Raw genomic sequence first — 83,509 nt, forward strand, 5'->3', positions numbered from 1 at the left:
TGGTAGCCTTTATCTAGTATATCGAAAGGAGTTTTATCGCTAAAGCTACTTCTTCCACGCGCAGTACGCGTGGTTTTTTTGTTTCAATCACTTTAGTGATTGAAACCGACTAAAGTCATTAACTAAAAGAAGGGGATCCTACATAAACTGTAGAATCCCCTTCTTTATGCAACAATGCTACACATTACAGCCAAACAAATTTTTCGAAAAAACACAAGATTGCATCTCCAAATATCTTAATTAAAGTGATTTGGGTCTGGACATTTGCCGAAAATGCTAAAAAATCTGTATTTTTTGTCTAAATATTGATATAATACTGGTTGTTGTAACATTCACTTGTTGCAACGAAAGGACCTAAACAGTTCATGGTCATTCATGAATTGTTGTATCTCCCTCTTAGTGCTACCAACACTAATGGAGAAGGTTCTTTTTTGTTGTCCGCTGACTTCTCAAAAGAATGAGCGCAACTCTGTTCAAATAATATGACATAACGATAGCATACGAAAAAAATTTATGCAAATTCTTTTTTATAATATAACTAAGGTTACCTAATTTTTTTATGGCACAATATGAATTACTAAAGGTATGATTAACGCAACTAATAACAATTCCATTCCTCCTTAAAACAAGATTTATGAAGAAATATTTCTTGAATTTATTATAACATAAAAATTAGATTATTCTCAAAATATGTCAATATAACATACGTTTTTGTACAAATTCGTGATTTTGGTTATAATAACTATACATTCTTATATCGCTCAGGAAAGTCGAGGTAAAGTATTTCTTATGGAGATAGGAAAAAAAATTAAAAGGTTGCGCATCGAACGTGGTTTTACACAAGTACAAATCAAACCACAACATATTACTCAGTCAAGGTATTCAAAGTTTGAAAAAGGAGAAACATCTCTAAGTTTTGAAGATATCTACGAGGTTCTGACAAATTTACAGGTTACAATGCAAGAATTCGAGTTCTTTCTAGAACCTGAAGAATTCGGTCCAATTAAATACCGAAAAAAATTATTTGCATACTTTGCTGATCCTGAAAATCCAGAAAATATCGCAGTTGTTACTCAAATGTACCAAGAATTACAAGAAAAAAGGAGTAAAGGAGACATACATCCAACAGAATTAATGGTTTTATTTGATTTAAAACTAGTCTGTCACAAAATAGTAGACCAGATTGAAGAAATGCAAGAGGACGATCTATATTTAATCAAAGAAATGATACTTTCCAGACAGTATCACAGTTATTATGACCTAAAACTTTTATCGAATCACATAGCACATTTTGATAAAAAAGATATAGAAACATTTGTAAAATGTATTTTTCCAATACCTGATGTAGCAACTAGAGAAGCTGATACAAAAACAATCATATCCTACTTTTTTATCAACATAGTAACAAAATTTTGTTACTTACAAGAATGGGAAGACGTCAAATATTACATCAAACAAGGCCATGAGTATTGTACATTTGGTCCCAACTACTATTTGAAGACAACCCTAAAATATTACGAATATCTATCAGATTATTTTCTCACAAAAGATTTTAATTACCTGCACAAAGCAACAAACATCCTAAGTTGCATGCTTGAGATTGGTGACGACAAAGCCTACAAAGCACTTTCAGACGAATTTAATTTCCTCATGAAACAAGAAGGAATCGACTTGCCAACACCCAATCATTACGGTGGGATTGTTTTAGCAACAACAAGTTCATAATAAAGCCCACTAGGGAACGGAAACTTAAACAAGTAACCGTTCCTTTTTTATTCATAAGAACTGCTGGTCGTCTAAGGACTCCCTCTCGCAAAAATCATCACTCTAAGCTCTTTTTTACCCGTTTATTCCTTTTGACAAACTGAATATACTCCTCCTGAAGCTTCAACAAACAATCATACACCGTACTCATATCTTTCCCTGCAGCTAATGCCAAAGAATAAATAAATCCTGCCGGCAAATCCTCAACCAAACGTTCTCTTCTAACCCATGTAGCAACAGTCGACTGTACAAATCCATACAGTTCACAGAATTGTTCAACAGTCATCCCTAGTTCGCCAATAACATACGCATTGATTGCATGGGAATAAACAAAAGTATTGATAGACATAGCTGGTACACCTCCCTAACAAATATTATTGCATACGCGATAATATAAGGGTATCAAAACATAGCTATCAAGGGAAGGGCTAACTCTAGCTGGAAAAAGAAGCAAAGTATCAACGATATAATGTTTTGGCACTTGGCATGTTTTAATTTATCCCGTATCCCATAGATTTAATTGCTCCATACTTAGCTCTCTGTTCTTCTCTGTTTCCAGCTTATCAAACATCTTGGTTAGTATTGCTGCTTCCTCAAAGAACGTTCGTATTGTGTCTTTGTATGCTTCTTTCACTTGCTGATTCACAACAATGACTGTTCTGATTAGTGCTTTTCTAGTCGCAACAATCAAACCACCCCCACGGCCGGCTTTTACTTGCACGTATATTTTCCCTTCAGTCTGCAACTCTCTTAAAGCTCTATCAAGTGATCGTTTAGGTATACTTTTCCCTTTATATTTCACTGCAGTCTGAAGTTCGCTCTTTGTCAGCTGAATCTCAGGACGATATCTGAAGCTTTCTCTATCCAGGTACTCAAGAATATCGACTTTCCATTCTTTGACATGAGATTTCTGTCTTTCTGATCGATCCTTTTTGAATTTATACTTCACGCCTTGGGCTTGAGTGAAAATTTCCTCTTCAGAGAAGGACTCTATACCCCAATTCGCCAACAAGATACGGACAAACTTCTTTGTAGCACCATGGTATTTACCACGATACGCACTTTTAACGATTTTTAGAACCTCTCGATTTCGTAAAGGAACCTTTAAATTGCTATTAAACCGGTCCATATCATCAAAGCAGGCATCCAGTTCTATTCCGGAAGAATAGTATGCAAGAGACAACGTAAAAATTGCAGTGTTTCTTCCGGCAATATTCTTAGCTCCCAAAATATCAGGATTGCTAACAATCATGTCAACCCATTTTTCGTCAACTTGTCTTTTGGGAGTAGGCATGACTGATAATACCGGTCTTTTTCTTCTTGCAGGTTCATACTTCATTGACCAATGTATTAGCTGCTGCATATCACGGGTCAATGCAGGGTAGAAATACTGGATATTATCTGTTCTTGGAATCCGGAAAATTCCAAAATGGTTGCAAGTGTGATCAACAGCTGCTGGTAAATGTTCAGCAAATGCTTTTCTCATGTTTTCTGAGACGATTTTTGCAATGTAAATTGATTGATAATCGTTTTTTGAAGAAATGAACCACGGTTTATCAAGAATAAAATATGCCTGAAAGCCCTTCGCAGTTTCCAAGATTAAAGTTGGGATTAAATCGATATCAACTGCTGCATCTAAAATCATTTGACAATCTAATCTCTCTCCTGGTGCACGGTCAAAGTCGATAACAAACGTGTTGATTTGTTTTAAATTATTTTCGTTGTGACCTTTCACGATTGTCTTCCCAGCGTCAGAATAAGTACCATAGCTGTAAACATTAGGTGTCCAGTGAGTCAAACAATCTTCATTTTCCCATAAGGCCTCTTCTGATGTTAATACAATTCCCCGGCTATCCACCATGTTTAATTTTGATCTAAAACCAAACACAGCTCCTTTTGTCCCTTCATTCTCTTGAGCAATAGGACGGATATTACTGTTTTTAAACTTGTATTTCCGAAGCCCTTTTTTCGTAATCATTTGAATTATCTCTTGAACCTGATATCCTTCTAGCATTTCTACCCTCCTCTCCTGCTTATTGGCACAACAAAAGAGACATGACCAAATAAGCCATGTCTCAAAATCATTTTTCTAAAAAATGTGTATACTTAATAGCACTAAAACCATTGATTTTTTAGCGAAATTTTGCTATAATCATCTCGATATAAGTGGGTGAGACGAAAAGCTCTATTTGATTTTTGACATGAATCATTAGACGCTAAATACAATTCAACTTCGACCTTGAATTGTTAAACGTCTCTTTTTTTTGCTCATTTCTAAAATACATGAGAAATCTAATTTTGTAAACAATTACTTTAATCACATATATCTCACTAGTATACTAGTATACTTTAAAAATCAAATATAAGTATACTAGTATACTTAAGACACAAAATCAGAAGTATACCAGTATACCAATTCCTCAGTATACTGGTATACTTCATTTTTTGTAATTCCTCCCATAGTTTATGCATTCACCATGTTGGTATACTGGTATACTAATATACTGGCATACCAGTATATTACGCTTAAGTATACCTGTATACGGGTATACTTTTACTCTTGTATACTAATGCGAATATTTTTCTTGACTGAGCATCTTACGCCATGGTATACTTTTGTTAAGTTAACTTCAGTATACTAAGGAGAGAATGCAATGGGAAAAGTTTATGTAGTAGGTAATTTTAAAGGCGGCGTAGGTAAAACTAAGACTGTAACAATGCTCGCTTATGAAAGTGCAGTAAAAATGGACAGAAAAACATTAGTAATAGATTTAGATCCTCAGGGGAACGCTACACGAGTGTTAGCAAAGACTGGTGACTTATCAGAAATTAGCTATACAATTACTGAAGCATTCCAAGACGGACAGTTAGATAACGCAATTACAACGATTATGCCTAACCTTGATTTAATTCCAGCAAATACTGCTTTTAGAAACCTTACTAAGATATTAGTTACAAAATATCCGGCTAGTGAATTCGATCAAATTAATTACTTAAATACTTTGTTAGAACCATTACGTGATAAATATGACGCCATTTACATTGATGTGCCACCAACAATTTCTGATTATAGTGATAATGCAATGTTAGCAGCTGATTACTGTATAATAGTACTTCAAACACAAGAATTGTCACTTGACGGAGCACAAACATACATTGCCTACATGCAATTTTTAGCGGATACTTATGATAATGAACTGCAAGTCTTAGGGATTATTCCATGTATGTTGCGCCCTGGTGGAAGAGTAGACAATAAAGTCTTAGAACAAGCTAAAGAACTATATGGTGGAAATGTACTAGATACGATTGTTAAATATCAAGAACGACTTAAAGTATACGACGTAGAAGGAATCAAGATAAGTCATAATTACACAGGAAAAGCGGACGGTTGGGACGTAAAAGCACATCAGGTTTTTATTGATGTTCTTAATGAATTGGATCAGCATGAGGCTGTCCTGGAAAGTATTGAGGGATAGGTATGGAAAAGAAATTTGAACCAATTATTAATACTAAAAAGAAAAAGACTTCTCTTGAAGAAAAAACTGTAGAAATTAAAGGTAACAATGATTTTGCTAGAGGTGACACGCCTACTTTCCAACAGAGTAATAAGAGTGTTCCAAAAGCAGTAGTCACTAACACTCCTGAACCAAAAAAAAGTGAACCTACAGTGGACAAGAGATACAAGGCTACCTTGACTCAAAAGATATCTCCTTCTGTTAATTTGAAAATAAACACCTTGAAACCATTTCTTGGTGATTTAGAAGATATGCCAAAAGCAACTGTAAATGATATCTTGAACCTATTGTTAGACAGTTACGTAAATACAAAGTTCTCTACAAGACAACAGGAAGCTTTCAACTCAATGTATAACACCCAAATTGATTTATTAAAAAAATAAAAGAGAGTATACCAGTATACTGGTATACTCTCTTTTATACATAAAACCCGATAAAATCAATGTTTAATCAATATCATCGGTATACAAGTATACCAAGATACTTTCGATAATGATTAACCACTAACTTAACATAGAATTTAATTTATCCTCTCCAACTATGCCAATCAAGCATACGATATTGTATCTCATCAGCAAACTTCCCAATGGATTCAGGTTCTCTCTTTCATGTATCCCCTTATATGCTGACCTTCTACTTACTTTGTTAAAAGTAAGTTAAAAAGTTATCAATTTATTACCAACAAAAATATATTACTATTGCTAATTATTACTTAAGTATTTCTATTATGAGTAGTATTAGAATAGCATATCAGATTAATATATTCGGTAAACTTTTCCTCACCCACAATTGATATAAGTCTTTCACCATATCCGTGAATATCTTCAGAAAGTTCCTCAAAGGTAATCCTTCCGTCTTCATATTCTTCTATAATATTAATCATTCACATCGCTCCATTTGTGGTAGGGCAGGGGAGAAACGTTGCGAATTTCATCATAGTCAACTTTCTCATCTCCAAGGTATATCCCTAGATTGTCATAACCGGTAATGAAACCATGCACATCATCAAAATAATTCCCATCGGCATCTCTCAGCTCTTTTTGAATACAAATCATCTCTGTCTTTAATTGAGCAGCATATAGTACCTCATTTATTTCCTCCGGTGCCATACGCTCTTTTGGTAAGTTGACATGATCACGCAGCTGCTTCTCTTTAGATATCTCGGAAGTGTGTTCTGAGAGATAGAATCCAGCCCATTTCGCCATTTTCCTATCCTGGTATTCCTCCAGCGTGTCCGCCCACAAGAGACGCACGTTTGATTGAACGGCCACCAGCAGTGAGACTTGCTGCATGTACTAACTTCGTATAACCGTATTTACTACGGATACGATCAACAATCAAATCTAACTTAATTTGCCGGTCCTGATCCTCAGCTGAAGAGAAGAGATCCAGCTGTCGATTTTCGTTATAAACTAAATTTTTATAAGTGATTCCAACATGCCTGACATTAAACCCATTCCAATTGCGTCTGAAAAGCCCTATACAGTGTTCTGTGAGTTTCTTTGTAGAATCCGTTGCAGAAATTTTCATCTGCTTAGAAAAACCTCTGGTAGCCTCTGACATAGAAGCGCCGATAAAAATATGTATACATTCCGTTTGAGCATTGTGCCGGCGAATTCTTGTTGCAACTTGATCGGCCATCTCTCTAATCACAGTTTCTATTTCATCCTTCCAGACGTAATCTCGATCAAGTACCTGGGAATTACCATAGCTTTTCTCCAAAGTCCTATAAGGTTCTGAGATAATGGAGCGATCAATACCGTTAGCGTGGTGGTAAAGCTGCATCCCAATTACGCCATATTTCTTTTTTAATAGCAAAAGGTCCGGATAGGGGAGATTCGCTAAATCACGTATGCTCCGGATTCTGATACTTTGAAGTCCCTTTTCAGTCCGGCTACCTATACCCCAAAAATCGGTCATATTCTTAATACTCCAGATTTTTTCCTCTACATTTTGATAGGTAAATTCTGCAATCAATTCCCGATTGTGTTTACTCTCGTTATCTAATGCTAACTTCGCCAGTAGGGGATTGTCACCAACACCTACTGTCACATATAGCCCTGTTTCTCGAAATATCTTCAGCTGAATCATCCGAGCCAATCGCCAACGTTTCTCACTACGTGATAGGGTAGCGGAAGGAACAAACAAATTGAGCGACGCTGTAACATCGAGTATGCTCTCATCGATACTATAGATATGTAGGTCCTGATCAGCAACCACTGACCGATAAATATTGTTGATTTTCATATTTTCTTCAATGTAGAAATTCATTCGTGGCGGAACAATAACAAGGTCCTTGTGGTCGGGAACATCCCTGGCACGCGTTACATTAGAAATTCCAAGTTCTTTCTTGGCCATAGGCGAAGCAGCAAGTACCAATCCTGAACCAGTATTGTCCGCTGTACTCATTACAACAAGCATTGTCTTTAGTGGGTGCAGCCCACGTTGAACACATTCAACTGAAGCGTAAAAACTTTTTACATCGATCAGAAAAACATCTCTGACCGGTTCTAGCGAATAGTCAAAGTTCATTCTGAACATCTCCCCATGTTTCATTGTTGAAACGTCCTCAGAATTGCTTCTGAAACACATATCTTATAATATTCGCATTACAAAACACGAACAAACGTTCGTAAAAAGAGAAGCAGCGTAGGGGAGAAATGGATCAGTCGGTTTAATCTAACAAGAATCAAACAATCTTGAATTCTCTGAAAGAAATGAACTGGCACACAGAAAGAAGAAACTGACTCAAAAAAATATTTTGACGTTTTTTGACCTGCTTATCCTTATGTACGAATCAGGGGACAATGTTCTCAATAAATCCTGATCTATCGAAAAATAGGTCTGAAACCAAAAATTTGGAAATCAGTTCAGCTTTTCATCTTCCATTGCTGTCAACTGTATTTTTTTGAGAAAATGTGCTACAATACAAATGAAAAGAGAGATATGCGCTAACATATCCCTCTTATGTAGAACCGCTTAAGACGGCGACTGAATTCAATTATCAAAAAAAAATAACCGAAAAACTGGTCAAAGTTTAACGACGGTTATTTTTTTTGTCTTTTTTTAGCAAGTCAACAACCAGACGTACTAACGCAATAACAAACATGCTAAAGCTAATTAGTAGCTGAATTGTCTCTAATGCTGACAAAACGGCTTTCTCCTTTCTTAGATTTAGCACTTACATACATAAGCACCACCTCCTTCAAGAAGTAGCCACCGCCATAAACTTTTCTACTCTTAGTAGTATATCACATTTAGATTGATTTTCTAACCAACATCGGCATCCTCTCCTTCAGATGAGCTTCAGCAAAACCGGCATACGAATGTGAGTCTACTCGACTGAATCATTAGCAGCTGTTGTCAAAATCATGCTCCAGCCCAAATTATCGGAGAGTTTATAGTAGCTAACCAAATAACACGTGCTAGAATTTCTCCATCTTTAAATATCTCAATTTCTTGTTGCGTAAACTTATTTGCAAGATTATTATCTTGATGTTGCATTTAATATTGACATATGCCAACCCGAAACAACTTCGCATAAAATCTATGTTATGTTAACTAGAATAAAAATATGGTTGACGGACGTACGCTTGGTCCATCTTCTATCTTCAATTCTTGTCAACTGTATTTTTTTGAGAAAATGTGCTACAATACAAATGAAAAGAGAGATATGCGCTAACATATCCCTCTTATGTAGAACCGCTTAAGACGGTAGCAAATTTTTTACACAGTGAAAAAATAACCGTGAACTCACTAAAGTTTAACGACGGTTATTTTTTTTGTCTTTTTTTAGCAAGTCAACAACCAGACGTACTAATGCAATAACAAACATGCTAAAGCTAATTAGTAGCTGAATTGTCTCTAATGCTGACAAAACGACTTTCTCCTTTCATAGAGTTAGCACTTACATACATAAGCACCACCTCCTCCAGAAGTAGCCACCGCCATAAACTTTTCTACTCTTAGTAGTATATCACATTTAGACTGCTTTTCTAACCAACGTTGGCATCTTCTCCTTCAGATCAGTAGCTCTCAAAATGGTTTCCTCACATTCTTTGCTACTATTCCTCGACGAACTCATGTAGCATATTTAAAAACTCTGTAAAATTATTACAAATAGAGGTAATTGCCTTTTCCAATTCACCACCACCAGCAATTTCATGATCCCAAAAAACTACTGTTGGCACCTCACTTGAACGATAATCAAAACAAATCAAGTTCCCGCCGGCGTCTTCACCAAAAGGAATAATTCCATCAACTAAACGATCAGACATATTTTCAAAGGTCGTTAGAATGTTAATATAAGGGGCCTCACTAAAAGAAAGTAGGTTATTAAGCATTTCTTCTTGAGAATTCATTGAAAATGCATGCAAGCTAGGATACGCCCCATCATTACTCTCGACAACTTCAATATAGTCTTTTGGAAATTTTATTTTCAATTGATTTTCTACTTTACTAATTTCTTGATCTGTTACCATTCCTTTTGAGTACTTCCAAGTTAATTTATTAGACATAAAAATTTTCCCTCTCTTTAGTTTCCTGGTCCCCAAATGCTGTATCCACCGGTGTGACCAGTTTTTCCGTATAACGCTCTATCCACTAATTGCATTACACCATTTCCAGAAACAACCTAGAATACGTCCGTCCATTTTACATATCTATATTTTATTAGTAAGAATTACAATAATGCTGTTGTCAGCATCTCATTAAATAGTTCATCAACTGTTTGATATTCTTCAATTGGATCCGTTGACGGCCTATCAATAATCCAATACTTTTCTGTAGCTCTTTCATATACATAAAAACTAATACTATCATCTCCAAGAAAAATATACTTCTTTTCTGGATCAACAAATTCATACCACACTACGTTTGAATCAATAACCCCTTGGATTTCCTGATTCGGCTTATCCAATAATAGCTCTGAATCAGCACCGTATAAAACGAACCCATTGTAATCAATGCCATTTATTACTTTCAAAATTTCCAAATACTCTTTTGGTAAAGGATAATTATGCTTCATGTTGAACTTTAAATTCAACGCTCTTATTTCCTCATTGCTCGCACCGGCATTTAACTTCGAGTTGAATCTAGCTTCATTCTTCTCAATAATTTTAATTTTTTCTCTCCACAATACCAACATGCTGCTATTCATCTAGACCTAAATATTGCTTAACGTTCAATTTTGCGACAAACTTTGCTGCTGGATTGATTTCGAAATACTTCATTAAACCATCCTGAATGACAGGCTTTATATTATTTTCTAAATTCAATTCAATAGACTCTTCTAAATTCTCAGGAGTGACTTTATCTAAATCAAACTGCGGGAATTCTTCATCTTCATCAAAATAGGTAAATCTACCGCTCACATCACTAGTGTGTGGCTTTGGATAAGTCACATCTGGATTTATCTTCACAAGTGTAAAACCATAATTAATAAAGAAACTATCATCAAAATTCGATTTTTGAAAATCTAAACTAACAATCACTTGCTCTGAACGAATATAATACACCTTTTTCTCTAACTCGAAACCATTCTTCTTTAAAACTGTCCCTACGATTTTCTTGAATTCTTTATTATCCATCTCTGCCTCCATAACTTCAATTAATATGTGTCTAGTATAACATTCCATTTACCACCGTAAATACTCTCAATCTCTTCTAAATAACCTTGTAACTGCTTATTTCCAAGCTTTATTTGGTTTGGGTTGTGTGGTTTCATTTCATATAAACATTACTACTATAAATCTTTTTTGATTCGTAAAAAAACAGCCCATGCATTGAGCTGCTACTTTGTAAACCAATCGATTGAATGTAGAATCAAATATATTCTCGAAACTTCACTTTCTTAATATTGGAACACCTTAGTTCAATGCCATATCAAGGATTTTCTCAAATAGTTCCTCAAATGTTAAATATTCCTCTAACTTTGTTGCTGAAGGTTTATCCAGCATACGAAATGACATGGATATTCGATCATAGACAAACCAACTCATATTTTCATCTCCTAAAAAAATGTAGTTGGGTTCATTTAATTCTTGCCATACCAAGTTATTATCTATTGCACCTATATCTGTTTGATTGGGTGGGGTTATCAAGTATTCTTCATCAATTCCGTATAGGACACAGCCATTAAAATCAAAACCATTAATCACTTTCAGACTATTTGTGTATTCTTCAGGAAACGAGAACTTCAATTTCATGTTTGCCTGCAAGTTAAACACTCTAATTTCATCATCCGAAATACCTTTATTTAATTCCTCATTAAATTGTTGTGCCTCTCTATTTAACGCTTCAATCTTCTCAGTTATCATAACAATCCTCCTTCAGTTATGGATTTTTTGTAGGATAAACCTGTCCGTTGAAAAATGGCCAATCCAAAGTCATTGATTGATTTTCAAGCAAATGACCAGTCGTATTTTTTTGGTAAGTAGTAATAACTGAATGATCTGGTGACGTCTTAATCAACAAAAGATTGGAAAAGTCATTAGTTCCACTATCATCCAAAGGTAATTGATGGTGAACTTGCCACCCTTTTGGCGGCCGCCCATTTTGAATCATACCTATCTGTTCACTATCAAATCCAAGAGAATTTAGGTATTCTGTGTTTTCTCCCAGCTGTTTTAAGAAATTTTTTCTTATTCCATTATCGAATTTTGAACGTAATTGATTGTACTCCGCCCGTGGTCGCTTAGTATATTCAACTTTTCGCATTTCTATATTATCTAAACTATGAAATTTTTTCTTGTATCTTCCCGTATACGTACCAGGTCCATCTACATCGAGCATATCATCAGCTTTATTCAAATCCGCAATATACTTTTCAATGTATGGCTGTGCGCCTCCCAAAAGGGCGGTGTAGTAAAAAGGCTGTAACGCTAACGCGTAAACCATAGCTTTTGCATTTAGTCGCTCAGCTTCAGTAATTGCTTTACCGGTGATTGGGTGTTTGCCGGTGCGCAGCATTTCATTGTAAAAGGCCAACTGCTGATTTTCCTGTGGTCTGTTTTCAGCCTGGATCAACTTATTATACAGGGTTGTGACCTCTGGTGAAGGAATGCCGGTCTTCGTGTGAACGTACATATTATAAATTGTGGACCAATGATAATCTGCTAAAATTTCAGCTTTGGTTGCTGGCAGCCCATCCTTTTTAATACGCTCCTTCAGTTTGTTGAATTCATTATTGGCCTTATCATCCTGATATTCTTTCCATTTCGTAGCAACTACAGATTTCCAAGCTAAATCTGTCGGCATAATAAACTTTTGACCGTTAAAGCCTGCTTTCGCTTGTGAAGCGCCTTGCTTGGCTGCGGCTTCCAGCGCTGCAATCTCTGAAAAAATAGCTGGAGATTCTGCATGGAACAGTTTCAGCTTATCTAATGTTTCCTGAAGAACCTTCTTGGCATTGGTAAGGCAATTCATCTGCATTTTTTGATGTAACAATGCGGTACTCTTTATACTCTCACTAGCATCAGATTTGTTCATCGTAGTTGTCAGATGCTCCAAGTGTTGAATCTGTGTGTCTAGCTTTTGAATCTTTTCTTCCAATTCCTCTGATTTTAAATCGCTAGGGTCAACCTTAGCCTGGTATTCTGTCACAAATTTTTGTGCAGCCGACCCAACAGCTTCAGATACAAGAATACCTGCTTGAACTGTAGGAATCAACACTCCGCTAAAGAAGGCTTTCCCGTTATTATAAGCATCAGTCTGAAGGTCTTCTGCACTCAGAAATTGATTTAATGACTGAAGAACTGCTTCGTAGCCCTGAACTTCTTTCTCCGTCATAGTTTTGATACTATCTGCCTGCGCTTGAGCAGAACCGACAAACATATGAATTCCGCTCATTGCTGCACCTCCAAGTCATTTTCTTGAGTCTGAAGGCGGAGCCGATCAAATGCCAGGTCACTCTGTTTATCTTCGATTGCTTGCTGTTGTTCCTTGTGCAGCTGCAGCTCTTCTTCTAGCGCATCCTGGATTAAATTATACCTATACCTCATTGTTTCCTGTTGCTCCTCCAGATACCAGGTAAATTGATTTCCTTTGAACTGGCCCAACATGCTATCAAAAATCTGATTGGTTTGATAGGAAAAATCTTCAGCCTCTTCCTGAAAGCTACGTAGTTTTCTTTCTTCATAAATCGTATCTTCCATCTGTTGATTGAGCAGCCGCTCATTTACGCGGATTTCTTCAAATTGTTTTAGTTTCATGGTTGTTTTCCTCCCTGAAGCCCAAAACTGTTACTTATTACTGCATCCATCGCTACAAACTCCTTGGCAACGGTTTGAAGATTTTGAGCGGAAGAACCTACTGCTGAAATCACCTGGTCCCTAACACCAATTGACATACTAGCTACTTGTTGCGCTGAAGCATTACCGGCAACTGTTGTTTCTGAATCCGGAGAAGTCGTTCCACTGCCTCGCAGCGTCTCTAAAGAGCTATTTATACTTGTCGCAATTGTAGCAGCGCTTGAAAAATCACTTGTTTTCCCTTTCATTTCTTACCTCCAACATATTTTTCATTATGTTGAATTATTGTACCACAAAGAGAAAGTAGAAAACTGCTTCCATTTTACTATTTTCCTTTTATTTCTGACCTTTTTTCTGTGTTATACTAAAGGTGGCAGTAGCATACACTCACAAATCTACTAGCCGCATCAGCTCCGGTCACCCTAACGATCGGAGTTTTTTTTCTTCAGCTCTACATAATCCTAAATTGTTGCACATACTCTCGTTTACAATGTTCACAAGCAAAATAATACTTCCCATAAACTTTCTTTGCTAACTCTCCACAATCACATTGCACATATACTGTCATAGAAGCATTATAAGGCGTTTTCGGTACCTTCCACTGATCAAATGTTTGTCTTCCCATAAAAATTCTCCTTATACTTTTGTTTTATTCTTTAATTTTCCTGTTAAAAATACTGATAATGTTAATAATCTTTCGTCTAATATGAGCATACACAAAATGGATAGCTGCATCTTCAGGAATAATCTGAAATGCCTCCATCCATTTTACATGACTATTTTTTCTGATCAGAGAAAATGTTTTTTAAATCTTTCTTACTCCAGTTTAGATCCATAATTATGAATCCCTTAAACACTCCAGAAGTGACCATTTGAACCTCTGTTCCTTCTTTGCCAACTTTTATCATTTTTGTTTTCGTTCCCATGTTTCTGCTCCTTCCTTAAAGCAGCTTCCGTCTATACTACAGTCATTGTAACATAAACTAGACCTAACGAAAATATGAATCCCACCTCTAAAAGTACACGGTTTTACATAAAACTATGTATTTAAAAACAGCTGCAAGTCTTCTGACGACCTTGCAGCTGTATCCTTCACTTTTGTTAACTTCTTTTAGAATCCGAACTATCCTTTCTGGTACCAAATCACGCGGCCAATCCAGCGGCCAGATATGATTACTGATGGTTTATTGGAAATACCAGTTTAAGATCCGGATCAACGTAAGGAAAATCTATTCATTTTAGAACTTTGCAACAGAACCCCTTATTGTACAAAATAGCAACAATATTCATTAATCTATTACTTATTAATACAAATTCCCCGTAGGCGCTCAGACCCTTAAATAGATTTACAATTTATCAATAGATATAGTATCTAGCACCATTGATAGGATTATAGGTACTAAAATATCCCGTCAATACTGTTGTTGATCCAGGTTCATCAAGTCTAGCAGGATACCAAAGATACGCTCCATCTTTCGGGACAACATACCTCCCTACAACAGTAATATGGAAATAGAACGAATCTTTTGTTGCTTTAACTGCAAAATACGGATTACTCTGCCAGTCCCTAAACCTAAATTTCACACCACTATATCTCCATCCACTTCCAGAAAATTGGTCTGAAGTATAACTCTCACCATTCTCTAAATATTTAGTTGTTGTTGGCACTGAACTTGCTTTTGGCTGAATCAATGGTAAATTGACTTCTTTTTCAAGTGCATAGCTCTCAGAAGATCGTGTTTCAATATAAGCTTCCTTCAGTATTTCATTTGGAACATTTTCATAGTCTATATTGTTTATCTTACTTTCAAGCGATTCCACAAATTCAAGTGAACCTTCATTAGTCAATACGCTTTCTGATACTGGATTATATACAACACCCTCACCCGATTTTACACTGTTTATCAAATCTTCAAGAGAAGCAGCATTGACTTTAATTGGTTCTAATAATAGGACAAATAAACCAATTAGAAGTACACCAAATAATTTAACTCGATTCCCTGTTTTCAATAGTATACCCTCCATTTTCATATTTTCGCCTTAAAATGCAAACGTTTACAAAAACAATTTAACAGTTCTTGTCTTTTTAGTCAAGTATTTGTATTTTACAGTCGCGAATTGATTCCCCTCAAAAACTCATACTTTTCCAAATTGACAAAATCCCTAAGCACAGATCATTCTCTTTTACAGTACGAGGTTAGTCATGCGATTGTACATAAATAATTCAGTTCTTATTACTCTAATTAGTTCCTCTTGAAAAATATTCATATAGATTTTTGACAGCAAACTCAAACTGGCACTGGTCTCTAAATACCCGTAAACTGATTTCTAACCCGTCTATTCCTTCTTTGGCAACGACCATATCAAATAATGGAAAAACTTTGCTAAACAATTCTTCATATGACCAGCTTAGATAGTCCAGAAATTCCAAATCTTTGTTGTCTATAATTTCTAATGACAGCAACAATCGAATATACTCATGCTCTCTCAATGCTTTATATGAATTATCTTTTTTGAAATTATCTTCTATATGTCGAACTGCCTCCTTTTCTCTTTCATTTAAATCTAAGCTATTAAATTTTGCTAAGAGTATTCTTTGTTCGTGTGTTAAATCCAAAGATTCAAATATTTTATTTTTCATCTTGTCTACTTCTCTTCCTTATAGTACATTTTATCTTTACCGTGAAACCGATTATCGACACACCTATATATGCCATCCGTCAAAGTGAAAATAGATACAACCCCTATGGAATTATCTTTATACCCACGATACATCTCATACCACAATACTTGTTTCATTTTCTTCACGTATATCAAAATACATTCCTTTTGACACCGCAGAAAATCCCCCATCATTGAAAACTACTCTTGACTATGCCCTTTTTTCGGAAGTTGATAAAACCTCATCTAACAAGTAATCATCCTCGTAGATTTCCACTTGGCATCTATCATCGCACCCTACATACTCGTTAACAGTTTCAGGAATGATTTTCCAACTTAGCACTTTGTTTTTTTCTTCACTGTAGTTCACGATCAAGTGATTTCCCATACCTTCATACACGTAGTAGCCATAAACCCACTTTTTCGTTCTTCTACATTTTCTACGAAATTTAATTTTACGCATCTCTAACCCCTTTCTCGTAAACGCTCATTTTTAAGAATCAGTATCTACACTTAAAATTTACTCATGGATCACCTTCAGACTAAAAACAGCTGCATGAAAATTTTCCTATACTTTGATAAATCATAACTTGATTCTATCACTGCTCTCATCTTAGTTTAATGATCTATACAAAAAGACACACAGAAAAAAATCTCTGTGCACCTTACAGCCTCTAAGGATTGGCTCATCTCAAAAAATAAGACACAACATACTTGTGTCTTATATGCATATGGAACCTACCTATGAGTTTATACTATTCTTTTTATTTAATAGTATATCCTCCTATATACTATCCCAGATATCTTCCGCTTTAGTATTCTGAATTTGTTTTTCCAATTTAATATTTTCATCCATCAATCTAGATATTTTTTTGAAGTTATCTGCATACTCATGAGCTTCACTAATCAAATTGCCTATAGTTCTATTATTGTATGTAAAGCTACGTTTATTATTTCTATACGTTACATCAAAATCCCCTTTATAAGCACGCTCGTATGAAGTTTTTATCTCATATTTAAAGTTTTCTAGTAAATTAGCAACTAGCCCCACTTCATTTTTAGCATACTCTTCAATTTCACTATTTATATTTCGAGCATACAAAGCTTTAGTTGTAAATCCACAATAAGGATCGTATCCTGAAGGTTCTTTTCTTAATTTCGCATCTCTCTCTAATAACTCATTTATCGTATACTTTTTTAAGAAATTCGAAGCTCCTTCTGGAGTCTTCCTAACCAACTCATTCATCGAAGCTTTCATTCTTTTTAATTCTTCAATTCCCAATTCATTTGAATGACTTCCTTGATTTTTTACATATTCTGCCAATACATTTGGTATTTTACCTACAATATATTGAACAACACTTTCTTCCACTAGGTCTATTTGCTTCTCCATTACAGCTTTTAGTTCTTTCATACTTTTCTCATTTTCACTTACTTTGTCTTCAAGCTCCTTTGTGCTCACTTAATCATTCCTCTTTTGAAGTCTAATATTTTGTAATATAACTTATCGGTTAACCAAATTTAGGGCTCAAAACATTCCCATAGGACGTAAAACTTTCTTTTGTTAAATAAACATCGAAGAAAGTATCTTCGATTGATAACAATTGTTCGATAAATGTTATTTTGATTTGAAACATCTCTGCAATATTTAGCACCTTTTGTTCCAACACTAAACTTAAGATGGTACGAATTTTCCATGGCCGTTTTAATGGCAGCTCCGCATCCATCGGTTCTTCTAATTTGTATCCCTTCGTATGAATTAATCGATAAAAATAACTATTTTTTTGTGGTGTCAAATAGCCCAATTTGTACGCTCTAAGTTCCAATGCTTGAATTGATCAAGCACTTTATGTTCAGCGTAGGTATTCGCCAACAATTGAAATACCTGGCTTCGTTCTTTTTTTGACTGACGTCTGTTTCCCATGATAGATCATCCTTTCCTCTGTTTCTATCCGAAAGACTCTTACATCACTTAATGAGTGTGCTATACTAAAAGCGACAGTAGCATACACTCACAGAACTGCTGCCGCATCAGCTCCGGTCACCCCCGACGACCGGAGTCTTTTTTCTTCAATTCTACATACTCGCCAAATTGCTGCACGTACTCTCGTTTACAATGGGCACAAGCAAAATAATACTTCCCATATACTTTTTTTGCCAATTCTCCACAATCACATTGAACATATACTGTCATAGAATCATTGTATGGCGTCTTTGGCACCTTCCACTGATCAAATGTTTGTCTTACCATAAAACTCTAGGAGACTAATTCAAATAAAAACTCGGCATTCAAAAAAGAAGGTTGATAGAAAATGAGAGAAAGATATGGTTCAAAAAGTAACTATTTATCTGCAATACTCGTTAATAATGTGTCCAAAACTTGACTTAAATTCATTTAGACAGTTGTCATATATATACTTAGTTCTTTTTTTAATTGTGGTTGCATATGAACACCAACTATTTGCTTTACCAACTGTCCGTCTCTCAAAATAAGCATCGTAGGAATACTTTGAATGCCATATCGTTTAGCAATTTCTGGATACTCGTCTATATTCACTTTACTAATTTGTAATTCTGCTTCCGTATATTCTTTCTCCAATTCTTCCAAAATTGGGGTTTGCATTTTACATGGCCCGCACCAAGGAGCCCAAAAATCAACTAGATGTAAGCCTTTTTTTGATTGTTTGATCGTAGTTCTTTTCTGTTAATTCTTCCATATGTTTTTCCATCCTTATTTTTTGATAATCATATTAATTGCTTGCTCCACTTTCTGTGATTGTTTATCTGAATCTAATTCCGGATTATCTAAACACGACTTCAAATTTTCAGCGACAATCATTCCCATAATCCGGTCAACACTCGATCTGACAGCACTTAGTTGGGTGATAACATCAATACATTCTTTTTCTTCCTCAATCATTTTCTGAATCCCACGCATTTGACCTTCTGCGCGCTTTAAACGATTCAGAATATTTTTATCACAAGTCCCCATAGGCTAATTCTCCTTTCCATGCTGACATCCCACCCATTACATTGACTACTTTATATCCTTCACTACTTAAAAAATCACAGGCCATCGCTGAACGTCCGCCAGATTGACATATAATATAGTATTTTTCATCTTTATTTAACTGATCGATATATTGTTCTAATCCGCTTAAAGGAAGTGCTTTAGCGGATGGAATATATCCTCTTTCAAACTCATCTGCTTCTCTAACATCAACAATTGTCAATGATTCTGTTTTGGACTTTTGATAAAATTCATCTGCACCAATTGAACTAAACATAGTCTACATCCTCCAATCTCACTGCTTTATATAAAGAAAATGCACCATCTAAGTTTTCTACTTTAAATCCAGCTTGTTTTAAAATTCTCTCGCCGACATAGCTTCTCAAACCACTATGACAACTTATGATATATTCCTTTGTTGGATCTAATTCAGAAACACGGCATCGTAAATCATTTAGCGGGATATTAATCGCTTCTTTAAAACGCCCATTAGCTAATTCGCTTTCTTCTCGAACATCCAATAAGATCTTTCCTTTAGCGAGTTCTTCTGTCAATTCGTACCATTGGATTGTGTTACTTAATCCTTCAATCTGATTTAAAGCGACATACCCAATCATATTGACCGGATCTTTTGCAGCTCCAAATGGTGGTGCATAAGAAAATTCTAATTCAGGTAAATCAAAAACAGTAAGCCCGCCTTTAATCGCTGTAGCTAGAATATCGATACGCTTATCAATCCCTTTTTCACCAATTCCTTGGGCGCCATAAATTTCACCCGTTTTGGGATTAAACATTAATTTTAAAACTATTTCTGTCGCTCCAGGATAGTAACCTGCATGATCTTTTCCAGAGATATGAACAACTGCCACATCAAGTCCAGCCAGTCTAGCAACACGTTCACTTAACCCTGTGGAAGCAGCACTTAAACCAAATACACGAACAATTGCCGTACCAATACTTCCTTTATTTTTGCGATTCAATCCAGCAATCACATCTGCTACCTGTCTGCCTTGTCGGTTAGCTGGAGAAGCCAAAGAAATAAGGGCATCTTCACCAGTGATTTGTTGTTTGACTAAAATCGCGTCTCCTACTGCATAAATATCTGAAAGATTCGTTTGATAATTATCATCAACCAAAATTCCTCCACGTAATCCTAATTTGATTCCTGCATCTTTTGCTAAAGTATTTTCAGGTTGAACACCTACTGATAAAATAGTTAAATCTGATTGCAATTCAGTTCCATCTTCTAAAATAACCAATTTTCCTTGATTTCTAAATTCTGTAGCCGACTGCGAAGTAATCACTTCTACTCCTTTGCTAACTAATTCATTTTTAACAAAAGCAGCCATTTCTTCATCTAACGGAGGCAAAACATGAGGGGCTTTTTCAATAAGAGCTACTTCCAAGCCACGTTTTTTTAAGTTTTCTGCCATTTCCAACCCAATGAATCCAGCACCGACTACAATTGCTTTTTTAGGATTTTCCTGATTTATGTTAGCCATAATTTTATCCAAATCAGGTACATTTCTTAAACTGTAAACATTCGTTGCTTCGGCTAATCCAATAATTGGTGGAATAAATGGTTTGGCTCCTGGTGATAAAATCAACTTATCATAAGATTCTGTCGTCATTTGACCGTTGTGTTTAATTGTGACCGTTTTATCCGCGGGATTGATTGCTAACACTTCATGATGTGGTCTCACATCTAAATTAAAACGTGCACGTAAAGCCTCTGGTGTTTGAACTAATAAACTTTCTCTCGCTTCAATTTCTCCAGATACATAGTAGGGTAATCCACAATTGGCAAAAGAAACAAATGGACCCTTTTCTAAAACAACAATTTCAGCATCTTCCATTAATCGACGTAATCTAGTCGCAGCTGACATTCCTCCAGCGACTCCACCTACGATAATAATTTTTGTCATGATTATTTTCCTCCTCTTATTTGACCTGTCCATTGGCTCATGCCACCACGAATATTTACTACGTTATAGCCTTTTTTTTGTAATATTTTTGCGGCTTTTTTACTACGCATCCCAGATTGACAAATCACATAAACTTCCTCAGTCAAACTCTCTTTATAGCCATCTACCTTATTTAGTGGAACGTTTTTAGCTTTCGATATATGCCCTGCCCGGTATTCATTTGGCGTGCGTACATCAAGCAAATGAATTGTGCCTTTCATTTTTTCTTGCAACTCAGTTACTGAAATACTTGCTACTGTATTAAAAAATTTAAACATACTATTTCCCCTTTACTAAAGCATTTACAAATACCCTTGCAGGTATATTAAACTATGATTCCAATTAAATGTCAACAGATTTTATTTTCGAATAAATAAATACACTGTTTTCAAAACCAAGCTTGACTTGCATACCCACAAAGGGTATATTTTCTTTTGTATATAAAGATAAACTATACGTATCAATATTCTTTTTAGCAAAGATAGGAATTAATTAACTACAGAATAGGAGCTAAAAAATATGTCTAAAAAAATTGTCATTATTGGCGGTGTTGCTGGTGGTGCAACTGCTGCGACTAGACTCAGAAGATTAAATGAAAAGGACGAAATTATTCTTTTTGAAAAAGGAGAATATATCTCATTTGCCAATTGTGGTCTACCTTATCACATAGGTGGTACGATTAAAAATCGTGAAGATCTTTTATTACAAACCGTAGAAGGTATGAGCGAGCAATACAATTTAGATATTCGTAATTTTTCTGAGGTTACAGCCATTGATCCCCAGAAAAAAAACGTTTCTGTTTTAAATCATCAAACAAAAGAAACCTATGTTGAGTCTTTTGACAAACTAATTATTTCAACAGGCGCCAAAGCAATTATTCCTCCAATTGAAGGTCTTGAACAAGCAAAAAATATCTTTAGTTTAAGAAATATTCCTGACATGGATCAAATCAAAAACTACATTGAAAGAAACAAAGTGAAGGAAGCAACGATTGTAGGTGGAGGATTCATTGGATTAGAAATGATGGAAAACCTGATTGATTTAGGAATTCAAGTAAATCTTGTAGAAATGTCTCCTCAAGTTATGCCAAACATTGATTTTGAGTTAGCTCAGATTCTTCATTCTCAAATAAACCTGTACGGCGTCAATTTGATCCTAAATGATGGTTTAAAGGCTTTTTCAAAGCAAGGAAATGAACTAATACTAACTAGTGGGAAAACATTAACAACTGACTTAACAATTCTTGCTATAGGAGTGACTCCTGAAAGCTCTTTAGCTAAAGAATCAGGTATAGATATCGGACTTCGTGGTGCTATCAAAGTAAGCAAGAAATTAGAAACGAACTATCCAGATATTTATGCAATAGGAGATGTTATTGAAGTAACTGATTTTGTTAATCAACAGCAGACGATAATACCTTTAGCTTGGCCAGCAAATCGACAAGGAAGACTTGTAGCAGACATTATTAATGGTCTTGATATAGCATACACTGGAACTCAAGGTACTTCTGTCGCCAAAGTATTCGAGCTAACAGCTGCTTCTACTGGAAATTCTGAGAATACATTGAAAAGATTAGGCATTGATTACAAAAGCATTCATATCCACCCCAATTCACATGCCAGTTACTATCCAGATGCAAGCCCAATCGCTCTAAAGCTATTGTTTACTCCAGATGGAAAAATATTAGGGGCTCAAGCAGTTGGAACAGACGGCGTGGAGAAACGAATTGATGTTATTTCAACTGCAATGAAGTTTGGTGCAAAAGCTGACCAACTAGCTTCTATTGAATTAGCTTACGCTCCTCCCTATTCTAGTGCTAAAGATCCAGTTAATATGCTAGGCTATACTGCTGATAATCTATTGAATCAAAAGATAGAAACATTTGGCTGGCAGGAGATACCTGCTCTTCTTGAAAAAAATGCTTATCTACTAGATGTACGAGAAGAATTTGAATTGGCAACGGGTGAGCTACCAACTAGCCATGTCATTCCTTTAGCGAAACTTCGTTCTAGGATCGATGAGATTCCTAAAGATCAAACAATCTACGTCTATTGTCAGGTAGGCCTAAGAGGATATAACGCCGCACGAATCTTAATGCAGCATGGTTACTCTGTTAAAAATCTAGATGGCGGTTTTAAAACATACAAACAAGCAACTTATCGTCTAAGTACAACTAATACTAGCATAGCAAGCAATCAGAAAAGTGACATAGCTACAGTTGAATCAAATAAAATAATCTCTATTGATGCTTGCGGCCTACAATGTCCAGGACCCATTTTAAAAGTAAAAGAAACTATTGATAGAATGGGTAACGGAGAGACACTAGAAATCAAAGCTAGTGATTTTGGTTTCATCACAGATATTGAAGCTTGGTGTAAAAACACTGGTAACACCCTAATTGACAATCAATTGATTGGTTCTAAAGTAGTTGCTAAAATTACTAAAGGAATAGCAACAGCAAATGAAACAGAACCTCATTCACTTACTACTGAGGGAGTGCTTCATGAAACAAAAAATGGTGCTACAATGGTAGTTTTTAGCGGCGACTTAGATAAGGCACTTGCTTCAATGATTATTGCTAGTGGTGCGGCAGCCTTGGGTAAAGAAGTCACTATTTTCTTCACGTTCTGGGGTCTAAGTATTTTGAAAAAACAAAAAATAAAGAAACATGGGATGGCAAAAATGTTTGATATTATGCTCCCAAATAGTGCTAAAAGCCTACCTATTTCAAAAATGAATATGATGGGTATGGGATCTAAAATGATGCAAAATGTAATGAAGCAAAAAAATGTTGATTCTCTCGAAGTAATGATTGAAAAAGCAAATAACTTAGGCATTAAATTCATTGCTTGTACAATGAGTATGGAAATCATGGGTATTAATCGTTCGGAATTATTCGATTTTGTAGAGTATGGTGGTGTTGCAACGTATCTTGGTGATAGTGAGCATTCTAACTTGAATTTGTTTATTTAAAAAGAAGCTGGTGCATGTTATTGATTTAGCTGCTTGTAACTTTTAGAGATAACCTGCACACTTTTTAAAGTGTACTTTTACACTATTAACCCCACTATAACTAAAAATAGTGGGGCTATTTTTTAGTTAATCATTCGTTCCTATGATTAAAGATTCTCTAGCTGCCTGTACAACTTCGGTAGTTACTTTTTCAAGATTATTTATTTCCATTATTCTTTCAATTTGAGAAAAGAGACGTTGAACAAGTCGAAAATTACCATTACTTAATTTAATAATACTATTGACAGCTTCGTAATTATCATAATTCTCATACGAGATTGTTAAACCTAATTCATGCCATGTATATTCTAAAATATGCTTTAATTCAGTTGTACCCATTTTTTTATATTCATGAGAAAAGCCAACACGCGAATACAATTGTGAATACCGGGATAATCGTTTTTCAATTCCTGACATTCCAATAAGGACCAGACCAATATCATTTTAATCGTAAATATCGCGTAAGATTTCTATTGTCTGTGTTTTGAGTCTGTCTACTTCGTCAACAATTACCAATTTGACTTCTTCATAGGTCGCTTTTCGCATACATTCATTGAATGAGGCATTCTGTTCTTCTTCTGTCAAACCACTTAACCGGCAATCGCCCAAATCAAACTTTGAGCATAAGAGGTCAATGTACTGTATATTGAAGTAGGTCGTACAACTAGCGATGTAATGAACAAAGTATCTGCATCTGTAATATCATTCGGTATATCCTCTTTCATTCAACCAAAAAAATATGAAGATTTTTTAACAGTGGCTTCTATACTACTCCATTTAGAATAATACTTAGCTGCTGCAGTTTTACCAACTCTAGGTATCCCATGACAAATTCCGATGTATCTGTATTTTGCACAGAAATCACAAAATTCTACAAATTTTCGATATTCCTTTGTTTCTATAAAATTAGACCAATCATTCATTTTCATACCTCCTTAATGTCAATTTTTTTCTTTGTTCATTCTCTGAAGCTGTTGCCTTTTTCTCTTGTTTCAAACTATCTATTACAGAACTTGTTGTTTTTATCTTTTTAGATAGGATTCTTTTAATTTTGTTACGTTCCCTTTCGATTTCTTTAATTCCAATGGAATAATTTTCTAATACTGTTGAAACAGCAATGCAAAGAAACCTTCTATTCTAAAAGACTCTGACTTCGCTGATATCCCTAGGATCATAGCGAATTTCAACACTTTCACTTACAAAAGCGGCCAAATGTGTATGAACATATTTTAAGCCAAATAAATGAATGCCATCGGAATGAACAACCCGTTCTTTCTTTACCCTAAGCAGTAATATTTTTAGATATATTTTGGATTATCTTTCTAACTTGATAATAGGACGGCAAAGGGAATTCATTCGATATACACCAAGTACAAACTTTTCTATGAATCTAAGCGACTGATATATTTTTATTCTTAATGGCTATCTGTTTAGTTACCCTTTGAACTTCTTCGGACATTTTCTTGGCTCGGAAATCATTCCTTTCTTTCCTGATTAATCCTGCCAATCCATTTCTCCGGTACGCAGCTACCCACATTCGAAGAGTACAAATAGATATCTGAGTATCAATAGAAATCTTAATAAGTAGGAAGGCTTTTTTCTAAATACGGTTGGATTGTGTGAAATTTCTCCATCGCTGATAATCTTTGTTGTTCTGAATAATGCGTTAATAATTCTTTCGACTGAATAATAATCACCCCCTTTCTCAGAATCATTTTTTCATAAGTAGAAAAAAATGTCTAATTAGGGTACACCATAATCACACAAGTGATAGTCATTGATTTTACTGCTTTCTAATTGTATGATTAGGGTGTGTGATAAACAGCTAGAAAAGAGGAGATTTTTTGAAGGTTGCCTATGCGAGAGTTTCATCAATCGAGCAAAGTTTGGAAAGACAAATTCAAGAGTTTGAAAAACTTGGTGCAGAGAAAATATTTATAGAGAAAAAATCTGGAGCAACAGTCGAGCAGCGTCCAATTTTTAAAGAAGCATTAGATTTTGTGAGAGAGTCTGATATTTTTATGGTAGAAGCAATTGATCGGCTGGGTAGAAATTATGATGAAATTATTCAGACTGTCAATTTACTAAAAAATAAAAATGTTCGACTGATAATCACGAGTCTTCCTATTATGGCCGAAGCAATTGGCAACCCATTACTCGATCGCTTTATCAAAGATTTGATTATTCAGATTTTAGCAATGATTGCAGAGCAAGAAAGAACGGAGTCTAAACGAAGGCAGGCTCAAGGAATCAAGATTGCAAAGGAACGAGGAATTTATAAAGGCCGTCCTAAATTATATTCAGAGACAGCTAGAGACCCACAAAAAAGAGCAATCTATCGCCAAGTAGTAGAAAATTTATCAACCGATGTTTCTATTTCAGAAATAGCCAAAGAATTTGGAATCACTAGACAAACTGTTTATCGAATAAAAAAAGAACTAGAGAATAAATGAAATTCTCTAGTTCTTTTTAAGAGTGTTAAACTTTAATTAATTCATACGGATCAAAATTGGAAGCTTCTTTATTTGCGTCAGTTTCAGTAGTAAATACTGTTGCAGCTTCTTTGGTAGAAACGGTTAGGTTAATAGGCCCTTGTTTCTCTACCAATAATTTCTTAGTTTCTGTATTCTGTACGAAAAATATTAGTGAAGATTGATGCTTAAAACTGTGCAACTTATCTCTAAAAGTTACAGAGCCATCTAGTTTTGTTGCAGTTTACCGAATGCGATACAATCGGTTTATGTCACATTCAATCCAGTTATTATTTTTAATCATACTGACTAATTTTAGCTGCGATCATTTCTTTCGGAGTATCCGGATAACACAGGAGTATCAACCCTTAAACAATCTAATGCCAATGATTCCCCAACCTTCAATTTTTGTGTTGTCACTGTTTGAAAATTAGTCAAAACTTTATGATAGGGAACATCTTTAATTAGAACAAAATTACTAAAATCATTGGTTCCACTATTGAACTCTCTTCACAACTGATTATATTCATCTCATGGACGTTTAGTGTTCGGAATTTTCTCCGGAGTCACATTCTCTAATGTATAATAATCTCCTTTGTACTTACTTCGATCGAAACCATTACCTATCTGAAGAAAAACTATTTAACTTTACTCCAACAAGTAAACGAAGTAAATAAACAAAAATCAGACATCTCATACTTTAATCTAGGTATGGGGTGTCTGATTTTTTCTTATATGTTGTACTTAAAACCGAGCTGATGACTAGTCCTTAGGAGAGTCTTCTGATTTTTTTATCCTCGTTGTGTCAAAATCAAAAGAAAACGGATCTTCTTCCTTTTGAGAAAATGAAAAAGTAGTGACTAAGGATTCTTGCTTCTGCTTAGTTTTTCCTTCTGCTCCATCCAGTCTTTCGTTTGGCTCGCTTGTTTCTTCGACAGTCAATTCTTTTGGAGCCTCTTGTATTTCTTCAGAAGTTAACTGTTCATCTAGGCGGTTTAATTTCTGAGTACACTCTCCCATTGGCTCTGCGGATACATCACGCATCCATTGCGGCTCTTCGCGATGCTTTTTTCTCAACCAGAAAATAATTGCTAAAAATAGCAAAACACTACCGCCGGCAAGCCAAAGTCCAAGTCTCATACCATAAGGGAAATAAACCAGCTCAACAGTATATTTTCCAGCTACTAATGGAATCGTCAAAAAAGCGTCCTTGAAGGTCGGAATTTCAACCTCCTCTCCATCGACATAGGCCTTCCATCCTTTATCATACGGAATCGTCGTCATTAACACTTGGTCTTCTTTTAAATCAACAGAAGCTGAAGCATGACGCCCATTCACTTCGATGTCTACTCCTTTTTCCTGTATCTTTTCCAATGTAGAAACAAATTTCTCCGTGTCCATTAACGCTGCATCAGGCTTTAACAGAACAACAGCCTTTTCTTCATCTTCAGGTCTGCTATAGGTAAAGGTCAGCTTCACTTGTACAGTCTGCGCCTCTTCATAATAGCCTAGAGAAATGTACTGCCCCACTCGTCCAAATGTCCACGAGTGTGTCGTCCCCTTGACCTCTGCCTTCATATTCGGCGCGCCGGTTACACTATCCGCTTCCGCCTGATAAATGGTTAGATACGCCTGCTGTTTTGCAGGAACCTTGACTTCATAGGTGATTTCCATTGGCTCAGCGATATCTTCCCTGGTATAGGTAACAACCTCTACATTATTTTCTTCTAATATTTGGGAATCAAAGTCAGTATTCTTACTGTCAACCACCTCTGCATCGGTGAAGGTAAACATCGATTCATTCTCATCCTGACCAGCTAAGTGGTTAATCAGCTTTGTCTGATTCTCTACAGCACCTTCTTGATAAATCCAGTCATCCGTCAATATCCCTAAAGGCAGCACATAATCATTCTCATACAACATATATTTCCCACTAGTCTGTACTGCATGATAGCCAAACTTCAACGAATCATCTTGTTTAGATAGGTTATATTTCACACCAAGCAAGCTATCCATCAATAATGTGTTATTGGCATACAGTATGTTGAGGTTGGTTCCTTTTGATCGGAAGCCCAACTGATCAAGATACTGAGAGGAATGGCGATTACGGATTGATGAAAACATCGAAACTCCGCTATATCCAAATAAAAAAGAATCATTCATGGTGATTGGTGTCAGGTTTTCCATTCGATAAAAACTGTCCGGCGTTTCCTCCTTTGTATAATCGACAAGTGTCTCAATATCATCATAGACATTTGTTACACCAACATAGTTCGGATAGGTCCAATCATTAAGGATTCCGACAACCAAGCCTGTCGTATTCGCCCATAGCTCGATAATTACAAGCACTACCATCAATAGACTGCTCAGCCGTGGGAGCTTCTGCTTCTGGTGCAACCAAAACAGACCCAGCAGACCAAATAATGACATCGTGCTCCACAAAAGACTACTAGTATAAAAATATTGGTAATTTTCCTCATTAAAATTCGTATACAACTTTACACCAAGGAAAAGAGCAAATACTGTCACAATAATTGTTGATAGTTTAGAAAAATCTTCTTTTGAGTATCTCTCCCAGCCATAGCCTGCCAACATCAACACCACAAAAGAAAAGGTAAAGCTATAACGGAATAAAAACATGTTTGGCGCATGTAGACCTTGCCACAACAGGTCCAGTGCTTCAATATAGAAGCTGATAAAAATAAAGCCTAAAAGGCTGCCATAGGCTACTTTCATACGTTTCGTGACTTTTTTCGTTAGGAAAAAGAAAATACACAGTACAAGTGCTGCCGTGCCTGCGTAGATAAATGGAACGGTATCATATTTTGTAGAATCATAGACACCGACCATGTTCTTGATAAAGATACTCAGAGGTGCTGCCGTTTTTGTGAATAACCGCGTGATTTCCGTCAGGCTTTCTCCATTACTTGTGATATCCAGAATTGTTGGGATAATAATTGGCATAGAAGCGCCCCCCGCCACAAAAGAGGTACCTAAATACAGTAAAATGCTTCGCTTGTATGCATTCGGACGAGTAAATAAACGAGCCCAAAAGTAAAGGAACGAAAAGACACCAATCATGAAGGCAATATAAAAATTGGAAATAAACAATAGAAAATAAAACACAAAGAGCACCGCCGGCTTCTTCAAATCCATCAAACGATTGATTCCTAAAATCACCAATGGTAGATACATCAATCCGTCAAACCACATGGTAATTTCAGAATAAGCGACGGAAAAACTCATCAAAGCATAACTGATTGCGAGAATTAGTTGTTGCCAACGGCTTATTTTGAACGTTTGTGAAGCATAGACCCAAAAGCCCAAGCCCAGACACCCGAATTTTAAAAGTGTCAGATAATACACAAAATAGTCCATATGAATATTTTCAAACAGCAGTGCCAATGGTGTAAACAGGCTATTCAAATAATACGACATGAAGGCGATATTATTCAGTCCCAACGAAGCATACCAATTGAATAGCAAGCTTTCACCATTGCGCATTAAGTTATTGAAACCACCGAAAAACATCGAATATTGTGAATAAGCATCCGAGGCCAGAATCGATCGATGCCCTGCTGCCGGGAGTACATCCACTCGATAATAGGCAAGTGCCATAATGACTACCGGAATCAAAAAGCTGAGTCCAGCGTACAACAGACCTTTCTGTTTTATAAATGTTGTTACTTTTGATTTCATTCTTCATTCTCCATTTACTTAATGATTAGTGTACAATACCAAAATTACTGAAAGGATACACTCGAAAAGATAGCACCCCTTCGATTTGACTTTTTTTAACAAAAGAAAATGCTCGACTATCTGTTGAATGGCGACGGTTATCTCCCACAACGAAATAGGAATCCATCGGAATTTTTGTCATCCCCAACAGTTGATTTGACGTTTCATCTGTCAGGTAAAATGACTGTGTACTGTCCGGCAAATTATCAGCATACAATAGCTCTGCCGTATCTGCATACTCTGAACCGGCAGAAAACAGATATAGTCTCTTCCCTTGAACATAAAAAGCATCTCCCGGCGTCCCAATGACTCGTTTGACATAGTTTTCTTCTGGATTTTCTTCCGGAACAAAGGTAATGATGTCGTAGCGATTCGGACTGTCTGTTTTACGGATAACGATTCGCTCTTTATTCGTCAAAGTAGGTGCCATGGACTCTCCCGATACTTGATGGATCGTGAAGGTCATAAAACACCAGATACCCATACCTATTACCAAAAAGAAAAGAAACCATTCACGATAATCTTGAAGTCTTCTTCTAAGTTGGGAGAACTTCTGGAAAAAAGGATGCGATGGCACTTTACCCGCTACCTGTTTCATTTTTTTCGATTGTATGCTTGACTTCTTTTTCATCGGCCTTTTTTTATACGAATGCTGCTTACTTTTCTTCTTACTTTTACTCCCCGAAGGTCTTTTTGCTCTCATTGTTGTCTGCTCTTTCTTCACTCTGTCCTCATCCTAAATTTTGTCATATGTATCGTTTGGAGCACGCATAGGTCGGATAGGAATCGTCAAACCAGAAGAAACACTGAGCAGTTGCTCTTTTTCCTTGTTCTTTCAAGCGCTTAGACTTTTTTTACATCAAAAAATCAGCTCGACGGTTCCTATCATTTCTTTTTCTGAAACCAGTCCGTACTCCCGACTGTCGACAGAAAAAACGCGATTATCTCCCAATACTAAATAATAACCTCGAGGAATCACACCATTTTCTGTGCCCTGTATCTCTCCAAGAAACAGATTTTCTGTCAGTGTATACCCGCCATCTTGTGCAGCCAAAAGCTGACTGCCTAAAAAACGTTCTACTTTTTCTTCTCCGTTGATATATAGACACTCATCCTTATACTCCACTCGCTCGCCAGGAAGTCCAATGACTCGACGGATTGTCTTCATCCCATCGTTACGCTGGGGCACTTCAAAGTACACCAGTGAGAAGCGCTTTATTTTCCCCTGCCGATAAACCATGGTTCTCGTCCCATCCTGTAATGTAGGGCTCATCGCATAGCCTCCTGCTTCCGGAAATACAACAAGAAAACGAAAAACCGGAAATAAAAGAACGACAAATATAAACAACACAAGCGTCAGCTCTACAAGAACATTCTTGAAAGATAGCCAACGCTTTTTCTCACCCTTTTTTCTCGCTTGCCTTTTCCTTTTTCCATGACTAAGCGTCGCTTTTCGTTTCTTCTTACGATTCGCAGGCAGCCTTCGTTTTTGTTTTGCAGAAGATGGAGCTGCCTGTTTTTTCTTTCCAGAGGTTTTTTTAGGTTTTCGCTCGCCCCTAATTGTTGTCTGCTTTTTTTGCTTCATTCGCCGAACAACCCCTCTTAGTTATCTTGTTTTAAGGAAGATTCATCAATCCGAAAATGCTCGAAGGCATTTTTTTGATGTGCTTTGGTCTTTTCGATGTCTCCTCTATATTCCTCTATCGATTCTGGATTTTGAATACTTTCCTCTGTCACCGAGGTCAGCACCAGTCCCAGCTCCTTCATGGATTGATACAAACGGTTTAATAGAAGATAACCGTCTTTTGACAGCCGTCCATCCGGTGTTGATGCACCGTAGCTTGCCAAGCGTGCAGAAAGATCATAGACCGTTCCCTGCACACGCTTTGGACTATCGGTTGTTGCTGCTTCATCCAGCTGCTCCTCAATCTTGGTCATTAAGAAGTACCCCTGTACTAAAGCTTCCTTATCCTTTTCAGCAAGGTTTGTCATCTGATAATACTTAGCATAGTAACCGCCTCCGCCACAGATACCTCCCAATAATAAGAATAGGATTGAGAGCTTGATATATCTTTTTTTCTGAGCTTCAATTTTCTTGATCTGGCTTGCCCATTTTCTTCGGTTCTTCTTTTTTTTCGGCCGTCTTTTTTTCAAGGCAGACAGTTTGCGACCTGTGAAGAAAAAGCCAACCAGATAGGCAAGGAGAAGCGCAAGGAAAATCACTGTTGCCGCAATCAATCCGATTAGCAGCCAATCCAGCATTTCCAATCCCATAACATATTTCTCCCTTCCTCAGTCATCAACTGAACCTATTTTTTCTTCTCTGTTTTCTTTTTGTTCTTCACTTGTTTTGATTTCTTCTTGCCGCCTTTTTTCTTTCGAATAAAATGAACAATTAGGAAAATCACAAGCAAGACACCCAGTACACCTCCGGCAATCATGGCAATCAACTGCCAATTCAAGCCTGGCTCCTGTACCAGTGTTAAGTCCTGCGCATTGAATTTTTCAGCCTCTTCATCAGTTACTGTAAAGGCTTCATCCCACTCCCAAAGACCGCCTTTTCCACTTTTCACAGTGATTTTCGCTCGATAATCCCCTGGAACCATCGCTTCACCATTCAGTTCTACCGGAAAATCGATCATCGTGTTTGGTGCCATCCGCATTTGTGATTTCTTCGTATCATAAAGAACTGCTTCGCTGCCTTCTTTGGTAATTTGTACCTCTACCGTCATGTCATCCACATAGATTGGCTGGATATTTGAAAAATTGATCATGAATGCGCTCCGGTAGTTGGATGTCGCAGGATACACTTTATTGAACTGCATATCTTCCGGTATATTTTCTATGTCAGTCGACTCCTGTTGGGTTAAGAGCATTCCCACCAGATAAGCAATTTTATTGACGACCATCGTATCTGTTTCTTCTTCCTGTCCTTTGCGCATCAAACGGATACCACCTGAAATATAGCCTTCAAACGAAGTTTCGGGCATCTTGATTACAAGATCCAGCATCTTTTCTTCACCCGGTGCAAGAATGACTTCTTCCGGAGCGGAAACGACCTCTTCAAAAGGGAATTTCAACGAAGCGTCATTGTCAATTTTGTTTGGTCCGTATTCGATGACGCCACCGCCATTGGTTACTGCACCATTCAACGCTACTTCTATTGCCACTTCGACGGCACTTGGATTCGTGAGTCGAATCTGAACCGTCTGTTCCTGTCCGGGAGACAGTTTCAAATTATAATAACCAACAGATGGATCGACTTGGTTTTCCGGCTGAATGACTTCATAGCTAAATGTCGACCCACTTTCTGTCATTTCTTCTGATGCGCTTCCTGTTTCTTCTGCTGCTCCTACTAGTGGTGCTGCAACAAATAAGCTGATTATGTATAGAAATACTAAACTGAATTTATATCGTTTATTCACTGTATCTATCCTCTCTTCACTGTAAACAAGAAATCACCGAAACCGGTGATTTCTTGACGCATAAAATCGCTTTGACTATTAGATAGTATCTGAAAGTGTCCAAGTGATTTCTGCAGTGTATGTTCCTTTAACGATTTTAGTGTTCGCTGGTACGCTTAATGTGATTGCATCCATTTTTCCATCAACGATTTGGTTATACTCACCAAACATCACGTCGAACAAGCCGTAACCTTTTCCTGCTTCGTTTTGAATAACAACGTCTTTTGAAGCTCCATCAGGAGTCAATGAGAACACACCACTGTTTCCAAGAACCGCTTGACTTGGCAAAGTATCAGCATTTGTCGTTGTAGTCAATCGTGTATTTTTGTAGTTCAATGTTCCACCTAATGCAGTAGTACCATTCATGAACTCACCAGTCATCGCTGCAGTAAGCTTGTAATCGTTGTTCAGTCCATCTTCTGCACGATAGTCACGGAAACGTACAAAGTGAGGCATTTCAAATGTGCCTGTTCCATCCAATTTATCCGCTGTATAAGCTTTTACAGGCCATGTTTTTGCTGCTGTATCAGTAGCAACTAAATCATGCTTGTCAAAATCCATTGACGTGATAACACGTAATTGTAACTCTTCAGTGCCTGTGATTACATCTGATGAATCGATAGAGATATAAGGTTCACTTGTATCTGGTGGTGAAGTGATTTCGCCTGTTTCATTTTCATCGATTGTTTGTGTAAATTCGATTTTACCTGTTCCTTTTTCTGGAGCCGCCTTTGTTTCTGATGCTACTGCCAAGCCTAGACCTAGAGCGGCCAGCAAAGCTGCTGAAGCTAATTTGTAAGTTGATTTCATTTGTGTTTCCTCCTAATAATATGTGTGTTTTATTTATGGCAACTCGGACAAAGTCCAAGTTATCACCGTTTTGTAAGTGGTTCCTGCTTGTTTCTCTGTTCTTCCCGGAATGTTCAGGTTAACAGCCGAATTCAAGTAAATTGGTTTGTTTCCATAGCTGCTATCCAGAACAGGTGTACCGTTCTTATCAAGCAACGGGGTCAATGTATCCTGCTGTCCGGCAGAATTGGCTGCCGAAGCACCAAAGTTGATTGCCCAAGTACCTTCTCCTGTGCCTTTTACAGCAGTGGCAAGGATTTGGCTTTCTCCGACACTCATGTTGATCACGTCTTTTTTAACAGTCGGAGCAGTTGAATACCCATTCACTGAGCTTGTCCACGAATGATCTAAAGAGATCATCGCACCGTCCAGCTTGCGACCATTCGGATTGATAAACTGATCCTCCTGTTTGACAGACAACTCCCAGCCCGATCCTTCCGGACGATAATCAGAAACTTGAACAAAGTTCCCTCTTGCACTAGTATTATCCTTGAACAATTGGGCATACGCTGAATACACAGCATCTTCACTAACAGCTTTGTTAGTCCCAAACTGAAATTGCGGAACAAAATCAATTCTTAGTGAACCTTCCGTTTTAGGCGAATCTCCCGGATCAGCAACATTCCCTGGATTTTCCGGATCGTAAACCTGTTGCTTATCCTCTACTTCGAATTCAATCATGCCTGTTCCCGCTTCTGATGTAGCTTCTGCTCCAGTTGCAGTATTAAGTGCTCCAAACAGAAGACAGCTGTACGCTATAGAGAGTAGTGTCCATTTTTTCATCGGTTCACACCCTCCTTATCATTGTCCTCTTTTTTCCGTTTCCAGAAAAAGAGCAATAATGCCAGTGTTACGACGGCTACACCACCAACGGTCAGACCTTGTTTTACAATCTCACCAGTCGACGGGTAACTGCCACCAGGTTTTGTGGTCCCTCCGCCAGTTGGTTTATCCACTGTCGATGAATCCGTAGTAGGTGGTTCAGTTGTCGTTGGCGGTGGTGTACTGGAATCTACAGTTGCGTCTGATTCAAACGTAATCGCACCATTTGTTTGTACACTCGCAGATTTTTCAGACTCCTTTTCACTTGTTGCGGAAGCCCCAAGTGGTGATAGAGTAAGAAAGGAGAGTGCTACAAGCAAGCATAAAACTATTCTATTTTTTTGCATGTCCTCTTCTCCTTCTAGCGAGTTTCACTCAGCACCCATAATATCGTGGCTTGGTATTCACCCAATCCTTTGACTGAACCAGCCGGTACTTCCAGCTTGAAGCCGGTATTTCCTGCACGCCATTCATCTGAGATATTGTACGTGTCTGTGCTTTGAGAGCGATCAACGATCTCTTGAGCGTTTGAACTCAGGATTACTTCGCTGCTTGGATCGTCATTAGTCTTTCTATAACGGATTGCGTCTGAAATAACTGTTCCAGAACCTGCTTGTCTCGTTAACGGTGTTTCCAATTCAGCGGTTAAATACCATGTAGAGCGTTGGTAACGATTGTCCCAAATAATAAAATCCTGATCGTATTCCGGTTCATCTACTCTGATATCTCTTCCAACGACATTCTCTACACCAAAATCAATGACTTTCGGTGCTTGATAGATAGACAATGTCCCATCAAATATATAGGTTACAGTTGTCCCTGCGCTTGTTACCGGAACGGTTGTTTCATTATCCGGACGCTTGAATACCTGGTAACGATTATTCTCGATTGTTTGAATGGCAGTTAGAACGTCTGCACCTTCTACTGGATCAGTTAAATCAATCGTTTGACCAGCAGAGTAATCATCAATAGTGACTTCTGTTAATAGTTCATCACCATTTCGATCGACAAATTTTACGATGACAGAACCGTCTGGCGAGTAATAAAGGGCTATCTCATTCCCAGCTTTTTTGATTGTTCCTGAAATATCAGTCATAGACGCAGCATCACCCTCGACTTTATATAAAGTCAGTTGGTAATCTGTAAATAGATTGTCAGAAATTTCATCAATGATATCTGTTAGGTCATAGTTGTCCCCAGTGTTGTAATACAATGTTACTGGATTGGTACCATCAAACTTAGAATCACTGCTATCGATATAAGAAGCGGGCAATAATGCATCTGATGAATCATAGAAAGAAAGGATGATATCTGTTAGGACATCGATTATTACATCATTAGATGTCGCTGAATACTCTTGACTTCCTTGACTACCATCTACTTTGTTGAATCCAGAAATGCTAGATCGTGTCAGCGAAACATCTCGCTCGCCTTTACTAACTTCTATCGGTTTGATCTGATAAACGACAGAGAAGGAATTATTAACTGCCGTTCCACCATACAATTCTTTGTTTTGAATACTTGTTAAGTGATTCTCTTTAACAAGTAATGAATACCCAAGAGTGCTGTTACCAGTCCAAACATCACTGTCTGTTAGAGCTTGTTCCGTCTTTGTATTATCTTTATGAGTAAGCACAAACTTCGTTGTATTTGGAACTAACTCATAGCCAGCTGGAATAGCATCTGCAAAGTTTTTGAACAACATTAATCCGGAATCCAGTGTTGTAGTAGACGTAACATCTATAATTTCTCCAACCTTGGGATTATCCTCACTGACTGTTTTATTTACAGTCAAGCCTTCTGGAATCACTGTTACATTCGTCTCTCCATAATTCGCTCTACTGGAATACGTACTTTCCAGCAAAACATCATTGATAAACTCTGTAGTGTCCATACCAACTTCTACCTGATAGGTATAAGTAAAGCTTTCTCCCGGAAGATATTCGTTCGCTGTATCAGTAAAAGTAAAGTTTGTGCCAGTGACCGTTGGTGTTGGTGCAGTTGCACCTGATTTACTACTTGAATAGTTGAATGAACCAGAAACATAACTGTTACTCTCCAAATCTTCAGTCATGATCGTATTCTTCAAACGAATCTGATGACTTGGGATTGGCTCATTTGTTACTTCAACTTTATATTGAAGAATGTCACCTACTTTAGCCGTTGTAAAACTTGAATAGTCACTTTCCGTCTCACCTGCGGTCGTATTGATCACTTTTCTATCAACATCAATCTCCGGTTCTGCCGGAAGCTTTGTGATTGCTACTGCAGCGGGGTTCGATGCACTTTCAGCTATTGTTCCATTCGTCTCATAAGAACCATTATCTGCCAAACGACTTGCTCCAGTGAATCCCCAATAAACTTGACGGTTCCATGCAGCTCCACCATTTGAGCTGTTCCATGTAGCATCGATATCAATATTCGACCAAGTTTGAGTTGGATACTCAATTTTATTTCCATTTACATCTACAGGACCAAATGTATAGCTTAGGTTCCCTGTAGTGATTGATGAAGCATCACCTGGTGTTCCATTTGGTTCCCATGAAATCTTCAGCTTGATCCACTGATTAAACCATGAGTTAGCTTCTGAGCCCGAAACATTCGGATTACCTGTTGCATTAGGTAATGTAGGTCCGATATGAGTAAATTTATCATATGCTTCACTTATCTGAGTCGTACCATAGCCTGCAGTATCGGTTTTGGTCGTAGCCATTGCCAAATGTGGATAGGTGTGCGCTGCAGATGTAAGCCCCAACTGGTTTCTTAGCCTAAGATCGAAATCATTTCGATAGTTCCCTGTGGATAGTGCATTATAAGTAGTATCCAACTCAACCCCTACGGAATTATAAATCATATTGAAATTATAGGTTCCGCGAGCTTGAGGCCATACGCCTATACCGCCACCACGACCACCGATTGCAGCATTTCCTGCAGGGTCATTCTGCATAACGAACACAAGACCATTCGCAGCACCAGCCCAAGGTGTGAAGGAGTTGAATGTCCGTCCACCTACAAACACATAACTTTCAAATTCAAAAGGATAATTCAAATCCAGCTTTTCGTTATACCACATTTGACCTTTCTGATTATAGGTAAAGCTGTTGTAAAGAACTGCCACATTATTACGACTTTCACTTAAGAAAGCATAATTTGCATTGTATCTGTCAGCTCCATTCGGTGCAGCATACCAAACCCCTGGGAAATTGAAAGCATCCAGCACATTGATTTTACTGTCTGCAACTTCTTGAGGTGTTGAAGCGGCTGATACAGGTGCCGGCTCCGGATAAATTCCGATGTACGCATTTCCTTCCGCAGGATTTATGAAAGCAAACACTAAGCTAAAAAGTAGACTAAGTATAAGCAAGACTCTTTTTTTCACCATATTTTTCCTCCTTTCTCATTTTTTCTGTATGCCTGCCTCAAAGCATACGAATTTATTTCAACTTCTAATAAAAGAAAAACAGCTTAGACTTCACATTGTGTTCCTGTTCTTCTTTTTAGAGAAATGAAATACTTATTTGAGGAAACTCATCTCATATAGGAGGAGCTAAATCTAACATATATCCCTTTGAGCGAACTGTACGAATATACTCTGGATTAACTGAGCTACGTTCTATTTTTCCTCTTAAATGAAAAATTAAGTTTGCTACTCGATAATTTTGATTATTAAACTCTTTACCCCAAATAGCCTCATACAGCTCTTCATACGAAACTGCATTATTCATATTTTTATAGAGGATGTCCATGATTTTATATTCAAGTCTAGTCAACGGAATTTCTCCTTTACCAACTATTCTCACACTGTGATTTCTAGGCACTAATTGCAATTTCTTACTGTATTCATAACCTTCACATTCACTGGAACTAAGAGTATTCTCATTTCCAAACACTTTATCATTTCCCTTTTTTTTCTTTTCTAGATTGTTGGAAATAATCAATTGCAGTTCATTAGCTTCACAATCTTCAGGAATAATTCCTACTGCCCCAAGTTCTAAATAAATTGTGCGCACAAGTTTTTGACTACTAGTAGGAAATACCCAAACAAGGGCATTTGTTCTTTCTCTTAACTTGATTAGAATGTTGCATGTCTTCGCTGTATCTTTCAATGAATTTTCTCTGACAATAATCGCATCTAACCCTATAGCTTTTTGTTCATAGTTTTCAATCGTTAATGGTACAACATGGATATTATTCTTTTTAAGTTCCTCTGAATAAAGCGCATCGAAATCTTCTGATAAATCAATTACTCCTGTATTCATGAACTCCCTCCTTGCTAATATTCATTAAATGCTGTAATATTTTTTTATCTTAAAAGGATATACTTTGAGAAATGTTTCTGCATATTTCTTTCTATATAAAACAATGATAACTCAATTTTTTTTAGATGTCTATATATTATTTTATCATTTTTTTACTTTTTTTTACTTTTTTTTGAGAAAAAGAACTAACTGAAAATATATTCAAACCTAAAAAAATATTTTGAAATACAAAAAGATATGTTTGTTCATTGAAAAGGTTGTGTTAAAAATCGTATTTGCGTGTTAGCCGTCAAATTTGTCGTCAACATTACTTTGGATATATGGTTTTGAAACAAGTACAACTACTCAATAAAGTATTTTTTTAGTCCGCAATCTTCCCCTTTCCTTCTTAATTTTATGCCGTCAAATAAGCCGTCATCTTTTTATGAGTATCCTATTCCATTAACATTCTCTATATTTGTCTCAAAGTATATCCTTTCCAGACATGACTTTCACATGATTTAGCAAATTATATCAATTTACCCTAATTTTAATATTGCTTGATTCAAAAATCTCATTTTTTATATTTTCCGTAAATAACCTGTCTTCTATATTTTGGCGCAAATACTAAATGATACTTACATGTCCATACTGTGTATGATAAACTTTCGTTAACCTTTTTCATAAAGGTACCTCCTAAACTTTTTGATGTGGTAGTTGGGAAACCAACTTCATCTTAACAGTTTAAGAGGCTTTTTTACTCATGCTGGAAAATCTCCGGAACCCCTAGCGTAGCTAGGAGGGTTCAGAACATACAATAAATAGGACTGATGAAAGTAGAAATACTTTTCTCAGTCCATGTTTATTTTTATATAAAAAAACATATCGTTCTCTGATAGGATCAAGTTACCATACAAAATCTAACGGCAGAAACGATATGCTATGCTTAATACTATCAAAAAAATGCTTCGAATTATAGACAAAAATCTCACGATTTTAGCTGTTTTAGAACAAAACATGAAAGGCAAACACACTTTAGTTATTAAAGCTAAACCAGCCCCTTGTTTTTCTCATTGTCCTCACTACCATACATCACTTGAAAACAGTACAAGTTTCATTTGTGCTGAAGGGAAAACAGAGCAGTTGCTTGATGTTCTTCCTTCTAGAAAATTGAACCATTTGGTTCATTACTTTCAGAAATATCCAAATCGAGACCACGTACAATCTCTAGTAACTAATATAAATGCCTCTTATTTTCAATTGACTTCACGTGTATTCCCTCAAGCAAAGCTTGTCCTTGATCGATTTCATGTTGCTCAACACCTTAATCGGCTCTTTAATACCTTTCTCATCAAAGAAGTTGCACGATTACAGCAGAAAAATAAGCAAAATTTAGCGAATAAATTAAAAAATCGCGCCAAAATTAGTCATTCGATACAAAAAATGACACAGCTTTAAATCACCTAAATTTCCCTACATGATAGAAGAAACGATTATTGATTGACTCCTTGATTTTTCTCCTGCACTGCGTTTTACGTATCAAGTATTTCATGAATTAACAGAAGCTTTCCGAAGGAAAAATCACAAACAATTCTTTGGACAACTGCAGATACTTCCACATGGATTGGACGAAACATTTCAGATCACAATCGGCTACTTACTCCCTTATCAAATCGTTCATAAAAAAAGTACATGTTTTCATATTTTGAAAGGATTTAAAGCTGCAAGAGACACGTTTTAGAGTCTTGACATGGGTGTTCATCACTTCCCGTTTGAATACAGATAGATTATGACATTGCATATGCCTTCTTGGTAAGAATGACATAACAAAGGAGGTTGGTTATCGAAAGTTTTTCTCTTTCAATAACCAACCTCCTTATTTCTACTCATCAGTCAGATTTGACAATGAGCTAGAAAAGTCCCTGATTACTATGCAACTCCCTTTCATTTATAATTCACATCTCTTATCATCAATGCTGTACAATACAATACCATCATGTTGACATCCTATTAATTGTACATTATTATATTCATATACCACAACAACTTTTTATTACTCTTTTGAGTGATACTCCCTTTAGCTATCTCATTCTGAGATAGCTTTTTGTTGCGTGTTCTGGTAATATTTTGATTTGAATGCAGACAAAAAAACGATTAGGGAATATAACTATCTATAAACTTGAATTGATTGTTTTTATATTGAAAATGAAGAATGCAACAATTTGAAAACGATTTTCCATCTAATAATTTTTCTGGATTTCCAAAATGAGAAAGAAAACATCGACATGCACCAGCATGTGAGACTGCCAATACTGATTGATGATCCTCTTTTTCCATAATTGTTTGAAGTATTTTAAAGACTCTGTCCATCACTTGCTGCTTTGTTTCACCTCCTCCTTTAGAAAAGAAATCATCATATTCTTCTAAGGGAGGATTCAAATCTTCAGATTCACCTTCATAAACTCCAAAGAACCTTTCTTTCAACCCCTTTTCTCTTTGATAATGTTTTTTTGTAATAATTTCTAAGGTGTCACAACATCTTTCAGCAGTGGAGCTATAGTAATGATCAAATAAAATATCCTTTAATAATTCCCTTGCTCTTTTGGTCTGCTCTATACCATTATCAGTTAGTGGTGAATCACACCAGCCTTGTATCTTTTTTCTCTTATTAAACAACGTTTCTCCATGTCTCATTAAGTACAAATTTTTTATAGTCATATAGGTTGCCTCCTCGTATGTTGTTATTGTCAGAAAAAACTGACAATAGTTATATTTAAACCTTAGTTTAAAATTGTGGTAATCAGATAGAGGTCATCGTATTTCCTCCTTGAATCACTATCTTCCTTTTTTAGACTGACGCCTCTTTTTGCGATAGTATATGAATCAGCTAGATAGAACATCGTTTCTGGATATCAAACGAGGCTATATCCTCCAAGTATAGAGAGGATAACCACTATCTGACAAATCCTTGAAAGTATCTGATTTTATGTTCTTTATTGGCAATGATGTTGATAAGAGAAGCCACGAAGTTGCTCTAATTGATGAAAGTGAGTGAACAACTTAAAATTCATCAATTCATACCATCTACTTCCAGAAATACTATGATAGACATGGAAATGACTGGACATTACTGGCTTCCATTTTTTCATTTCTAAATATCCGTTACAGCATTCAACCCTTTCAAATCAGATATTTTACGAGGTTTCTACATAAAACTTGATGCGATACTAATTACTCAGGTTATACGTTTAGAATTGCAGGGCAAAACCATCTTGCCTACTGAAGAAACCTTTCGATTCGAGTGATTCAGATACAGCTCGGATGATAATTTTTCTAATCTAAAATGAAAATTTACATTACTTAATAAAAATTATAATTACACTCGAGATATCCAACTTACCCTTATTGAAAAGTATTATAACTTTTGTTTTTTACTCAGTTTCATTTCAAACATAGGCTAGAATATATATTGCACGATTATTATCCCTTAAACTCCCCCTCATAAAAATTTGTATGGCAACTTTAAAATACATTATTTTGCTTCCTATCTATTCTATAACGCCATTTAGCAACACAATGTTCATATATACACGTTTCGACTAACTTTGAATATCGTTCGACAACATAGAACACAACGAAAGGGTAGTTAATTCGAACAAAAAATGCTCTTACTATTCACTAAAGAGTAACAAGGGCTTTTCTATAAAAATCAGTAGCAGTTAAGTTAACATGGTACATACTATGTTAGCACTTTACCTTTGTAATGAAAAAATGTAGACAAAAAACAGCCTCCATAGAGACGGTGAAGGACAAGAAATAATTCTTTGACTTTGAGGTGTCAATGCCCTTAACTATACTGACAGTATACTAAAATAACTCTCATTTGCCCCTACCTAATTCAGGAAAAAATTTTACTTAATTTGAATACTCTTTTACATCTGCTTATTAAGCAAACTCGCTGAATACATACGGAAAGTGGTTAAACAGAAGCGTTACCCCAAAAGAGTAATAGTGAAAAATTGAACAGGTTTGCTTTTAAGTTAAAACTACAGTAGTTGATACTGTAGTCGCTGCCAATACACATTTTTTACCGAATAGGAACCACTCCTAAAGAGCGGCTAAGCAAAAAAGGAGTGACCTGCAAGTTCATTGAACGGATTAGTTTTCGCTGGATACTTGCATCTTAACAATATCACTTTAAAAAAGTATTTGCAAAAGATTTTAATGATATCTTATAAACAAAAAAACCGTCCCAAAAGGAACGGTTGCTGAAATAGCTGTGAGTGAGATAGCAACTCACATTTTCATAATAGTATCTTTGAAGATGTTTGTCAAAGATTTACAATACTATCAACCTGGTTCCTATAGTACTCTTCATCATGATTACTAATAGTTTGCTGTGAACAGAAATATGAGATTGGAAAACCCAATTTGTCACTTAGCTCTCGTAAAACTTCGAAACTTAGAATGTTAGTTCTCATTTCATATTTAGAAATCTTCAGACTGAAAGGCTCACTGAGGAAAATGTCTCCCGTGTGCACCACGTTTACTCAAAGCTCCTTAAAGGAGCTCTTTTTTCTACTTCTTCTGATTTCCTTTTCCTATAAATGGATTAATCTCTTCAAGTAATGTGAGTGGGTCTATTACTAAATCCTCTTGAAGCTGATTACGAATATATTATTCTATCGGCTTCCTATTTCTTCCTACCGTATCTACATGGTATCCTCGACACCCAAACTTTCAGTTACCATATCTATATTTTAGATTGGTATGTCTGTCAAAAATCATTAAACTGCTTTTTCCTTTTTAATAGCCCATGAACTGTGAAATACTTAATTTTGGCACGAATACCAAATGATACTTACATTTCCATACAGTTCGTTAGCCTTTTCCATCCGCAGTACACCATCAAGTCCCGAGCCAAATTCCGGTGTCTGAATTTCTTCAGCGTAAGAGGGACTGACTGTATTAACTCTTCCTGCATATAAAATTCCTGTTTTTAGGAAATTAACATTGTTGTCAAAACGAACCGTTCCATCATAATACCGCTCTTTTCCCATTCCAAAAAGATCAGATAGAATATCTTCGCCAAAAATTCCTTGAAACTCAATATTATGAATTGTCAGGACAGTTTCAATCACTTGATACGCCTGAATCCAATGATACTTTTCTCTAATCAGAAATGGAATCATTGCTGATGGTAATCATTTACATGAATGATATCCGGAATAAAATCAATTTTCTCCAGCATCTCCACCACCGCAAGCTGAAAATAGGCAAATCGTTCCCCATCATCATAAAAACCATACAATCCATCCCGATCAAAATAATACTGATTATCAACAAAATAATACGTCACGTCATCAAGCACCAGTTTTTTTATACCGCAATACTGGTGACGCCAGCAACATCACCCAAGCCGCCGGTTTTGAAAAATGGTGTACATTCAGCTGCAGTAAATAAAACTTTCATTCAGACCTCTCCTTCAGACACATTCGTAGTGACATGTTCCCCTTTTCGGATGACCACTGGTTTCTCCGGAGTTCCTTTAATCTGCACACCAGGGTCCACAATGACATTTTTATCAAGTATAGCATATTCAATCCAAGCATTCGAAGCAATTTTGGAACTCGTGTTGATAATCGAATGCTTCACTACAGCGCCTTTATCGATTCTACTTCGACGTGAAACCAGCGAATGCTCCACCGTTCCTTGAATCACACAGCCTGTCGCAAACTGGCTGCTGCTCACTTTTGAATCTTCAGAATAGTAGGTTGGTACTTCATTTTTCAGTTTAGTATAAATTTTTTGATTCGTGTACATTAAAGCATTGAATTTAGCGGGTTCAAGCATATCCATATTCGCTTTATAATAAGATTGCAGACTGTAAATATTTTTTAAATAACCTGCCCAAGCTGGCTTTTCAGGAAATCTAACAGATTTAGCGATACATCCTGTGTCTGAGCCTCCTCCAATGACTGAATCAGCCAATTGGTCTGAACAATGAATGCATCCATACTAAGATTTTCACTCTCGGTTTCAGAGCTGTAATCCTCCAAAGTATGACAGCCGCTGACCTGTCCGTTTTCATCCACATCCAACAAGGTATCTTTCGAACAAACACTTCTGGTCAGCTCTTTAAGTGATTCTTAAAAAATCAGTAGAAACAACACCATTCTGCAAGTTTACTTCAACTAACGTCCAAAAATCAGATTCTTTAAAAATAAGTGCTTTGGCTATTTCTATTCCTAAATCATCAACAGACTTGTTAGAAACAATCAGAAAAATCCCACTGTTATCTTGAATTTCTTTAAATCGTGGAAAATTCCCTGAAATATAGTCTCTTATTTCCATACTCCTTTTCTCAAAATAGGACAACTTATGATTAAAAAGATCTTCTTTCTCCTCTTTTTTACTCAATCTGTAATCAAATAAATATGTTTTCATTTTCATCATCTCCCAATCATTCCATGCTCAGACACATCTAACAATAATTCTTTGAAAAAGGAAACCTCTTCCTCCCACGATTTACCAACCTCCTAATTTTCTTTATTTAATGCCGAAACTTCTATTTTTGGTCTCTCATTTTGTTTTTCTATTTACTTTTTCAAAATAATTCCATCTCCCTTTTTCATTTACATCTTTAAATTTTAGGTCTGTAACTGGACTAAGCTTCCGCATATTCATAATTTTTGACATTATTAAACATACTAGTTCAAATAGAGGTAATACTAATTCCATACATCTTCTCTTATTTCCAAAACCAATTATAGAATAAATTTTTCTTTACCATCACCTTCAATATTCTATTTGGTTAGTAGGTTGTGTTTTAATTTTATTCTTTAATTTTTCCTAATTTCTCTTTTTAAAGGAAAGCTATCCTTACGGTCATAACTCAAGACCGTTAAAAAATCCGATAGTATCTGTTCCTCAGAGTTGTTTAGTAACTTTACTTTGACTACACTAAATCCTAACGGAATGGTCAAGAAAAGAATAACTCCCTGAATTTCTTGAGTTTACTTTAGCTATTCGAGGACTAAATTGAAAACCTAATATTCCGAATAATAAAAAAACAAAAGCACTATATCCAACAGTATCTGTCATAATCTGACTTGATATTATTGAACTGTTGGTATATTCCTAATGCTTGAACCAATCGTATCATAAATGTCTATGACAAGATATTATTTGTCTGTGATATACTAAACTATTGACTCAATTTCCTAATACTAGAATCAATCGTACCATAAATACAATTGATAACATATCCTTTTTCTATGCTATACTAAAAGTGGCAGTAGCATACACTCACAGACTTACTGCCACATCAGCTCCGGTCATCCTAACCACACTAACGACCGGAGTCTTTTTTCTTCAATTCTACATACTCGCCAAATTGCTGTACATATTCTCGTTTACAATGATCACAAGCAAAATAATACTTACCGTGCACCTTTTGAGCTAGCTCTCCACAATCACATTGCACATATACTGTCATAGAATCATTATATGGCGTTTTCGGTACCTTCCACTGATCAAATGTTTGTCTTCCCATAAATATATTCCTCCAGTCATTTCTTTTTATAATAAATCATTCGTCCACCAGGTACGTATAGTTGATTGTCTGGACGAGCCGGATTTCCGGAATTATCTTTGAAACCATCTCTTTCATTAATTCTTCTACCACTGCTTCTGAAGAACAATTCTTCTCATCGATAATGTTTGTTTCTTGCTGCACAACAACAACCCACGTTCCTTTACCAACACCTATCTTCTTTGTAGATCCTGGTATAAATTTATCTGGATACTTTATATGTTGCTACATGACATACGATCGTTCTTTGTTCCAGCGTACACTTGCTTCAGGAAACGTCATGATCCCTAGCTCCTCAATCATTTTGGTCCCTCCCTACGGTATGAAAATATTTCTCTATTAAAAGTTTACACAAAACGGATAGATGCATCTTCAAGGATACCCTGGAACGTCTCCATCCATTTAACATGACTATTTTGTTGATTAGAGAAAACTCCTGATTACTCCATTTCGGATAGTTCATTTTCTTTTTATCCATCTTTCATAATACAAGAAGAGTTACACAGTATCTCAGAAAAGGTCCTGATTACTGTGCAACTCCCTTTTATTTATAATTCGCATCTTTTATTATCAATATTGTTGCTATCTTATTCTATATAGACCCCAAATTATTTACTCAATTTAAGCTCTGCTTTTTATCCGAAAACATCTTACCTAAAACAACCTCCTTGGCCTCCGATTCCTGTACCGCTACCATCACATGCTGCGATGCGATCTTTGATTTTTGTAATAATTTGGACAGCTTCAGCTTGTTTTAGTCTTTTTTGAGCAACTAATTCATCAAAGCGTTCTTGCTTTGCTGTCAGTACCTTGAATGCATCTATAGTCTATTTATAAATCGAAATATTTTTTAATCAAATTTTCATAAATAGTGATAAATTCTAAGAAGTTATTTACCTCTACATATTCATCTATTTGGTGTGCTGTTGAATTCCCAGGGCCACAAACCACAACATTCAAATCAGGTTTTACTCTGATAAACTGCGAAGCATCTGTTCCACCAGAAATGCCAACTATAGGAACCTTTTGATTCAACTCTTTTTCTACTACTTCTTGGCATACTTTCACTATCTTTGCACTTTTTTTACTTTTAACTGGCAAAACATTTTCACTGACTTTTAACGTCAATTTCGTATTTTTTTCTTTATTACATTCATCAACAATATGTTGAATTTTGTTAATAATTTCTTGATTACCAATTTGCGGAATTGTACGAATTTTCACACCTAAACTAGCATTAGCTGGCACCGTATTAATTTGTTCACCACCATTAATCAAGGTCACCACTGGAGTAGTTAATCCTAGCAACTCATCTTCCAATTTTAACGAATCAAAATAAGCTTGTTGTTTCTCATAAAACTGTATTAACGGTGTAATTGCGTTTATTCCTAATTGAGGCATTGAACTATGTGCAGCTATACCTTCCGATTGAACTTCATAGTTAATTGATCCTTTGTGACCAATAAAAATTAATCGCTTTTCTCCATTATAAGGAGTAATATTCTGATTGAGTATTTCTTGGTTTAATTTTAAAGTCTTGTAGTCTGCTCCTGTCGGTTCACAAACAACTAAAGCCTCTAAATCATCAACTAATCCCAAGTCTGCTATTTGACCAGCACCAAGTTCACCTTTTTCTTCACCAACTGTCGCATATAATCGTACTGTTCCATTAATTTCTATGTCACTTTCTTCTAATTGGATCATTGCTATTACAATAGCAACTAATCCAGATTTCATATCTGTCGTTCCCCGACCATACATACGCCTATCTGCAATTACTGCTCCTAATGGCGGATAAGTCCATTTAGATTCGTCCCCAATAGATACTGTATCTTGATGCCCATCAAAACCTAGAACAGGACCACTCCCATTCCCAATTTCAGCGATTAAATTCATCCGACCTTCATCATATTTAATTAGCTTAGACTTAATCCCATATTCAGTAAATAATTTTTCTAAATAAAATGCAACTTCCTCTTCATTACCATTAACTGAGTTAATCTTTACCACATCTTGCAGAACCTTTACCGCATCTAATTTTTTCATAGTGTTCCTCCTTGTAAATTTAGATTACTCAATTAATCAGCCATTACTTTTTATTTAGCTGTTATTTTATATAATTGAGTTAGGCGCTGTGGACTAGTATCTCCTAAGAAATATCCACTAATTATTTTTTGTTAATATCTATCCATTTCAATCAATCAGATCTGCAACAGCGCATCTTAAAGCTTTTGCTAAAGCTGCATACTCATAAGTTTTATGTGGCTTTCAGCGATACAAGTACTCAAATCTAAGATTTTCTTCGTTTATTCTAACGTCAAAATAAAGAGGACTAACAAAGGTGTTTGCTTTCGCACTGCTAAAATTGAGGTTCCTGTGTCCACTCATTCAGCCTTCACCGATTGTTAGTCCCTTGTACCTTGTAAGGAATCTGTTCATCCCCCACGCTCCTTTTATCGCTTCTGCAATAGTTTTGCAAGTAGTACGTAACCTAAATCGTACGTACCCCATAAGTTTTCTTCCGCTTGCAACATTTCTGTATTCATTGGATTTGCTTATGGTGGGAGTTTTAAATCCCTTACACCTATTTTATACCACACTCTTTAAGAATACTCAATCAATACGCTTGCTGTTAATACATCACACGGAGCATGATTGACTACGTATGAAGCGGTAGATCCCACCAATGCTCGTGTGATTCTACCTTTTCCAGTTGCCCCTACAACAATGAGATCTATTTTCATCTGCTCTGCGTAGTTGATAATATCCTGTTTAGGTATTCCGATACTCACTTTCTTTTCAATTTTGAACAAGTACATGCTATTTACTAATTTGTTTAATAATTCTTCCGCATTTGCATAAAGCAACTTTGTCACTTCTTCCATCATTAAGGGGCCGAAAGAAAGTGCAGTTAAATCTATGCTATTCATGACCGTTAAAGAAGCCTCATTTCGTTTGGCAATTGCTACTGCTTCAATAAATGCTTTTTCTGACTGTACCGAGTCATCCACCGCAACCAAAATATTTGTATACTTGTCAGTCATCATAACCCCCTCCTGTTTTTAGTATACTATGAGTCACTCAATTGAGCGAATAAAGTAGCATTCTTCTCGAAATAATTATTCCTTTTGCGTATAATAGATGTAAGAAAATGAATGGAGGGTTTATCATGGTTTCACCAAACAAGGTAGTTAGCCCAAAGGAAAAACTGGAGCTTATCGCATTGATTGAAGACGGAACACAGACAAACAAAGGGTATTCTGTTGCTAAAGTAAAATGGAACGGAAAAGATGCATTTGCCATTAGATATGACGGTGATAACGAAGAAGATAAAGGGTTTCCAACGACTACTAACGGGTATCATGCTTCTTGGTTTATTCTCCCTAATGAGGTATCTCTTCCTTACTTGCGTTTCTTTGTCGCTCAAAAAGACCTGATCGAACGCTTGGAAAAACACTTGAATTGATACGATTCAATGAACCCATGTTGTGTCAAATAATTTCCACACTTCCCTCTAAGTTTTTGCTCTCAGCCAACAATCATCACTCTTACTCAATGTATTCAAACTTCCTGCTTTCCCTGTCAACTATTTTTTCTTTCATATATTTCAAAATAGTGCTAGAGCTAATGTTCAACTCTTCTGTTGCATCTACACATGCACCATAAATAGTTTCTTGTCCTTTAAACTCTTAATACCGAAAAATATAACAATACCTGTAATTTTGACTTTCATTTTTTGTTCTTTCTCTCTTCAAATTTTATTATTTCATCTGTTTGATCTTATCTTCTTTATTTTCTACGCTATCACTAAATATGAACTTCCCCCTATTCCTTTTCTCTACTGCTTTTTGTATACTATATTCAAAACAACAACTTGGAGGTATACTTATGGGATTTATGGAATTTACTTATCGTGTCGAACGCAAAGAAGGAACCATCCTTATCGAATGGGTCCCCGTCCTTGTCAATGTTTCTTTAAATGACGCCAATGCCTACATTAAAAGTAAAACCAGCGGGTTATTTGGCGAACGGCCATCCAATTACCGCCTTGTCAAAGAACAACCGAAACCCAAACCGTCACTGCCCCCTGTTGCTTCTTTACCTCGGCGTAATATACATCAACAGCCCTGCTACTCCCGCAGAAAGCAGTCGAATTGATACTACTTTCAAGCCAACTGCATATCTGTTTGATTGGGTGAGTTTATCAAGTATTCTTCATCTATTCCATATAGGACGCAACCATTAAAGTCAAATCTATTAATTAGTTTCAAGCTATTTGTGTATTCTTCAGGAAACGAGAACTTCAATTTCATGTTTGCGGGTCCAGGTATCAGTGGAACGAAAATTTACGGTATAAAATATAAATGGAAGCAAAAAGAGCGACCTAAACAGGTAGCTCTTTTTATCTTACTCTATAAAAAGTTTAATGTATCCTTGATCTTCCTTATTGTATATGTGCTTGCCTGCTAAAGAAGCAATCTCTTTTATTGTCTCCAGGCTTTCAAAACTGCTATCATTCCCATCTTCAATCTCTACTTCCATATTTTCCCATCTTCTACTATGTGACTTGTACAGTTTACATAGTATTTATCTAAAATATCTTCTAATGGATACTGAGAATCTTCATCAGCTTCAAGTTCAAATTTCAACGTGATAACATATCTTTTATTTTTCAAGTCTTTGAATATGCCGTTTCCTATTTCTTCATAATTCTGTTTGTCTTGATACCTATCTAAAATAACTTGTTTGATATTCTTCAATGATTTTTCTTCCTCTATGAATATTCGATATAAATAACTCTATCTATATTATTTTTGATTAATTCAATCATACTGATTAATATTTTTCTTGGCACATCATCAAGTCCACTTAATTCAACAGTTTCTAATTGATCTAAAGCTTCTGTATTATTAGGTATTTTCCAAGGGCTATTGTCATACCAACCTTCATTCATATTATAATAAAGCGCTAGAGACTGCCATCCCTCATTTCCAGGTTCTATCTTTGTCATGATCTCGTCAAAATAGCCATCCCACATTTGTATTCCTACTCTTTCCAATGTCCGTTTGTAAGCATCTGATCTTGAGGCGGTGTACTAACACCATTTTTTCTATCAGTTATAGCCTTTTGCCAATCATATTTGCTTACCCATTGATTTTTCCCTACCATAATTTGTTGTGTTCTTCGTTGCCCGGTAGGTGTTCCTTGGATTGTTTTTTCAACAACAAATGTATTCCCTTGATCAGCTGGTGCACCTGGAGTCTTTGTATGCCAACGAACTTCTATCGTTTCTCCATTCTGTTACCATTTATATGAAATTTGCTCATATCCATTCTTTGATTGTGCATTGATTTTTGCACTATCAGGAATATTAATTGGAGACTTCTGTTTATATTTATCTGCAATCTTCAATTTTTCTGCATCCGTCAGTGAAGAGAGGTTCGGTATTTGAACTGGTGCTTGAACCGTTCCACCTCCAGATGGTAAACTTCCTTTATTAATCGACTTAGACCATGTCTTACCAGTAGGTGCTTGTACTTTTGGAACAGCTGTTGCATTCGGCTGCTTGCTTCCGCCTTGAATCGTTCCTCTGTTTCTATCCGAAAGACTCTTACATCACTTAATGAGTATGCTATACTAAAAGCGACAGTAGCATACACTCACAGAACTGCTGCCGCATCAGCTCCGGTCACCCCCGACGACCGGAGTCTTTTTTCTTCAATTCTACATACTCGCCAAATTGCTGCACGTACTCTCGTTTACAATGGGCACAAGCAAAATAATACTTCCCATATACTTTTTTTGCCAATTCTCCACAATCACATTGAACATATACTGTCATAGAATCATTGTATGGCGTCTTTGGCACCTTCCACTGATCAAATGTTTGTCTTACCATAAAAAAGTTGCTCCCTTTAGGCATTTTGTTTACAGTAAATCATTACGCCTCCAGGTAGTCGAACACCATAATTTCTTTTGTTTACATGATCGAGATACGTATAGTTGATTGTTTGGATCACTCGACTCTCCGGAACCCTTTTTGAAACCAACTCTTTCATTAATTCTTCTGCAGCTGCTTCTGAAGAACAGCTCTTTTCATCGATAATGTTTGTTCCCTGCTGTACGACGACAACCCATGTTTCTTTATTCGCCTGTTCTTCTATCTTTCCTGTCAAATGTTCCATTCCCTTCTTTGTAATGAGCCACGTTCCTTTACCAATGCCAATCTTATCTATGGATCTATGTAAAAATTTATCAGGATATTTTGTATGTTGTTGCATGACATACGATCGTTCTTTCTTCCAGCATACACTTGCTTCAGGAAACGTCATAATCCCCATCTCCTCGATCATTTTGGCTCTCCTTTTTGATTCTTCAAGTAAAACAATTACACCATATATAAAGTATTACGTTTATACACTTTATATATGGTATGAAAATTTTTTTCATTAAAAGTTTACACAAAACGGACAGATGCATCTTCAAGGATACCCTGGAACGTCTCCATCCATTTAACATGACTATTTTGTTGATTAAAGAAAACTCCTGATTACTCCATTTCGGATAGTTCATTTTCCTTTTATCCATCTTTCATAATACAAGGAGAGTTACACGGTATCTCAGAAAAGGCCCTGATTACTGTGCAACTCCCTTTTACTATAATTCACATCTCTTATCATCAATATTGTTGCTATCTTATTCTATATAGAACCCAAATTGTTTACTCAATTTAAGCTCTGCTTTTTATCAGAAAACATCTTACCTAGAACGACTACCTTGGCCTCTTCCACCACCAGCTCCTTGCCCTCCGATTCCTGCACCGCTGCCATCTTGTAGACCATTACCAGCTCCCTGGCCTCCGATTCCTGCACCACTGCCGTCTTGTAGACCATTACCAGCTCCTTGCCCTCCGATTCCTGCACCACTGCCGTCTTGTAGACCATTACCAGCTCCTTGCCCTCCGATTCCTGCACCACTGCCGTCTTGTAGACCATTACCAGCTCCTTGCCCTCCGATTCCTGCACCACTGCCGTCTTGTAGACCATTGCCAGCTCCTTGGCCACTGATTCCTGTACCGCTGCCATCACATGCTGCGATGCGATCTTTGATTTTTGTAATAATTTGGACAGCTTCAGCTTGTTTTAGTCTTTTTTGAGCAACTAATTCGTCCAAACGTTCTTGTCTTGCTGTCAGTACCTTTTCTTGAAACTCTGCTAGCTTCCCATAACCATTCGCTATTTGACCTAACCCAGTGCCTCTTCCAATATTCATTCCGTCTAATGTTTTCCCAATAACTTCTTGCAAAATGTCTGTATTACTTTGTGCAGCATCAACTCTTTGACCACTCATAAATGCAGCCACCATTCCTAAGCTAATCATACTAATCGCTATCCATTTTTTCTTCATATTTATTCCCTCCTATCTTTTTATGGTTATTATATCAAGAAATTGTGACAGAAATGTGGCAAAATAGATATTTGTATCTTCAGAAATAATCTGGAATGTTTCCGTCTACAGCACAATCATTGTAATATAAACCACACCTAACTAAAATATACAACTCACCTCATAAAGTTTACGGTTTTGGATAAAACCATGTACTTAAAAATAGCTGCAAGTCTTCTAACGACCTTACAGCTGTATCCTTAACTGTTGTTATCGTTTTTGTTTTGGAATCATGCATCGATCCGGCTGGCCGGCTCAAGTTACTATTTTTTTGTGTTTAAAGTGATATTGACATAGTATTAATTATGAACTACTATAAATATATACCAACAACAACCTTTTTATTTTTCATATTACTCTGTTGAGTAATACTCCTTTTAGCTATCTCTTTTTGAGATAGCTTTTTATTTTTCTCAAAAAACGCCGTTTCTGGGAAGTTTTACTCAGTATATTATTAACCTTGATCCATCGAAATCACCTTAGAATCTTCCTCTTGTAAACATAAGTTTATGAAAGTTAGATTTTGTTATAAGTTTTGGTGCTTTCGCTGCCTTTTTTCTCGGTATAATGTCGCTTCACTAATCCCAGTCTCTTTAGCAACCCTCTTCACCGTCCGTTTTGGGTCTTTCAATCTTTCCATCGCTAGATCCAATTGCTCACGACTGAATTTCTTTGGCCGACCTTCTCTAAAATCCGGATTAAGCTTCGCAAGTGCTTTCCCTTCTTGTGTCCGTTCCACAATCATATCTCGTTCAAATTCTGCAAAAGCAGAAAAAATCGTGAACGTTAGACATCCGGTCGGAGTGTCCTCGATTATCCCATATTCAAAATCTGAATCTTCACACCTCGATTGAATAAATCTTGAACTGTTTCTAATCCCTGGATCGTTGATCGAGCAAAGCGATCCAATTTTGTCACGACTAAAGTGTCTCCTTCAGATAATTCCTGAAGCAGCTGCTGGAATTCTTTTCGGTCAACTTTTGTACCGGTGAATTTTTCTGTGTAAATTTTGTCACATCCCTGTTTTTTCAAAGCAAGGATTTGTGACTCCAAATCTTGTCCCCAAGTCGAGTCCCTGGCATATCCAAAAATCACGAAAAACACCTCATTCCTACCGCTATTTTCTGTACGGATGTTCCAGTGACCCCTTAACCCAAATTATAGCGTAAAATTGGACTCAAGAGAACCTTACAACACAATCCTTTTTTTTATGCGCCTAGAGATTCACCGATTGCGCCACCTGGATGCCAAACGACATAATCTTCGGATTTTAGTTTTCGCTCTTTTTGCAAAAGAATCGATAAGGTCTGCAACAATAATGTTTGTTTGATAATCGAAGCACGCGGTGGTTTGTTCAGGTCATCACCTTCTTCTTTGGTGCAAGTGCACAAGGACACATCTGATAACTGACTCAAAGAAGAGTTGTGGTTTCTCGAAACGCCGATGATTTTTGCCCCATTGGCTTTCAATGTGCGAATCGTGTATAACAATTCTACTGTCTCACCACTATTAGAAATCGCAATCACAACATCTCCTACCCTAACCTGTCCACTAGATCCATGCACAGCCTCTGTACCATCTAAAAAGTAAGCAGGAGTTCCGGTAGAAGAAAGCAGTGAAGCAATATAGCCGGAAACGTAAGAGGGTTTGCCAATTCCTGTGACATGAACCCGACCACCTTCGCTCTCTGAAGCTAAGACCAATGATTCTGCTTCATTTAAAGCTTGATAATCCATCGTATCAAATAACTCGTTAATCTCGTTTTTTATAGTTTGTTCAAATTTTTCAATCATAATCAACCATCTTTCTTCGTTTGTTTAAAGATAGAGTAGTCTTTTGAGTCGTAAGGTGCAGTTTGTAAGAAAAATTTTGTTCCTTTATTCTGAACATATCGAATCGCTTTGATTTCTTCAGCACTGTAGTATGCGTCCAACTGCTTAATCATTACTCTGCTGGCAGGATAAGGTAGCTGAACTTCTGCAGTTTCAAAGCCTTTATCAATTGCCTCTTTCAGTACTTCCAGATCTTTGAAAATGATCATAAGATTGCACTTTTCTTCTCGATCTTTTTGGAGAAATTCAATCAGCTGATCAACGGAAAAAATACCCACGCCTTTCTTTTTCGGAAAACTAAGCTGTAGAACTTTTGCAAGAAAAGGATCATTGATATGAGTGGGATCAACTACTACAATGAAATTCGCATTTATGAAGCTGTTCCAATTCAAAGCTACTGTTGCATGCAACAACCGATTATCTACACGAACTAATTTGATTTTCACACTCATTTACTTTTCACCCACTTGCTTTCTACTTTGGCTTTTTAGAAAATTTGCCAAACCATAAATCATCATTTTTCCTTGGAAACTTCCTCGAATGTCCAAATTAAACAGTTCCTCATAACGCTTAATCTTGTACAGCAAAGTATTTTTGTGTAAAAACAGCCTTTCAGAGGTCTTCTTGACACTGAAATCATTTGCATAAAGCTGAGCAACTACTTGAATAAGCTCATCCACGTCCAATTGATCCGTTTTTCTTTTGTAATAATCAAAAACATTAGCGGTCAGCTTTCTTGAAGCATTCGTTGTGAAATAAGAAAACAAATGATCTTCAAAATAGACCGGTTCATCCTTCGTTAGCGAAACATTTTCCCGCAGCCAGAGACAGTTCAAATAACTGAAACTGTATAAATCGATGTCCACTTGGATCGATCCAACAGCGTAATAACAATCCGTCAACCCCCATTCAATCATCTCTTGAATAAAATCGTCCAGATATTCTGTTGTACTCACTTCATTCTTTTTAGGCAATGATTTATAAATGAGCAAATTGCTAGGGTTCAACAAAGAATAGATCGTATTCTTATCGTTGATCTTACATTTCAAACCCATAATTTCTTCTTTATCAAACTTTTCTTCATTAACTATATAAATCGGTATTCGAGGAAGCGATGAATCAAAATTAATTTTTGCCATCAACTCTTCTATATACCTGTAACTGGATCTTTCTTCATTCAAAAGTTCCTTGATCAGTTTGTCATCTATCGAAAGAATCCCTTTCGCTGATTTCTGATTCAACTCATATTGAATCCGTGTCTTCAAGGAATCAAAAAGAAGTTTTCCAACAACATCAATCGCTTGATTAGGGCCGCTGATCCATAAGTATCCATATCGATGATTGGACACAACGATTTTGTATATTCGATGATCAGAGTCCTTGCTTTCAATCGATACCGTCTCGTTAATTTTTTCTTCCAAACTGCACGATATTATCCTACCATTTTCGTTCAGTAACCCAATGATATAGTCGGGGTTTTCTTGAACTACATGAATGAACTCTTTAAAAATTTTCCCTAGTTTCATTTTGATCACCAAAAATTCTATTTTGATCTAAATATACCATAATTCTTAGCCGCATTCATCACTCGAAAACTCATTTGACTACCCATCTTTATTTATAAATAATAATAAGCTAACATCTTTTTAACTTTACTTTCTACTTGCGTATTTGGTTCTTGGACCGGTTTTCTAGCGGGGCCCACTTCAGCAATACCAGCCATTTCTACTGCTTGTTTTAGTATTGATGGAACAGTTCCCATCGGCAATACGTTCCGCAATTCTTCAATATCTTGCTGCAACTTTTGTGCTTCTTCCAAATTTCCTGCACGATATGCTCGATCCAACCCCACCAAAGTTTCAGTGATCAAATTGCTCGTTCCGGCGATTGCACCGGTTGCTCCCATTTGATAGCCAGCTAAAATTTTGGAATCTGAACCAACCAATACTTTGATTTTTGTGCCTTCAGCCGCTTCAATATAACTTTTCAAATTAGCTAAATCACCGCTGCTGTCCTTAATCCCACATATGTTCTCAACCTTAGTCAAGGTTTTCAGTACACTCGCAGATATATTCATTCCTGTAGCTTTGGGAATGTTGTATAAAATAATCGGAATCTTTACACTTTCAGCGACTTGGATATAATGTTGAATCAATTCCTCATCGGTTGGTCGCAGAAAATAAGGAGTGATCACTGATAAAGCGTCTGCTCCGAGTGATTCCGCTTGTTTCGATAATTGAATCGTTTCTTTGGTTGAACATGCGCCAGTACCCACATAGACTGGAACGCGTCCGTTAACATGATCAATAACCGCTTTAGCAAAAGCCATTTTTTCTTGATTATCTAAAACATGGAACTCTCCGTTGCTGCCCAATGGGAATATGCCTGAAACACCTTTTTTAATCAAATGATTGACTAATTGTTCCATTGCGGCTAAATTTAAACTTTCTGCTGTATCCCTTTTAATAGGAGTGACAATCGGGGTTATGATTCCTTCAAACACGTTTACTCCACCTGCTTTCTAAACTTCTAATCGTTCATTAGTCAAAATCATGCTTTCGTTAAAGACTTTAAAGCTGTCTTGCACGATTTGTTCCAGATCAATACTTTCTGCGGTCATACCTTTCATATATAGCTCAATTAGCAAAGGTAAATTCACACCGCTCAATACTTTATGATCGTATTGTTTCGTCAGTGCCGTCAAAACGTTAGACGGTGTTCCGCCAAATAAATCGACCAAAGCAATGGTCTGTCCTTCGATTTCTTCAAAAATCGCTCTTGCTTCTTTATAAAAATCCTCAAAAGATTTTTCTGGAAGCAGTGATAGATTATAGATATTTTCAGTCTGCCCAATGATCATTTCCGCTGATTTCACCAGCTCTTCACCAAACTGACCGTGAGTTGCTACAATGATGTTCAATTTTGCCATTTCATTTCCTCTTTTCAACTCTGTGTTAAAATTTGTAATTGTTCCATAATAATTCTTGATGAATACTCGCAGGTTCGTTTTTCTGATTCCACGGTTCGTGCTGCGGTATGGGACGTCAATAAGAAGTTGTCCAATTCCAACAGCGGCTCGTCTTCCGCTGGCGGCTCTGTGCTGAACACATCAAAGCAGGCACTTCTGATTTCTCCTGTTTTCAAAGCTTGATACAAGGCATATTCGTCTACTATCCCGCCTCTAGCAGTATTCAATAAGCATGCGCTGGATTTCATTTTTTTAAATTCTTTTGTTGAGATCATATTTTTGGTATCATTGATTAATGGTAGGTGTAGCGAGATATAATCTGAACTTTCCAGTAAATGTCCCAATTCGACTTTTTTAACTTGGTACTCGTCTAATACTTCGGTTGAAATATCGAACACATCATTTACTTGGACAGTCATACCTACGCCTACTGCTTGTTTTGCTAAGTATTTTCCAATCGCTCCAAAACCGATGATTCCCAATACTTTTTCCCGCACTTCAAACCCAGTTGGTTTTTCCCATCCATGATTTTTCACCTCACGAATCGTTGTCCATAGATTCTTCGACTCGCAATAGATAAAACTCATAACATGCTCCGCTACCGCATTCGAATTCGATCCAATCGTTCTGCCTACATAGATATTTTTACTTTCAGCGTAAGTGACATCAATGTTATCTGTTCCCACACCAAATTTACATATTACCTTCAGTTTCGGGCATTGATCAATCAGCACCTGATCCATTTTATCAACGCCCACAATAATCGCATCTGCATCTCTGGCTAGTTCAGTAAATTCTTCTGGTGAATAAGCCAAACCTGTATCGTTGTAATGAACCTCTAAACCTGCTTGCTTCATTGTCTCCACGTAATCCCCCCCGTAAGCGGCAAAACCTCGTGGTGTTATTAATACTTTCATCCAGTTCCTCCTCTAAATAATTCCTAAGAATGTCAGCAAAATGGCCAGCGCCATCGTGACAAAAATGATATTGAGATACTTCGGACCTTTTTTGATGATATAGAAATACATCGCCATCACTAAACAGAATGGTAAAAGATTCGGCAGCATTCCATTCAAAATCTCCTGCACAGAAACTGTCTCTGTTTTACTTACAAATTCTAAAATTGTCTCAAATTTGACATACGCCGCGGATAAACAACCAATCATAAACAACCCAACAATACTCGCAATGTCGATAACCTTCTTGATTGCTCCTGATTGCAGAATCGTCATAACTGAGTTTCTCCCTAACGAGTAGCCTTTGTTAAATAGAAACCATGACCAGCCATAAGACCATGCAAGATAGATCAACCCAGGAATAAAAGCAGCTAAAACAGAACCTTCCAATGCCATCGGAACAAAAATCGCTAAAGGAATTGTCGCGACGATCCCTTGGTCAACACTGTCGCCGATTCCAGCTAAAGGACCCATCAAACCAATTTTCAATGATTCCATCATCTCAGGAGTGACCTCTTCATTCCCCATCGCACGTTGTTCTTCAAGTGAAATGATGATACCGTGAATAACACTGCCCCAGTCACAGTTAGTATTAAACATTTGGACATGACGTTTCATTGATTCTTGCAACTCATCAGGATCATCTTTGTAGATTTTTTGCAAAATTTTATTTAATGAATAGCTGAAGGCCAAAGCCTGCATCCGGTCAAAACTTACAGGAACCTCCACAGCTAATGTCCACTTCCACCAAGCTTTGAATAGATCCATGCGAGTGATTTTTTTTTCTGAAACTGTACTTACTTCGCTCATGCGTAATCCTCCTCATCAGAAGTTTGTTTAAATAAAGAACTGATCATCGCTATACAAACCGCGAAAACAGCACCAGTCAGCATAGAGAAGCCCATAACTGAGTATGCGAAGAACCCTAAAACAAAGAATGGCAAATATTGTTTTTTACCCATAACGACTAATGTTAAGGCGAATCCTAAAGCGGGAAGCATCGCACCAGCATTTGATAAGCCATTCATCAACCATTCAGGAATCACATTAATAAAGGCTTTGACGACATTTGCACCAAATAGGGTTGAGATAAATACCGGAGTAAAATACAAAACGCCATTTGTCAGCCACGGAATCAGGAATGAATACAAGGACAGCTGATCATATTTACCTTCTTCAATTAATTTGTCTGCCCGTGTATTGTAGAAAGAGTTGAACGTACGACGAACATTATTGATCAATACTCCTAGAACACCAAAGGGAACAGCTAGCGCCACAGCCGCATTCGCATCTAAATTACTTAATAAAGCTGCCGGAATAGCGATACAAGCTGCTAATGCTTGGTCGCTTGGAATATTACCCCCAGCTTCGATCCCGCCCATATAAATCAATTGGATCGTTGCTCCATACAATAGACCTTGCTGAACATCACCAAAAACTAACCCAATAAATACACCTAAAACAACTGGCTTACGAAAAGCAAAGGAGAAGAAATACTGTGCCCTTCCCATTGCGATCCAATAAATAAGTCCCACTAACGCTGCTTGAATAACCATGATAATCTCCTTTTCATTTTTATAGTTTTGCTACCGCATTCTTCAATGTTTCAGAAGGATAATCTGGTGTCGTTTGAAAATAAACGTTGACCCCTTCTTTTTCTAAATCAAGTAACTGATCGGCATCTGTTCGATCCAGCGTAATCGCATTATTAACTGCTTTTCTACCTGGTCCACCGCCTAAACCGCCGATTTGGACTTCTTCTAATTTCAACCCTTTTTCTACAGTGGAGCATAATTCCTTGACGCTCTTAAACAATAACAACACACGATTTTTATCCAACCCTCCTTTTTCTTGTATTGTAACAGCTTGTTCCGAAGAGACAACACTAATCTTCACTCCCTTTGGCGCAGCCATTTTAAATACATCCTGCATAAACGAATCCTTGCTCAATTCTGTGTCGACCGTCACAATCTCATTGATATCACATTGTTTTAACCAGCGTGTAATCACCTGTCCGTGAATCAATCGAAAATCTACTCGTGTTAATGCAATCATTCCTTTTCCCTCTTTCTATCTAAAATCTTTAATAATTTCTGCAATTTTATTTGCATTGTATTCAATCTCTTTTGTCGTGCCCTTAGTTAATAAAGAACCAAAACCACATACATCCACACCATTTTTCAACCATTCGCTCAAGTTGTCTAAGGTAATCCCACCGCTAGCTAAAATCGGCATGTCAGGTACAGGTGTTTTAAAAACTTTTACCAATTGATTACCGTAAAAATCAGAAATTGGAAAAGCTTTAATAAATGCAGCACCAGCACTTAATGCCTCTACCGCTTCAGTAAAACTAGTGCACCCTGGTGCATATGGAATTTGATAGCGGTTACAAATTCGAGCAACACCCAAATCAAAATTCGGAGAAATAATAAAATCTGCCCCTTTTAGAATTGCATGTCTTGCTGTTTCAGAATCGAGGACTGTTCCAGCACCCACACATAATGAAACACCATATTTTTCTTTCAGCTGCTGGATGATCTCCCCAGCGTTGTTCAAGGTAAAGCTCATTTCCATTACTGGAATACCACCTGCAATACAGCCTTCTGCGATTTCTGCTGCCCGTTCAAATGTCTCTGTTCGTACAATTGCCAATGCCCCAATACCATACATAAATTTTATCGTATTTGCTTTTTTCATTATTGATCGCCTCCATGAACATATTTTTGCATGAATACCAAAATAATGGTATGGTCTCAAAAAACAAAAAAAGTAGCACAATTTTGTTTTTGTGGACCACAAAAAAATTTCATCACTTTTTTTAGCTATATTAAATCAAAGGAAAATCAGAAATGATTGTGTTGCAAGGTTTTCTTGAAGCAGATTTTACGCTATAATTTGGGTTAAGGGGTCACTGGAACATCCGTACAGAAAATAGCGGTAGGAATGAGGTGTTTTGTTTTGTAGATTTTTCCGCATTCAATAATAGCTTTACCTAGCTCTGTTGGATTCCAATTTTGCTGTAAAGCTTTAATCAACTCAGTAGAGTTTACTTTTCCTGATTTTAATGAGCCTGCTACTCGTAGAATATCTTCCCAATTTTCTGAAATACGATCCGTGTTAATTTTATTTTTAGATACATCATTCAACATTTTATAATCTGCTTCGGGATCAATTCTCCATAATTTAGTTCCTAAACTGTTGGCGATTCTTGGACTAAACTGATAGCCTAGTAAACCAAATAGACTAAAAATCAAGTCACTATATCTAGCGGTATCTGTCATGATTTGTTTTGGTTCTAGTCCACTTGCTTGGTTAAGAACACCATCTAAAAGATACAAAGAATCTCTTAGAGTTCCTTGAACAACCATTCCATGAAATCCAATATATTGATCTGAAATAAAATTATAAAAAGTTATTCCTCGACCTCTACCAAAATATTTAGGGTTATACCTAGAATATAAGGAACGTTGCGGAACAATGTAACGAATTCCGTCAGCTGAAGCCATTTGAGTGTTTCACCAGATCAGAGCCATTTTTAATTTTTTATGTGCACCTATAATTTTTTTGTTTGCTGTGGTTAACGTATCTAATCGAATATATTGATGGTTCACATAAAGCAGGCGGTCATACTTTAAACTGCCAATACTTTCTTTTGCTACAGGAGAAAAACCGATATTACAAGATTCTGCCAAAAGAACAGCTAAAATGCTTATGTCTATCTGTACCATACGAGTAGTACTTTCTTTAATATGGTGAAAACAATCTGTAATACCTAATTGTTGATTTACCTCTAAGAGAAGATCCGATAAATCTATCTTGGGAAATAATTCTTTTACACGTTTTAGAAAAGCATTAAAATCTTTAATTTTTCGCTGTTTACGTATTTTAGAAACTATTATTTTACTTTCCCCTCTTTTTTTCAATCCTAGCTATTTTAGAACTGCACCAATTTTTAATTGTTTCGCTATAAGATAAGGATAAATCTTTTTGAAGTGATCGAATGGTTACTTCAGCAGAACTAGGTAAGTTCAATTGTTCCAATAACATATCCTTCTGTTGGCTCCATGTGGTTTCATCAAGCAAGGATGTCATAGGATCAATGAATTTAATACTTCCATGTACAAAAATTTCATGACTATTTAAGCTTTGAATAAGCAATTCTATTCCTAAGATTTGTATGCTCTTATTGACTTCATTTGGATTTGATCGAATATAATGTTGCCATTTTTTCGGATATGCTCTTCTATGGTTTCAAACATTGAAAAAGTGATCCTTTTTGAGATAAATCATTTCAGTGACCATGCTCGTCCCAATCCGAAAATGAATCAAAGTTATGGTCAGGATCAACAGCATTCCATCCTGCATCCATCAACTCATCTGAGCAGCTCCGACAATAGTATGTACCTTCTTTGAAAGAATCGCTACAAAGCTCCTCTTTCTTGAACTTCTCTCCACAGTTTTCACATTCATACTTTTTCATTTCTGTCCTCCTGATTTTTTTTGAGAATATTTTTCCATGTCCTCATATGCGGTGGTAAGAGTTCCCTTTTCAAAGTAACTTTCCACATGAAATATATAGCATAGATACTGACGAAAGAAACGAAAAAAAATATCAACAATCGTAACAACAAAACAATAGTAATCATTTCTACTTCCTCCTACTGATCCTTTTCTGACCACTGCATTTTTGATCATTACAAAGTAAATAAAATCCACTCAACTATTTTTTGAGTGGATTTCAGTATCGATAAACTATTGCTATAGTTAACGGGCGCTATTATTTATCACCCTTCTAGTTCTTGTGCTTCTTTTTTTGTGGATTCTTTTGTATCAAACGGATGATTTGGTGGGGAATAGATAGAATAGACCTTCATCGGCTCGTCGCCAACATTGGTGACATTGTGCCACGTATTAGCTGGGATAATGATACAGTCACCATCCGTTACCGTTTGACTCACTGAAATTCGATCTCTTTCTTTCCCCATTTCAACTTTTCCGGTTCCTGCTTCTAAACGTAAAAACTGATCGACATGTGGGTGGATTTCCATACCGATATCACCACCCCCAGCTGGGATACTCATGACTGTCAATTGAAAATGCTCACCGGTCCATAATGTTGTTCTGTAGCGTTCATTTTGCAAGGTTGCCTTTTCGATATTAAAAGCAATGGGCTCTTTTCCGTAATCTTTTAATTCCATAGTTTTTACCTCCTGTTTTTATTTACACATCAACCATAACATGTTACTAAATACAAGAAAACAATAACTAGCTAAATGCATATGATAATCATTATCTATGATTGCCAATTAACTCAAAAAAATGATAGATTATCGGAACTTCTTTTTTACATACCTATTTTCATTTCCTCAATAACCAACTACCTGAATTACCATAGCTTACCCGATTAGTTCAAATCTTGAATCAACTTCTTTACATCTTCCTTGCTTTGGGGCTTCGCTCTTTCCACCTCATCGGCCACCTTTACCAGCATCTCTTCCGTCTTAGGCTTTACTTTTGAAATATCGGGGTTCACGTATCAATGGAACGAAATTTTACGGTATAAAGCTGAATCTTCTATTGTGATGTTTAGATAATGTCCGTGATTCTATCAAGGGTCTGTCAAAAGGTATCGTTTTTGAGAATCATTTGTACAGCTGTGCTATTCTCTCGAAATCTTCTTTCTGTTGTTTTGTGGCTTGAGTAAAACTTAAGTCATTCTCATCAATTAGAAATGGTGTACAAAACATTTCTTTAGTAGCAGCTCTTAAAAAAGTTGAAATGAGACCTAACTCTGCCAGTTCCTCATTATGTACTTGAAACGGCTCTATTTTGTATATATCTCCATTTTTTTGAAGGTAGTCTCCTACTTCATGCTTTTTCATACCTCCACCCCTAACAATCCTTTTTGGTTTTGGATCACGCCGCCGGTCCGGCTGCCAGAACTGCCTTACTTATCGTTTTTGGGATAAGCTTCACTTTTTGGAGCTTCTAATAACGGCTGATAATCCTTTCCGAGCATGTTTCGAGTAACATTTCCCCCGTAAAAACCCTCTAATTGCTCTACTGTCTGGACTACAACACCATTAGTTACTTCAGTAGATAGTAGCTTTCTCCAATGTGCATGTTCTTCTTCAGTCATGTTATCAAAACAATAGTCTAACCATAGTTGATCTTCATACATATCCCAAAAAATAATGTTTCTCTCCATTTTTTTTGCAGCGCTAGGGTTGTCGATACTTTCCTTTACACATTTTTTAAAATGCTCTAGCAGTTTTTCGAGAAATTCATCTTTATCTTCCATTTTACTTCCTCCTACTGATCCTTTTTGAGAACTACCATCTCGTACTCAACATAGCGTAGATAGCCCATGCAATCACTACTACTAACCCAATGATAATTGGGCTGAAAATTAACATAACCATACCTATAATCATTTTACAGACTGGCAAATCTTCTTTCTTCTTATTATCTTTCACTCTTTACCTCTTTCAAATCTTTTTGAGAATATCCATTAATTCATTTCAAAAATGAATTGAACATAAAATACTCTATCTGCATCTACATAGTAACGAATCGACTTAATTTTTTTCACATTGTCACTGTCTACATCTTCCTGGAGTGCTGCTTTGAAGAAAGACATTTTATTACTCTTCTTTTGAATTTCTTCCGGCATTTTTACCAGGAGAGTTTTAGTATTCTTCTCTTCAAAAACTTGCTGCTCAAACGTTTGAAGTTCATCTTCTAAAGACAAAGAAAAGAGATCCTGAAAGGAAAGTTCCAAAGTTTCTATTGCAGCATCCAGCACATCTCCATAAAAATTTAGTCCTGGAATATTTTTTTGATGGATATTTGTAAAGTTCATCTAGTCTTCTCCTTCGTTAAGCCTGTCTGCTAGTCCATGTATTGCAAAGAAACAAACAACAGCTTGTTTTCGATATCTATTTTTTGAACGGAAACCCAACAATCATTAAATTTGAAATCGTAAATCACATGGAAACCTAAAACTTCATGAAAGATCACTGGCTGCCTGTAAATTTCCTCTTCAACGGCTGAATTATAATGTTCGCTGCCAAGTTTTATTTCAATATCAAAGGTTGATACATCCATTTCGTTTCCTCCTAACTCATTCTAACATTAGGTAGTTATTACTCAAACCACTCATATTGAGTAATACTCCTTTTTGGCTGTCTCAGTTTTGAGAGAGCCTTTTTCTTTTCTCAAAAACGTCGTTTCTGAGAACTTTTACCAAGAGTTATCAAGCTTAAGTGGTCGAAATGCGCTCAGAATCGTCCTCTCACAAACGGGAGTTTATGAAATTTTGATTTTTTTGGAACTTTTGAGACATTTTTACAAATCTAAGCTCATCACGGCAGTATCTTTATCCTCCTGGGTAATTCCAATATATCGAAGTGTTTCCCTTTGTGACGAATGATTTAGCAGCTCCTGAATAATCTCTATATGTGTTCCGTTCTTATATAGGAAGTAACCGAACGTCTTTCTCATGGAATGGCTGCCAATGTTCTTCAGCCCGATACTGTTTGCAGCGGAACTCAACACGTTCCATAATGCTTGCCGGCTTAACGGCTGATCCATACCTTTTCGACTTTGAAACAAATAATGATTAAAATCATGCGCTGCAACAAACTCCGGAAAAGTATCCATCACATAATCCTGAATCAATCGACGCAGCTTATTGGATATGATTATCGAATTGTGCTTACCAGTTTTTTGCTCTTTCATCTCCAGCCGGTCTTTTGCGATAACTTTTCCTCGTGAGACTGTCAGAACATCCGAAAGTTTTAACCGGCGCAAATCAGAAATCCGATAAGCAGTATTTATTCCAATTGAAAATAGCAGCACATTTCTTTGACCCATTTTGCCGGCAGATAAAATGGCCTTCATTGCATCAATTTGTTTTTTTTCACGAATTGGCTCTACGATTTTCAAAAAAATCCCTCATTTTCTAAATATGACTTAATCATATTATACCACGTATTAAGTCACATTCAAATCAGATATAAATAAAAGGCTCAATAAAAACATGCTTTGAGCCTTAGAGCCATCTAGTTTTGTTGCAGTTCATCGAATGTGACACAATCCGATTGTGTCACATTCAAATTGTTTAATCTTTTTGATCATACTGACTAATTTTAGCTGCTACTCTTTGTATCTGTCTTACTATTTCATCTGAGGCATCGGTATCATACAAAACAATTTGTCCTTTAAAAGAAATTTCTGCTATTGGATAGCCTCCTATTTTTTCTACTTGAAACATTCTCCCTGTCCTCAGCACAATAATGTCTTTCTCTTTAAATTCATCCGGCAAACGGCCGCGGCGAATATTTTTATAATAGATAGTCACTCCATTTTTTAGACGAATTCCGAAATTTTTTCTTTGTTCATCCAGGTAATCATAGGTAATCCCCTCATTTACCATTTCATTTCTTGCATGGTAATCTATCATTTGAAGCATTTGCTCAAATATTTCCTCTTCAGTAACTGCCTGCTTCTGCTCAATAATGTTCGATTGCTTCATTACAATTGCTTCCCATAGCTCATTAGAAGCTTCTGCTTCAGTCTGACCGGTTAAGTGTTCCATTCCTTCACGAGTAATAATTAAGGTTCCACCTGATCCGCTGCCATTCAAGTATGCAGTTGATCCTGGCAAAAACTTCTCTGGATATTTTTTGTATTGTTGATAGACATACGATCGTTCTTTATTCCAGCGTTCGCTGGCACGTGGGAAAGTCATCAATCCCAATTGATCTAAATGAATCATTCTTTAGCCTCCTATTTATACAACAATCAAGGTATACAATTATTATACAACGATTGTTGTTAAGTGTAAAGAATGATTGACATGAATTATTAACTATTTTATGGTCTTATGAAGCTAAGTTTTGATTGACTAGCAGCTCTTTATCTTGCTGCCTAATTTCCGATTACCACTACTTTTAAGTTTTGATATTTTTTTTCTAGACGAAAAATGAGCATGCGACCTTATAAAAGGAAGCATACTCAATGTACTCTTCTAATCCACTTTCAATACTAGATTAATCATTCGGGAATAATATAGAAACTACTACTTAAAACTTGCTTACCAACTCAATTATCAAAAAACATAGAACTATAGTTTTCTTAACATCAAATCCTAGAAACCAATCCTTCCAATATCCAAATTTACTTATTACCTGTATACAGCTGCATTACTTCGGCGGCTGACAAGCTTGTTTTATAAAGTCGAATATCGTCGACCTGTCCACTATAAAGCTGGTTAATGGAGCCAGAACTGCCAATCAGTAAATCTGATTTACTGACACCAATGGCACCAGCTGAGACTGATTTGGTAGAAACCTGTGTACCATTCAAATATAGAGTGTACACTTTTTCGTCCCAATCATAAACCGCAGTCAGCAGGTTCCATTCGTTTCTGTTAAACCCTTTTGTGATTGCCAAATTAAAGCTCTTCGTCCCTAAATTATAGATGTCATAAGGAGCTACCCACAAGCCATAATAGTTTGCTGTTTCCCGTCCTTTTTGAAGGAGCGTCTGCCAAGTATTGCCACTGCCACTATGCTTGATCCAAGCTGAAATAGTGTAGTTTTGGCTTTTAGACAGATTCAATTGTTCATCATGCGGGACTTTTACATACTGAGAACCATTCAACTGAAGTGCCTGCCCAATTTTACCAGCAACACTGTTTCCGCCGACCAGTTGTCCATCGTGACCGTTTCCACTGACATCCTTGACAATCCCGTTAGTAAGCTGATCAAAATCCCAATGTGCAACTGGTTGTTTGTTGTTACCATTAACTTCTAATTTGAACTCATAAACATTTGTGTTTCCGATTGCATCTGTTACATAACATACCGGGTAATAAGTTCCATCTGCTTTGTAGGTGTGAGTCAAACTCTTTCCTGTTTCAAAGCTTAAATCACCAAAGAACCACTGATAATTTGTTATACCATCAGAGTCTGTTGCTTCAGCATTAAAAGTAAATGTTCGACCGGAAGGGTCGGTTGCAGCAAGCATTGCATTTGCAAATTGAAATACAGGGCATTCGTTTTCTTTTTCAGGCCATTTTTCAAGTATCAATTCTTTGTTCGTTGTTGTTGCTGGAATCGTCCATTGCTCATCAATTGATTTGCCGCCAGACATTTCTAAAGCTTCCAGTGCCAGCTCTGTATTGAGAGCAACGGCACCATTAAAGGTATAGTCCGTATTTGAGAATTTTGTATTCATATTCAACGAATCGGTCCATTTTATAGGAATATTGTTGAATCCGTAGTAAGTTCCCAGAATTCCTCCGACAGAGGATGGCGTACAGTCGCTATCTTGTCCACACTTCATTGATAACCACATAGAATCTTCAAAGTCGCCTTCTCCATATAATAATCCCATCAGAATATAAGCAGATGCCAGCTTGGCATCGATATTCCCAGCTGAATCATTAGAGTTAGCATGAAGATGCGTGCAGCGATCATTATGCCATCTCTCTTCGAGCATCGTCCAGGTTTGTGTCAAGGATCTGTTTCGTTTATACCAGTGATAGACATCTTCCAGTATCTCTCTAGTTTCAGTATCGTGTGGGATGGCTTCCATTCCTGCTAGAACAATCTCTTCAACTGAATCCGCAGTAAAGGCTTTGGCGTACATAACTGAAGTGAACACACCACCGTAAACACCGCCACCGTAACTAATGACATGGCCGAAGCGATAAGCAAGCTCCTTCGCCACATTTGGCTGTCCAACACTCATCATCCCTAATGCATCTGACTCTATTTGAAAATCAATATCCTCTGCACAGCCGATCAAGGAGCTTTGGCTAGTATTATATCCATCTACTGTTTCATATTTATCTCCCGGTATAGCATCATACATATTCGAATAATGTCCAGATTGCAGGGCATCGATATTTCGTTGACGTAAATTGTATCTCGCTACCCGATTCCCATGCCATAAAGGAAAAGCTGTATTGCTGAAATAATCACCGATTATTTGCGAACGGACATTGACACCGCTGTTTTTCATACTTTCAAGAAAAGGAATCTCTACGTACAAGTCATCCTGTGTAAAGGCGTTGCTGATACCATTCCATTGTGGTTGATGACTATCTGGGATTAATACACGTTTGTAGTTAAATTCTGTGCTAGCTCCCCATGCCACACCAGACATCTGACCAGCCCAGCCACCTTTTATACGGTCAGTTACTTCCTCTTGGCTGATAAGCGTATTCTCTGCACTTAACTTTGTCAGATTTCCTTGAATCGTTTTATCTTTGGCAGAGGCGACAAAATCAATTTCTCCGCGAATACTTTCATACCCTTCTTTTTCGATCGAGTAAGTATAAAAGCCTTGTGGCACTTGCGTGTAAACATGAGCGGAAGATGATAGAACTTCGCCGTCCTTCCCACGTAGTGTGACTGTAGCATCACTTGGTGTGACATTGAAACGTAGGGCTGCAGTTTCCGGTGTATACTCACGATTCTGCAACACATTGACTTCCGCTTGAGACAACGCATAATTATAGATTCGTGTCTCATCAATCGCACCATTGAAGAACTCCGTTAACGCTCCGTTATGCGTGTGTTTAGAGGCACCGATTAATAAGGATGAGCCGGATAGGCTGTCTACAGCATCACCCTTACTTATTGGCTTTCCATTCACAAAGAATTCTCTGGATATATCTCCATGCTGAACAGCTGTCAAATGTACCCAGTCCTCGATAGATTGGGTTGCAGAAATATTGGGCCGTCCAAAAGCAAAAGTGTCATTTTTATCTTCTACCCAAAGGCCGTAAAAAGAAGAGGTGTCCCGTCCTTTTTGAATGATTGTTTCCCAGTTTTTATTATTTTCAGAAACCTTTACCCAAGCTGCAATCGTATAGCTGTCTTTAGAAGAAAAGCTTAAATGTGCGGAATGAGGAACCTCCATATACTGATTTGACCCGTTAAGCGACAAGGATTCGCCAAAAATACCATCCTGGAAGCCTGCTCCATTTTTGGTTGTGCCATCGAAACCATTGCCAGTCAAATCTGTTATCTTTCCATTGGCTACCTGATCGAAATCCCAATAAGCCAATAATTCATTTTCGGTTTTCTTTTTTTCAAGGGTGACATTATCCACATGGAGGGTAGCATTACGTCCCTTCTGATAAAAACCCAGTTTTATTTTGCCGTTGACAACGGTCACCTCTGTTGTGACATATTGATAATTTGGGTTATAGTTCAAAGCTACCGAGTTTTGCTTGCCATCAAACAGATCGATCCGCAGTTCACTGGCTTCTGCTTGATTCAATTGGTGCTGTACCATGGCAGAAACAACATAGACACCATTTTCAATATTCTCTACCGTCTGTGATACTTCGCCTGTATAGGTATTGCTATTGTAAAACCAGAGCTTTTGACCGACACCACCATAAGCCATATACGTATCAACACCATTACAGGTAACATTTTTTATATCCCAATGCGCTGTACCGTCTTCAAAATCTCCATTTTTTATTAAGTTTGTATTTGTTCTGACTCCAACACCCTGATTGACCTTATTTTCTGCATGACCTTCTGTCCCCAAAAAGGAACCACAAACAAGGACAGCAGCAATCCCACCTAGACCCAATAAACGTGCTAACTCTGTCTTTATCATAATTTCTCCCCCCATATTTCTGAATGAAATCTCAATATGCAACTACATATAATGTATGATTATTTCTTCTGTAAGTCAATATAGAAAAATAAAAAAACGAGATTATTAACAAAAAGATAAAAAATACTTATTATATTTTATTGATAAGTATAATGACTATATAGTAATATTTTATAATAGAAAGGAGTTTCAGGAACAGGTATAAACCTTAGTTTAACGAGTGAAGGTTTATTATTGAAAGCTTTCAGAAGATTAAAAGAACTGTTTAGAAAAAAATTTTTAATGCTCTCCGTTTTTTAGCACTAATAATAGTGGAAGGGAAGAAAATAATGAAAAAATGTAATATAGTTTTAGGAAGTTTACTTATTGTTTTTGTCAGTGTATTCTTATCAAGCTTGCAAGTTGATGCGGCAGAGATCGATTTTATTTCACCGACTAATCTAATTACCGTAAAAAATGAAATAGTAAAAATGCCTGAAGAAGTTCTTTACACAACTTCAGATAATGAGTTTGGGAAAATTCCAGTTACATGGGAAACGATCGATCCGACTATTTTTGAACAGCCAGGAAAATATAAGGTAGCCGGAAAAACAAACGATGGCAAGAAGGTCAACGGTTCTATTCGTGTGTTTGATACGGATAAAGAAGTGACAATTGCAGCTGTAGGAGATAGTTTAACTGCAGGATATGGTATGTATCAAGGTGCAGGACATAAATACCCATATGGTGCATATCCGGCGCAACTGGGGAACCGTTTGGGGCAGTTCTATACAGTCAAAAATTTTGGTTATTCTGGTGCCAGTCTTTCTGCAAAGGGATGGGAAAAGTACATCGAAAAAGATGAGTATAGAGACAGCTTGGAGAGTAATTTTGATGCTGTTATTATTCAATTAGGTTCTAATGATGCTCACTTTAATCAATGGTCAATGATTTCTCCGTTCTTTAAGGACGAATATATTTCATTTATTAAAAGTTATAAAGAAGCACGACCAGAAGCGACTGTTTATGTCTGTGTTCCTGCTGGATTAAATGGTGATACAGGAAGGATAGCAGGATTTCCTGAAGTAATTAAGGAAATCTTGAAAGCGGTCAAAGAAATGGATAATGATATCACAGTCATTGATAATTTTACACCCACTGAAATTTTGGATGAAAAATATTATATCGGACAAAATGATTGTCATCCAAATGCTAAAGGAACATCTGTCGTAGCTGATACTGTTTATAAGGCAATTCATGGAGAAAAAGCAGCACCTGTATTGACTGGAGAAATAGCTGCTCGAAATTATAACCGCTCGCATATGATGGTTGGTGCACTTGATACACGAACGAATGAATTCTTTTTAAACGATATTGCAAAAGAAGATTGGGTCTACTTTGAAAATGTTGATTTTGATCAGAATGATGGTCTTATCACACTGACAACAAAAATGCCAAATACTAATTTAGCGGGAACTGTTCAGGCAGAAGTTCGCTTAGACAGCATAGATGGTGAGCTGCTTGCACAAGATACCATCATTCCTTCTAGCGATTGGGCAGAAACGACACTTTACAACAAAAGAGTTTCCAGAAAACGAAATATTTATATCAAGTTTACTTATTCATCTACTGATAAGACACAATTTGATTCGATTGTCAGTATGAAATCCTTCAATGTGTCTAAGAAGAAAGCTTCTTATTTGAAAAATGGAAATTTTGAACAAGGCTTAAGCTATTGGGATGTTCAGGATTCAGCTTGTAGTGGTGTTGATACGTATATGGCTTATGGTGGTGTCGGTCAAAAGCTCTGGTTTTACAATAGCAATACCTATACAGGCGAAGTATCACAGACGGTAGAGAATATTGAAAATGGTGTCTATGTTGTTTCTGCCATGGTACAGCACCAATTGAATCAAGCAGAAGCCAGTGAACTGCGGATCGATCTGTTTGATGGCAAGCAAAACTCGGTAGCCTTGAACTATAACCCAAATTATCAATATGTCACAACAGAGGTGACCGTTGTCAACGGCAAAATAAAACTGGGTTTTTATCAGAAGGGACGTAATGCTACCCTCCATGTGGATAATGTCACCCTTGAAAAAAAGAAAACCGAAAATGAATTATTGGCTTATTGGGATTTCGATCAGGTAGCCAATGGAAAGATAACAGATTTGACTGGCAATGGTTTTGATGGTATACTTAGAAATTCTGCTAGTCTAGGACAAGGAAAAATCGGAAATGCACTAACATTAAATGGTTACAATCAATATATGGAAGTCGCACATTCTCAAAACTTGAATTTCTCAAAAGCAGATAGTTACACGCTTTCAGCATGGGTAAAGCTACCTAAAAATAATACTAGCTGGCGAACAATTATTCAAAAAGGGCGAGATACTGCTTCCTTTTATGGTTTATGGGCTGCTGGATGGCCGGAATCAACGAACTCCTTCACTTATGGACAGGAAAATATTTCCGGTGCAGGTGCTGCGGAAGAATGGGTGCATCTAGTTGCTGTTCAAAACGGAAACGGGACCCGGACGCTTTATGTAAACGGTAAGTCTACAGGAAACGGGCAAGCTATAGATGGTATCTCCGGCTCGCCACTAATTATTGGTGCCTCAAGATATCAAGTAAATACAGCCTTTACAGAATACTTCAATGGTTCTATTGATGAAATCAGTATCTACAATTATGCTTTAAGTAAAGAAAATATCTGGGAACTGGCTAATGGCTCTGTTGGAAGAATTCAATAAGGAAAATATGAATACCTGAATAAACTCCATATTTAATCTAGTACTCCTAACAATATCTCAATTTCAAAACAAACTAGAAAACCATGAAATTTCTGACAGTTCTTTGGCTCTCCTATTTTAAAAATATGGAGTCTATTTTGTTAAAATGGTAGAGCATAATTAAGAAGTAGCAAAATTACCGATGCTACTTCTTTTGATTTTTTGAATCAAACGCCCCCTTGAAGAACCTCTCCTTTACAACAACTTTTTAATCTCAACCATGAATATCTTTCAAAACAACAGAGCAATTTTTACCTCTTTTTCTGCGCTTCATACATTCAAAATCTTCAGTAGTGACATGAAACTTTAATTCCTAATCACATTCCAAACAATATTTCTTATTTATCTTTGACTACTTTTTTCACAAACCCTCGTTTTTGATAAACGATATTTTACACTTAAAAATGACTTCTGGATATCCTTCAGATAGGAAGAATCTGGAATAAAATTTTCCTATACCCATAATTTACACTTCTGACAGATTACTTAATGTAGAAATTAAAACATACTTACAGACAGACTAACATAACTTAAATTAGAATCATCAGTAAAACTTTGCTTTATTTGTCTAAGTAATGTACATTGTATATCAAGTAAGAAATTGGATGGTGAAATAAACTGTATACAATAGTTAGAGAAAACAAGGACTTTGTTGTTGTTTTTAATGATACAAAAATAGAGCGTTTTTCGTCAAAAGAAGAAGCAGTTCAATATGCTCATACTAAAACTAGACAAAAGAACTAACTCATATCCGCATTCCCTATTTTTAGTATGTAAATTCATTAAAAAATATCCGAACTCTTTATGAGTTAACGGATATTTTTTCTTTCCAAAAACCGTCGTTTAATGATTGTAAAACTCTAATTCACGATTCTTTTTTAACTTTACAAAGTACCTATACATTACTTTTTCTAAAATATCATCATCCTCTTTCATCGCAAAATGAAGACTGAAATTACTGATTGCATCTTCAAGTTGCAAAGCTTCATACAGTGTAGTTTCACTATTAAGACAATCATCGACAAACTCTTCAATTTCTTGTTCCAAGTTTTCATCCAGCATCTATTTTCCTCCTTCTCAAAAACCCGTCATTTCTTTATTCGATAATATGTTTTTCCATTGTATCTACTAATCTCACACCAATCTCGATTCCATTCTTGTTTTAGAGTAGCAACTAAACTCGGCCTAGGATTGGAATAATGAGTTTCACAATGCTCCAGTATCATGTCTATTGTCCGGTCTCCAGGGTTTAAAATTCTATCAATGACTGGAACGGCACCATCTATGAACTCATCTCCTTTTAGTTCTATCATCCCAAAAGAATCCCTCTTTTGCTTACCATCAAGAAACTTTTCAAAATCTAAATACTTCTTAATATTTTCAATCATCACTTTGTATCCAGTAACCGTCTCCCCACCCTTGGAGCCGCCTACGTTCCTGCTAGACCAGTCTTCAATATTATTCCTTAGATTGTACGCTGAACCTTGCCTTTTGTACTTAGCAAATGAATGGCTAAACTTTGCTGCACGGTAGCAATACCTGTCGATTTAGACCATTGATCAATGAATCTTGTCGGCCTTGGACGACTATATCCACTTGTTTTAGGGTAAGGTACTGCAACGTAAATATAAGGTGCATACTGTAATCGATCCTCTGCTTGTTCAAGTAACTTGAAGGAAAAACGTGTTTTCAGCTCCACGATAATATCTGTTTTTCCAGCAATTCCCAACACATCGACATCGGAGATTTCAGGATATACTTCGTTACACCCTACATAATCAAGCAGCCAATCTTTCACAGGCTTATATAAATCTGTCTCTTTCATCTTTTCTCCCTTCTCAAATACCGTCTTTTACGAACACTCTTATTGTTGCTATTCTTAGTGCTTGTTCTTTGTTCTTCGCAGATATACCTCTTTCACAGCCAGAGTAGTAAGCTGCTACTCCTACTCCAGTATTCCAATAAACATCAAAAGTTTTCATTATTCTTTTCTCCTCTCTCATAAGCGTCATTAATTTCAATGTCTGGTGTTACTGTTATAGCAATAAAGTCCTCTTTAGATCTTTCTTTAATTTCATTTTCAAAATTAGGAATTTCATGTGTAAGGAGTGGCCGTTCAAGTATTTCATCTACATATTCTTTAAAGGAATCCATTTCCCCAATAAGTATTCCAGTATGCGCAGTAATTATTGCTGCTTCTCTTTTCGTTAATGCCATTTTTTACTTCCTTTCTTTGTATCAAAAACTGTCATTTTTTGTCCTATAATACACATTTCCATTATAGTTACTAATTTTGCACCAGTCTTGATTCCATTTTTGCTTTAGTGTAGCTACTACCCTCATAAACGGTCAATTTCATTTCCAATACGAAGAATATTCTTGAATGTATTCTTCAAAATCAAGACCTCCAGCATCTTCAATCTCCAACATGTCTTTATGTGTGACAGCCAAGCTTTCTGCTAAATTTTGAACATGCTGCTTATCAGCACTTGCGATAAAATGTAACGCTGCATTCGCACCTGATAAGTACCCCCGATCAACACCTTTTTCATATTGAGTCTTTCTTTTAGCCATGATACTTCCCCCTTTCTCATAAACGGTCGTTTATACTACTAAGCTATACAATCCCATAGCATCAATATCAGCCATCGTGAGTTCAACAATCTCAATGTCTTCTTTCGTAGTACTCCAATGATTTCTTACTATTGCAGCTATCCCCTTTTCAGCAGTTTTAATACTTTTATATATTTTAGGCTTGATTTTTTTTGTTTTTACTTGGTCTCTAACTACTGTACCAACAAAACTCCCCTCTTCACTTCTCGCATGATAAACATTGACGTAATACCCTTTGAATTCAGGTAAATACAATACATAGAATCCTGTTTTCATGAACTCTTCCCCTCTCTCATGAACCTTCATTCATGTACAGCCAGCAACAATGACCAGCTGTACATGTTTTACCCATCTATTTCAGTTGAAACTTCATTAAGCTATGAATATGACTCAACTTGCTTGTGTCACATTCTCTCCTTCAGCTATATTCAAAATAATAAATTGATTACTATCAGTGGATAATTTAGTGACCTCAAATTTACATGTATATAGCAATTTTGACATGTCAGACAACACCCCTTTGAACAAATCATAGTCTTCCGCATCAACTATCTGAACTAGTCTATCTTTATCAATCAGAGATAAAATTTCCTTCAGTTCCATTTTGATAATCTCCTCTCATAAACCTTCATTTTTTTTATAAAAAGAAATTGAATACTTGCTTTTTTTTGAATTGTAAAGCAGATTTACATAGTCGTTAAAATCTTCGACTTTCTCATAGTAATTGTCCTTCTTACAAAAAATTATGCCATTCTTATCCAAAATTTCATGGGCTTCAAGATTACTGATTTTGAGATAACTATAACTTGATTCTTCAACTAATTTTCGATAGTTCAAGTTGACATTTGGAAACAAATTATCATTTAGTACCTGAATCAGCTCAATGACTTCTAATCGCTCGATTTCTCCTGATTTCTCATATACAAAAATTTTCTGATTAGAAAATTCATGTTTAGTTATTCGAACACTTCCATTATCAAACATATCCTAATCTCCCTCTCTTATACCTTCGTTTTTATTTCATAGCAATGCTTCAAAAATTGCTTCGAATTTTGGCACAGGAATACTATTGCCGCTCTGTTTATATAATGGCATTTTGAATCGACCTCTCCGTTCATGGACTGCTGCAGCTCTGAAAAAATCTTCATCACTATATCCCTGCAGGCGCCAGCATTCCAATTCTGTTAGATATCGGTACCGGTCACCACAGTCTATTATCTGCGCTGGACTTCTGTCCTGCCTTGTTGTGATTGTATAGGCGAAATCTTCAATTACAGTCGCTCGACGTAAACCTTTTTTACCAATTGCGGCTAATATACTTGGCTGAGTAACTGTATAGGCCTCATCAACTTCAGAATTATCTTGTAAATATTCCTTGATATGTTTCATTGCTGTCCGTTTAAGCTTCGAAAAATCAAATCTGTGACCTTGAATGGATATCGTAAAAATCCTCCTCCGTGCTTGTGGTAGGCCGAAATCACGAGCATCCAGGATTTCAACAGAATTTGTGTAGCCTAACGCTTCCATACATTCTAAATATTTTTGAAATGCTCCTTTTGATTTTTTTACTGTTAGGACACCAGGAACATTTTCCCAAATAACAATTTTCGGACGCCACACTCCCATGTTCTCAAAAACCTCTATCGACTTGAACAGAAGGCTTGATCTAGTTCCTGATTCAGCAATCATCCCAGCACGACCCCCGATAACAGAATTATCCTGACAAGGGCTCCCGTGAATAGCTGCATCAGGCCTCAAATTCCAAGTGACGACTGATTGAGTTTTGTAGGGTAAATCTTCTGCAAACATAGCATTGTAACTATTCACCGCATCCTGATCAATTTCTACATAGTCAATCGCTTTTACAGGTATTCCTAAATTGCGTAACGCAATCCGCGGAGAACCAATACCGCCATATAATTCAAGCATTTGTAGCACTTGTTTAATACCTCCCCTATATCAATGAGTGGTTACTACGTGTTGCAGCAACCACTCCTCACTGAAATTATTTCACTTGAATCAAAGGCGCAAATTCCTTGAATTTGATAGCTTCTTTATGTGTCTCAAAATCCAGATATTCACCTATCATATAGACATTTTTCTGTCTGTTTTCCTTTTTATAGGTTTTATTCAAATATTTGGCAACATCTTTTGCTTCATCCATATTTCTAGGCGGACAATCATGATAAGTTTCTCCACTCCAATACGTCCAGTCAATTTCATATTCAGTTTTTGAACGATATCCTAGCGAATATTCTTCTACCCACATCCAGTATGTTAATTGTTTAAGCTCAGATGCCCCGCAAGCGAAACCATGATTATATCCATCCTCACTGTCAACAAATACTCTATATGAATCTACATCCAATCTATGTGTGATTATACCTACATTGATTTTAGCGTCTGTATACTTTCTGATTTCTTCATTCAGCTCTTCATCAATTATTCCTACTCAATCTCCAATTTTTAGCATTTCTTTTCCTCCAATAGTTACGAATTTATTTAGTAGTTTCAGTCAAAACTAATTACCTTCATTGACTCAGGTAGCACCATCAATTTGTTAAGTTCCAGAAACTGATCACAATCTATTTCAAGCAAGCCTGATAAGCTGTCAATGTGGACGATATTTTTCACCGCTTCATCCAAGTTATTATATATGCCTATTCTCTCAATCATATCTTCATCAATATCCTGATAATCTATTGATAAATTTTTCTTCATCCATTCAAATACCATCAAAATTTCGATTAATGTGATTCCCAATTCAGCTGTTTTAACCAGTATGTCCGTAAATGATAAGCTAACTATTTCAAGTGATTTCATACGTTTCCCCTTCCTTAACTCTCTATAATTATTAGACCATTACTTGCATACCATTACAAGTAACTTGTTGCTATTTACTTTAATTTGATATATAGTAATTAGTATGCAAGTAATGGTATAAAGGAGTTGTTAAATTTGAAAATAGACACTAATAATCCAACGGAACGTACTGCGATTCAGCAATGGATCACGGATAATTTACTTTCTACTGAAGACGCTGCGAAAATTACTGGTCAGACAATTAATGCTTTTAGACAGTCAGTTAAATTACGATTAGTTGAACCCTTCTTCGAAAGTGAAGGAAAGGGACCAGCCAAGGTACGCCTGTACTTAAAAGCTGATATGGAAAACTATGCTAAAAATAAAAGAAAATAGTTAAGAAAAAGAACGATCAATTCTTCTAGAATCGATTGTTCTTTTTTGGTTGCATTTGCCCACGTGGTCAAATACTGCGCTATGCATCTGTCAAGATCCGTTCATGATCTCGTCCCCCTTCAGACGTCGATCAGTTCTCTTTACGCTGCGCTTATCTTGACTGCTGTATTCTCCCAGCAGACGCTGGGAGACCGCTCTTTATTCTAATGACAGCTGCCTGCGGCTGCTGTCACCCACGTCGTCCGGAGACGACGCGGGACCCGAAGGTCAAACCCTCTTCAGATATTTATTTTTTATTCGATCCTACAGCAGCGGAGCTGCTTATACTACAGATTCCTAAGTGACGCAATGGAAGTACACCTAACAGCTGCATACAACTAGCAGTTGTTGCAGCTGTATAGCCTTTGCGTCTCTTTCTTCTCTGTAGTCTATACGGATCAAATCAAATAAAAAATAAAAACATCTGAAGGTAATAACCTTTAGAAGAAGGAGCGATTTGTATGGGTTACACAACAGATTTTTCAGGAGAATTCACACTTGATAGAAAACTCGATCCTGAAACACACAAATTTTTGAAAGGTCTTGCATCAACACGACGAATGAAACGTGATCCGGAGAAACTAGAAGAACTTGGTTTTAAAGGACCTTTTGGACCGGAAGGAGCATTCTTTGTTGAAGACAATGGTTCCCTTGGACAAGACATGGCAGGAGAAAGCATTGTTGAATATAATATCCCTCCGGAAACTCAACCTAGCCTGTGGTGTCAATGGGAACCTAATGAAGAAGGAACAGCAATAGTTTGGGACCAAGGAGAAAAGTTCTATTGTTACGTCGAATGGATTAAATACATTATTGATTCCATACTCACACCAAAAGGATACATTTTGAACGGGATTGTTCATTACTCCGGTGAAGATATGTATGATATTGGTTCAATCATTGTCAGAAATAGCAGGGTTTCCGAATTTGATGGAATTTTCTTAGAACAACTTGCCAACTAAACAATTAGGAGTGAATATAATGACTATGAAAAAAATTTCCGTAACAAATTTTGATTTAGAGAAAGCGATCCGCGAGAACTGGAATCCTGAAAAATTTTCTATTGGTGACGATATTTTAAGTATTGAAGCCATTTTTGGTGAACGATTGTACGAACTCCAATTATTTGCATACTGGCAGAACGACGACGATACAGCCGATTACTTTGAAATGAACATTGTAAGAAAGATACCATTTTATTATGGAGAAAAACATGAAACTGACTACGATATTGATGGTATACACAATTATGAATTTGATATCGATCAGTACCGAAATCACAGTAAACTGCAATTGATCCACGATCTCACTCTCTTTTTACTGAATACTCTCTCAAACGAAGAATTTTCTCACCTAGACTATTTCCTTGAGGACGAAAAAAGTCAGTGGTTCAGTAAGAGAACACTTTTTTACAACAAGGAACACTGTGGGTCAGCGTTTAGGAATTGGCGCAGTGAGCCAACTAATACAACAGCTGATCTTGTCGTTCATCTAATGAACTACATGGAAGAATTGGGTCAAGCATTTCATGTATTGGATTTTAACAATATAGATACCTATTAAAAAGCCACCCGCATAGCGGGTGGCTTTTTAATAGCCCTAGAAGGGCTCATTACTTGCTGCTCCCTTCAAGGGAGCTTTTTAAGAGACCGCCAACCGCTATCTCTCTATTTTTTTCTAGTATTTATTT

At 36.7% G+C, this 83,509-nt stretch carries 99 protein-coding genes and 7 pseudogenes; 12 read left to right on the plus strand and 94 right to left on the minus strand.

All coding sequences use genetic code 11. The features are described from left to right. The first annotated feature begins 789 nt into the window (after positions 1–789). Complete coding sequence (locus tag IW510_RS18130) at positions 790–1,725, plus strand: helix-turn-helix domain-containing protein (protein ID WP_202062023.1); 936 nt, start codon at positions 790–792, stop codon at positions 1,723–1,725. 97 nt (positions 1,726–1,822) lie between these two features. Here IW510_RS18130 and IW510_RS18135 read toward each other — a convergent pair whose 3' ends face one another. Together IW510_RS18135 and IW510_RS18140 are read right to left on the minus strand one after the other, a co-directional pair. Further along, positions 1,823–2,113, minus strand: a complete 291-nt coding sequence (locus IW510_RS18135; protein ID WP_202062025.1) for a type III secretion system protein PrgN — start codon at positions 2,111–2,113, stop codon at positions 1,823–1,825. 147 nt (positions 2,114–2,260) lie between these two features. After that, entirely contained in the window at positions 2,261–3,778 is a 1,518-nt protein-coding gene (locus tag IW510_RS18140; protein WP_202062027.1) for a primase C-terminal domain-containing protein, read from the minus strand. Positions 3,779–4,418: 640 nt separating this feature from the next. On the opposite strand from IW510_RS18140, the gene IW510_RS18145 reads away from it, so the two are divergent. Both IW510_RS18145 and IW510_RS18150 read left to right on the plus strand, forming a co-directional pair. Then, positions 4,419–5,240, plus strand: a complete 822-nt coding sequence (locus IW510_RS18145; protein WP_202062029.1) for a ParA family protein — start codon at positions 4,419–4,421, stop codon at positions 5,238–5,240. A gap of 2 nt (positions 5,241–5,242) precedes the next feature. After that, positions 5,243–5,662, plus strand: coding sequence for a hypothetical protein (locus IW510_RS18150; RefSeq protein ID WP_202062031.1), 420 nt, complete (start codon positions 5,243–5,245; stop codon positions 5,660–5,662). A gap of 329 nt (positions 5,663–5,991) precedes the next feature. Here the strand turns inward: IW510_RS18150 and IW510_RS18155 are convergent, their stop codons facing one another. From IW510_RS18155 to IW510_RS18280, 27 genes are all read right to left on the minus strand, one after another. Further along, on the minus strand, positions 5,992–6,162 hold the full coding sequence (locus IW510_RS18155; protein WP_202062212.1) for a hypothetical protein: 171 nt from the start codon (positions 6,160–6,162) through the stop codon (positions 5,992–5,994). Continuing rightward, a complete protein-coding gene (locus IW510_RS18160; RefSeq protein ID WP_442896451.1) occupies positions 6,155–6,484 on the minus strand; it encodes a hypothetical protein in 330 nt (109 codons plus the stop codon). Before IW510_RS18160 ends, IW510_RS18155 begins: the two co-directional genes overlap by 8 nt. A gap of 4 nt (positions 6,485–6,488) precedes the next feature. Then, positions 6,489–7,811 carry a Y-family DNA polymerase gene (locus IW510_RS18165; protein ID WP_202062194.1) on the minus strand — a complete coding sequence of 441 codons (1,323 nt, stop codon included), beginning with the start codon at positions 7,809–7,811 and terminating at the stop codon, positions 6,489–6,491. A gap of 505 nt (positions 7,812–8,316) precedes the next feature. After that, positions 8,317–8,430: a putative holin-like toxin gene (locus IW510_RS18170; protein WP_202062035.1), complete on the minus strand. Its 114-nt coding sequence runs from the start codon at positions 8,428–8,430 to the stop codon at positions 8,317–8,319. 612 nt (positions 8,431–9,042) lie between these two features. Continuing rightward, positions 9,043–9,156 (minus strand): putative holin-like toxin, encoded by a 114-nt coding sequence (locus tag IW510_RS18175; RefSeq protein ID WP_202062035.1) that lies wholly within the window; start codon positions 9,154–9,156, stop codon positions 9,043–9,045. A 187-nt stretch (positions 9,157–9,343) separates the two neighbouring features. Next, positions 9,344–9,796: an SMI1/KNR4 family protein gene (locus IW510_RS18180; protein WP_202062037.1), complete on the minus strand. Its 453-nt coding sequence runs from the start codon at positions 9,794–9,796 to the stop codon at positions 9,344–9,346. A gap of 17 nt (positions 9,797–9,813) precedes the next feature. Beyond that, on the minus strand, positions 9,814–9,891 hold the full coding sequence (locus IW510_RS21665) for an HNH endonuclease (RefSeq protein WP_202062198.1): 78 nt from the start codon (positions 9,889–9,891) through the stop codon (positions 9,814–9,816). A 69-nt stretch (positions 9,892–9,960) separates the two neighbouring features. Next, positions 9,961–10,425 carry a YrhA family protein gene (locus IW510_RS18190; protein WP_202062039.1) on the minus strand — a complete coding sequence of 155 codons (465 nt, stop codon included), beginning with the start codon at positions 10,423–10,425 and terminating at the stop codon, positions 9,961–9,963. A gap of 4 nt (positions 10,426–10,429) precedes the next feature. Further along, entirely contained in the window at positions 10,430–10,867 is a 438-nt protein-coding gene (locus IW510_RS18195) for a DUF4304 domain-containing protein (protein WP_202062040.1), read from the minus strand. A 20-nt stretch (positions 10,868–10,887) separates the two neighbouring features. Then, the gene (locus IW510_RS18200; RefSeq protein ID WP_202062041.1) at positions 10,888–11,004 is read right to left on the minus strand and encodes a hypothetical protein; all 117 of its coding nucleotides are present in this window, start codon (positions 11,002–11,004) and stop codon (positions 10,888–10,890) included. A gap of 142 nt (positions 11,005–11,146) precedes the next feature. Further along, positions 11,147–11,596: a YrhA family protein gene (locus IW510_RS18205; RefSeq protein ID WP_202062042.1), complete on the minus strand. Its 450-nt coding sequence runs from the start codon at positions 11,594–11,596 to the stop codon at positions 11,147–11,149. 16 nt (positions 11,597–11,612) lie between these two features. Beyond that, positions 11,613–13,127, minus strand: a complete 1,515-nt coding sequence (locus IW510_RS18210; RefSeq protein WP_202062043.1) for an HNH endonuclease — start codon at positions 13,125–13,127, stop codon at positions 11,613–11,615. After that, the gene (locus tag IW510_RS18215; protein WP_202062044.1) at positions 13,124–13,489 is read right to left on the minus strand and encodes a DUF3958 family protein; all 366 of its coding nucleotides are present in this window, start codon (positions 13,487–13,489) and stop codon (positions 13,124–13,126) included. The genes IW510_RS18210 and IW510_RS18215 overlap by 4 nt, the downstream gene beginning before the upstream one ends. Further along, positions 13,486–13,776 carry a TIGR04197 family type VII secretion effector gene (locus IW510_RS18220; protein ID WP_202062046.1) on the minus strand — a complete coding sequence of 97 codons (291 nt, stop codon included), beginning with the start codon at positions 13,774–13,776 and terminating at the stop codon, positions 13,486–13,488. Before IW510_RS18220 ends, IW510_RS18215 begins: the two co-directional genes overlap by 4 nt. Before the next feature lie 528 nt (positions 13,777–14,304). Then, entirely contained in the window at positions 14,305–14,454 is a 150-nt protein-coding gene (locus tag IW510_RS18225; protein WP_202062048.1) for a hypothetical protein, read from the minus strand. A 430-nt stretch (positions 14,455–14,884) separates the two neighbouring features. Further along, positions 14,885–15,538, minus strand: a complete 654-nt coding sequence (locus IW510_RS18230; protein WP_202062050.1) for a hypothetical protein — start codon at positions 15,536–15,538, stop codon at positions 14,885–14,887. Between the two features lie 229 nt (positions 15,539–15,767). Then, complete coding sequence (locus tag IW510_RS18235) at positions 15,768–16,169, minus strand: hypothetical protein (RefSeq protein WP_202062052.1); 402 nt, start codon at positions 16,167–16,169, stop codon at positions 15,768–15,770. Positions 16,170–16,400: 231 nt separating this feature from the next. Continuing rightward, the gene (locus IW510_RS18240; protein WP_202062054.1) at positions 16,401–16,652 is read right to left on the minus strand and encodes a YopX family protein; all 252 of its coding nucleotides are present in this window, start codon (positions 16,650–16,652) and stop codon (positions 16,401–16,403) included. Between the two features lie 321 nt (positions 16,653–16,973). Next, positions 16,974–17,651, minus strand: coding sequence for a hypothetical protein (locus IW510_RS18245; protein WP_202062055.1), 678 nt, complete (start codon positions 17,649–17,651; stop codon positions 16,974–16,976). 49 nt (positions 17,652–17,700) lie between these two features. Then, positions 17,701–17,994 (minus strand): hypothetical protein, encoded by a 294-nt coding sequence (locus IW510_RS18250; RefSeq protein WP_202062056.1) that lies wholly within the window; start codon positions 17,992–17,994, stop codon positions 17,701–17,703. Further along, entirely contained in the window at positions 17,982–18,113 is a 132-nt protein-coding gene (locus tag IW510_RS21510) for a hypothetical protein (RefSeq protein WP_269092874.1), read from the minus strand. The genes IW510_RS18250 and IW510_RS21510 overlap by 13 nt, the downstream gene beginning before the upstream one ends. Positions 18,114–18,230: 117 nt before the next feature. Then, positions 18,231–18,440 (minus strand): transcriptional regulator, encoded by a 210-nt coding sequence (locus tag IW510_RS18255; protein WP_202062057.1) that lies wholly within the window; start codon positions 18,438–18,440, stop codon positions 18,231–18,233. A gap of 144 nt (positions 18,441–18,584) precedes the next feature. Continuing rightward, a complete protein-coding gene (trxA, locus tag IW510_RS18260; protein WP_202062200.1) occupies positions 18,585–18,878 on the minus strand; it encodes a thioredoxin in 294 nt (97 codons plus the stop codon). A gap of 42 nt (positions 18,879–18,920) precedes the next feature. After that, entirely contained in the window at positions 18,921–19,181 is a 261-nt protein-coding gene (locus tag IW510_RS18265) for a metal-sensitive transcriptional regulator (RefSeq protein ID WP_202062058.1), read from the minus strand. Beyond that, positions 19,168–19,476, minus strand: coding sequence for a rhodanese-like domain-containing protein (locus tag IW510_RS18270; protein WP_202062060.1), 309 nt, complete (start codon positions 19,474–19,476; stop codon positions 19,168–19,170). Before IW510_RS18270 ends, IW510_RS18265 begins: the two co-directional genes overlap by 14 nt. After that, on the minus strand, positions 19,469–21,124 hold the full coding sequence (locus IW510_RS18275; protein WP_202062061.1) for an FAD-dependent oxidoreductase: 1,656 nt from the start codon (positions 21,122–21,124) through the stop codon (positions 19,469–19,471). The genes IW510_RS18270 and IW510_RS18275 overlap by 8 nt, the downstream gene beginning before the upstream one ends. A 2-nt stretch (positions 21,125–21,126) precedes the next feature. After that, positions 21,127–21,441, minus strand: coding sequence for a rhodanese-like domain-containing protein (locus IW510_RS18280; RefSeq protein WP_202062062.1), 315 nt, complete (start codon positions 21,439–21,441; stop codon positions 21,127–21,129). 241 nt (positions 21,442–21,682) lie between these two features. Between IW510_RS18280 and IW510_RS18285 the strand changes: the two genes are divergently transcribed. Next, the gene (locus IW510_RS18285) at positions 21,683–24,136 is read left to right on the plus strand and encodes a CoA-disulfide reductase (RefSeq protein ID WP_202062063.1); all 2,454 of its coding nucleotides are present in this window, start codon (positions 21,683–21,685) and stop codon (positions 24,134–24,136) included. A 126-nt stretch (positions 24,137–24,262) separates the two neighbouring features. Here IW510_RS18285 and IW510_RS21380 read toward each other — a convergent pair whose 3' ends face one another. From IW510_RS21380 to IW510_RS21670, 3 genes are all read right to left on the minus strand, one after another. Beyond that, a complete protein-coding gene (locus tag IW510_RS21380) occupies positions 24,263–24,592 on the minus strand; it encodes a hypothetical protein (RefSeq protein ID WP_236674812.1) in 330 nt (109 codons plus the stop codon). A gap of 308 nt (positions 24,593–24,900) precedes the next feature. Next, positions 24,901–25,098, minus strand: coding sequence for a hypothetical protein (locus IW510_RS21385; protein ID WP_236674813.1), 198 nt, complete (start codon positions 25,096–25,098; stop codon positions 24,901–24,903). A 214-nt stretch (positions 25,099–25,312) separates the two neighbouring features. Beyond that, entirely contained in the window at positions 25,313–25,483 is a 171-nt protein-coding gene (locus IW510_RS21670; RefSeq protein ID WP_202062202.1) for a Mu transposase C-terminal domain-containing protein, read from the minus strand. A gap of 536 nt (positions 25,484–26,019) precedes the next feature. On the opposite strand from IW510_RS21670, the gene IW510_RS18300 reads away from it, so the two are divergent. After that, positions 26,020–26,628, plus strand: a complete 609-nt coding sequence (locus tag IW510_RS18300; protein ID WP_202062064.1) for a recombinase family protein — start codon at positions 26,020–26,022, stop codon at positions 26,626–26,628. A 780-nt stretch (positions 26,629–27,408) separates the two neighbouring features. On the opposite strand, the gene IW510_RS18305 is transcribed toward IW510_RS18300, so the two are convergent. From IW510_RS18305 to IW510_RS18355, 11 genes and pseudogenes are all read right to left on the minus strand, one after another. Further along, the gene (locus IW510_RS18305; RefSeq protein WP_202062066.1) at positions 27,409–30,345 is read right to left on the minus strand and encodes a YfhO family protein; all 2,937 of its coding nucleotides are present in this window, start codon (positions 30,343–30,345) and stop codon (positions 27,409–27,411) included. Between the two features lie 25 nt (positions 30,346–30,370). Further along, on the minus strand, positions 30,371–31,108 hold the full coding sequence (lepB, locus tag IW510_RS18310; protein WP_202062067.1) for a signal peptidase I: 738 nt from the start codon (positions 31,106–31,108) through the stop codon (positions 30,371–30,373). 135 nt (positions 31,109–31,243) lie between these two features. Continuing rightward, positions 31,244–31,969, minus strand: coding sequence for a signal peptidase I (lepB, locus tag IW510_RS18315; protein ID WP_202062069.1), 726 nt, complete (start codon positions 31,967–31,969; stop codon positions 31,244–31,246). Positions 31,970–31,986: 17 nt separating this feature from the next. Further along, a complete protein-coding gene (locus IW510_RS18320; protein WP_202062071.1) occupies positions 31,987–32,658 on the minus strand; it encodes a hypothetical protein in 672 nt (223 codons plus the stop codon). 35 nt (positions 32,659–32,693) lie between these two features. Beyond that, positions 32,694–33,809, minus strand: a complete 1,116-nt coding sequence (locus IW510_RS18325) for a DUF916 and DUF3324 domain-containing protein (protein ID WP_330932670.1) — start codon at positions 33,807–33,809, stop codon at positions 32,694–32,696. A gap of 78 nt (positions 33,810–33,887) precedes the next feature. Continuing rightward, a complete protein-coding gene (locus tag IW510_RS18330) occupies positions 33,888–34,658 on the minus strand; it encodes a WxL domain-containing protein (RefSeq protein ID WP_202062073.1) in 771 nt (256 codons plus the stop codon). 33 nt (positions 34,659–34,691) lie between these two features. Next, positions 34,692–35,480 carry a WxL domain-containing protein gene (locus IW510_RS18335; protein WP_202062075.1) on the minus strand — a complete coding sequence of 263 codons (789 nt, stop codon included), beginning with the start codon at positions 35,478–35,480 and terminating at the stop codon, positions 34,692–34,694. After that, positions 35,477–35,866 (minus strand): LPXTG cell wall anchor domain-containing protein, encoded by a 390-nt coding sequence (locus tag IW510_RS18340; protein ID WP_202062077.1) that lies wholly within the window; start codon positions 35,864–35,866, stop codon positions 35,477–35,479. Before IW510_RS18340 ends, IW510_RS18335 begins: the two co-directional genes overlap by 4 nt. A gap of 14 nt (positions 35,867–35,880) precedes the next feature. Then, entirely contained in the window at positions 35,881–38,901 is a 3,021-nt protein-coding gene (locus tag IW510_RS18345) for a WxL domain-containing protein (RefSeq protein ID WP_202062079.1), read from the minus strand. Positions 38,902–39,052: 151 nt separating this feature from the next. Then, positions 39,053–39,778 (minus strand): winged helix-turn-helix domain-containing protein, encoded by a 726-nt coding sequence (locus IW510_RS18350; protein ID WP_202062081.1) that lies wholly within the window; start codon positions 39,776–39,778, stop codon positions 39,053–39,055. Positions 39,779–40,334: 556 nt separating this feature from the next. After that, positions 40,335–40,442 (minus strand): annotated as a pseudogene (locus IW510_RS18355) (transposase); the annotation flags it as partial. Positions 40,443–40,699: 257 nt separating this feature from the next. On the opposite strand from IW510_RS18355, the gene IW510_RS18360 reads away from it, so the two are divergent. Beyond that, positions 40,700–41,215, plus strand: a complete 516-nt coding sequence (locus IW510_RS18360) for a transposase (protein WP_202062083.1) — start codon at positions 40,700–40,702, stop codon at positions 41,213–41,215. Positions 41,216–41,414: 199 nt separating this feature from the next. Here the strand turns inward: IW510_RS18360 and IW510_RS21390 are convergent. The 12 genes and pseudogenes from IW510_RS21390 to IW510_RS18410 form a co-directional block, all read right to left on the minus strand. After that, positions 41,415–41,575 (minus strand): annotated as a pseudogene (locus tag IW510_RS21390) (ISL3 family transposase); the annotation flags it as partial. A 336-nt stretch (positions 41,576–41,911) separates the two neighbouring features. Beyond that, complete coding sequence (locus IW510_RS18365) at positions 41,912–42,475, minus strand: histidine phosphatase family protein (protein WP_202062084.1); 564 nt, start codon at positions 42,473–42,475, stop codon at positions 41,912–41,914. A 1,860-nt stretch (positions 42,476–44,335) separates the two neighbouring features. Continuing rightward, positions 44,336–44,599 (minus strand): annotated as a pseudogene (locus IW510_RS21395) (transposase); the annotation flags it as partial. Between the two features lie 47 nt (positions 44,600–44,646). Then, positions 44,647–45,229: pseudogene (locus IW510_RS18370) on the minus strand (glycogen/starch synthase); the annotation flags it as partial. Then, positions 45,230–45,610: a hypothetical protein gene (locus IW510_RS18375; RefSeq protein WP_202062086.1), complete on the minus strand. Its 381-nt coding sequence runs from the start codon at positions 45,608–45,610 to the stop codon at positions 45,230–45,232. It lies immediately after the preceding pseudogene. 44 nt (positions 45,611–45,654) lie between these two features. Then, positions 45,655–45,858, minus strand: coding sequence for a hypothetical protein (locus IW510_RS18380; protein ID WP_202062087.1), 204 nt, complete (start codon positions 45,856–45,858; stop codon positions 45,655–45,657). Positions 45,859–45,895: 37 nt separating this feature from the next. After that, the gene (locus IW510_RS18385) at positions 45,896–46,204 is read right to left on the minus strand and encodes a hypothetical protein (protein WP_202062089.1); all 309 of its coding nucleotides are present in this window, start codon (positions 46,202–46,204) and stop codon (positions 45,896–45,898) included. A 516-nt stretch (positions 46,205–46,720) separates the two neighbouring features. After that, a pseudogene (locus IW510_RS21515) lies at positions 46,721–46,885 on the minus strand (Tn3 family transposase); the annotation flags it as partial. 223 nt (positions 46,886–47,108) lie between these two features. After that, positions 47,109–47,312: a transcriptional regulator gene (locus tag IW510_RS18395; protein ID WP_202062093.1), complete on the minus strand. Its 204-nt coding sequence runs from the start codon at positions 47,310–47,312 to the stop codon at positions 47,109–47,111. Between the two features lie 36 nt (positions 47,313–47,348). Further along, positions 47,349–47,495, minus strand: coding sequence for a hypothetical protein (locus tag IW510_RS18400; RefSeq protein ID WP_202062094.1), 147 nt, complete (start codon positions 47,493–47,495; stop codon positions 47,349–47,351). A 687-nt stretch (positions 47,496–48,182) separates the two neighbouring features. After that, positions 48,183–49,397, minus strand: coding sequence for an ArgE/DapE family deacylase (locus IW510_RS18405; RefSeq protein WP_202062096.1), 1,215 nt, complete (start codon positions 49,395–49,397; stop codon positions 48,183–48,185). Between the two features lie 557 nt (positions 49,398–49,954). Continuing rightward, positions 49,955–50,398, minus strand: a complete 444-nt coding sequence (locus tag IW510_RS18410; RefSeq protein ID WP_236674814.1) for a universal stress protein — start codon at positions 50,396–50,398, stop codon at positions 49,955–49,957. Positions 50,399–50,520: 122 nt separating this feature from the next. On the opposite strand from IW510_RS18410, the gene IW510_RS18415 reads away from it, so the two are divergent. Further along, on the plus strand, positions 50,521–50,817 hold the full coding sequence (locus IW510_RS18415) for a hypothetical protein (protein ID WP_202062098.1): 297 nt from the start codon (positions 50,521–50,523) through the stop codon (positions 50,815–50,817). Positions 50,818–51,239: 422 nt separating this feature from the next. Beyond that, complete coding sequence (locus IW510_RS18420; RefSeq protein WP_202062100.1) at positions 51,240–51,509, plus strand: hypothetical protein; 270 nt, start codon at positions 51,240–51,242, stop codon at positions 51,507–51,509. Between the two features lie 249 nt (positions 51,510–51,758). Here IW510_RS18420 and IW510_RS21520 read toward each other — a convergent pair whose 3' ends face one another. From IW510_RS21520 to IW510_RS18555, 27 genes and pseudogenes are all read right to left on the minus strand, one after another. Continuing rightward, positions 51,759–51,893 carry a hypothetical protein gene (locus IW510_RS21520; RefSeq protein WP_269092876.1) on the minus strand — a complete coding sequence of 45 codons (135 nt, stop codon included), beginning with the start codon at positions 51,891–51,893 and terminating at the stop codon, positions 51,759–51,761. Next, positions 51,884–52,111, minus strand: coding sequence for a hypothetical protein (locus IW510_RS18425; protein WP_202062102.1), 228 nt, complete (start codon positions 52,109–52,111; stop codon positions 51,884–51,886). The genes IW510_RS21520 and IW510_RS18425 overlap by 10 nt, the downstream gene beginning before the upstream one ends. Positions 52,112–52,125: 14 nt before the next feature. After that, positions 52,126–52,389 carry a hypothetical protein gene (locus tag IW510_RS18430; RefSeq protein WP_202062104.1) on the minus strand — a complete coding sequence of 88 codons (264 nt, stop codon included), beginning with the start codon at positions 52,387–52,389 and terminating at the stop codon, positions 52,126–52,128. Positions 52,390–53,040: 651 nt separating this feature from the next. After that, positions 53,041–53,250, minus strand: coding sequence for a transcriptional regulator (locus IW510_RS18435; protein ID WP_202062057.1), 210 nt, complete (start codon positions 53,248–53,250; stop codon positions 53,041–53,043). A 16-nt stretch (positions 53,251–53,266) separates the two neighbouring features. Further along, positions 53,267–53,704: a helix-turn-helix domain-containing protein gene (locus IW510_RS18440; protein ID WP_202062106.1), complete on the minus strand. Its 438-nt coding sequence runs from the start codon at positions 53,702–53,704 to the stop codon at positions 53,267–53,269. 406 nt (positions 53,705–54,110) lie between these two features. Then, complete coding sequence (locus tag IW510_RS18445; protein ID WP_202062108.1) at positions 54,111–54,758, minus strand: hypothetical protein; 648 nt, start codon at positions 54,756–54,758, stop codon at positions 54,111–54,113. Positions 54,759–55,323: 565 nt separating this feature from the next. Further along, positions 55,324–55,892: pseudogene (locus IW510_RS18450) on the minus strand (recombinase family protein). 113 nt (positions 55,893–56,005) lie between these two features. Beyond that, on the minus strand, positions 56,006–56,590 hold the full coding sequence (locus IW510_RS18455; protein WP_202062208.1) for an SIS domain-containing protein: 585 nt from the start codon (positions 56,588–56,590) through the stop codon (positions 56,006–56,008). A gap of 2 nt (positions 56,591–56,592) precedes the next feature. Beyond that, entirely contained in the window at positions 56,593–57,081 is a 489-nt protein-coding gene (locus IW510_RS18460) for a PTS sugar transporter subunit IIB (protein WP_202062110.1), read from the minus strand. Beyond that, positions 57,082–58,155 (minus strand): PucR family transcriptional regulator, encoded by a 1,074-nt coding sequence (locus tag IW510_RS18465; protein ID WP_202062112.1) that lies wholly within the window; start codon positions 58,153–58,155, stop codon positions 57,082–57,084. A gap of 92 nt (positions 58,156–58,247) precedes the next feature. Then, positions 58,248–59,132 (minus strand): 4-hydroxy-tetrahydrodipicolinate synthase, encoded by an 885-nt coding sequence (gene dapA / locus IW510_RS18470; protein ID WP_202062114.1) that lies wholly within the window; start codon positions 59,130–59,132, stop codon positions 58,248–58,250. A gap of 18 nt (positions 59,133–59,150) precedes the next feature. Then, positions 59,151–59,558, minus strand: coding sequence for a PTS sugar transporter subunit IIA (locus tag IW510_RS18475; protein ID WP_202062116.1), 408 nt, complete (start codon positions 59,556–59,558; stop codon positions 59,151–59,153). 14 nt (positions 59,559–59,572) lie between these two features. Further along, a complete protein-coding gene (locus tag IW510_RS18480; RefSeq protein WP_202062118.1) occupies positions 59,573–60,514 on the minus strand; it encodes a phosphoglycerate dehydrogenase in 942 nt (313 codons plus the stop codon). A gap of 12 nt (positions 60,515–60,526) precedes the next feature. Beyond that, on the minus strand, positions 60,527–61,363 hold the full coding sequence (locus tag IW510_RS18485; protein WP_202062120.1) for a PTS system mannose/fructose/sorbose family transporter subunit IID: 837 nt from the start codon (positions 61,361–61,363) through the stop codon (positions 60,527–60,529). Then, a complete protein-coding gene (locus tag IW510_RS18490) occupies positions 61,360–62,109 on the minus strand; it encodes a PTS mannose/fructose/sorbose/N-acetylgalactosamine transporter subunit IIC (protein WP_202062122.1) in 750 nt (249 codons plus the stop codon). Before IW510_RS18490 ends, IW510_RS18485 begins: the two co-directional genes overlap by 4 nt. A 19-nt stretch (positions 62,110–62,128) precedes the next feature. Then, complete coding sequence (locus IW510_RS18495; protein WP_202062124.1) at positions 62,129–62,608, minus strand: PTS system mannose/fructose/N-acetylgalactosamine-transporter subunit IIB; 480 nt, start codon at positions 62,606–62,608, stop codon at positions 62,129–62,131. Between the two features lie 15 nt (positions 62,609–62,623). Beyond that, on the minus strand, positions 62,624–63,250 hold the full coding sequence (locus tag IW510_RS18500; protein WP_202062126.1) for a ketohydroxyglutarate aldolase: 627 nt from the start codon (positions 63,248–63,250) through the stop codon (positions 62,624–62,626). A 251-nt stretch (positions 63,251–63,501) separates the two neighbouring features. Then, a pseudogene (locus IW510_RS21400) lies at positions 63,502–64,824 on the minus strand (Tn3 family transposase); the annotation flags it as partial. Between the two features lie 20 nt (positions 64,825–64,844). Then, complete coding sequence (locus tag IW510_RS18515) at positions 64,845–65,033, minus strand: hypothetical protein (RefSeq protein WP_202062132.1); 189 nt, start codon at positions 65,031–65,033, stop codon at positions 64,845–64,847. Between the two features lie 304 nt (positions 65,034–65,337). Further along, the gene (locus tag IW510_RS18520) at positions 65,338–65,751 is read right to left on the minus strand and encodes a cupin domain-containing protein (protein ID WP_202062134.1); all 414 of its coding nucleotides are present in this window, start codon (positions 65,749–65,751) and stop codon (positions 65,338–65,340) included. Between the two features lie 444 nt (positions 65,752–66,195). Then, positions 66,196–66,435, minus strand: a complete 240-nt coding sequence (locus IW510_RS18525; protein WP_202062136.1) for a hypothetical protein — start codon at positions 66,433–66,435, stop codon at positions 66,196–66,198. A gap of 65 nt (positions 66,436–66,500) precedes the next feature. Then, the gene (locus IW510_RS18530; RefSeq protein ID WP_202062139.1) at positions 66,501–66,854 is read right to left on the minus strand and encodes a hypothetical protein; all 354 of its coding nucleotides are present in this window, start codon (positions 66,852–66,854) and stop codon (positions 66,501–66,503) included. 210 nt (positions 66,855–67,064) lie between these two features. Then, on the minus strand, positions 67,065–67,415 hold the full coding sequence (locus IW510_RS18535; RefSeq protein WP_202062141.1) for a hypothetical protein: 351 nt from the start codon (positions 67,413–67,415) through the stop codon (positions 67,065–67,067). Between the two features lie 29 nt (positions 67,416–67,444). Then, positions 67,445–67,660: a hypothetical protein gene (locus IW510_RS18540; RefSeq protein ID WP_202062143.1), complete on the minus strand. Its 216-nt coding sequence runs from the start codon at positions 67,658–67,660 to the stop codon at positions 67,445–67,447. A gap of 240 nt (positions 67,661–67,900) precedes the next feature. Further along, a complete protein-coding gene (locus IW510_RS18545; protein ID WP_202062145.1) occupies positions 67,901–68,500 on the minus strand; it encodes a tyrosine-type recombinase/integrase in 600 nt (199 codons plus the stop codon). Between the two features lie 175 nt (positions 68,501–68,675). After that, on the minus strand, positions 68,676–69,332 hold the full coding sequence (locus IW510_RS18550; RefSeq protein ID WP_202062147.1) for a helix-turn-helix domain-containing protein: 657 nt from the start codon (positions 69,330–69,332) through the stop codon (positions 68,676–68,678). Between the two features lie 401 nt (positions 69,333–69,733). Further along, complete coding sequence (locus tag IW510_RS18555) at positions 69,734–73,198, minus strand: LamG-like jellyroll fold domain-containing protein (RefSeq protein WP_202062149.1); 3,465 nt, start codon at positions 73,196–73,198, stop codon at positions 69,734–69,736. 329 nt (positions 73,199–73,527) lie between these two features. Between IW510_RS18555 and IW510_RS18560 the strand changes: the two genes are divergently transcribed. Next, positions 73,528–75,930, plus strand: a complete 2,403-nt coding sequence (locus tag IW510_RS18560) for a LamG-like jellyroll fold domain-containing protein (RefSeq protein WP_202062151.1) — start codon at positions 73,528–73,530, stop codon at positions 75,928–75,930. A gap of 882 nt (positions 75,931–76,812) precedes the next feature. Here the strand turns inward: IW510_RS18560 and IW510_RS18565 are convergent. The 12 genes from IW510_RS18565 to IW510_RS18620 form a co-directional block, all read right to left on the minus strand. Then, positions 76,813–77,031, minus strand: a complete 219-nt coding sequence (locus tag IW510_RS18565; protein WP_202062153.1) for a hypothetical protein — start codon at positions 77,029–77,031, stop codon at positions 76,813–76,815. Positions 77,032–77,057: 26 nt separating this feature from the next. Further along, on the minus strand, positions 77,058–77,357 hold the full coding sequence (locus tag IW510_RS18570) for a hypothetical protein (protein WP_202062155.1): 300 nt from the start codon (positions 77,355–77,357) through the stop codon (positions 77,058–77,060). A 77-nt stretch (positions 77,358–77,434) separates the two neighbouring features. Continuing rightward, positions 77,435–77,794, minus strand: coding sequence for a hypothetical protein (locus tag IW510_RS18575; protein ID WP_202062157.1), 360 nt, complete (start codon positions 77,792–77,794; stop codon positions 77,435–77,437). 13 nt (positions 77,795–77,807) lie between these two features. Continuing rightward, entirely contained in the window at positions 77,808–77,951 is a 144-nt protein-coding gene (locus tag IW510_RS18580) for a hypothetical protein (RefSeq protein ID WP_202062159.1), read from the minus strand. Then, entirely contained in the window at positions 77,938–78,186 is a 249-nt protein-coding gene (locus IW510_RS18585) for a DUF7736 domain-containing protein (RefSeq protein WP_202062161.1), read from the minus strand. The genes IW510_RS18580 and IW510_RS18585 overlap by 14 nt, the downstream gene beginning before the upstream one ends. 138 nt (positions 78,187–78,324) lie before the next feature. Next, the gene (locus IW510_RS18590) at positions 78,325–78,543 is read right to left on the minus strand and encodes a hypothetical protein (protein ID WP_202062163.1); all 219 of its coding nucleotides are present in this window, start codon (positions 78,541–78,543) and stop codon (positions 78,325–78,327) included. Between the two features lie 30 nt (positions 78,544–78,573). Continuing rightward, a complete protein-coding gene (locus tag IW510_RS18595; RefSeq protein ID WP_202062165.1) occupies positions 78,574–78,858 on the minus strand; it encodes a hypothetical protein in 285 nt (94 codons plus the stop codon). 114 nt (positions 78,859–78,972) lie between these two features. Continuing rightward, on the minus strand, positions 78,973–79,185 hold the full coding sequence (locus IW510_RS18600; RefSeq protein ID WP_202062167.1) for a hypothetical protein: 213 nt from the start codon (positions 79,183–79,185) through the stop codon (positions 78,973–78,975). A gap of 15 nt (positions 79,186–79,200) precedes the next feature. After that, positions 79,201–79,566 (minus strand): hypothetical protein, encoded by a 366-nt coding sequence (locus IW510_RS18605; RefSeq protein ID WP_202062169.1) that lies wholly within the window; start codon positions 79,564–79,566, stop codon positions 79,201–79,203. 36 nt (positions 79,567–79,602) lie between these two features. Beyond that, on the minus strand, positions 79,603–80,511 hold the full coding sequence (locus tag IW510_RS18610; RefSeq protein WP_236674817.1) for a DNA cytosine methyltransferase: 909 nt from the start codon (positions 80,509–80,511) through the stop codon (positions 79,603–79,605). A 76-nt stretch (positions 80,512–80,587) separates the two neighbouring features. Continuing rightward, entirely contained in the window at positions 80,588–80,950 is a 363-nt protein-coding gene (locus IW510_RS18615; RefSeq protein ID WP_202062173.1) for a hypothetical protein, read from the minus strand. 143 nt (positions 80,951–81,093) lie between these two features. Further along, a complete protein-coding gene (locus tag IW510_RS18620) occupies positions 81,094–81,405 on the minus strand; it encodes a hypothetical protein (protein WP_202062175.1) in 312 nt (103 codons plus the stop codon). Between the two features lie 135 nt (positions 81,406–81,540). On the opposite strand from IW510_RS18620, the gene IW510_RS18625 reads away from it, so the two are divergent. The 3 genes from IW510_RS18625 to IW510_RS18635 all read left to right on the plus strand — a co-directional run bounded on the left by IW510_RS18625 (position 81,541) and on the right by IW510_RS18635 (position 83,382). Continuing rightward, positions 81,541–81,780 carry a hypothetical protein gene (locus tag IW510_RS18625; protein ID WP_236674815.1) on the plus strand — a complete coding sequence of 80 codons (240 nt, stop codon included), beginning with the start codon at positions 81,541–81,543 and terminating at the stop codon, positions 81,778–81,780. A 500-nt stretch (positions 81,781–82,280) separates the two neighbouring features. Further along, a complete protein-coding gene (locus IW510_RS18630; protein ID WP_202062190.1) occupies positions 82,281–82,781 on the plus strand; it encodes a hypothetical protein in 501 nt (166 codons plus the stop codon). A gap of 19 nt (positions 82,782–82,800) precedes the next feature. After that, on the plus strand, positions 82,801–83,382 hold the full coding sequence (locus tag IW510_RS18635) for a hypothetical protein (RefSeq protein ID WP_202062192.1): 582 nt from the start codon (positions 82,801–82,803) through the stop codon (positions 83,380–83,382). Positions 83,383–83,509 lie beyond the last annotated feature (127 nt).

The sequence above is a fragment of the Enterococcus sp. BWR-S5 genome (assembly GCF_016745255.1).
Lineage (GTDB): Bacteria > Bacillota > Bacilli > Lactobacillales > Enterococcaceae > Enterococcus_L.

Bases quoted from the DNA above. Each gene is read 5' to 3' on its own strand.
- IW510_RS18555 (WP_202062149.1), bottom strand. From the start codon at position 73,198: ATGATAAAGACAGAGTTAGCACGTTTATTGGGTCTAGGTGGGATTGCT.
- IW510_RS18475 (WP_202062116.1), bottom strand. From the start codon at position 59,558: ATGGCAAAATTGAACATCATTGTAGCAACTCACGGTCAGTTTGGTGAA.
- IW510_RS18330 (WP_202062073.1), bottom strand. From the start codon at position 34,658: ATGAAATCAACTTACAAATTAGCTTCAGCAGCTTTGCTGGCCGCTCTA.
- IW510_RS18560 (WP_202062151.1), top strand. From the start codon at position 73,528: ATGAAAAAATGTAATATAGTTTTAGGAAGTTTACTTATTGTTTTTGTC.
- IW510_RS18535 (WP_202062141.1), bottom strand. From the start codon at position 67,415: ATGAACTTTACAAATATCCATCAAAAAAATATTCCAGGACTAAATTTT.
- IW510_RS18285 (WP_202062063.1), top strand. From the start codon at position 21,683: ATGTCTAAAAAAATTGTCATTATTGGCGGTGTTGCTGGTGGTGCAACT.
- IW510_RS18445 (WP_202062108.1), bottom strand. From the start codon at position 54,758: ATGAAGAAAAAATGGATAGCGATTAGTATGATTAGCTTAGGAATGGTG.
- IW510_RS18360 (WP_202062083.1), top strand. From the start codon at position 40,700: ATGCTTAATACTATCAAAAAAATGCTTCGAATTATAGACAAAAATCTC.
- IW510_RS18455 (WP_202062208.1), bottom strand. From the start codon at position 56,590: ATGATTGAAAAATTTGAACAAACTATAAAAAACGAGATTAACGAGTTA.
- IW510_RS18275 (WP_202062061.1), bottom strand. From the start codon at position 21,124: ATGACAAAAATTATTATCGTAGGTGGAGTCGCTGGAGGAATGTCAGCT.
- IW510_RS18440 (WP_202062106.1), bottom strand. From the start codon at position 53,704: ATGATCGAGGAGATGGGGATTATGACGTTTCCTGAAGCAAGTGTATGC.
- IW510_RS18200 (WP_202062041.1), bottom strand. From the start codon at position 11,004: ATGAAACCACACAACCCAAACCAAATAAAGCTTGGAAATAAGCAGTTA.
- IW510_RS21510 (WP_269092874.1), bottom strand. From the start codon at position 18,113: ATGGGAAACAGACGTCAGTCAAAAAAAGAACGAAGCCAGGTATTTCAA.
- IW510_RS21385 (WP_236674813.1), bottom strand. From the start codon at position 25,098: ATGAATGATTGGTCTAATTTTATAGAAACAAAGGAATATCGAAAATTT.
- IW510_RS18235 (WP_202062052.1), bottom strand. From the start codon at position 16,169: ATGAAAAATAAAATATTTGAATCTTTGGATTTAACACACGAACAAAGA.
- IW510_RS18280 (WP_202062062.1), bottom strand. From the start codon at position 21,441: ATGTTTAAATTTTTTAATACAGTAGCAAGTATTTCAGTAACTGAGTTG.
- IW510_RS18375 (WP_202062086.1), bottom strand. From the start codon at position 45,610: ATGCTTGAACCCGCTAAATTCAATGCTTTAATGTACACGAATCAAAAA.
- IW510_RS18580 (WP_202062159.1), bottom strand. From the start codon at position 77,951: ATGAAAACTTTTGATGTTTATTGGAATACTGGAGTAGGAGTAGCAGCT.
- IW510_RS18465 (WP_202062112.1), bottom strand. From the start codon at position 58,155: ATGAAACTAGGGAAAATTTTTAAAGAGTTCATTCATGTAGTTCAAGAA.
- IW510_RS18335 (WP_202062075.1), bottom strand. From the start codon at position 35,480: ATGAAAAAATGGACACTACTCTCTATAGCGTACAGCTGTCTTCTGTTT.
- IW510_RS18165 (WP_202062194.1), bottom strand. From the start codon at position 7,811: ATGAACTTTGACTATTCGCTAGAACCGGTCAGAGATGTTTTTCTGATC.
- IW510_RS18210 (WP_202062043.1), bottom strand. From the start codon at position 13,127: ATGAGCGGAATTCATATGTTTGTCGGTTCTGCTCAAGCGCAGGCAGAT.
- IW510_RS18500 (WP_202062126.1), bottom strand. From the start codon at position 63,250: ATGAAAAAAGCAAATACGATAAAATTTATGTATGGTATTGGGGCATTG.
- IW510_RS18585 (WP_202062161.1), bottom strand. From the start codon at position 78,186: ATGGCATTAACGAAAAGAGAAGCAGCAATAATTACTGCGCATACTGGA.
- IW510_RS18565 (WP_202062153.1), bottom strand. From the start codon at position 77,031: ATGCTGGATGAAAACTTGGAACAAGAAATTGAAGAGTTTGTCGATGAT.
- IW510_RS18255 (WP_202062057.1), bottom strand. From the start codon at position 18,440: ATGGTAAGACAAACATTTGATCAGTGGAAGGTGCCAAAGACGCCATAC.
- IW510_RS18265 (WP_202062058.1), bottom strand. From the start codon at position 19,181: ATGGGGACTTGTGATAAAAATATTCTGAATCGTTTAAAGCGCGCAGAA.
- IW510_RS18160 (WP_442896451.1), bottom strand. From the start codon at position 6,484: ATGGCGAAATGGGCTGGATTCTATCTCTCAGAACACACTTCCGAGATA.
- IW510_RS18365 (WP_202062084.1), bottom strand. From the start codon at position 42,475: ATGACTATAAAAAATTTGTACTTAATGAGACATGGAGAAACGTTGTTT.
- IW510_RS18480 (WP_202062118.1), bottom strand. From the start codon at position 60,514: ATGAAAGTATTAATAACACCACGAGGTTTTGCCGCTTACGGGGGGGAT.
- IW510_RS18150 (WP_202062031.1), top strand. From the start codon at position 5,243: ATGGAAAAGAAATTTGAACCAATTATTAATACTAAAAAGAAAAAGACT.
- IW510_RS18485 (WP_202062120.1), bottom strand. From the start codon at position 61,363: ATGAGCGAAGTAAGTACAGTTTCAGAAAAAAAAATCACTCGCATGGAT.
- IW510_RS18180 (WP_202062037.1), bottom strand. From the start codon at position 9,796: ATGTCTAATAAATTAACTTGGAAGTACTCAAAAGGAATGGTAACAGAT.
- IW510_RS18395 (WP_202062093.1), bottom strand. From the start codon at position 47,312: ATGGGAAGACAAACATTTGATCAGTGGAAGGTACCGAAAACGCCATAT.
- IW510_RS21380 (WP_236674812.1), bottom strand. From the start codon at position 24,592: ATGTCAGGAATTGAAAAACGATTATCCCGGTATTCACAATTGTATTCG.
- IW510_RS18515 (WP_202062132.1), bottom strand. From the start codon at position 65,033: ATGAAAAAGTATGAATGTGAAAACTGTGGAGAGAAGTTCAAGAAAGAG.
- IW510_RS18420 (WP_202062100.1), top strand. From the start codon at position 51,240: ATGGGATTTATGGAATTTACTTATCGTGTCGAACGCAAAGAAGGAACC.
- IW510_RS18130 (WP_202062023.1), top strand. From the start codon at position 790: ATGGAGATAGGAAAAAAAATTAAAAGGTTGCGCATCGAACGTGGTTTT.
- IW510_RS18540 (WP_202062143.1), bottom strand. From the start codon at position 67,660: ATGGATGTATCAACCTTTGATATTGAAATAAAACTTGGCAGCGAACAT.
- IW510_RS18385 (WP_202062089.1), bottom strand. From the start codon at position 46,204: ATGAAAACATATTTATTTGATTACAGATTGAGTAAAAAAGAGGAGAAA.
- IW510_RS18305 (WP_202062066.1), bottom strand. From the start codon at position 30,345: ATGAAATCAAAAGTAACAACATTTATAAAACAGAAAGGTCTGTTGTAC.
- IW510_RS18320 (WP_202062071.1), bottom strand. From the start codon at position 32,658: ATGGGATTGGAAATGCTGGATTGGCTGCTAATCGGATTGATTGCGGCA.
- IW510_RS18135 (WP_202062025.1), bottom strand. From the start codon at position 2,113: ATGTCTATCAATACTTTTGTTTATTCCCATGCAATCAATGCGTATGTT.
- IW510_RS18550 (WP_202062147.1), bottom strand. From the start codon at position 69,332: ATGATTCATTTAGATCAATTGGGATTGATGACTTTCCCACGTGCCAGC.
- IW510_RS18430 (WP_202062104.1), bottom strand. From the start codon at position 52,389: ATGTGGGATGGCTATTTTGACGAGATCATGACAAAGATAGAACCTGGA.
- IW510_RS18575 (WP_202062157.1), bottom strand. From the start codon at position 77,794: ATGAAAGAGACAGATTTATATAAGCCTGTGAAAGATTGGCTGCTTGAT.
- IW510_RS18460 (WP_202062110.1), bottom strand. From the start codon at position 57,081: ATGAGTGTGAAAATCAAATTAGTTCGTGTAGATAATCGGTTGTTGCAT.
- IW510_RS18225 (WP_202062048.1), bottom strand. From the start codon at position 14,454: ATGGGAACGAAAACAAAAATGATAAAAGTTGGCAAAGAAGGAACAGAG.
- IW510_RS18240 (WP_202062054.1), bottom strand. From the start codon at position 16,652: ATGCGTAAAATTAAATTTCGTAGAAAATGTAGAAGAACGAAAAAGTGG.
- IW510_RS18350 (WP_202062081.1), bottom strand. From the start codon at position 39,778: ATGAATACAGGAGTAATTGATTTATCAGAAGATTTCGATGCGCTTTAT.
- IW510_RS18600 (WP_202062167.1), bottom strand. From the start codon at position 79,185: ATGGAACTGAAGGAAATTTTATCTCTGATTGATAAAGATAGACTAGTT.
- IW510_RS18635 (WP_202062192.1), top strand. From the start codon at position 82,801: ATGACTATGAAAAAAATTTCCGTAACAAATTTTGATTTAGAGAAAGCG.
- IW510_RS18570 (WP_202062155.1), bottom strand. From the start codon at position 77,357: ATGATTGAAAATATTAAGAAGTATTTAGATTTTGAAAAGTTTCTTGAT.
- IW510_RS18205 (WP_202062042.1), bottom strand. From the start codon at position 11,596: ATGATAACTGAGAAGATTGAAGCGTTAAATAGAGAGGCACAACAATTT.
- IW510_RS18490 (WP_202062122.1), bottom strand. From the start codon at position 62,109: ATGGTTATTCAAGCAGCGTTAGTGGGACTTATTTATTGGATCGCAATG.
- IW510_RS18530 (WP_202062139.1), bottom strand. From the start codon at position 66,854: ATGGAAGATAAAGATGAATTTCTCGAAAAACTGCTAGAGCATTTTAAA.
- IW510_RS18525 (WP_202062136.1), bottom strand. From the start codon at position 66,435: ATGAAAAAGCATGAAGTAGGAGACTACCTTCAAAAAAATGGAGATATA.
- IW510_RS18590 (WP_202062163.1), bottom strand. From the start codon at position 78,543: ATGGCTAAAAGAAAGACTCAATATGAAAAAGGTGTTGATCGGGGGTAC.
- IW510_RS18595 (WP_202062165.1), bottom strand. From the start codon at position 78,858: ATGAAAACAGGATTCTATGTATTGTATTTACCTGAATTCAAAGGGTAT.
- IW510_RS18140 (WP_202062027.1), bottom strand. From the start codon at position 3,778: ATGCTAGAAGGATATCAGGTTCAAGAGATAATTCAAATGATTACGAAA.
- IW510_RS18195 (WP_202062040.1), bottom strand. From the start codon at position 10,867: ATGGATAATAAAGAATTCAAGAAAATCGTAGGGACAGTTTTAAAGAAG.
- IW510_RS18415 (WP_202062098.1), top strand. From the start codon at position 50,521: ATGGTTTCACCAAACAAGGTAGTTAGCCCAAAGGAAAAACTGGAGCTT.
- IW510_RS21665 (WP_202062198.1), bottom strand. From the start codon at position 9,891: ATGCAATTAGTGGATAGAGCGTTATACGGAAAAACTGGTCACACCGGT.
- IW510_RS18495 (WP_202062124.1), bottom strand. From the start codon at position 62,608: ATGATTGCATTAACACGAGTAGATTTTCGATTGATTCACGGACAGGTG.
- IW510_RS18605 (WP_202062169.1), bottom strand. From the start codon at position 79,566: ATGTTTGATAATGGAAGTGTTCGAATAACTAAACATGAATTTTCTAAT.
- IW510_RS18610 (WP_236674817.1), bottom strand. From the start codon at position 80,511: ATGCTTGAATTATATGGCGGTATTGGTTCTCCGCGGATTGCGTTACGC.
- IW510_RS18340 (WP_202062077.1), bottom strand. From the start codon at position 35,866: ATGCAAAAAAATAGAATAGTTTTATGCTTGCTTGTAGCACTCTCCTTT.
- IW510_RS18190 (WP_202062039.1), bottom strand. From the start codon at position 10,425: ATGTTGGTATTGTGGAGAGAAAAAATTAAAATTATTGAGAAGAATGAA.
- IW510_RS18435 (WP_202062057.1), bottom strand. From the start codon at position 53,250: ATGGTAAGACAAACATTTGATCAGTGGAAGGTGCCAAAGACGCCATAC.
- IW510_RS18345 (WP_202062079.1), bottom strand. From the start codon at position 38,901: ATGGTGAAAAAAAGAGTCTTGCTTATACTTAGTCTACTTTTTAGCTTA.
- IW510_RS21520 (WP_269092876.1), bottom strand. From the start codon at position 51,893: ATGGAAGTAGAGATTGAAGATGGGAATGATAGCAGTTTTGAAAGCCTG.
- IW510_RS18630 (WP_202062190.1), top strand. From the start codon at position 82,281: ATGGGTTACACAACAGATTTTTCAGGAGAATTCACACTTGATAGAAAA.
- IW510_RS18520 (WP_202062134.1), bottom strand. From the start codon at position 65,751: ATGGAATTAAAAGATTACGGAAAAGAGCCCATTGCTTTTAATATCGAA.
- IW510_RS18155 (WP_202062212.1), bottom strand. From the start codon at position 6,162: ATGATTAATATTATAGAAGAATATGAAGACGGAAGGATTACCTTTGAG.
- IW510_RS18220 (WP_202062046.1), bottom strand. From the start codon at position 13,776: ATGAAAGGGAAAACAAGTGATTTTTCAAGCGCTGCTACAATTGCGACA.
- IW510_RS18270 (WP_202062060.1), bottom strand. From the start codon at position 19,476: ATGTTTAGTTCAATTGGTGCAGATGAATTTTATCAAAAGTCCAAAACA.
- IW510_RS18410 (WP_236674814.1), bottom strand. From the start codon at position 50,398: ATGATGACTGACAAGTATACAAATATTTTGGTTGCGGTGGATGACTCG.
- IW510_RS18620 (WP_202062175.1), bottom strand. From the start codon at position 81,405: ATGAAATCACTTGAAATAGTTAGCTTATCATTTACGGACATACTGGTT.
- IW510_RS18145 (WP_202062029.1), top strand. From the start codon at position 4,419: ATGGGAAAAGTTTATGTAGTAGGTAATTTTAAAGGCGGCGTAGGTAAA.
- IW510_RS18405 (WP_202062096.1), bottom strand. From the start codon at position 49,397: ATGAAAAAATTAGATGCGGTAAAGGTTCTGCAAGATGTGGTAAAGATT.
- lepB (WP_202062069.1), bottom strand. From the start codon at position 31,969: ATGAAGCAAAAAAAGCAGACAACAATTAGGGGCGAGCGAAAACCTAAA.
- IW510_RS18215 (WP_202062044.1), bottom strand. From the start codon at position 13,489: ATGAAACTAAAACAATTTGAAGAAATCCGCGTAAATGAGCGGCTGCTC.